Below are 115343 nucleotides of genomic sequence, written 5' to 3'. Positions count from 1 at the left end.
ACATCGATACGGCGCGTGCCGAGAAACTGGCGGCGCTGGTTGGCCGCGCGTTCCCGAAATGCCGCATCCAGGTCGGAGGGGCCGAGCCTTCCGGCATGCATATGGCGATCAACGCCACACCTGTCGGCATGCATGCCGGCGATCCGCTGCCGCTTGACGTCAGCCGGCTGACCCCGGATATGACGGTCGTGGACATCATCATGGAGCCTGCGGAAACCGCTCTGCTGCGGGCGGCCAAGGGGGTCGGCTGCCGCGTTCAACCGGGACGCCCGATGATGGATTTCCAGGTCCGGGCGATGTCCGAATTCTTCGACATCGAAGGCAAGGACCGTGGCCATGGCTGAGACACCGACTGCCGTCGTCATCGGCGGCACGTCCGGCATCGGACGCGCTATCGCGCAGCGCTTCGCCGAAGACGGTTATCATGTGGTCGTCTCCGGCCGGGATGCGACGAGGGGCAATGAGGCGGCCGGCTCCTGCCAGGCGGCAGGCGCGCCGCGTGCGCTATTTGTCCAGACAGATGTCGCAGATAGCGGCTCAGTCGAGGCTCTGGCACGGATTGTCAGCGACGGGTTCGGCACGCCTCACGTCGTCGTCAACTGCGCCGGCATCTTGCAGAGCGGCAAGTACGTCCTTGATCAGGATCTGGACGAGGACGAGAAGATGTGGCGGGTGAATTATCGCGGCACGCTGTTGGGGTGCCAGGTGTTTGGCCGGCTGATGTCGGCCGCCCGGCGAGGCGCGATCCTGAATGTCGGCTCGCTCGCCTCTTTCGCGCCGCTGTCGCTGCCGGCCTACACGCCGGGAAAGCATGCGGTCCTGGCCCTGACCCAGATCCTCGCCGCCGAACTCGGCCCGCATGGCGTTCGCGTCAATGCGGTCGCGCCCGGCTATACACTTTCCGATGGTTTGAAGACCAAGATCGCCAAGGGTGAACGCAACCCCGAAGCCATACAGGCCACCACGGCACTGCGACGCTTCGTCGAGCCGCGCGATGTCGCCGAGGCGGCATTGTTCCTCTGCTCGGAGCGCGCCGCTTCGATTACCGGCGTCACCTTGCCGGTCGACGCCGGCTGGCTGGTTCAGGCGCCTTACGCACAATATCTGCAGGGAAATCCCATCCGGCAAACGCCGGCTATCTGACAAGGATAATCCAGTGAGCAATATCCGGCCAGTGAGCGACATCCAGCGCTTCGACTTCGATACCCGCATCCACCACGGCGTCATCCATAACGGCACGCTCTACCTCACCGGCCAGGTCGCGAGGCCCGGCCAGTCCGCGGCCGACCAGATGCGCGAGGTGCTCGGCAAGATCGATGCGCTGCTTGGCAAGGCGGACACGGACAAGACCCGCATCCTTCATGTGCAGATGTGGCTGGACGACATCAGGGATTTCGACGAAGTCAACGCGGTGTGGGACGCCTGGATGCCCGGGGAGCACGCACCGGCGCGCTCATCGGGCGAAGGACGGATGGCGAAGCCCGGAATGCTGGTCGAACTGATCGTCACCGCGGCGGTTTGAATGGTCCTGCCGGTTCGGGCATCATCCCGAATCTGGCGAGAGGGAGACTGATGACGAAGCGCAAGCCGCTTTCCACCGTCGTGGCGGAGAGCCTGTCCGAGAAGATCCGTTCCGGACAGCTGCTGCCCGGCGCGCAATTGCCGACAGAGGCGGAGCTTTGCGCCGAGTACGATGTCAGCCGCACGGTGGTGCGGGAAGCTGTGGCGCGACTACGTTCCGAAGGCCTGGTGGTGCCGCAGCAGGGGCGCGGCATGTTCGTCAGCGAGACGCCGGCGCCGCGCAACTTCTCGATACCGGACGAAGCGCTCAGGACCTTGCCGGAAACCATTGCGCTGCTCGAGCTGAGGTTGAGCGTCGAGGTGGAGTCGGCGGGATTGTGCGCGGAACGGCGCACCGATGCGGAAGCCAGCGTGATCCGCACCTTGATGGAACAGGTCGACGCCCAGCAGGCCGATCCCGCCGTCGTCCAGATCCACTACGACTATGATTTCCACCTGGCGATCGCCAAGGCGGCACGAAATGAATTCATCCACGGTTTCCTAGGCTATCTCGGGCCGATGATCGTGCCGCGCTTCCAGCTCGGCTATCTGGTCACGCCCGAACTCAAGGACAGCTACTACGCGCGCATACACAGCGAACATAAGACGATCGTCGACGCCATCGAAAGGCAGGATGGCCGCGCCGCCCGCCAGGCCATGCGCAAGCACCTGCACAACAGCCTCGGGCGGGTGCGCGCCCTGGCCCGAGCCTCTGGCGTGGAGGCAATCGAAGCCGAGCAGAAGGCGGCGGCGGCCTCACTTTTCACCGACATGAAAAGGCCTGTCTCGACAGGCGGATGAGGCCTCGGCGAATTCGATCGCATCGGCGCGCCTGAGCCGAAAATTAGACATCCGTTGCGAAAGCCGTGTTTTTTGTTCCGTCACCGGCTGCGCGGGTTTCCCAAGGGTTGAAGGCGCCAGCTTGCCAGCGTTTCCCTGGGTTTTCGGCTGCTGCGGTTAAACCAACACCCCAAGGGATTTTGGAGGCGTTCGAAATTTTCGAAAGTTTATCTTTCCTTTTTGCTGGTTTTCTTGGTTTCGCGGCATCGGCCCGGGCCGCAAACTGAAAACAGACAATCAGGAAAGTCCACGTGACGACAGCCTTCATCACCGGTGCGACGAGCGGCATAGGGCGGGCCATAGCGATCGCGCTGAGCGACGCCGGCTACGACGTCTATGCGGTCGGGCGCAGCCAGGCCGCGCTCAAGGAGCTGCAGGCACAGCGGTCCGGCATCGTGCCGATTGCCGTCGACGTCACCGACCGCGAGGCCCTGGAAGCGGCCCTGGCGGATCTCACCATCGACGTGCTGATCAACAATGCCGGGGTCATGCCGCCGCTCGGCAACTTCGCCGATATGAAGATCGCTGACATCGACACCACGCTCGAGGTGAACCTCAGCGCGGCAATCCTGCTCACGCGCCTCGTCGTCCCGCAAATGCGCGAGCGGCAGTCCGGGCATGTATTGTTCACCGGCTCCACAGCGGGCCACGCGGCATACTCCAACGTTGCCGTCTATTCAGCGACCAAGGCGGCGATATCAGGCTTTGCAGCAGCGCTGCGCGCCGACCTCTCCCCATCAGGCGTACGCGTCACCGAGATCGTTGCCGGCCGTGTCGAGACGCAGCTCTACCAGGACATCCTCGACGCCAACGCGCGCGCAGCCATGTACGCCAGCAAAGTGGTGCAACCGGATGACGTGGCCAGGATGGTCGTCGCTGTGCTTGGGCTCCCCGCATGGGCCGACGTTACCCGTTTCGACATCATGCCGACTTGGCCAACCTCGCCAAGCGGTACCAAGTAAGGAAAACTGGGATGAAAGATCTTTCCGTTCTGATCGTTGGCGGTGGTGCCGGCCTCGGTGCCCTCTTAGCCGAGATGGCTGTCGAGGCCGGAGCGGCAAAGATCGGCATCATCGACATCAACCAGGAAGCCGCCGAGTCCGCGCTGGCGACCGCGAAGGCCAGCGGACTGCCTACCGCGACCGCCCTTTGCGACATCCAGGTAGGCCCAGAGTGCCACGCCGCATTCGAGGCGATCGTTTCGAAACTCGGGCGCGTCGACACGCTGATCAATTGCGCCGCGATCTACCCTCGCCGCCCGCTCCTCGAAATCACCGACGCCGACTGGGATGCCTCCAACGGCATCAACATCAAGGGCACCTACCACATGATGGTGGCGGCGGTTCGCCACATGCAATCGCAGGAGCCGAAGAGCCACGTCCGCGGGCGGATCGTGAACCTGACCTCGGTCGACGCCTTCAAGGCGCATCCGCAGAACGCTCATTATGCGGCGACCAAGGCCGCCGTCGTCAGCCTTACCCGATCCTTTGCCCATCACGTGGCGAAGGACGGCATTCTGGTGAATTCGGTGGCGCCGGCCGGCATGGCGACGGAGAAGGCAAAAGCGCTCGGCTTCCTGGAGGAACTGGCCAAGGCGAGCCCGCTCGGCCGCGGTGCCGAGCCAAAGGAAATTGCCGAATGGGTGCTGATGACGGGCAGCCCCAAGAACACTTACATGACCGGTGAAAACGTAATTGTTTCAGGCGGTTACATATACGCCTGAGCCTCTTTCGCCGCAGGCGACTGAACTCTGGCAGTGCATGACCGAGGCAGTGCATGACCGACCGGCCACAAGCAGGGAAAGGAACGGGATTTTCGATGACCGGCAAGCTGCGCCTTCCCTCGCTGAATGCTCTGCGCGTGTTCCACGCGGTCGCGCAGCACAAGAGCTTTCGGCAGGCGGCGGATGAATTGCTGGTCACGCCGCAGGCCGTCGGACAGCAGATCAAGCTTCTGGAGGATACGCTCCAGGTAACGCTGTTCGAGCGTAAGGGCCGGTCGATCGAACTGACCGAGTCGGCCATTCTTCTGTCGCACTATGTCAAAGCCGGCTTCAACGAGTTTGCCGAAGGCGTTCGCCGCGTCACCAAGTCGAACTATCGGGACCGCATCAACCTGAATGCAAGCCCATACTTCGCCACGCACTATCTCCTGCCGCGGCTTTCGTTGTTCCGGGAAATCTTGCCGGGCGCGGATCTGCGCCTGACGACGATGGTCGACCTGCCCGATTTCGGGCGCGACGATATCGATATGACGGTCCAGTGGGGCTACGGCAACTGGTCCGACTATGAAACCACGTTGCTGGTGCCGGACCCGAAGATCATCTGCTGCACGCCGGCGATCGGCGAAAGGATCAAGTCGGCGCATGATCTGACACAGTTCACGTTGCTCGACACCGTCAAGTCGAAGCGTCTGTGGCCGGACATATTGCGCCACCTTGGCGTGGAGCTGACGGATGGCGACCGCAGCATCAGCTTCGACGACGCCGCGACCATGCGCCGGGCGACCTTGCAAGGCATAGGTGTGGGCTTGGTTTCCGTCATCGACGCCGAGGAAGATTTCCGAGCGGGCACGCTGGTCGCGCCGATCGGCCGCGACGCCATTGCCGATATGAAGCCAGAGGAAGTCCCGGGCTTCTATCTTGTCGTCCCGCGCGGACATCTGCGTGTGAAGGCGGTCGCCGCACTTCACCGATGGCTGGCTCAGCAGGACTGGCGCGGCGACCTCACGATTTCCTCGTTACCGAAACCGGCCCCGCTTTCCGACTAGAAGCGGCTTCGAGACCGAGGCCTGAAAGACGCTTTTCGGGCCTCCAACAACAAGAAACCAAACAACCTCAACAGTGGAGACGGAACATGAAAATGATGAAATGGGGGGCTTCGGCCCTGGCCCTTGGCCTCGTACATTTTGCGGCGCCGGCGGAAGCCGCCGGCGGCAAGACGCTCGAAACCGTCAAGGCACGCGGCATGCTGAACTGCACCGGCCATGACGGCTCCTATCTCGGCTTCGCCGAGGTGGACGACAAGGGCAACTGGAAGGGCATGGACATCGATCTCTGCAAGGCGGTAGCCGCGGCCGTGTTCGGCGACCCGGCGAAGCTGAAGGTCGTTCCGATCAGCTGGGCCCAGCGCTGGCCGGCCTTGCAGTCCGGCGATGTCGACATCATCATCAAGGCCTCGGGCGGCACGCTCAGCCGCGACACCGAACTTGGGCTGCAGTTCTCCATGTCCTACTATCTCGGGACCACCAAGGTGATGGCGCACAAGGAGCTGAACCTCAAGTCGCTCAAGGATGCCGCAGGCGGCACGATCTGCATTCCCGCCGGCACCTCGCAGGAACAGCAGGTCGCTGCCTATACGGCCAAGCTCGGCATCAAGCTCGAACCGGTGCTCATCGAGAAGACCGAGGAGCTCGAGCAGGCCTATTTCTCGGGACGCTGCGATCTTTATGCGCAGTGGGGTCCGACACTGGCCATTGCGCGCATCGCCAAGAGCAAGGTCGACGACCACGTCATCCTGCCCGACGTGCTCGCCGTCGAGCCTGAAGTCATGATCATGCGGCAAGGCGACGACAACTGGGTCGACATCGCCAACTGGACGCTGAGCACGCTGATCTTTGCCGAGCAGGAAGGTATCACCTCGAAGAACGTCGACGAGATAAAGGCCAAGCCGACCTCACCGCAGGTCGCCAAATTCCTCGGCGTCACGCCAGGCATGGGCAAAGGTCTCGGGCTCTCCGACGACTGGGCCTACAAGGTGATCAAGAACGTCGGCAACTACGGCGAAATCTTCGATCGCGATCTCGGCAAGGACTCGCCCTACAAGATGGATCGCGAACTGACCAATTTGTGGAACAATGGCGGTGTCCTGTTCCCGCTGGTTGTCGATTGATCCGTTCTGAACGCATCCCACTCCAGGTCCCGCCCGGCTCCCACCGGGCGGGACCGCGCGGCAATTCGGGAAGGATTTCTGAATGGTCAGCCTGCTGAGAAATCAAAAAGTCCGCAACGCACTGTTGCAGGTCCTGTATGTCGGCTCGATCGCCGCGATGGTGCTTGCCGGCATTGCGATCGCCAGACAGAACCTGGCGGCGCAGGGGATCACCTCCGGATTCGACTTCCTGTTCAAGTCGACGGGCTGGGACCTGAACTTCTCGCTGCTGCCCGCCACGGCGAACGATCCTTATTGGTGGTACTTCCTCATCGGGATCATCAATACGCTGTTTCTGGGAACCGTCGGCCTGACGCTGGCGACGATCGTGGGAACGATCGTCGGCCTGGCGCGGACATCCTCGAACGAATTGGCCCGGCTGCTCGGCCGCACCTATGTGGACATCTTCCGAAACATCCCGCTGATCCTCCAGGTTTTTTTCTGGTATGCCGTCATCACCCATCTGCCGACGCCGCGCGCCGCGCATGAGGGATGGGGCTTTCTCCTCACCAGCCGGGGGCTTTACATTCCGTTCCCCAATGTCAGCAGCGCCGCGCTCGCTGCGGCGACATTGGCTGTGATTGCCGCCATCGCGCTGCCGATCTGGCTGGGCAGGACATCGCGCCTCAGCCTGCCGGTCGGCCAGCGTGGCGGCATCCAGCTTGCCTGCGCGGCGGCGGCACTTGCCTGCGCGGCCGTCGTTCTGGTGGCCGGCCGCCTGGCCGACTTGCCGCTGCTCGATTTCCCGGCGCTGCAAGGTCTCAATCTGAGAGGCGGCCTGCGCATTCCGCCGGAATTTGCGACACTGGCCATCGCGATCGCCATCTATGGCGGCTCCTACATCGCCGAGATCGTGCGCGGCGGGTTCAAGGCTGTCGGCAAGGGCCAGGTCGAGGCGGCTCTTTCCCTGGGCCTCGGCCCGTGGCGGGTCTTCATGCTGGTGCGGCTGCCGCTGGCACTACGCGCCATGCTGCCAATCCTCGCCAACCAGTATGTCTGGCTGATGAAGGCGACCACAATGGGCATCGCGGTGGGCTTCACGGATTTCTTCATGATCGTGGCGCTGACGATCAACCATTCCGGCCAGACAATCGAAGCGATCGGCATCCTGATGGCTGGCTTCCTCGCCATCAACCTCAGCCTCGCCGCCATCTTCAACCGCATCAACAAAGCAATCGCCCTCAAGGGCAACCAGTTGAGGGGGTGAGGGATGGAAATGGTCGTTGTCGCCCCTCCTGCCCTTGGAAAGATCGAGGATCTGAGGCGGCGCTTCTTTGCGACACCCCTGCAGGCATTGCTGTCGCTGGCTTCCCTGGCGATCATGGTCTTCCTGGTCTGGAAGCTCCTGAATTGGGCGGTTTTCTCGGCCGTCTTCACGACGAGCGGCGGACCCGAAGCCTGTCAGGCGGCGGCGGGAGCCTGCTGGTCGGTCATTGCCGCGCGATGGCGCATCATCCTGTTCGGCCTCTATCCCTATGACGAGCAGTGGCGGTCGGCCCTGGCTTGCCTGACCGTCGTGGTCATGACGGTGCTAAGTTGCATTCCGGCCTTCTGGACGGGTCGCCGCATCGCACTCGTATGGGGAGCCGGAACGGCGCTTTTCTACGTGCTGATGAAGGGCGGCGTGCTTGGTCTGCCCTATGTCGGCGAGGAGGCCTGGGGCGGACTGGCGCTGACCCTGTTCATCTTCGTGACCACCTGCCTGATCGGCTTCCCGCTGGCAATCTGCCTGGCGCTGCTGCGCCGCTCCGGCCTGCCATGGATTTCCCGCACCACCGGCCTCATCATCGACGGAGTGCGTTCATTGCCTCTGATCTCGATCCTGTTCACCTTCGCCATCGTGCTGCCGTTCGCACTGCCGCAATGGCTGGTGGGCGACAAGCTGTACCGGGTGATCCTGGGCTCGGCCCTGTTTTTTTCCGCCTACCAGGCGGAGATCGTCAGAGGTGGGATGCAGGGCGTTCCCAGTGGGCAAGAAGAGGCAGCCATGGCGCTTGGCATGCGCTATTGGCAGCGCGTCGGCCGCATTCTTCTACCGCAGGCCATGCGCAATGCGCTGCCGGCGACGATCAACCAGTTCGTGATCTCGTTCAAGGAAACCTCGCTGGTGATCATCGTCGGCTTCTTCGAGATCCTGGCCTCCGGCAATGCCGCCTACGGCACTGGCGAGTGGCGCTTCGCCTACGTCGAGGTCTATGCCTTCATCGCCTTCATCTACTTCATCTTCGTGTTCAGCCTGTCCCGCTATGGCGCTTTTCTCGAGCGCCGTATGTCGGTCGGCGAACGATAGGGGGCGTTTACGTGATTTCAGGAAGCTCGCCCCGATCCAGCGGCCCCGCGGTGCTGATCGAAAATCTCGACAAATATTACGGGACATTCCAGGCGCTGCGAAAGGTGAGCTTGTCCGTGGATCGCGGCGAGAGGATCGTCGTCTGCGGCCCGTCCGGCTCCGGCAAGTCCACCATGATCCGCTGCATCAACCGTCTGGAGCAGCACAATGGCGGCCGGATCACCGTGCTCGGCACCGAGCTCAACGACGATGTCGGCAACATCGACGGGATCAGGCGGGAAGTCGGCATGGTGTTCCAGCACTTCAACCTGTTTCCACACATGACGGTGCTGGAGAACTGCATGCTCGCGCCCATGATCGTGCGCAAGGTGCCGCGCGCGGATGCCGAGGCGACCGCCCGGCGCTATCTGGAGAAGGTACGCATTCCCGAACAGGCGATGAAGTATCCCGGTCAGTTGTCCGGTGGCCAGCAACAGCGGGTCGCGATAGCGCGTGCCCTTTGCATGCAGCCCGAGATCATGCTGTTCGATGAGCCGACCTCTGCGCTCGACCCGGAAATGATCGCGGAAGTGCTCGACGTCATAGTCACGCTCGCCTCCGAAGGCATGACAATGATCTGCGTCACGCATGAGATGGGTTTTGCGCGCCGGGTTGCCGACCGGGTGATTTTCATGGATGGAGGCGAGATCGTCGAACAGGCGCCTCCCGATGAATTCTTCACCTCTTCCCGCAACGAGCGCACGCGGCAGTTCCTGTCGCAAGTGCTTGGTCACTGATCGATGCAACGATCCCGCGTCAGGCCGCAGCCATGTCCGTGACTGATCCCGTCACCGCCTTGCGCGAGATGCTCGGACCGAAAGGCTGGCTTTCGGGCAGCGATGCCAGGCCCTATCAGCGCGATTGGCTCGATCGCTACGGCGTCGCGGCTCTGGGCGTGGCCAGGCCTGCGGACACCTCCGAAGTGGCCAGTGTCGTAAAGGCATGCCACACGGCCGGACTGGCGGTCGTGCCGCAAGGCGGCAACACCGGGCTTTGCGGCGGCGCCGTCGCCGATCGGCCGGATGCAGTGATCGTTTCGCTTTCGCGCATGACGGCGATCGGCAAACCGGACTTGGACAGCGGCTCGATCCTCATCGAGGCGGGGGCCGTGCTTGCCGCGCTGCACGAGGCGCTGGAACCGCACGGCCTGATGTTTCCGATGCATCTCGGCGCGGAAGGCAGCGCCAGGATCGGCGGCTTGGTCGGCACCAATGCCGGCGGCAGCCAGGCATTCCGGTATGGCATGATGCAAGACCTCGTGCTTGGCCTGGAGGTCGTGACCCCTGACGGGGCGATATGGAACGGGCTGCGCGCGGTGCAGAAGGACAATGCCGGCTACCAGTTGCGCAAGCTCTATTGCGGCGCGGAAGGAACGCTTGGCATCGTGACGCGCGCGATCCTGCGGCTCTACCCGATGCCGCGGCGGCAGGCGAGCGCGCTTGTCGTCATGCCCGATTTCGCCGCGGCGGTTTCGTTCGGCACCTTTCTGCGGGGCGAGGCGGGGGAATTCCTGACCGGCCTCGAGTTCTTCTCCGACATCGGGCTGGGACTGGCCCTCAAACACCTGCCCGACCTAGCCTACCAGTTGGAGGCACGCGGCGAGGTCTATGTGCTGGTCGAACTGGCATCGGGCGCCCCCCGTGTTCCGCTCGACGAGATACTGGCTTCGGCGCTGGAGTGGGGGATGGAGCAAGGCCTGGTGCTGGACGGAGCATTGGCGGCGACGGGCGCGCATCGCGCACAATTCTGGCGGCTGCGAGAGGAGCAACCGGAAGGACAGAGGCTGGAAGGCGAGCAGCTGAAGCACGACATCTCGGTGCCTCCGGGCGCTATCGCCCGTTTCGTCGAGGCCGGCGCAGAGATCTGCGACGACATTCTTCCCGGCGTGCGGATAAACCCATTCGGGCATCTCGGCGACGGCAACATCCACTACAATCTGTCGCCGCCGGAAGGCCGCGCCGGCTTTGACGGCAAGGCCGAGCGGTTCGCCGAGGCGCTATCGTCGCTTGCCACGGAAATGGGCGGCAGTTTCGCGGCCGAGCATGGACTTGGCCGCGCCAAGGTCGCCACGGCCGACCGAAACCGCAGTCCGTTGGAGCGCGAACTCATGGCGCGGCTCAATAATGCATTCGATCCACGGGGAACGATGAATCCGGGCGTGCTGGTGCACGCTGCTCGGCAAAGAAAAACTTTCGAATAGACGGCATTTCTTGATTTCGCCCCGAACCGCCTGCGTGCACCTATGAACCGAAGGCAGGCTCGATCGACCTGCCGCCAAAGTGAGGATGTCGAAGCATGATCCGCAATGGCGGCCGCCTTCTCGTCGAGTGCCTGATCGGGCTTGGCGCGACCAGGAGCTTCGGCGTGCCCGGAGAAAGTTATCTGGCCGTCCTGGACGCGCTGCACGACACGCAGGGAAAGCTGGACTACACGCTTTGCCGCAATGAAGGCGGCGCGGCGTTCATGGCCTCGGCCTACGGCAAGCTTACCGGCTCGCCAGGCATCTGTTTCGTGACGCGCGGCCCAGGCGCCACCAACGCCAGCATCGGCGTTCACACGGCCATGCAGGACAGTTCGCCGATGATCCTGTTCGTCGGCCAGGTCGGCACCGACATGAAGGGCCGCGAAGCCTTTCAGGAAATCGACTACCGGGCGGTGTTCGGCACGGTCGCCAAATGGGCGGTCGAGATCGACGATGTCGCGCGCCTGCCCGAGATTGTGGCGCGGGCATGGACGACCGCATTGACCGGACGACCTGGTCCCGTCGTGGTCGCGCTGCCCGAGGACATGCTGACCACCATGACCGAAGCGGCTCCGCTCAGCGCACCGGTGGCCATTTTCGAGCCGGCGCCGGCGCCGGAAGCGATCGCTTCGGCCTTCAGGCTGCTGGCCAAGGCCGAGAGGCCGGTCCTGCTTATGGGCGGCGCCAACTGGACCGTGGACGGACGCGCGGCGCTACAGGCTTTCGCAGAGGTTTCCGACATCCCTGTCGTGGCGGCCTTTCGCTATCAGGACCAGTTCGACAACCATTCGCCGGTCTTTGTCGGCGAGGCCGGCGTCGGCATGGTGGCGCATGTCAAAGCCCTGCTCCGCGACGCCGACGTGATCCTGGCCGTCAATGTGCGTTTCGGCGAGATGACCACGGACGGCTATACGCTGCTGTCCGTGCCGTTGCCGCGCCAGAAACTGATCCATGCCCATGGCTCCGATCGCGAGATCGGCAAGATCTATGTGCCGGCCATCGGTATCCATGCCGGGCCGAACGCTTTCGCCCGGGCGTTGACGCCCGTCAAAGGCGGCTGGGCGGACTGGCGCGCGACGGCCCGCAAAGCCTATGAAGGGACATTCGGCGCGCCCGTCCAGCCCGGCCCGGTGGACATGGTGGAGGTCAGCGCCTGGCTGCGCGAAAACCTGCCTGCCGACGTCATTCTCACCAACGGCGCCGGCAATTTCACCGTCTGGCCGAACAAGTTCTTCAAGTTCGGGCCGGACGCACGGCTGCTCGCCCCGCAGTCTGGCGCCATGGGCTACGGCCTGCCGGCGGCAATTGCCGCCAAGGTTGCGTTTCCAGAACGCACGGTCGTCTGCTTTGCCGGCGACGGCGACTTCCAGATGAATTGCCAGGAACTCGGAACCGCCATGCAGGCTGGCGCGCAGCCGATCGTGCTGATCCTCAACAACGGCATCTACGGCACGATCCGCGCCCATCAGGAGCGCCACTATCCGGCGCGCGTTTCGGGCACGTCGCTCGAAAACCCTGATTTCGTGACACTGGCAAAGGCCTATGGCTTCCATGCCGAGCGGATCGAGGCGACGCGCGATTTCGCGGCGGCGTTCGATCGGGCGCTCGGATCCGTGACGGGAGCGGTCCTCGACATCGCCATATCTCCCGAAGCGCTGACGCCCCGACAGACCCTTTCCCAGATGCGTGACGCCGCGCTCGCTTCCCAGAAGGCCAAGGCATGACCTCCAAAGACGACATCCGTCTCGGCGCGGACATCGGCGGCACGTTCACCGACGTCGCGCTCGACCTCAGGGGAACGATCTTCTCCACCAAGGTGTTGACCAATTATGCGGCGCCCGAGCAGGCGATCCTGGACGGCATTGCCGTCGTCACGCGCGATGCCGGTATCGCGCTTGACGAGATCGGCATCATCATCCACGGCACGACGCTGGCGACGAATGCGCTCATCGAACGCCGTGGCGCCAGGACCGCGCTGGTCACCACCGAAGGGTTCCGCGATGTCATCGAGATGCGTACGGAAAACCGCTTCGAGCAGTATGACCTCGACCTGCAGCTGCCGGCGCCGCTAATCCCGCGCGAGCACCGTTTCACGGTAAAGGGCCGGATCGGCGCGGAAGGCCAGGAGCTTCAGCCGCTCGACGAAGCCGCCCTGGAAGGCATTGCCGACCGGATCGGGGCCGGCGGCTTCGGCTCCGTGGCGATCGGCTTCATCCATGCCTACACCAACCCTGATCATGAGCGCCGGGCACGCGCTATCCTGTCCCGCAAGCTTGCCATCCCGATTTCGATCAGCGCCGAAGTCTCGCCGCAGATGCGCGAGTTCGAACGCTTCAACACGGTCTGCGCCAACGCCTATGTGCGGCCGCAGATGGCGGACTATCTCGCGCGTTTCCAGACGCGCTTGAAGGAGATGGGCGCCGAGTGCCCGGTCTTCATGATCCATTCGGGCGGCGGTCTGATCTCGGTGGAGACGGCCTCGGAATTTCCCGTGCGCCTCGTCGAGTCCGGCCCGGCCGGCGGCGCCATCTTCGCCGCCGACATCGCCAGGCGATTCGGCCTGGAAAAGGTCGTCTCCTATGACATGGGCGGCACCACTGCAAAGATCTGCCTGATCGAGGATTATGCGCCGCGCACCGCCAGAACCTTCGAAGTGGCGCGTACCTATCGCTTCTGCAAAGGTTCCGGCATGCCGATCTCCATTCCCGTGATCGAGATGATCGAGATCGGCGCCGGCGGCGGCTCGATCGCCTGGGTCGACGCCATGGGCCGCATCCAGACCGGTCCCGAAAGTGCCGGATCGGAACCTGGCCCGGCCTGCTACGGCCGCGGCGGCAGGCGCCCGGCCATCACAGATGCCGACCTGGTGCTCGGCAAGCTCGATCCCGACAATTTCGCCGGCGGCGCCATCAGGCTGGACACGTCCGCATCCGAACAGGCGATCCTGCGCGATGTCGGCGAACGCCTGTCGCTCGATGCCATGGCGACGGCCTTCGGCATCTGCGAGGTGGTGGACGAGAACATGGCCAATGCCGCCCGCGTCCATGCCGTCGAAAACGGCAAAAACATTTCCGACAACGTGATGATCGCCTTCGGTGGCGCGGCCCCGCTTCACGCCGCGAGGCTTTGCGAGAAACTCGGCATCGACCAGTGCATCGTCCCCAAGGGCGCGGGCGTCGGATCGGCGATCGGCTTCCTCAAGGCTCCGTTCGGCTACGAAGCCCTGGCATCCCGGCTGACGCGGCTGTCGCAGTTTAAGCCGGCCGAGGCCAATGCTTTGCTCGACGACCTCAAAGTGTCAGCCGAAAGCTTCGTGCGGGCAGGGGCCAACGGTACGATCACATGCGAAATCACCGCCTTCATGCGCTACGCCGGCCAGGGCTGGGAAATCCCCGTGCCGCTGCCGGACAAGCCGTTCGGCAACGATGCCGCAACCACGCTCGAGGATTTGTTCCAGGCGAATTACCAACGCTTCTTCGGCCGCGCCATCGAAGGACTTGGCGGCCTGGAAATCGAGATCGTCACCTGGTCCGTGAAGGCGACGGATGTCCGGCCTGCTGTCGCCAGGCACGAGCTGATCACCGGCAAGCGGACCACTCAGCCGGCAACAAGCCGCGCGGTGTTCGATCCGGCCAGCGGTGCGCCACGGACCTATGGCATCGTCGAACGGGAGGGGCTGTGCACCGGCGATCGGGTGGCGGGCCCGGTCATCATCGTCGAACGCGAGACGTCCACCGTCGTCACCACGAGCTTCGACGCCGTCATCCAGAGCGACGGCGCAATCCTTCTGATCCGCAAAGGCAGCCAGGCATGAGCGACATCAGTGAAATCCGCATGCAGGTTATGTGGAACCGGTTGATCTCGGTGGTCGAGGAGCAGGCCCTCACCTTGCTGCGCACGGCTTTCTCGACATCGGTGCGCGAATCCGGCGACCTGTCGGCGGGCGTGTTCGATCCCCGCGGCCAGATGCTGGCACAGGCGGTGACGGGAACGCCCGGCCATGTCAACACCATGGCCGAGGCGGTGCTGCATTTCATGAATGAAATCCCGCGCGAAACCATGTTCGAGGGCGACACCTACGTCACCAATGACCCCTGGTTGGGCACGGGCCACCTGCACGACATCACCATGGTGTCGCCGTCGTTCCTGAACGGCGAATTGGTTGCGTTCTTCGCCTGCACTGCGCATGTGGTCGATGTCGGTGGGCGCGGCTTCGGCGCTGACGGCAAGTCGGTCTACGAGGAAGGTATCCAGATCCCGATCATGAAGTTCGCGGAGAAGGGCAAGGTCAATTTCGATCTCGTCAGGATCCTGCGCGCCAACGTCCGCGAGCCGAACCAGGTCATCGGCGATTTCTATTCGCTCGCCGCCTGCAACGAAGTCGGCCACCGACGCCTCGTCGACATGATGAAGGAGATCGGCCTGGCATCGCTGGACGGGCTTGGCGAGTTCATCTTCTCGCGCACCCGCGACGCCATGGTCGAACGCATCAAGGCGATGCCCAAAGGCAGCTGGTCGAACGCGCTGGTGACCGACGGCTACGACAAGCCGGTGAAGCTCGCGGCGACCGTCACGGTTCGGGACGCCGGCGTCGAGGTCGATTTCACCGGTACCGACCCGATGAGCCGATGGGGCATCAACTGCCCGATTATCTACAGCAAGGCCTATGCCTGCTACGCGTTGAAATGCGTGGTGGCGCCCGATATTCCTAACAATGCCGCGTCGCTCGCCTTCTTCACCGTGTCGTCTCCGGTCAACATCCTGAACGCCGTGCGGCCGGCGCCGGTGGCGCTCAGGCACATCTTCGGCCACATGGTTCCCGATCTGGTGCTCGGCGCGATCGCCAAGGCGATGCCCGGCAAGATTCTTGCCGAGGGCGCCGGCGCACTGTGGAACATCCATATCTCGGTTCGGCCGGTCTCCGGCGGTTCGGGCCGCCGCGCCGAGGTGCTGATGTTCAATTCCGGCGGCATGGGCGCGCGCCCCGGCCTCGACGGATTGTCGGCGACGGCCTTCCCCTCCGGCGTCCATACGATGCCGATCGAGGCAACGGAGCACACCGGCCCGATCGTCATCTGGCGCAAGGAGCTGCGGCCCGATTCCGGCGGCGACGGCGAGTTCCGCGGCGGGCTCGGGCAGGTTATCGAAATCGAGGCGATCGAGGGCCATGAATTCGACTTTTCGGCCATGTTCGACCGCGTCAATCATCCCGCCCACGGGCGCAACGGCGGCGGGCCTGGAGTGGCCGGCGTGGTCAGGCTGGACGATGGCACGCAGATGCGACCCAAAGGTTGGCAGCATGTTCCGGCCGGCCGTCGGCTGATCCTCCAATTGCCGGGCGGCGGCGGCTATGGCGATCCGTCCAAGCGCAGCACCGAGGCGCGGGCGAACGACCGCTCCAAGGAATACATTTCGGAGAACGGCAAATGAGCTACATTGCCTCGCGCCTGTCTGCGGTGAAGCCTTCGGCGTCCATGGCTGCTTCGCAAGCAGCCAAGGCCCTGCGCGCCAAGGGCGTCGACGTGATCGATCTTGGCTTGGGCGAGCCGGATTTCCCGACACCGAGCCACATCATCGAAGCGGCGCATTTCGCCGCGAAGGCCGGCCAGACGCTATACACGGGTGCCGCCGGCACGGCCGAGGTGCGCGAAGCCGTGGCCGGCAAGTTCCGCCGCGAAAACGGACTGGACTACACGGCGGACGACGTCGTCGTGGCCAATGGCGCCAAGCAGATCATCTTCAACGCGCTGATGGCGACGCTGGAGTCTGGTGACGAAGCGATCCTGCCGGCGCCCTACTTCGTCTCCTATCCCGAGATGGTGAAGCTGCTCGGCGGCACGCCTGTCGTTATCGAGTGCCCGGAAACTTCGGGCTTCCGGCTGACGCCGGAGCTGCTCGAAAAAGCCATCACGCCAAGGACGAAATGGCTGTTCCTCAACATGCCCGGCAACCCCTCCGGCGCCATATATTCGCAATCGGACCTGCGGGCACTCGGAGCGGTTTTGGCAAGGCATCCGCAGGTGCTGGTGCTTTCCGACGAGATTTACGAGCACATCCTGTTCGACGGACGCGACTTCGTCTCCTTCGGCAAGGCTTGCCCGGAACTCAGGGACCGCACCCTGATCGTCAACGGCGTCTCCAAATCCTATGCGATGACCGGGTGGCGTGTCGGCTATGCCGCCGGGCCGGCGCCGCTCACCAGGGCGATGGCGACCATCCAGAGCCAGTCCTGCACGTCCGTCTGCTCGATCGCGCAAGCGGCGACGGTGGCCGCGCTCAACGGCCCCCAGGACGAGGTGGCACGCTTTCGGCAGGCGTTCGAGGCGCGCCGCGACCTTGTCGTCGACGGCATCAGGCGAATCAACGGTCTTACGCTTTCGCCACCGGAAGGCGCCTTCTATGCCTATATCGGCTGCGCCAGCCTGATCGGCCGCAGGACCCCAAAAGGCGTCGTGCTCGAGGACGACACGGCAGTGGCGAATTATCTCCTGAACGAAGGGCGCGTGGCCTCGGTGCCGGGCGCCGCCTATGGACTTTCACCCTATTTCCGCATCTCGACCGCGACCGGCGAAGAGGTGCTGACCGGAGCGATCGCGCGCATCAACGCCGCCGTCGCGCAAGTGGAGTAGATCATGCCGCATTACGAACGCATCCTGATCACCGGCGCGGCCGGCCGCCTCGGTTCGGAACTGCGAAAGGGGCTGGTGCCGCTGGCAAAAACGATCCGCCTGGCAGGCCGCGAACCGTTCGGCGATCTTGCTCCACACGAGGAAGAAGCGGTCTTCGACCTCGCCGATATGGAGGCGACGATTGCCGCCACCAAGGATTGCGACGCGATCGTGCATTTCGGCGGCGCACCACTCGAATGCGAATGGCAAACCATCCTGGATTCCAGCATCCGCGGCTCCTATCACATCTACGAGGGCGCCCGGAAACACGGCGTGAAACGAGTCATCTATGCCTCCTCCGTACATGCCGTCGGCTATCACGAGGTCGAGGCGCATATCGGCGTCGACGCGCCGGTCCGTCCCGACAGCCTCTATGGCGTGTCGAAGAACTTCGTCGAGAGCCTGAGCCGGCTTTACTGGGACAAGTTCGGCATCGAGACGGCGTGCCTGCGCATCTTTTCGTCCTTCCCCGAACCGGCGGACCGTCGCATGCTATGGTCATACCTCTCCTTCGCCGACTGTGTGCGTCTGGTCGAGGCAGCTCTCACCGCGCCGCGCGTCGGCCATACGATCTCCTTCGGCCTTTCCGACAACAAGGTGAAAACGGTCGACAACAGCGGCGCCAACCATCTGGGGTTTTCTCCGCAGGATAGTGCCGAGCCGTTCCGCGCAGCGGTCGAGGCGAAGACGCAGATTCCGGATCCCAAGGCGCCATCGGTGAAGTATCTGGGCGGGTGGTTCTGCGAGCTTGGCCATCCGGACGACGAGCCGGCGTAGCTATCGAAATACCAATCCGCTAGATGGCGCAGACCGGAAGCCGAGATGCGGCAGGCGATGGATTCACGCATGGTGGCGGAGATCGAGCAGGTTGTCGGCGGTCGTCATCGGTTTTGGGATTCTCACCTGATCTGGTAGTGGGATCCAAATCACAGGAGATGGCATGCCGAACGATGTACTCGTGCGCGACAGCAATGGCGCTCAATTGAATGACGGCGATTCCGTCACGCTGATCAAAGACCTCAAAGTCAAAGGCACTTCGGAGACCATCAAGCGCGGCACGTTGGTGAAGGCCATCCGGCTGAACGGCAATCCCGGCGAGATCGAATGCAACACCAAGCAAGTGAAAGGCCTGGTGCTCAAGACGGAGTTCGTGAAGAAGGCGTAAGCCTCAAGGCGGCAAGCGATCTCGATGGCTCCTTCGGGATTCCGGAAAGCCTGCCGTCGCCAAGTGGGTCGCGGAGCCATTGAGCGTCCGGCACCCGACTGTTGCGCTGTAAAATTGATGATTTCGCCGACCAGGCACAAAAAACCGCCAAGACCTAAGTCTGGAACCTCCTGCCCCTCCGCGCGTTTCACGGCGTCCCGTTCGCGGACCCGCCCGGATATCTCTCCAAGCGCGCGAAAAAACCAGGAGCCCGCTTCATGCACGACAAGCTGTTTCATTCACCGGTCGCACTGTCGGTCGGCCTCGGCTTCAAGCGCGAGATTGCCTCGCTGGCCGAAATGCACGATTTCCTCGCCAATTGGACCACCTCCCGCCGCGGCCCGCTCTACCGAAATGCGGTGAAGGCATGTGATCTGGCCGTTCCAGGTTATGTGAGCGTCGAGCAGGCGCGCCGGGCGCTGCTCGAATTCGCGCAAGCCGCCGGCATCCTGTGGCCGGACCTCGAGCCGGTGGCGGGCGTGCACGCCGTTGCGCGTGGTTATGGCGGCTACGCCGCCTGAAGATTGATGTTCCCCGTGGCGGCTGAAGCCACACCACCATAGAAAGCCCGGCTGGCCCCCAGCCGGGCTTTCCCGTTTCCGGCAGCTCGCAAGGAAATCGCAATCCTGTGGTTGGCCGTGTGCCTTGGGCGACAATGCCTGGGTGGAGTGTTGAGAAGAGCCCGCGCAAAAATCTTTATGACATTCCTATTTCTTTCCACTGCGCCCTGTCTCGAACCTTTATGGCGATTGGGTCCATATTCCCTTCAGAAAACACAACCGGTTCCGTCACCAAAGATGCGACGGGCCACTTTCGATATATTGCGAACTCTCCTGTCAAATCCGCAAAGCACAAAAGAACAAAAGGAATAAACACAATGGATATAGCCGTTATCGGGATCGGAATTTTGTTCTTCGCTTTTTGTCTCGCCTACATAAAAGCTTGTGACGCGCTCTAGAGCGAGGCTGAAAAAATGATCGTCGACTATATTCTCGGTGGCGGCGTTACGCTGTTCCTGCTCGCCTACCTGACATACGCCCTCGTTCATCCAGAACGCTTCTGAAGGCACGGAAAGCCCACAGCCATGACACTGAACGGTTGGATACAGATCCTGGTCTACTGCGGGATCGTCATATTGCTGGTGAAGCCGCTCGGCGGCTACATGCACCTCGTCTTCAACGGCGACCGCACGCTGCTTTCGCCGGTCCTTCGCCCGCTTGAGCGCGGGCTTTATCGTATCTGCGGAACCAGCGAACGCGAGGAACAGCACTGGACCACCTACGCGGTCGCCCTGCTGCTCTTCAACCTCGCCGGCTTCCTGGTGCTTTATGCCCTGCAGCGTCTGCAGGGCAGCCTGCCTTACAATCCTGCCGGCATGACAGCGGTTGAACCAGGGCTGGCCTTCGACACCGCCGCCAGCTTCATGACCAACACCAACTGGCAGAACTATGGTGGCGAGAGCACGATGTCCTATCTCGTGCAGATGGCCGGGCTGACGGTGCAGAACTTCGTTTCGGCGGCCACCGGCATTGCCATCGCCATCGCGCTGATCCGCGGCTTTGCACGGGCCTCCGGCAAGTCGATCGGCAATTTCTGGGTCGATATGACCCGCTCCACACTCTATCTGCTTCTGCCGTTCTGCATCGTGCTGACGCTGGTCTATGTCTGGCTCGGCATGCCGCAGACGCTCGGCGCCTACGTCAACGCCACGACGCTGGAAGGCGCGCAGCAGACCATCGCCGTCGGCCCGGTCGCTTCGCAGGTGGCCATCAAGATGCTCGGCACCAATGGCGGCGGTTTCTTCAACGCCAATGCCGCGCACCCGTTCGAGAACCCCGACGCGATCTCCAACCTGATCCAGATGGTGTCGATCTTCGCCATCGGCGCCGCCTTGACCAACGTCTTCGGCCGCATGATCGGCAACCAGCGCCAGGGCTGGGCGATCCTCTCGGCCATGGGCGTCATGTTCATCGCCGGTGTCGCCATCTGCTATTGGGCGGAAGCCGCCGGCAACCCGCTGGTGCATGCGCTGGGCATCGACGGCGGCAACATGGAGGGCAAGGAGACGCGTTTCGGCACCGCCCTGTCGGCGCTGTTTGCCGTCATCACCACGGCCGCTTCCTGCGGCGCGGTGAACGCCATGCACGGCTCGTTCACCGCGCTCGGCGGCATGATCCCGATCATCAACATGCAGCTTGGCGAAGTCATCGTCGGCGGTGTCGGCGCGGGTCTCTACGGCATCCTGATGTACATCGTCGTTGCCGTCTTCGTTGCCGGCCTGATGGTCGGCCGCACGCCCGAATATCTCGGCAAGAAGATCGAGGCCAAGGAGGTCAAGATGGCTATGCTGGCCATACTATGCCTGCCGCTGGCGATGCTGATCTTCACGGCCATCGCCGTCGTGCTGCCGACCGGCGTGGCGTCGATGGGCAATGCCGGCCCGCACGGCTTCTCCGAGGTTCTGTATGCCTACACTTCGGCGGCGGCCAACAACGGTTCGGCCTTTGGCGGCCTCAGCGGCAACACGCCCTGGTACAACATCACGATCGGCATCGGCATGCTGATGGGCCGCTTCCTGGTCATCATTCCGGCGCTGGCCATTGCCGGCTCGCTGGTGGCGAAGAAAACGGTTCCGGCTTCCGCCGGCACCTTCCCGACCGATGGCCCGCTGTTCGTCGGGCTGCTGGTCGGCGTCATCCTGATCGTCGGTGGCCTCACCTTCTTCCCGGCGCTCGCCGTCGGGCCGATCATCGAGCACCTGGCGATGGCTCACGGGCAGACCTTCTGAGACCGTCATGTCCTGGTTCAATGCCATGCGCCGCAAGGTCGGCCACAGGGACGATCACGGAAAGGAGGAGAGACCTCCTCCTTTCCCGACCCTGTCGACGTTTCTCGGCCTTGCGGCAGTCATGCTCGTCCTCTGGCTGCTGGCCTACAGGCCGCCGCATTTCCTTTCGGCATCCAATCATCGGGTGCCGTCCAACAACACCGAAGCCGGAGCTTCAAAATGAGCAACTCGAAATCAGCCAGCATCATGGATGCCCGCATCTTGGTTCCCGCCATTGGCGGCGCCTTCCGCAAGCTCGATCCGCGCACGCTGGCCAGGAACCCGGTGATGTTCGTCGTTGCCGTCGTCTCGGCGCTCACCACGGTGCTGTTCGTCAAGGACCTGGTCACCGGAGGCGGCAATCTCGGCTTCACGCTGCAGATCATCATCTGGCTTTGGTTTACCGTGCTGTTCGCCAACTTCGCCGAAGCGGTCGCAGAAGGCCGCGGCAAGGCGCAGGCGGATTCGCTGCGCAAGGCACGCACCGAGACCCAGGCCAAGCTTTTGACCGGTGAAGACCGCACCAAATACAAACTCGTGCCCGGCACCAGCCTCAAGGTCGGCGATGCCGTGCTGGTCGAGGCCGGCGACATCATCCCGTCCGACGGCGAAGTGATCGAAGGCGTTGCTTCGGTCAACGAGGCTGCGATCACGGGCGAATCCGCGCCGGTCATTCGCGAATCCGGTGGCGACCGTTCGGCGGTCACCGGTGGCACCCAGGTGCTGTCCGACTGGGTCCGCGTCCGCATCACCGCCGCCTCCGGCCATACCTTCCTCGACCGCATGATCTCACTGGTCGAAGGTGCCGAGCGCCAGAAGACGCCGAACGAGATCGCGCTCAACATCCTGCTCGTCGGCATGACGCTGATCTTCGTGCTGGCCACCGCGACGATCCCGAGTTTTGCCTCCTACTCGGGCGGCTATATCTCGGTGACCGTTCTGGTGGCGCTGTTCGTCACCTTGATCCCGACCACGATCGGCGCGCTGCTTTCGGCCATCGGCATCGCCGGTATGGACCGTCTGGTGCGATTCAACGTGCTGGCCATGTCGGGCCGCGCCGTGGAAGCCGCAGGCGACGTCGACACGCTGCTGCTCGACAAGACCGGCACGATCACACTAGGCAACCGCCAGGCGACGCAGTTTCGCCCGGTCAAGGGCGTCACCGAACAGGAACTGGCCGACGCGGCCCAGCTTGCCTCGCTCGCCGACGAGACGCCGGAAGGCCGCTCCATCGTCGTGCTGGCCAAGGAGAAATACGCCATCCGCGCCCGCGACATGGCAACGCTGCACGCCACTTTCGTGCCCTTCACAGCGCAGACCCGTATGAGCGGCGTCGACATCGATGGTTCATCGGTGCGCAAGGGCGCCGTCGATTCCGTGCTTGCCCATGTCAACCAGTCGGCAGCCGCCGCCCATGGCACGCGCCCAAGCAGCGAATCCATCCGCGATCTCCAGTCCATCGCCGACGAGATCGCCAAGTCCGGCGGCACGCCGCTGGCGGTCGAACGCGACGGGCGCCTGCTCGGCGTCGTCCACCTCAAGGACATCGTCAAGGGCGGCATCAGGGAGCGTTTCACCGAACTGCGCCGCATGGGCATCCGCACGGTGATGATCACCGGTGACAATCCGATGACGGCGGCGGCGATCGCCGCGGAAGCCGGCGTCGACGACTTCCTCGCTCAGGCCACACCGGAGGACAAGCTGAAGCTGATCCGCGACGAACAGGCCAAGGGCAAGCTGGTGGCCATGTGCGGCGACGGCACCAACGATGCACCCGCCCTTGCACAAGCCGATGTCGGCGTCGCCATGAACACCGGCACGGTTGCCGCCCGCGAGGCCGGCAACATGATCGATCTCGACAGCGATCCGACCAAGCTCATCGAGATCGTCGAGATCGGCAAGGCGCTCTTGATGACGCGGGGTTCGCTGACAACCTTCTCGATCGCCAACGATGTGGCCAAGTATTTCGCCATCATTCCGGCGATGTTCGCCGTCTTCTACGTCGCACCGGGACAGACGACCGGCCCGCTGCAGGCACTCAACGTCATGCATCTGGCGACGCCGCAAAGCGCCATCCTGTCGGCCATCATCTTCAACGCGCTGATCATCATCGCGCTGATCCCGCTGTCGCTGAAGGGCGTCAAATACCGCGCCATTGGCGCCGGCGCGCTGCTCAGCCGCAATCTTCTCGTCTACGGCCTCGGCGGCCTCATCGTGCCGTTCGTCGGCATCAAGGCGATCGACATGATCGTCACCGCGCTTGGCCTCGCTTAACTCTTTGTTTTAACGCAATTCCGGACGGAAAACCGCTTCACACTTTTCCTGGAATTGCTTTGAGGAACATCTCCATGCTCACCCAGCTAAGACCCGCGATCATCATGATCGTCTTCTTCACGGTCCTGACCGGCCTGATCTATCCGATCGGCATGACCGGCATCGCCCAGGCGATCTTCCCGCGCCAGGCCAATGGCAGCCTGATCGAGAAGGATGGCAAGGTTATCGGCTCCGAACTGATCGGCCAGGGCTTTGCCAGCGACAAGTATTTCCATGGCCGCCCCTCGGCCGCCGGCGACGGCTACAACGCCGCCGCTTCGAGCGGCAGCAATCTCGGCCCGACCAATCCCAAGCTGATCGACCGCATCAAGGGCGATGCGGAAAGACTGAAGGCGGAGAATCCGAACCAGCCCGTCCCGATGGACCTGGTGACGACGTCCGGCAGTGGCCTCGATCCCGATATCAGTCCCAAAGCAGCCTACTTCCAGGTCGCCAGGGTGGCCAAGGCCAGGGGGATCGATGAAGCCAAGGTCAAGGCGCTTGTCGACAGTCAGGTCGAGGGCAGGGAACTCGGCTTCATGGGCGAACCGGTGGTCAATGTGCTCGGTCTCAACCTTGCGCTGGACGCCGCGAAACAGTGAATGGTGCGGGCTGGGGATCGACAGTATCTCCGGCGCCATCCATGATCGGTCCCGATGCCGGACGACAGAAACAACGACGCCAGACCTTCTCCCGACGCACTGCTTGACCATGCCGAGCGGGAAGGTCGCGGCCGGCTGCGGATATTCCTGGGTGCCGCTCCCGGCGTAGGCAAGACCTATGAGATGCTGATGTCGGGCCGCGCCAGGCTGACCGACGGCGTGGATGTGGTGATCGGTGTCGTCGAGACGCATGGGCGCAAGGAGACACTGGCCCTGGTCGAGGGTTATGAGGTCATTGCCCGCCGCAAGGTCGACTACAAGGGGCGCATCCTCGACGAGATGGACATCGACGCCATCCTCGCCCGGCGCCCGGCGCTGGTTCTTGTCGACGAACTCGCCCACACCAATGCGCCCGGCAGCCGCCATCCCAAGCGCTATCTCGACGTCCAGGAAATCCTGACGCACGGCATCGACGTCTACACGACGCTCAACATCCAGCATGTCGAAAGCCTGAACGACGTTGTCGCCCAGATCACCAAGGTCAGGGTTCGCGAGACGGTTCCCGATTCCATCATCGACCAGGCCGACGATGTCGAGATCATCGATCTCACTCCCGACGACCTGATCAAGCGGCTCGAGGAAGGCAAGGTCTATTTCCCCAACACCGCGCAGCGCGCGATCGAGAACTATTTCTCGCCGGGCAATCTGACGGCGCTCAGGGAGCTGGCGCTGCGCCGCACCGCGCAGCGCGTCGACGACCAGTTGCTGATCCATATGCAGGCCCACGCCATTCCTGGACCGTGGGCTGCGGGGGAAAGGGTACTCGTCTGCGTCGACGCGCGTCCGGGCGGGGCGGCGCGTATTCGCTACGCGCGCAGGTTGGCCGACCGGCTCCGTGCCCCGTGGACGGCGCTGCATGTCGACAGCCCTCGCTCGGCCAGCATGCCCGAAGCGGACAAGGATCGGCTCGCTACGAACCTGCGGCTTGCCGAACAGCTCGGCGCCGAGGTGACCACCATTCCCGGTCAGAACATCGCGCAGGACATTGTTCGCCATGCGACGGCGAACAATTTCACCCATATCGTGGTCGGCAGGCCGACCCGGTCGCGCTGGCGGGAATTGATCGAAGGCTCGCTCACCTACGATCTCATCCGCAACGCCGGTGACATCAGCGTCCATGTCATTTCAGGAACCGAACGCAACGCCGAGGTGACGTCGAGGAGTGTCAAGGCGGCGGACGAGCAGTGGCAGTTCGAGATCTGGCCCTATCTCAAGGCCACGGCCTTTGTCATCGGTTCGCTCGCCTTCGCCGTCGTTCTCGACCAGTTTCTCGACGTTCGCAACCTGGCGATCATTCTTCTCATCGGCGTACTGGCATCGGCGGTAACCGGCGGTCTGTGGCCGGCTCTGTACGCTTGTTTCGCCAGCGCCCTTGCTTTCAATTATTTCTTCCTGGAGCCTCGTTATACGCTGACGATCCGGGATCCGGAGAGCATCGTCGCGCTTGGCGTCTTTCTCGTCGTTGCGGTCATCGCCAGCAATCTGACGGCGCGCGTGCAGCGCCAGGCGGTCGCCGCCCGCTCGCGGGCGCGGGCCACGGAAGACATCTACCTCTTTTCAAAGAAGCTCGCCGGCGCCGGCACGCTCGACGACGTCCTTTGGGCCACGGCCTTCCAGATCGCCTCGATGCTGAAGCTGCGGGTGGTGCTGCTTTTGCCGGAAGACGGGACCATCACCGTCAAGGCCGGCTATCCGCCCGACGACACGCTGGCCGAAGCCGACATCGCCGCCGCCCGCTGGGCCTGGGAGCACAATCGTGCCGCGGGTCGCGGCGCCGACACGCTTCCAGGCGCCAAGCGCCTCTATTTGCCCTTGCGGACGGGGCGCACGGCCATCGGGGTCGTCGGCCTGGACAACGACAAGCAGGGTCCGCTGCTGACGCCCGAGCAGCAGCGGCTGCTTGACGCACTGGCCGACCAGGCGGCGGTCGCCATCGAACGTATTCAATTGGTTGCCGACGTCGACCGTGCCAAGCTCGCGGCCGAGGCGGACAGGCTGCGCTCGGCGCTGCTCACCTCCATTTCCCATGATCTGAAAACGCCGCTCGCTGCCATCATGGGCGCGGCTGGCACGCTGCGGGATTTTTCAGTCGCGCTTCCCGAACCGGACCGGGCCGAACTGCTGTCGACGGTGCTGGACGAATCCGAGCGGTTGAACCGCTTCATCGCCAATCTGCTCGACATGACCAAGATCGAGTCCGGCGCGATGGAGTCGAACTACGCCTTTCACTATGTCGGCGACATCGTCGGCTCCGCCTTGCAAAGGGCCAGGAAAATCATTGGCGAGCACAAGATCGAGACCGACATCCCCAAGGATTTGCCGATGTTGAAGGTCGACCCGGTGCTGTTCGAGCAAGCGTTGTTCAATCTTCTCGACAATGCGGCGAAATATGCCCCGGCAGGCTCGACGATTCGCATGCAGGGTTGGACCGACAATGGCTCCGTCCTGCTGCAAATCATGGATGAAGGGCCAGGCATTCCTCCCGGCGATCTGGAACGGATTTTCGACACGTTCTATCGAGTGCGCAAGGGCGACCAGATCCGCGCCGGTACGGGGCTCGGCCTGTCGATCTGCCGCGGCTTCGTCGAAGCGATGGGTGGCACGATCATGGCGGCAAACCGGACCGACGGTTCGGGCGCGGTGTTCACCATCAAAATGCCCAGGCCGGCAAATCCGCCCAATTTCGACGCTTCGAATACCGACGACCACGATGTGGGTGACCTGGCATGACAAACTCGAACGTCAGAATATTGGTCGTCGATGACGAGCCGCCGATCCGCAAGCTGCTGCGCGTCGGGCTCGGCAGCCAAGGTTATGCGGTCAGCGAGGCGCCGAACGCGAAGGTGGCGATCGAGCTGATGGAGGCGGAGAAGCCGGACCTCGTCCTGCTCGACCTTGGGCTGCCCGGCATGAGCGGCCATGAACTGCTGCGCAAATGGCGCGACGATGGTCTCGACATTCCAGTGGTCATCCTGTCCAGCCGGACCGACGAGGCCGGCATCGTCCAGGCCCTGGAACTCGGCGCCGACGACTATGTCACCAAGCCTTTCGGCATGAATGAGCTGGTGGCGCGCATTCGCGTGGCGCTCCGCCACAAGTTCCAGCAGCAGGGCGAGAAGCCGATTTTCCAGACCGGCGATCTCAGCGTCGATCTGGTCAAGCGCATCGTCAAGGTCGAGGGCAAGGAGGTAAAGCTCTCGCCGAAGGAATACGACATCCTGCGCATGCTGGTGCAGCACGCCGGCAAGGTGCTGACCCATCATTTCCTGTTGAAGCAGGTCTGGGGCGACTCGACCGACGTGCAGTATCTCAGGGTCTATGTGCGGCAGCTCAGGCAGAAGATCGAGAAGAGCCCCGACCAGCCGCGCTACATCACCACCGAGACCGGCGTCGGCTACCGCCTGCGCGAGGTCGAGTGAGCAGGCCAGGTTTTAGCCGATAGCTTCCCGTGGCTGGCCAAGCGGTCTGGAAACCCGCAAGGCCGCGAGGCAGCCGACAATGCCGAGCGGCACGAAGGCAAGAAACAACCACGACGCGACATTCGCCGCCGCGTCGTGGTTCAGACCTTGCGAAAAGCCGCTGGCGTTGGCGACGATGCCGGCGAGTGCGGCGCCCACGGCATAGCCGATGCGCTGCATGGTCGGCACCGCCGCCGAGGCGATGGTCTGCTCGCCCTCCGGCGCGGAGGCCACGATGACGCGCGTGAGGAAGGGCCAGGCCACGCCGAAGCCGCCGCCTTGCAGCAGGGCGCAGATCAGGATCAGCGGAATGGAGCCCAGCGGTATCGCATACGCAAAGCCTGCGATGCCGGCCGCGATCATCACCGCGCCGCCGACGATGATCAGCCGCTCGCGCTGCGGCGGCGCGTTGGCGACCAGGATCGACAGGATCGACCAGGCGATCGATTCGGCGGCGATGATGTAGCCGGTGGTCAGCAGCGGAATGTCGTGAAGACTGGTCAGCAACAGCGGCCCGTAGACGCCGAAGGAACAGGTCGCCACCGAAAAGGCGGCAACCATGGTCATGCCGGCGCCGACCGGCGTGCGCCACGAGAACAGCCGCGCCGGAAACAGCCGCGAACGCGGCTTCAGCGCGTCGATGGTGAAGAACAGCACCAGGCCTATCAGGCCGAAGGCCATCAGCAGCGAAGAGCGCAGCAAGGCGATGTCGACGCCGGCCGAGGCAATCAACACCACGGCGACGGCAAGGCAGCCAAGGGCCGCGAACGGGAAGGGCGGCGCCTTGCCCGTGCTCGTCTTGGGTTTCGTCGCCTGCGGCGTGTCGAGCACGATGAAGCTTGCCAGCGCCATGGCAGTGCCGCCGAGAGTAAAGATGCCGAAGGCCCAGCGCCATGACAACAGCTCGGTCATGATCGCGCCGAGCAATGGTCCGCTGAAGGCGGCGACGCCCCAGATCGCCGACATGATGCCGAAAAGCTGCGGCCAGATGGCGCGCGAGAACAGTCGTTCGACCGAGACGAAGGCCAGCGACACCAGCGCACCGCCGCCAAGTCCTTCGATCAGGCGGCCGGCGAGGAACAGTGGCATGGAAGGCGAGGTGGCGCATATCAGCGCGCCTGCTGCGTAGAGCAGCGCGGCGACCACCATGTTGGTGCGCAAGGGGACATAACTCACCAGTCGTCCGGCGGCTGCGCCGGCAACGATGGCGCCGAGTTCGTAGATCGCCAGCGACCAGCCGACGAGCTGTACGCCCGCCAGTTCGCCGACCATGGCCGGCATCACCGTTGCCACCATCGTCTCGTTGGTGGCGTGCAGCAGGATGCCGAGGCTGATGAAGCAGAAGCGCGCCAGGTCGCCGCTTGCCCACAATAAGCGCCAGTCGACCCTGTTCGTGCTGATCTCGGTCATTTCCACCCCTGTCTTGCATATCTCGACGCCAGCGCAGCACGCCAGAAGCCAGTACGGGTTTCCGGCAGGACCATGCGAATCGACAGCGCCGGATCGAGGCGTTGTGGCGTTCGGGGCAGGCTTGTAAAACCTCAACCGGGGTTGAGCTCAAGCGGTTTTTTTGAAGATCGTTCGCGCGGCAGCCTTTCCGGTTGCGGGTTCGTTGCGCGATCAGTTCTCGGTGCTGCGCAGCTGGAATTGGCTGACGCCGATCGCGAGGTTCATGCCGGTCTGCGTCTGCAAGCTGAGCGGCTGCAAGGTGAAGGCCTGAGAGGAGCCGCCGACCAGCAGATTGGCGCCGGCGCCGACGGCGGCCGTCACCTCCGCGCTGGCGCCGATGTAGTCGCCGGCCAGCGCACCCGGCGCATAGATGTTCTTCAGCGGCGTCAGCACGATCCACTGCATGACCGTCTGCTTCGTCGTGCCGATGTCGAGGCCGTATTTGTTGACAGCGCCGAAATAGGCTTCCGGCGCGAAGCTTTTGTCGGCGGGGTTAAAGGTGCAGCTCAGATCCTTGCTTGAGCCGAAGATGAAGCCGGTGCCGCCGCCTATGGCGCAGTCAAGCGTACCGACTTCCATGCCTCGGTCCTGCGCCTGCACCGCTCCGGATAGCGTGGTGAACATGGCGGCAGCTATGGCTGTCTTCAGCATGATGGTTCCCCTCCAAAATCAAACGGCGCGAAACCATCCTATTTGGTTCCGCGCCGCGGGGTGAGGGGTCATGGAGCGCACGGCTCCATGTAATCACTTGAATGAGTGGATCAGCTGGAGCGAGGTCACGGCCACGGCAAGGTTGACGCCGGTCTGCGCCTGGACGCTGAGCGGCTCCAGCATGAAGGCGCTGTCCAGGCCGCCAACCAGCAGATTGGCGCCGCCGCCGGTCACCACGCTCGCTTCGGCGTTGACACCGTAGTAGCTGCCGGCGAGATCGCCTCCGTCACGGTCCCGGGTCGCAGCCAGCACGGCCCAGACGAGCTGGCCCTGATGCGTCTGGCCGACATCGAGGCCGATCTTGGAGATGACGCCTGTGTAAATCTCGGACGGCCCGTGATGATGAGGCCGGAAGACACAGGACACGCCCTTGTTGGAAGCGACGATATAAGCGGTGCCGCCGTCGATGGTGCAATCGAGCGTGCCGAGTTGCAGCTTGCCGGCGCTGGCCGGAGCCACCGCGAACATCGTCGTGGCGAGGGCAGCGGCGCAGGCGAGTTTCTTGATCATGGGAGGGTCCTTTCGCAAAATACTTTCAACAACGGCTTGGGTGGGTAGACCGTTCCGCCGAAAACTTGGCGCGATCAAGGCAGGGGCCGAAAGCCTCCTGCCGGGGTTAATGCGCGGTTGCGAAGTGCGTCCTTTCGGACACGCAAAGAATCCCGCAGCACTTGGATGTCATGCGGATTTGTATGGGAAGCCGAACCGAGATCAGCTGACGCGGGCGAGGCCATCCTTGGCCGGCTGGTAGGTAGGGTCGAGGCGAACGGCTTCCTTATAGGATTTCGCGGCCTTCGCCTTGTCGCCGCGCCGCTCATAGATCAGCGCCTGGTTGGACCAGGCCTCGGCATTCCTGCCGTCGAGCTTGATCGCCATGTTGAAATCGGAGAAGGCATTGTCTTCGTCGTTGGTCGCCAGATAGGAGAGGCCGCGGCCATTGTAGGGTTCGGCGGCGTCCGGCGCCAGCGAGATGGCGGTCGAGAAGTCCTCGATGGCGAATTTGTGCTGGCCCTGGCTCTGATAGATCAGGCCTCGATTGTGGTAGGCGCGCGCGTCGGTCGTATCGAGCTGGATCGCCTTCTGAAAGTCGTTGAAGGCGTCCTGGGTGCGACCCGCCTTGCGGTAGAGATTGCCGCGGCCGATATAGGCGGCGTCATAGTTCGAGTTGATCTGGATCGAACGGTTGTAGTCCGCCAGCGCGGCTTCCTGGTTGCCGAGGAAGCGCTGGATGAGCGCGCGATTCGAATAGGCCTGGAAGAAATTCGGATTGAGCTGGATGGCTTGATTGAAATCCTTGAGCGCCGCCTGGTACTGACCGCCACGGCCATAGGCCGAGCCGCGCACATTGTAGCCTTCGGGATCCTGGGGATTGCGCTGGATGACCGCCGACAGCGAGGAAATGTTCTCGCTCGACCCTTGCGCCTTGTCGATGTTGTTGAATTCACCGGTCGGGCCCGCCGTTTGGCAGCCGGCAAGCGCCAGTCCGGAGAGCAGGGCTGCTGTCAGGGCGAAACCACGCAATGCGGTCCCGCGCTCCACGCTCGTTGCGTTCATGTCTGCCCTGTCCTCACTTCAAGCCGCGTCGTTCAGGTCCGGCTCCCCCTCCGGACCGGTCACATCAAAACAAAAAGGTGGCGGCGATTCCACATCGCGCCACCTCTGATATCCTTCGAAAAGGACGAAAAATTGGCGTTAGAACCGCGGCGGACGCGGAGCGCCACCTGCACCGCCGGCGGCGCCAGCAGCGACCGGGCGCGGCGTCATCGGCAGTAGGCCTTCGCGCTGGGCGCGCTTGCGGGCCAGCTTGCGGGCGCGGCGAACGGCTTCAGCCTTTTCGCGGGCGCGCTTCTCGGACGGCTTCTCGTAGTGACCGCGCATCTTCATTTCACGGAAAATGCCTTCGCGCTGCATCTTCTTCTTGAGAGCGCGAAGCGCCTGATCAACGTTATTGTCGCGGACGAGTACCTGCACGGGCAATCCTGTCTTTCGGGTTTGATATCAACAGGCAAGCGGCCATAGCCACTAGCCTCCGCGGCGGTTTACACCACGAATTGTGGCGGCTGATAGCAGAATCATGCCGCGCTGTCCACAGCGGAAATGAATTTGCGGGGCCAGCCGCCGTCTGTTTGCCTTGATATAAGGAGCCGACTAGGCCGTCGCGAGGTGCAGCAACTCGAAATTTTCGAAGAACTCGCCGTAGTCGCAGGTGATCTCCTCGCCCACGCCGATGTCGCGGGTCGCGGTGGCCCCGCCATATTGCGAAAAATCCGTATTCGGATTGCTGGAATGGTTCATGAAGCGGCCATTGTCGACTTCATAGACCAGGAAACCTGGCCGGTCCGGGCTCGGATAGGCATAGCGGTCGAGCAGCTCCCTGAGATGCGGGGGTGCCGTCTCGTATTTGTCCATGGGGATCAGCCGGTCGAAATCCGGATCGAGCCGCCAGATCGAAGCGCCTTTCCTGATCGGCTCCGCGGCGAACACGCCGACACCTTCGATCGCACTCGCAGTCACATAGGTTCTGATCAGCATCATGGTTCCAGACCCGCTTTTGGACATAAACGGAATCGCCAAATCGCGGCGAAAAATCAAGAGCGGCCGTTTGCCTGGCGGTTATGAGCATGCATCCCGCCGCTGGAATCTTCACGTCCGGTTGATCGACACGCCGCCATCGGCAAACAGAGCCGCTCCGGTGGTGAAGCTCGAGGCGTCGGAGGCGAGATAGAGTGCCGAGCGGGCGATCTCCTCCGGCATCGCGATACGCTTCAAAGCATGCAGGCCTTCGACGAAAACCCGTGATTCCGGGGTCTTGAAGGTTGCCGCCGGTGTGTCGGTGCCGCCGGGCAGCAGCGCGTTGACCCGCACGCCTTTCGGGCCGTATTCGGCGGCCAGCACCTGTGTCAGTCCGATCAGGCCGGCCTTGCTCGCGGCATAACTAGTCATGCCGGGCATGCCGACTGTGTGACCAACGAAGGTGGAGGTGAAGATCAGCGAACCGCCGCCGCGCTCGATCATTGCCGGCACCTGGTATTTGGCGCCGAGAAACGCGCTGGTGAGGTTGGTGTCGAGCGTCTTGCGCCATCCCTCCAGCGGCAGGTCCGAAATCGGCCCCATCCGGCCAACGGCGCCGGCATTGTTGAAGGCGATGTCGAGCCCGCCGAACTTTTCGACCGCCAGATCGACAAGGGCCTTTGCATAGGCTTCGTCCCTGACATCGCCGGCAAGCGCGATGGCCGCGCCATCATTGTCTTCTATCTCGGCGACGAGCGTATCGAGCTCGGCCTGACGGCGGGCGGCGACGATGACCTTGGCGCCTTCCTCGGCAAAGAGTTTTGCCGAGGCCCGGCCGATGCCGGAACTGGCGCCGGTGACGATGGCGATCTTGTTTGCGAGTGCGAACATTTTTGCATCCTTTTCTTCGCGCCGGCCTGACCGGCAGTTGGGGTGCTTGGTCGCAGATCGAGGCAAGGCGAGCCACCCGATACGTGCCAAGATGCTGGAAAGCGCCGACGCACCAGATGCGTCTTTTTCACCACGGCGCAAAACGGCAAGCGCCGTCGCAAACAGCGCAAGGGTGGAAGTGCTGTTTCGCTAGTGATACACCTCGCGCGCCGGGACCGAACGAACGCCGGCCGCCATTCGCGAAGCCTTTTTGGGGCGAGGTTGGGACGTTGAAGAAATATTCGGTATTCGCCATCGCCCGGGAAGCCATGCGCGGCCACAAGGGCTGGGAGGAACAGTGGTCCTCGCCTGAGCCCAGGAAAGAATACGACGTCATCATCGTCGGCGCCGGCGGCCATGGCCTGGCCACCGCCTATTACCTCGCCACGGTGCATGGCATCACCAATGTCGCGGTGCTGGAAAAGGGCTGGCTCGGCGGCGGCAACACCGGCCGCAACACCACCATCATCCGCTCCAACTATCTCTATGACGAGAGCGCCGGCATCTACGACCACGCGCTGAAGCTGTGGGACGGGCTCAGCCAGGAGCTCAATTACAACGTCATGTATTCGGCGCGGGGCGTCATGATGCTCGCGCACAATGTGCACGACGTGCAGGTGCTGAAGCGTCACGTTCACGCCAACCGGCTGAACGGCATCGACAATGAGTGGCTGACGCCGGAGCAGGCGAAGGAATTCTGCCCACCGCTCAACACCTCCAAGGAGGCGCGCTATCCGGTGGTCGGTGCGTCGCTGCAGCGGCGCGGCGGCACGGCCCGTCATGACGCCGTTGCCTGGGGCTATGCGCGCGGCGCCTCGGCGCGCGGCGTCCACATTATCCAGAATTGCGAGGTTACCGGGGTCAAGCGGGCGGCCAATGGCGCGGTGATGGGCGTCGACACGACGCGCGGCTTCATCGGCGCCAAGAAGGTGGGCGTCGTTGCCGCCGGCCATTCCTCCGTCATCATGAACATGGCCGGCGTGCGCATGCCGCTGGAAAGCTATCCGCTGCAAGCGCTGGTGTCGGAACCGGTCAAGCCGGTGGTTCCCTGCGTGGTGATGTCGAACACGGTGCACGCCTATATCTCTCAGTCCGACAAGGGCGAGCTGGTGATCGGCGCCGGCACCGACCAGTATGTCTCCTACTCGCAGACCGGCGGCTTGCACATATTGCAGCATACGCTCGACGCCATCTGCGAGATGTTCCCGATCTTCACGCGCATGAAGATGCTGCGCTCGTGGGGCGGCATCGTCGACGTCACGCCCGACCGCTCGCCGATCCTGGCCAAGACGCCGGTGCCCGGCCTCTATGTCAATTGCGGCTGGGGCACGGGCGGCTTCAAGGCGACGCCGGGATCGGGCCATGTCTTTGCCCATACGATCGCCAGGGACGATCCGCATCCGATCAACGCGCCCTTCACCATCGAGCGCTTCCGCACCGGACGGCTCATCGACGAGGCGGCGGCGGCGGCGGTGGCGCACTGATGATGGCGCAGATGGCTGTCGCGATGCCGCTGATGCTGGCGGGGGAACAAGTGCTGGCGGGGGAACGGGGCATGTTCCATTTTCCCTCGCCGGACGAAGTGCGCACGCAGCCGATCAGCCGCACCGGCAACGAAACCGTCTGGCCGTTTTCGGTCGATGACGGCACGCTGGCCTGCGTCTGGAGTGGCGGCCAGAGAGTGGTGATGTTCTTCGAGGGACGACCCGAAGGACTCGACGAGGCCGAGACATTCCAGCCGCGTCAAGTCATCGTCACCACCGATCCGATGCAGCTCACCCTCGGCAACATGGCGTCCCGCGATCTGTTTCGTCCCGCTGCAAGCGTGGAAGAGCGCATCCGGCTCGTCGCACCGTTCGCGACCTTGGGACAGAAGCTTTGCGATCAACCGGCGGGCGCCCACGTCGGCCACGGCGAATTGTAGGAACCAGGACAATGCTTCTCATCCGCTGCCCCTATTGCGAGGAAGAGCGTCCGGAACTCGAGTTCCGCAACGCTGGCGAGGCGCACATCGCGCGCTCGGCCAATATGGCCGGCGAGAGCGACGACGATTTTGAAAAGTTCTTCTTCATCCGCTCCAACCCCAAGGGCATCATTTATGAGCGCTGGCGGCACATGCATGGCTGTGCGCGCTTCTTCAATGCCGTACGCGACACCGTCACCGACAAATTCGTCATGACCTACAAGGCCGGCGAGCCCAAACCCACCAAGCTGCCGAAAAACTCCAACGAAGTGGTTGCCAAATGAGCGGCGCGTTCCGCATTCCCGGCGCTGGCCGCTTCAGCCAAGCCAAGACCGCGCGGTTCAGCTTCGATGGCCAGTCCTATGCCGGCATCGAGGGCGACACGCTGGCCTCGGCGCTGCTCGCCAATGGCGTCCATCTCGTCGGCCGTTCGTTCAAGTACCACCGTCCGCGCGGCATCCTGTCGGCGGGCGCCGAGGAGCCGAACGCCCTGGTCGAAATCAGGCGCGACGCGGCACGCAAGACGCCGAACGTGCGGGCGACCGTGCAGGAGCTCTATGATGGGCTTGATGCGCAGTCGCAGAACCGCTGGCCGTCACTGTCCTTCGACCTCGGTGCGGTCAGCGATATCGCCTCGCCGCTGCTTTCGGCCGGCTTCTACTACAAGACCTTCATGTGGCCGAAAGCGGCGTGGAAGACGCTCTATGAGCCAAAGATCCGCGCCGCGGCCGGTCTTGGCGTTTCCCCGGACCAGCCGGATCCCGACCATTATTCATCGCGCTATGCGCATTGCGACGTGCTGGTGCTGGGCGGCGGTGCGGCAGGCATCGCGGCAGCGCTTGCGGCGGCCGAGACCGGCGTGCGCGTCATCCTCGCCGACGAGCAGGCCGAGTTCGGCGGCAGCCTGCGTTTCGAGAGCGGCGCGAAGATCGACGGCCAGGACGGTTTTGCCTGGGCGCAAGCTGCCGTGGCGAAGCTCGCCGCGATGGACAATGTCCGCGTGCTGTCGCGCACGACGGCGTTCGGCTACTATGCGCAGAATTTTATCGGGCTGGTCGAGCGTGTCAGCGAACATCTGAGGACCCCCGGCCACGATCTGGCGCGCGAGCGGCTTTGGCAGGTCCGGGCCAAGCGCGTGGTGCTGGCCTCCGGTGCGATCGAGCGCCACATGGTGTTTGCCGACAATGACCGGCCCGGCATCATGCTGGCGGGTGCCGCGCGTACCTATCTCAACCACTATGGCGTCGCCGTCGGCAGGAATGTCGGCGTCTACACCGCCAATGATTCCGCCTATGCAGCGGCGATCGACCTGAAGAAAGCCGGCGTCAACGTGGCGGCGATCGTCGATCTGCGCGACAATCCGACCGGACCGGTGATCGATGAGGCGAGGGCGCTCGGCATCGAGGTCAATTTCGGCCGCGCGGTGATCCGCGCCGGCGGCAAGCTCAGGGTCTCGTCGATGACCGTGCAGCCGAAGAATGGCGGCGGCGAACGCACCATCGCGGTCGATGCGATACTGATGTCGGCCGGCTGGACGCCGTCGGTGCATCTGTTCTCGCAGTCGCGCGGAAAGGTCGCCTTCAACGACGAGACCAAGCGCTTCGTGCCGGGCATCTATGCGCAGGACTGCGTCTCGGTCGGCGCCTGCAACGGCACCGATGGGCTGTCGGCCACGGTGGACGAGGCCTATGCGGCGGGCGTCAGGGCGGCGAAAGATGCCGGCGCCAAGGCCGCCAAGAGCAGCAAGCCGAAGGTCGATGCGTCGGAGAGCTGGTCGCGCGGTATGTTGGGCGCGGCGCCCGGCGCCGGGCCGGACACGACGGTGAAGGCGTTTGTCGATTTCCAGAACGACGTCACCGCCAAGGATATCCGCCAGGCGGTGCACGAAGGCATGCGATCGATCGAGCACGTCAAGCGCTTCACCACCAACGGCATGGCGACCGACCAGGGCAAGACCTCCAACATGCACGGCCTGGCGATTGCCGCCGAGGTGCTGGGAAAGCCGATCCCGGAGGTCGGCCTGACCACGTTCCGCGCGCCCTATACGCCGGTCACCTTCGGCGCGATCGTCAGCCATGCGCGAGGTCCGCTGTTCGACCCGACACGCAGAACCGCGATCCATCCCTGGGCCGAGGCGCAAGGTGCCGTGTTCGAGGATGTCGGCCAGTGGAAGCGCGCCTGGTATTTCCCCAAGGCGGGCGAGGACATGCACGCGGCGGTCGACCGCGAATGCGTCGCCGTGCGCAAGACGGCTGGCCTGTTCGATGCCTCGACGCTGGGCAAGATCGAAGTGGTCGGGCCGGACGCGGCCAAATTCATGGAGCTGCTCTACACCAACCCATGGGAGAAGCTGGAGCCCGGCCGCTGCCGCTACGGCATCATGCTGCGCGAGGACGGGTTCATCTATGATGACGGCGTCGTCGGCAGGCTGGCCCCCGACCGTTTCCACGTGACGACGACGACCGGCGGCGCGCCGCGCGTCATGAACCATATGGAGGACTATCTCCAGACCGAGTTCCCGCATCTCAATGTCTGGCTGACCTCGATCACCGAGCAATGGGCTGTTATCGCGGTGCAGGGACCCAAGTCGCGCGACATCATCGCGCCGCTGCTCGAAGGCATCGACATGTCGGACGAGGCGCTGCCGCACATGTCGGTGCGCGAAGGCAAGATCTGCGGCGTGCCGACGCGGCTGTTCCGCATGTCGTTCACCGGCGAGCGCGGCTTCGAGGTGAACGTGCCGGCCGACTATGGCCAGGCGGTCTGGGAAGCTCTGTGGGCCGAAGGCCAGAAGCATGGTGCGGCTGCTTATGGCACCGAGGCGATGCACGTGCTGCGCGCCGAAAAGGGCTACATCATCGTCGGCCAGGACACCGACGGCACGGTAACGCCGAACGACGCCGGCCTCGATTGGGCGGTCGGCAAGAAGAAAACCGATTTCGTCGGTATCAGGGGTTTGACGCGGCCGGATCTCGTTGCCAAGGGCCGCAAGCAATTGGTCGGCCTGAAGACCAGGGATCCCAAGGTGGTGCTGGAAGAGGGCGCGCAGATCGTCGAGGACCCGAAGCAGGCGATCCCGATGAAGATGATCGGCCATGTCACCTCGAGCTACTGGTCGGAAAATTGCGGCCGCTCGATCGCTCTGGCGCTGGTCGCCGGCGGCCGCGACCGGATGGGCGAGACCCTCTATGTGCCGATGCCGAACGGGGTGATCGAAGTGGAGGTTACCGGCATGGTGTTCTTCGACGAGACGGGAGGGCGCCTCAATGGCTAAGGCCGCTGCAAGAAAGACGGCTCCGGCTGCATCGCCTTCGGTCGAACGCCGTCCGGCGCTGGCTGGGCGCAGCACCACTGCCGCCAGCGTCAAGGTCGAGGTGCTGCCGCCGGCCGAGCGCGTTTCATTACGGGCGCCGGAGGCTTCGGTCGCAGCGCTTTCAAAGGCGCTCGGCGTGACCTTGCCGAACAAGCCGAAAACCGCTGCCGCGAACGGCGGGCGCACCGCTCTGTGGCTCGGCCCCGACGAATGGCTGGTCATCGATGAGGCCGACAACGATCCGCTCGCCGATTGCGCCAAAGTATCCGCGCTGCATTCGGCGGTCGGCGTCTCGCATCGCAACATCGCGATATCAGTGACGGGTGCCGGAGCGGCGGCGGCGATCAATGCGGGCTGCCCGCAGGACCTGTCGCTCGACGCCTTCCCGGTGGGAGCAGCGTCGCGCACCATCCTGGGCAAGACCGAGATCGTGCTGCTGCGCACGGGTAACGACGCCTTCCGGGTCGAATGCTGGCGTTCCTTCTCGGACTATGTCTTTACTTTGCTGTCCGAGGGATCGCGCGACGCGGCGGTCTGAACTCGGAACGTTTTGCAGGGCACGCTCGTTCTGCATCCGCACGCCGAGGGAGAATGCCGATGCCGTCGAATTCCGCGCCGAAGTCGCCGGTCATAAAGACATCGGCTGTCCGCTCGCTCGAACACGAGCGGCACGAAGCGCCGAGCGCCGAAGACGAACTCGAGGAAGGCCTCGAAGACACGTTCCCGGCCAGCGATCCGATATCCATCACTGGAACGGCCATTCCTGGAGCTCCGGCAAAACCAGGCAAGGCCAAGACCGTGCCCGGGCGCAAGAGGCGCAAGCCGTAGTTTCCATCGGGCAAGATCTCATCGGGCCTTCTCAATCCCCTTGGACATGCTATTTAAAGCGCTTTGGGAGATGAAAATGCCGACAAAAGCGATCGTATGGGGCGAGAACGTCCACGAGCAGACCAATGAAGCCGTGCGCGACCTCTATCCCTTGGGGATGCACGGCACCATTGCCGCCGCCCTCAACCAGGACAAGGGCATCGAGGCGACCACCGCCACCTTGCAGGAACCCGAACATGGCCTGAGCGAGAAGCGCCTGGTGGCCACCGACGTGCTTTTGTGGTGGGGCCACGCGGCGCATGGCGAGGTCAAGGACGATATCGTCGAGCGGGTGCAGAAGCGGGTCTGGGAAGGGATGGGCCTGATCGTGCTCCATTCCGGCCACTACTCGAAGATATTCAAGCGGCTGATGGGCACGCCCTGTTCGCTGAAATGGCGCGAGGCGGGCGAGCGCGAGCGCGTCTGGGCGATCAACCGCGGCCACCCGATCGCGCAAGGCATCGGCGAGTGCCTGGAGATCGGCGAGACGGAAATGTATGGCGAGCCGTTCGCCGTGCCGGAGCCGCTCGAGACGGTGTTCGTCTCCTGGTACGAGGGTGGTGAGGTGTTCCGATCCGGGCTGACCTACCAGCGCGGTGCAGGACGGATCTTCTACTTCTCGCCCGGCCACGAGACCTATCCGATCTATCACAATGAGGGCGTGCAGCAGGTGCTGCGCAACGCCGTCCATTGGGCGCACAACCCGGCGCCGGCCTGGTCCGGCATCACCAACGCGCCGAACGTGCCGACGGATGCGGCCAAGGAGAAGATCGTGCAGAAGGGGCTGCGCCTGCATGCCGACGGCGACAAGGGCCTGAGTTGATTCGGGCCTGAGCTGATCGGGGCCTGAATTGCTTAAGGCGTGAGTTGATTGGGGCTTGGGGCTAATGCACCGAATTCTTCTGCTCGGCACCGGCGGTATCGCCGGGCATCATGTCGAGGAGTTTGCCGAGATCCCGGGCTGCAGCATCGTCGCCTGTGTCGACCAGGTGCCCGGCCGCGCCGCAGCGTTTGCCGCCGTCAGCAAGATCGGCGAATCTTTCGAGAGCCTGGAGGCGGCGATCGCCTGGGGTCAGTTCGATGCCGCCATCAACGCGACGCCGGATGGTGCGCATATGGCGACGACGCTGGCGCTGCTTGCCCAGGGAAAGCATGTGTTTTGCGAAAAGCCGCTGGCGCCGAACCACGCCGACGCGCTTGATATAACCGAAGCGGCCGAGGCTGCAGGGGTGGTCAACATGGTCAACCTGACCTATCGCAACTCACCGGCGATTCATGAAGCGCGGCGCATGGTGCTGGCCGGCGAGATCGGCGAGCTGCGCCATGTCGAGGCGAGCTACCGGCAAAGCTGGCTGGTCAGCCAGTCATGGGGCGACTGGCGGGTCGAGGACAAATGGCTGTGGCGCTTGTCCAGCCGGCACGGTTCAACCGGCGTGCTGGGCGACGTCGGCATCCACATCCTGGACTTCGCCACCTATGGCGCCGATCAGGACATCGTCAGCCTCCACGCCGATCTGGTGACGTTTCCGAAGGCCGAGGGCGAGCGCATCGGCGACTATCTGCTGGATGCCAATGACAGCGTGGCGATGACGGCCCGGCTCAGTTCCGGCGCGCTCGCCACGATCGCGGCGAGCCGCTACATGACCGGCCACGCCAACGATTTGTCGCTGGCCCTGCACGGCACCAAGGGCGCCATCAGGGTCGAGACCGACGGCAAGGCATCTAACCTGTCGGCCTGTCTCGGCGGCGATGTCGATCTTCAGCAATGGCGAACGCTGGCGCTGCCCAGTGTCAAGCGCAATGCGCGACGCTTTGCCGATGCGCTGGATACAGGCCGGAATGGCGATCCGTCGTTCCGGCGCGCCGCCGACATGCAGAAGCTGATCGACGCAGCCTTTGAGAGTTCAGCGGCGAAGCTGCCGATTTCGGTCGGCTGAAACTGGCCGGCTTGTGCCGGCCCGCAGATATCAGAATGCGCTCGGCACAATCCACGGATTGATGCTGATGCCGAGGCGCGGGCCCTTGCCTTCAGCGGTGTTTTGCGTGGCACCCTTCTTCTCGACCGAACCGGTCGAAGCGCAATCGAGCTTCACGTTGGTCTTGGTGTCAACGCAGGCCGCCACCGGCGCATGCTTGACGGGGTGGGTGGTGTTGGCGGCGAAGGCCGAGCCCGAAAGTGCCAGCACGGCGGCGAGGGTGAGGAGTGTCTTTTTCATTGTCAGTCTCCGTTTTCGACGGGTAAATTTCTCTCGTACATGTACGATACACTGTACATATACGCCCGTCGATCGCGAAGTTCAAGGAAAACCGTACGCGTACGATAAATTTTTTGTTAACCAAGAAACCCCCCAGGTCTGGAGGGGAATACACAAACCAAAGGAAACGGGGTTCAGCAGTTGACCGGTGTCTCGGTCAGTGGCGGCACGTTTTGCGTGCTGAGCGTGGCAAGCGTGAAATCGCACATCCGCTTCACGAAGGCCTGCGGGTCGCCGAAGGGGTAGAACGGAAAGGTGATGAGCAGCGAGATCGTGCCGTGGCCGACCGCCCACAGCATGGTGGCGATGGCGCGCGGATCGCCCTGCAATTTGCCGGCGGCGACGCAGGCCTCGACCCTGCTGATCAGCACCTTCATAGCGGGGTTGCTCTCTTCCATTTCGTTGTAGCCTTCTGGCAGCTTGGTCTTTTCGGTCATGAACACGGTGCGGTATTCGTTGGGATTGCCGAGTCCGAAAGCGGCATATTCGGTCATCACCGCCTGCAAGGCCTCGATCGGATCGTCGGACGGATGCTCCTCGATGCGGCGGGCAAGCGTCTCGAATGCATCCTCGGCCAGAGCGAACAGGATGTCCTGCTTGTCGGCGAAGTAGGAATAGACCGACATCGGGGCGTAGCCGACCCGCTTGGCCAGCTTGCGGATGGTCAGGCCTTCATAGCCTTCCTCCTGGACGAGCTTGTGCGCGGCCTCGACCAGTTCGGAGCGCAGTTCGGCCTTTTGTTTCTCGCGGCGTGTCGGGACGCTCGGCGGCAAGATCTGGTGCCTTTGGTTGGTTGGTGTCTGGCTAAATTATATACGCTGTACGGAAACGGACAAGAGCGCGGGAGGTTCCCAAGCGGTATGCTTCGGATCGTGCCGACGCTTGTCGAAGTTGGCGGCACCCGTGATCAGCACCTTTGCTCCGTCAAAGCGGCCCATCACGCCTCCTTGTCGATCAGCTTCGCGGCAAGACGCGAAAGCAGCTTCACCGCCTCGCCATAGGTCCGGGCTTTTTCCGGATTGGAGGCGTTGCCGTCCAGCGCCCGCTTGTAGACGCCTTGGCAGATCGCGGCCAGCCGGAAGAAGGAAAAGGCCAGGAAGAACGTCCAGTTGCCGATACCGGTGAGCCCGCGCCGCCGGCAGTAGGCGGCGACGTAGTCCGTTTCGGAGGGCAGCCCGAGCGCCGCGCGGTTGATGCCGCCCAGGCCGCGAAAACCCGACGCGTGCGGCAGCCGCCATTGCATGCACTGATAGGCGATATCGGCGAAGGGGTGGCCCGATGTCGACAGTTCCCAGTCGAGCACCGCCAGAACCTTTGGCCGGTCCGGCGCGAAGATCAGATTGTCCAACCGGTAATCGCCATGCACCAGCGAGACGCGGCCGTCATCGGCGGGCATATGCGTCTCCAACCAGGCAATCAGCCGATCCATATCGGCGACGGTGCCGGTTTCCGAAGCGCGGTACTGGCTCGTCCAGCGCGCCAGCTGGCGCTCGAAATAACTGCCCGGCCGGCCGAAATCGCCGAGTCCCACTGTTTCGACATCGACCTCGTGCAGCGCGGCAAGAGTGGCGTTCATGGCATCGTATATGGCGGCGCGTTCTTCGTTGTCGCGAGCCTCCGGCAGGGCCGGATCCCAGAAAATGCGGCCGTCCAGGAAATCCATCACGTAGAACATGCGGCCGATGGGCGAGTCTTCCGCCGACAGATGCAGCATGTCAGGAACAGGCACGGCGGTGCCGGCAAGCGCGCTCATCACCCTGAATTCGCGGTCGACCTGATGCGCCGATTTCAGCAATTGCCCCGGCGGCTTGGCGCGCAGCACGTAACGGCCGCTTGCCGCCGTCAAAAGGTAGGTCGGGTTCGATTGGCCGGATTTGAACTTCTCAACTGCCTCAAGGTCGGAAAAGCCAGGTATGTTCGCCTTGAGGTAAGGCGCAAGCGCTGCCTGGTCGAGAACGGGATCACTCATGCCGTCTCGGGCTGGCGTTCTATCAAGGTCAGCGTCAGCCAGCGCGCGGTCAGCGCCGGCTTCTTCGAACCCTCGATCTCGATCGTCACGTCATGCGCGGTCTGCACCCAGCCCGACGGCCTGACCTTGACGTCGGCCAGCACGAAACGCGTGCGGATGCGCGCGCCGGTCTTCACCGGCGCCAGGAAGCGCAGCGAATCGAAGCCGTGGTTGACGCCCATCTTGCCGTTTTCCAGCGGCGGCATGGTCTCGAAAGTCATCGCCGACAACAGCGACAGCGACAGGAAGCCGTGCGCGATGGTGCCGCCGAACGGCGTTTCGCGCATGGCCCGCTCCGGATCGCAGTGGATGAACTGGTGGTCGTCGGTGGCGTCGGCGAACTGATCGATCATGCGTTGCGTGACCACCCGCCACGGCGACACGCCAACCTCCTTGCCGACACTGGCCACAAGCACATCGAGACTGATCGGTTCCACGCTCATGTCCTCCAGTTCACCCCCGGCTTCTGTGGCCGGAAAATGTCATTCCTTGAACAAGGTCAGCCCGTGCTGCACCGACTGTCCGCCGTCGATCGGCAGGATGGCGCCGGTGATGTAGCTGCCTGCACGGCTGCACAAATAGAGCGTTGCGCCGGCAATGTCATCCGGTGCGCCGATACGGCCGATCGGAACATGGCTGCCGACATGCCTGGCCTGCTCATCCGTACTGGTGGCGAATGCCGTCATCCGGCTCTGGAAGGGGCCGGGAGCGAAGGCATTGACGGTGATGCGGCGGCCGGCGAACTCGAGCGCAAGGGTGCGGGTCAGATGATGCACGGCTGCCTTGGACGCCGTGTAGGAATAGGCGTCGTCGGCCAGCGGCTGCGTGCCCATCACCGAACCGAGATTGATCACCCTAGCCGGATCGGCGTCGCTGGCGGCAGCGTCGAGCAGTGGCAGCAATTCGCGGGTCAGATGGAAGACTGCGGTGACATTGACGCCAAACACCTTGGCCCAAGCCGAATAGGGGAAGCTTTCCAGCGGCGCGCCCCAGGAGACGCCGGCGTTGTTGACCAGAATATGCAGTTTCCCGGTCCGCGCTTTGACCTCGGTAACGAGTGCGGCAATGCCGGTTTCGCTGGAAACGTCCCCGGCGAAGCCTTCGGCCCGGCCGGATGCGCCAAGCTCGTTCAACTCTTCGGCGACCTGGATGCAATCCTCGCTCTTGCGCGACGCGATCATCACGCTGGCGCCGGCCCTGACCAGCGCGGTCGCCGCCATGCGGCCTATGCCGGTCGCGGCACCCGTCACCAGCGCGGTCTTGCCGGCCACCGAAAACAGCTCGTCCAGATAGCTCATCACAATCCTCCGCGCTCGGCATGCGGGCAAACAGTTCGCGTTGACAAGGCTATCCGAAGTACGGTCATCCTTGCCACTGACAAAATGCCTGGCATGCATGAAGGGTTAGCGACCGATGACGGAGATGAATCTCGGCATGACCGAGCGGCTGAAGCCGATCCACACGCGCGTCGCGGCCATGGTGCGCGACGAGATCATGCCGCTCGACAGGGAATTTCTGAGCGAGGTGGGCAAGGCAGGCAACCGCTGGGTCTACAGTGCGCGCCAGAGCGAGATCCTCGAAGGGCTGAAGAAAACCGCAAGGGAGCGCGGCCTGTGGAATTTCTGGCTGACCGGCTCGGAACTCGGCTACGGCCTTTCCACCGTCGAATATGCCTATCTGGCCGAGGAGATGGGCAAGGCGCATCTCGGCGCCGAGACCTTCAACTGTTCGGCGCCCGACACCGGCAATATGGAGGTGCTGGAACGGTACGGCTCGGCCGACCACAAGAAAGAATGGCTGGAACCGCTGATCGAGGGCAAGATCCGCTCGGCCTATCTGATGACCGAGCCGGATGTCGCGTCGTCCGATGCCACCAACATTGCCATGCGCTGCGAACGCCAGGGCGACGACTACGTGCTCAACGGCGAGAAATGGTGGGCTTCGGGCGCCGGCGATCCGCGCTGCGCCATCTACATCGTCATGGTCAGGACCGGCGGCGATGACGAGCCGCAGCACCGCCGTCATTCGATGATCCTGGTGCCATCAGGCACAAGGGGTGTGACCAAGGTCCGGGCCATGCAGGTTTATGGCGATGACGACGCGCCGCACGGCCACATGCACCTTCGCTTCGACAATGTGCGGGTACCGACATCGAACCTGATCCTCGGCGAGGGCAGGGGGTTCGAGATCGCGCAAGGGCGGCTCGGTCCCGGCCGCATCCACCATTGCATGCGCGCCATCGGCCAGGCCGAGATGGCGCTCGAGATGCTGTGCCAGCGTTCCTTGCGCCGCGAGGCCTTCGGCCAGAAGCTGGCAAAGCTCGGCGCCAATTTCGACATCATCGCCGAATGCCGCATGGAGATCGAGATGGCCCGGCTGCTCTGCCTCAAGGCGGCGTGGATGATCGACCAGGGCGACGCCCGCGCCGCAGCCCCCTGGATCAGCCAGATCAAGGTGGTGGCACCCCGCGTCGCGCTCAAGGTCACCGACGAGGCGGTGCAGATGTTCGGCGCGCAAGGCATCAGCCAGGACACGCCGCTGGCGCGGTCGTGGACGCATCTGCGGACCTTGCGCCTTGCCGACGGGCCGGACGCCGTGCATCGCCGGCAGGTGGCGCGCACCGAGCTGAAGAAATACACGCAGGAAAAGGTCTGAGCGTCGGCATCGTCATCCGGCGATGCCGACAGTCCAAGCACGGAGTGTTCCAATGGCCGTCTCCTCCGAAATGAAGGCGCTGCTGCTGGTCGGCGACGGCTACACCAGGACGCCGAGCGGCAGTGTGCTGGAGGCGATGGAGCCGTATGTCGAGCTGGGCAACATCGCGGTGCCGACACCCGGACCGACGCAGGTGCTGATCAAGGTCAGCCTCGCCTCGATCAACCCCTCCGACATCGCCTTCGTCAAGGGCCAGTACGGCCAGCCGCGCGCCAAGGGACAGCCGGCCGGCTTCGAGGGCGTCGGCATCGTCGTCGCCAGCGGCGACGAGACCTATCCCCAAAGCCTGATCGGCAAGCGCGTCGCCTTTGCCACCGGCGCCACCAACTGGGGCTCGTGGGCCGACTATGCCGTCGCTGAAGCTGCTGCATGCATTCCGCTGCTCGACACGGTCCGCGACGAGGATGGGGCGGCGATGATCGTCAACCCGCTCACCGCGCTCGCCATGTTCGACATCGTCAAACAGGAAGGCGAGAAGGCCTTCGTCATGACCGCCGGCGCCAGCCAGCTCTGCAAGCTGATCATTGGCCTGGCCAGCGGAGAGGGCTTCCGGCCGATCGTCACCGTGCGCCGCGACGACCAGATCGCGGCGCTGAAAGCGCTCGGCGCGGCGCACGTCCTCAACGAAAAGGCGCCGGATTTCAAGGCGGCGCTACGCGAGGTGATGAAGGCCGAGCAGCCGCGCATCTTTCTCGACGCGGTGACCGGGCCGCTGGCTTCCGCCATCTTCGACATCATGCCGAAGCGGTCGCGCTGGATCATCTATGGGAAGCTCGATCCCGAACACACTGTTATCCGCGAGCCCGGCCAACTGATCTTCCAGCACAAGCATATCGAAGGTTTTTGGCTGAGCGAGTGGATGCGCCAGTTCCGCGATCGCCGCGGCCCGGCGATCCTGGAAGCGCAGAAGCGTTTTTCCGATGGGCGCTGGTCGACCGACGTGACGGCGGTGGTGCCGCTTGCCGAGGCGATGGCGCGGGTGCCAGCGGAACTGGCCAAGCCGAACGGCAAGGTGTTCATCCGGTCTTAGGCCAATTCGAAAGATTCGAGAAGCTTGGACGCGAGGCGCCCTTGGAGGGCTTTGCGGGCAGAGATTGCCGGCTATCCGCCGACGCGGGACCGTCAGGCCGATATGCGCGTCCATCAAGCCCCCTATGCCACGCCGCTGCGTCCGTGATATGCCGCCGCCATCGAATGCCGGGACAGGCTGGACTGAGCCTGTTCCGGGATTGTGTGGGGTGCCTTGATGACGATTTCCAAGCCGGTTTTCGACCGTTTAGGGTTTGGCCTGTGGATCGGAGCGTTCCTGGTCGTTCTTGCCATGGTCCTGTGGTCGCCGTACACGCGGACGGTATGGAAGGCCTATATAGATGGCAGCGAGGCGCTTCTGGCCGGTCTGCCACTCTACGATACCCAATCCGAGATGGGGTATCTCTACGCGCCGGCCTTCGCCGCGCTCTACACTCCAATAGTCAAGCTCGGTCCGCATCTGGGCGGCGTGATGTGGCACTCCCTCGGGTTTGCGGTGCTGACCTATGCCGCGATGCGGCAGGTGCGCAAGCTCGGTGGTGACGAGTTGATGTGGCTGCTTTCTTTCGGCCTCTTCCTCGCTGTGCCGATGGCGCTCGGCGCGATCCGCAACGGCCAGGCGACGATCCTTTTGACCGGCGCTTGCTGGCTTCTCACATTGTCGGCGCTGGAAGGACGACGGGCGGAGACGTTCTTCTGGGCTTCGCTCGCCATCATCGCCAAGCCGACCGCGATCATAATGCTGTTGTTGGTAGGAGCCCTTCGGCTCCGGTTGATACCGGTGCTGGTGCTGGCGGTGCTGTTCGTGCTCGCACTGCCTTACGCTTTTGCTCCCGCCGGCTATCTCAACGATCAGTATCGTGTCTTCGCCCAGATGTTGACCTCCATGGCCGTCGAGAACACCAGCCATTTCGTGTCCACCGATTTCACGGCACCGTTCACCACGATAGGGCTGCCGATACCGGAATTCGGCGCAACGATCGTGCGCATGGTCATGGCCCTGCTTACGCTTTCAGCCGTCATCTGGTTCGACCGCAGGTTCGAACAGGGAAAGGCGGCGCTGGCGATCTTCCTGACGGCCACCTTCTACATGTGCGTCTTCAACCCGCGCGTCGAACCTAACACCTTTGCCATGATCGCGGTACCAGCCGGTCTTGCCATCGCCCTGTTGTGGCGCGAAGAACGGGGCGGCGTCCTCGCCTCGGTGCTGTCGATGACGCTGTTCGTGACCGGGCTGAGCGGCGTCGAGCGCCATGTGCACGATTTCCTCTTCCCCTGGTTCCGGCCGGTCGCCGTCACTTTCATCGCCGGTTCGCTGATCTGGTGGTTCTGGGCCAAGGCACGGGAAAAGGTGGTGAATGCGGGAGTCGCGAATGGCTGAGTTGCGACAGAGCCTCGATATCGTTGCGCCATTCTTCAACGAGGCGGCATCGGCATCGGCCTTCGCGCGCCTGCTAGGCGAGCTCGAAGCGGCCGTGGCACAGCGCTTCGGCATGACCGTGCACAAGATCCTGGTCGATGACGGCAGCGGTGACGATGGCGCTGGACGATTTTCGCAAGCGCTGACGGGATCGTGGGAGATCGTGCGCCTCAGCCGCAATTTCGGCAAGGAAGTCGCTGTACTCGCCGGCCTCGACCAGTCGCGCGGCGACATGGTGCTGATCATGGACGCCGACCTCCAGCATTCCCTGGACATCAGCCTGAAGCTGATCGCCGAGCTGGTGGACCATCCCGACATCGACGTCGTCTATGCCCAGAACGACCGCCGCGAGGCGAGTTGGCGGCGCAGCCAGCTTGCACGGCTTTTCTACAGCCTGATCAACAGCAGCCAGCGTTTCGACATTCCCGAAAATGCCGGCGACTTTCGCGTCATGCGCGGCGCCGTGGCGCGCGCACTGACCAGCCTGCGTGACAAGCGTCGCTTCAACAAGGGCCTGTTTGCCTGGGCGGGCTTTCGTCAGAAAGCTTTGCCCTATTCGCCGGAAGGCCGCGCCAGCGGCACATCGAAATGGAGCCGGCTCAACCTCATCGCCTTCTCGCTGGAGGGGTTCACCTCGTTCTCCGTCATTCCGCTACGCCTGATCAGTCTTAGCGGGCTGCTCGCGGCGGTGGCCGGCGCGCTCTATGGCGCCAAGGTGTTCTTCGAGGTGATCTTCTACGGCATTGCCGTTCCGGGCTACCCCAGCCTGCTGGTTGCCGTCGTTCTGCTCGGCGGCCTCAACCTGACCCTGCTTGGCCTGATCGGCGAATATGTCTGGGTGACGCTCAGCGAGAGCAAGGATCGGCCGGTCTATCTCGTGCGCGATGTCGTGCGCAGCGAGGCCCCCGCCGACCGGCCGGAGTCGGGCACTTCGAACAGATGACGCGGCGCATTCGCCTGATCGCTGACGATTACGGCCTGGCGCCTGGCGTTTCCGCCGGGATTCTCGATCTTCTCGATCGGGGGCGCCTGACCGGCACCAGCTGCATGACCGGCTTTCCCGAGTGGGCAAAGCAGGCAGAGCGCATAAAACCGCTGTGCGGCCGGGCCGCTGTCGGGCTGCACCTCACCTTGACCGACCAGTTGGCCGTCACCGGCCGGTCGGCCCTGGCGCCGGAAGGCCGGCTGCCACCGCTCCGCGCACTGGCCTTACCTGTTCTGCGCGGCCGCATCGGCGATCGCCATGTCCATGCCGAGCTTGACGCCCAGTACAGCCGCTTCGTCGAGGCGCTTGGCCGCCGCCCCGATTTCGTCGATGGGCACCAGCATGTGCATTTCCTTCCCGTCGTGCGCACATGGCTGCGCACGCGTTTTCCAGAAGGCGCCGACAGGCCGGCCCTGCGCGGCGCCCCGGCGCTGGCCGCAGGAGCGAAAGTCGCCGCGATTGCCGCGCTGGCTGCCGGGTTCAACCGCTCGATGCAGCGCGCGGGCTTCATCGTTTTCCAGCCGCTCGCCGGCATCTATGACTGGCGACAGCCCGAAAAGTTCGCTGCGGTTCTGCAGGCGGCCGTCGAAGGGTTGCCGGAGCGAGGGCTGTTCATGTGCCATCCCGGCCATGTCGACGAGACGCTGCGCGCGCGCGACACCATGCAAGATGTGCGCGAGGTGGAATTCGCGGCCCTCGCATCGGACGAATTCGGCGCTGGTCTGGCCCGCGCCGGCGTCGAGATCTTGGACGGCAAGAGATGAGCGACGCCGAGCGGCCCCCGCGTTCGACCGGCAACAAGATCGTCCGCTTTGCCATTGTCGGGCTTGCCAATACAGCCATCGACCTTGCCAGCTTCTTCCTGCTGCTCAAGCTCGGGGTTTCGCCGCTGCCCGCCAACATCGCTGCCTGGTTCATCGCCGTCACCTTCTCGTTCGTGGCGAATGGCTTCTGGTCGTTCGAGCGCAATCGAGCCATCCGGCTGCATGACGCGTTCCTTCGCTTTGCCTCGCTTGGGGGACTGATTTCGCTCGGCGTCTCCAGCCTTTCGATCGCACTGTTCGCCGGCATCGTCGGGGTGTGGGCGGCCAAGATCGGCGGTGTCGTGGTGGCGGCGGTGCTGAATTTCCTCGCCGCGCGCTGGTCGATCGAAGGCCGATTGCTGAAGTAGCGGCGAAAAACCGCCACACACTTTCCTGGAATGTCTCTATTCCGCGGGCTCTACATTGGTGTAGGCGGCTTCCTCGAGCTCGCGCTTCAGTCGCGCTTCCTCGTGGGTTTTCGGCGTGACGAAGCGGCCAAGCAGGAGATAGGCGACCGGCGTCAGGAACAGCGTCGAGACGGTGGCCAGCCCCAGTCCGCCGACGATGACCCAGCCAAGTGCGACGCGCGCCTCGGCACCGGCGCCGCTCGCCAGCACCAGCGGCAGGCCGCCGAGCACGGTGCAGATCATCGTCATCATCACCGGCCGCACGCGGATGATCGACGCCTGTTCGATCGCCTCGCGCACGCCAAGCCCGCGATCACGCAGCTGGTTGGCGAATTCGACGATCAGGATGCCGTTCTTGGCCATGACGCCGACCAGCAGCACCAGGCCGATCTGGCTGTAGGCGTTGAGACTGGTGCCGCTGAGAAGCAGTGCGAAGATGGCGCAGGCGAGACCGAGCGGCACCGTCGCCATGATGATGACGGCGCTGACGAAGCTTTCGAACTGGGCGGCAAGCACCAAAAGGATGATGACCAGGGCGAAGCCGAAGATGGTGACCATGGCGCTGTTGGTCTCGCCCAGCGTTGCCGCCTCGGCCAATGGCAGGATGCGGCTGCCTGGAGGCAGAAGCGGCGTGGCGATCTCCTCGGCGCGGGTGAGCGCATCACCAAGCGCGAAGTCGCCGCTGAGGTTGGATGTGAGGGCCACCGAGGGCTGCTGCTGTTCGCGCGACAGCGATGGCGGCACGGCGCGTTCGGTCAGCGTGGCGATGGTCGACATCGGCACGAAGCGTCCGTCGGCCGTCTTCAGGAAGATGTTTTCCAGGTCCGTCGGATCGTTGATCGGATTGGTGGTCGAGACCAGCTTCACGCCATAGCTGCGATCGGCGATGTAGACGTCGACGACGTCGTTGCCGTCGAGCATGGCCTGCAAGGTGTTGGCCAGCCCGGTGATGTCGATGCCGAGGTCGGAGGCGCGCTCGCGGTCGATGGCGACGGCGAGTTGCGGCTGCGTCGGATCGATGGACAGGCGCGGGGTCTGGAAGCGCGGGTCTTTCTGCATCTCGGCGATGATCTTCACCGCCGCATCGCCAAGCGCCTTGCGGTCGTTGCCGACCAGCGCGAACTGCAGGCCGTTGCCGGCGCCGCGGATGCCGAGGCTGTTGGGCTGCACCGGGAAGATGCGCACGCTCGGCACCTGCCTGGTCAGCCGGCTGATCTCGGCCATGATCTCCTGCTGGCTGCGGCTGCGCTCGTTCCACGGCGCCAGCGTCATCACCATGAAGCCGGAGTTGTAGGAGCCGTTCTGGCCGGCATTCTCGAAAGTGCTGCGGATCTCGCCGGAATCGCGCATCGGCTGGATCAGTTTCTCGATCTTCTGCATCTGCTGGGTGGTGTAGTCGAGGCTGACGCCTTGCGGTGCGCTGATGCGCAACAGCACGGCGGCGCGGTCCTCGGTCGGTGTCAGTTCCTGGCGGATGGTGCCGAACAAGGTGAAGGCGGTGCCGGCAAACAACACCGCGACCAGAAGCACGATCCATGGCGCATCGAGGCAGGCGTGCAGGCCGCGCTTGTAGGCCGTATTGAGCGCTCCGCCGATCCGGGCGCCGATGCCGTGACCGCCTTCGTGGTGGAGGGATGCGCTGGTCAGCATGCGCGAGGCGAGCATTGGGCACAGGGTCAGCGCCACCACGCAGGACAGAAGCACCGACATGGCGAGCACGAAGCCGAATTCGCGGAACAGGCCGCCGGTCTGGCCGGGCAGGAACGAGATCGGCACGAAGACGGCGACCAGCGTCAGCGTGGTGGCAATGACGGCGAAGAAGACCTCCTGAGCGCCGAGCACGGCCGCCGCGCGGGGCCCCATGCCTTCGTTGCGTCGTCGCACGATGTTTTCGAGCACGACGATGGCGTCGTCGACGACCAGCCCCGTCGCCAGCACCAGAGCAAGCAGGGTCAGGATGTTGACCGAGAAGCCGGCCAGATAGATGGCGGCGATGGTGCCGATCATGGCGACCGGCATCGACAGGCCAGGGATCAGCGTCGCGCGCCAGTCGAGGAGAAAGACATAGATGACGATCAGCACCATGGTGACGGACAGGCCGAGCGCGATCTCGACCTCGTGCACCGCGCCCTTGACGAAGACCGCGTCGTCGCTGGTGATCTTGATCGACATGCCCTTGGGCAGGTTTTCCTGCAGTTTGGCGACGGCGGCCTGGACACCGGTCGAGATATCCAGCGTGTTCGATTCCGCCTGGCGGATGATGCCGATGCCAATGCCGGTCTTGCCGTCCGAACGCAGCGTGGTCTGGCCGACATCGGGGCCGAGCGTGACGGTGGCGATGTCGCGGATGCGCGTCGTGCCGCCGATGATGATGTTTTCGAACTCTTCCGGCGTGGTCACGTCGGCGGTCGTGCGGACGATCAGGTCCTGGTTGGTCGTGGTGATCGAACCGGCCGGTGAATCGAAGGCGACCGAGGCAAGCGCCGCCCTGAGGTCGGCAACGGTGAAGCCGAGGCTGGCGAGCTTGTTCTGGTCGACGTCGATGCGGAAGATCTTGTCGCGGTCGCCATAGACCTGGACGTCGGCAACGCCGGGCACGGCGGCCAGTTCGTCCTCGATCTGGTCCTGGACCACCACGGTCATGTCCTGGATCGACATGTTGTCCGAAGTCACGGCCAGTCGCATCACCGGGTCGGAATTGGCGTCGGCCTTGACGATGCGCGGCGGATCGGCCGTTTCCGGCATCTGGTTGGCGACACGGCCGACGGCATCGCGCACGTCCGAGGCCGCGACATCGAGGTCGACACCATCGTTGAACTCGATGGTGACGCGGCTCGAGCCGAACGAGGAAGAAGACGAGATCGATTTGACGCCGGAGACGCGGGCGACCGCGCCCTCGATCGTGTCGGTCAGTTCGCGGTCGACAGTCTCGGCAGCCGCTCCTTCGAAGGCGGTGGAAACAGTGACGACCGCACGATCGACGTCAGGCAGTTCGCGGATTTCGACGCCGTAGAAGGCAGCGAGGCCGGCAACGGCAATGAGGGTGTTCAGCACGAAGGCCATGACCGGCCTGCGGATGAACAGCGCGGTGAAGCCGGTATCGCTGGCGTTGACGGTTCCGGTCATGAGCCTTCTGCGGCGTCCGCGGCGCGCTGCTCTTCGCCGGCGAGGACCGCGCCGCCCTCGCTGACGCTCTGGGTGCCTTCGGTGACCACCATGTCGCCGCTGTCGATCTCGGCGTCGATCAGCACCGTCTCGGTGTTGCGCTGGATGATGCGCACCGGGACCCGCCTGGCCTTGCCGTCCTCGATCTGCCAGACATAGGCGCCGTCCGACCCCCACAGGATCGCCAGCGGGCTGACGGCCGGATAGGTTTGTCCCGGAAATTTCATGGTGATGCCGAACGACATGCCGGCACGCAGCGAATCGGCCGGGTTGGCGATCTTGGCCTTGACCAGCAAGGTGCGGCTCTTTTCGTCGATGTGGTTGTCGATGGCCGAAACCGTGCCGGTATAGGCATTGCTGGGGTTGGCGATCGGCGTCGCCGTCAATTGCGCACCGACCTTGACGGCGGCGGCGAAACGTTCCGGCACCAGGAAGTCGACCAGAATGCTGGAGCGATCGTCGAGCGTGGCAATCGCCGACTGGTTGGTGACATAGTTGCCGGCGGAGATCGGCAGGATGCCGACGGTGCCGGCGATCGGCGCCAGGATCGACCGGCGCTGCAGCGCAAGTTCCGCATCCTGAAGCGCTAGCTTGGCGCCCGCCAACACCACTTCGGCGTCGGCCACGGCTACCGGAGTCGCTGCGTTGGAGGCGCGCAGCGACTTGACGCGGTCGAGCTTGGCCTGCGCATCCTGCAAGGCGAGCTTGGCCCGGTTCTGAGAGATCACTTCGGTCTCGGAATCGAGGGTCGCGAGGATCTGTCCCTTGTCGACATGGCTGCCGGATTCGACCAGCAGTTCGGCGAGGCGGCCGGAGCTGTAGGGATTGACGGTCACCGAGGCATTGGCGCGGCCGGTGCCGATCGCCTGCAGCCGATCGTTGATAACAGCCGAAGTGGCCGCCAGGGCGACCACGTTCACCCGCTGGTTGCCGTTGCGGCCGTTTGCCTGCTTGGCGTTGGCGGCACCGGTCTCAGCCGGGGGCACTGCCGCAAAAGCCCAGTCTATTCCCCAGCGTGCCAGCACGTCGTGCGCGCCCGGATAAAAGCGCAGCCAGGCGCCTGCCGCCACCACCAGCACAACCAGCGCAAAAAGTATCTGTTTCCAGGCGGCCATCGGCACTCCGGTTGGTAAAACAATCCTTCCGTCTACCGGTTCCCGAAATGAAGCAGACGCAGCGAGGCTATTATAAGGCGAAGAAGCCACCTCGATATCGCGTCTTTATGACAACTCTCCAGGAGCTGCGCACATTAAATATATGTAACGTTTGAGAAAATATGCGTAACGTTCGGGATCGTCGCTACATGCACTAACGCAGACTTTCCATCTCGCGGATGCGTTTGGCACCCTCTGCTTCCAGTTGTCTGGTGACGGCGCCGATCAGCGTTTCGGCGACGACGAACAAGGCAGCCGAAGAGTCCCATGCCGACGGCACCGCGGTTCGCCCGGCGATGACATGGCGAGCAAAGCGGGCGATCGGCGACAGCCACTGGTCGGTGAACAGGACGATCTGCACGCCGCGCTGATGCGCCTTCTCGGCGAAGCGGACGAGGCTGTCCTGATAGCGCCTGATGTCGAAGATCACCAGCACATCGCGTTTGCCCATGTCGATCAGCCGGTCGCGCCACATGCTTTCCTGGCCGGCGAGGTGGAAGACATCAGGCTGGATGACGGCGAGGTGGGCGGCCATGTAACGCGCCAGCGGATCGGTGAAGCGGCCGCCGATCAGGAAGGTCTTGCCGCGCCGGTCGGCGAGCCGGGCGGCGATGTCGGCAAGCTGCTTGTCGGACAGATGCCTGAACGTCTCGCGCATATTGTCGAGCGTCGCTTCCAGCATTGGTGACACGGTACCGCCGCCGGGCGAGGGCGGGTTGAGCGTCCTTGTCGCCGGCGATTGCAATTGCGCCGCCAGTTCGTCCTGCAGGCTCGACTGGAATTCCGGATAGTTCTGGAAGCCCAGCCTGGCAACGAAACGCAGGATCGTCGGCGAGGAGACGCCGGCCGCGGCCGAGAATTCGGCAACCGTCTTCAGGCCGATCATCGGATAGGAGGCGATCAGCGTCTGGGCCGCGCGCCGTTCGCTGGCCGGCATCGTGCCGATGCGGTCGGCGATCAGTTCGGCAATGTTGGAAATCATCTTTTCCCCATCCCTGGCTTGGCCGAAGGTCTTTTGCGAGATCGCATTTGACAAAGCCGGACAAACTGTATGAAATCATCCACAGGGACGCAATGAGGCAAAATACGTAACATACGATACAGCGCTCCCCGGGGACGGCAGACTATGGAGAAAGCACGGCCCGCCAGCCTTTCATCGTCCGATACCGTGAGGGTGACGAACCCCGGCGGATCGAGCCCTTTCGTGCTGACTTGCGATCACGCCTCGAACTTCCTGCCCGCCGAATTCGGTACGCTCGGCCTTGCCGCCGAGGACCTGTCCCGCCACATCGCCTGGGATCCAGGTGCGCTGCCGGTCGCCCGCCGCATGGCGCAGGCGCTCGACGCGACGCTGGTCGAAACCCGCATTTCGCGTCTCGTCGTCGACTGCAACCGGCCGCTGGACGCGCCCGATCTGGTACCGCCGGTCAGCGAGACAACGGCCATACCGGGCAATAGCGGCTTGTCGGAAAAGCAGCGCGCGGCCCGTGTCGCCCTGTCGTGGCAGCCTTTTCATGCCACCATCGAGCAGATTGTCGAAGACAGGCTGGCGCGCGGACAGGCGACCCGCCTGGTTTCGGTGCATTCCTTCACACCGGTCTACAAGGGCCGCAACCGGCCCTGGCATATCGGCATCATCCATGACGAGGATCGCCGGTTGGCGGCGCCGCTGATATCGGCGCTGAAGCGGCTTGCCGGCGTCACCGTCGGCGTCAACGAGCCCTATTCGCCGGCCGACCGCGTCTATTTCACGCTGGAACGCCATGCGCGCTCGCGCGGGCTTCCCTGCGCGATGATCGAAATCCGCAACGATGAAATCTCCGGCGAGACCGGGCAGCGGAAATGGGCGGATCTGCTCACGGGCATTTTTTCGGATCTGGAGCCGGAGGAGGTAAGGGGCTCCCGACAACACGCATTGGGAAAGTCAGTTCAATCGGCCAGCTAAGAACGTAAAAGGGGACCAAAAATGTCAACGCAAGACTATACGGAAGTCGACAAGAAGGAGGACCTGAAGGTACTCCACGGTATGGGCTACGCCCAGGAACTGTCGCGAAGCATGAGCCGCTTCTCGAATTTCGCCATCTCGTTCTCGATCATCTGTATCCTGTCGGGCGGCATCAATTCCTTCGCCCAGGCAACCTCGTCGGTCGGCGGCGCCGGCGCCGGCATCGGCTGGATCGTGGGCTGTGCCGTTTCCGGGTTTTTCGCCCTCGCCATGGCGCAGATCGCTTCGGCGTTTCCAACCGCCGGCGGCCTCTATCACTGGGCGTCGATCCTCGGCAACCGCTTCACCGGCTGGCTCACCGCCTGGCTCAACCTGCTCGGTCTCATCACGGTGCTCGGCGCGATCAACATCGGCACTGCGTTCTTCTTCACAGGAACGTTCGGAAGCTGGTTCGGGATGACCGGTACGCCAGGCGAAATTGTCGGCTTCGTCGCTTTCATCACGGTCCTGCAGGCCTTGCTCAATCATTTCGGCATCAAGTTGACCGCCATGTTGACCGATGCTTCCGGCTTCATCATTCTCGGAACGACCGCAGTGTTGATCGTGGCCTGTCTGGTGTTTGCGCCGGCGATCGACGTCACGCGGCTGTGGACCTTCACCAACTATTCGGGTGATGCGGGCGGCGGCGTTTTCCCGCAGACCGATTCCATGGGTTATCTGTTCCTGCTCTGCCTGCTTTTGCCGGTCTATACCATCACGGGCTATGACGCGTCGGCCCACACGTCGGAAGAGACGCTGAAGGCCGCGCACTCCGTTCCGCGGGCGATCGTCTCGTCCGTGGTCTGGTCCTCGCTAATCGGCTGGGTGATGCTTTGCGCGATCGTTCTGGCGATCCCGGATCTGGCGGCGGGCGCCAAGCAGGGCTGGAGCGTATTCTTCGCGACCATGGACGCGATCCTGCCGGTTTGGCTGAAGGAACTGCTTTATCTGGGAATCCTTATCGCGCAGTTTCTCTGCGGTCTCGCCACGGTGACCTCGGCCTCGCGTATGTTGTTTGCCTTCTCCCGCGACGGCGGCATGCCGTTCGGCTCGGCCTCGCTCGCCAAAGTCAGCCCAAGCTGGCGCACGCCGGTCAACGCGATCTGGACGGCTGCGGCCCTCGAGATCATCTATGTCTTTCTGGCCCAGTTCATCTCGATCGGGGGCACCAACATCTACACCATCGTCGTGAATTCGACGCTGGTGTTCCTGTTCCTGTCGTTCATCATCCCGATCGTGCTCGGCATGCTGGCTTTCGGAACGGCGAAATGGCCGGCTCCAGGCCCGTGGAATCTCGGCGCTGGGCTGTTCAGGCTGTTTTGCGCCCTGTCGGTCGTCGGCATGGTGATCATCTTCTACATCGCCATCCAGCCGCCGAACGACAAGGTGCTCTACATCACCATAGGTTTCATCGTGCTGACCGCCGTGCTTTGGTTCGGATTCGAGAACCGTCGCTTCCAGGGTCCGCCGATCGGTGACCAGATCGCCAAACGCAGGGCTGCCATCGCGGCCGCGGAGTTGGCGGTCGGCGAAACCGGCCACTGACATCGGCTATCATAACCATGGTCGGCATCGCGCCGGCCATGGTTTCGTTTACCCCTCTCAATCGCCAAGCGCTGGAGTGCCTAAGGAATGGCCGGAAATTTCTCGTTCGATCAGTTGAAGAAAGCGGTCTCCAGCGGCGAGATCGACACGGTGCTGGCCTGCATCGTCGACATGCAGGGCCGGCTGGCGGGAAAACGGTTCCTGGCGCAGTACTTCGTCGATTCCGCGCATGACGAGACGCATGGCTGCAACTATCTGCTGGCCGCCGACATCGATATGGAGCCGGTGCCCGGCTACAAGGCGGCGAGCTGGTCGAAGGGCTATGGCGACTTCGTCATGAAGCCGGATCTCGCCACGTTGCGGCGCATTCCCTGGCTGGAAAAGACCGCACTTGTGATCTGCGACGTGCTCGACCACCACACCCATGACGACCTGCCGCATTCGCCGCGCGCCATCCTCAAGAAGCAGGTCAAGCGGCTGACGGAGCGCGGTTATATCGGCTATTTCGCTTCCGAACTCGAATTCTATCTGTTCAACGAGACCTACGATTCCGCCCGCAAGAAGCACTGGCAGGGTCTCGACACCGCATCGCCCTATATCGGCGACTACCAGATCGGCATCACCACCAAGGAAGAAGGCGTCATGCGCCGGCTTCGCAATGAGATGGAAGCGGCCGGCATTCCGATCGAGAACTCCAAGGGCGAGTGGGGTCCGGGCCAGGAAGAGATCAATGTGCGCTATGCCGAGGCGCTCGACATGGCCGACCGCCACGTCATCCTGAAGAACGGCGCCAAGGAAATCGCCGAGTCCGAGGGCAAGGCGATTTCGTTCATGTCCAAATACAATTACGGGCTCGCCGGCAATTCCAGCCACATCCACAATTCGCTGTGGAGCGCCGACGGCAAGACACCGTTGTTCTTCGACAAAAAGGCCGACTGGACGCTGTCGACGCTTGGCCAGCAATGGGCAGCCGGGCAGCTCAAATACGCCAAGGAATTCACCTGGTTCCTGGCGCCCTACATCAACTCCTACAAGCGCTTCCAGGCCGGCACCTTCGCGCCGACCAAGATCATGTGGAGCGAGGACAACCGCACCGCCGGCTTCCGCCTGTGCGGCGAGGGCACCAAGGGCATCCGCATGGAATGCCGCATCGGCGGCGCCGACCTCAACCCGTATCTTGCTTTCGCAGCGCTGATCGCCGCCGGCCTTGCCGGCATCGACGAGAAGCTGGAATTGCAGAAGCCGTTTGTCGGCGATGCCTATCAGGCATCGCGCCTGCCGGAGATCCCGAAGACGCTGCGCGATGCCACCGAGACGCTGGCGAAGTCGAAGATGCTCAAGCAGGCGCTCGGCGAGGATGTGCTCGAACACTATGTCCACACCGCCAAGTGGGAGCAGTTCGAATACGACCGCCGGATTACGGATTGGGAGCTGCATAGAGGGTTCGAACGGTACTAGGTTGCCTGCGGACGTCACCCTACCCTCTGAAGAACGGGGAGCGGGGCGGCCGACGTTGGAGCCTGCCCTTCTCCCCGAAGGCGTCGGCAGGCGGATGAGGGGCAGCGCCACGCCATGTGTTTTTCGATTGTTGTAAAAGTGCGAGGACTTACAAAATGACCGAAACGGTCAAACTCAAATCCCCGATCGATGGCTCGATCTATGCCGAGCGGCCGATCGCGACAGACCAGGCAGTCAACGCTGCCGTAGAGCGCGCCAAGGCGGCGCAGGAGAAGTGGGCTGAGACGCCGATCGTCGAGCGCGGCAAGTACATGTTGGCCATGCTGGAAGCGCTGGTGGCGATGACCGATGAGATCGTGCCTGAGATCGCCTGGCAGATGGGGCGTCCGGTGCGCTACGGCGGCGAGTTCGGCGGCGTCAAGGAACGCACCAACTACATGGTCGAGATCGCCGAGGCGGCGCTCAAGTCGGTGCCGGCCTCCAACCCGAAGGACGGCTTTCGTCGCTATGTGAAGAAGGATCCTCTCGGCGTGGTCATGGTGATCGCGCCGTGGAACTATCCTTACCTCACCGCCGTCAACACCATCGTGCCGGCGCTGATGGCCGGCAACACCGTCATCCTCAAGCATGCCGCGCAGACGCTGCTGGTTGGGGAGCGCTTTCAGCAGGCTTTCGACAGAGCGGGCTTGCCCAAGGGCGTGTTCCAGAATCTCGTGCTCAACCACGCCCAGACCGAGAAGCTGCTCGGCTCGGGCAAGATCGACCATGTCAATTTCACCGGTTCGGTCGCCGGCGGCCGCGCCATCGAAAAAGCGGCGGCGGGCACTTTCATGACGCTCGGCCTGGAGCTTGGCGGCAAGGATCCGGCCTATGTGCTGCCCGACGCCAAGATGGACCATGCCGTCGCCAATCTGGTCGACGGTGCCTTCTACAATTCCGGCCAGTGTTGCTGCGGCATCGAACGTGTCTACGTGCACGAAAAGGTCTATGACGAATTCGTCGAAGGCTTCATCGCCGAGACGAAGAACTATGTGGTCGGCAATCCGCTCGACCAGGCGACGACGATGGGGCCGATGGCGCAGGCGCGCTTCGCCGACCTGATCCGCGAACAGAAGGCCGAGGCACTGCGCAAGGGCGCGGTGGCGCACATCAACATGAAGGTGGCGAACGACAAGGCCGGTTCGCCCTATCTGGCGCCGGAAGTGCTGACCAATGTCGATCATCAGATGAGCGTCATGCGCGAGGAGAGTTTTGGACCGATCGTCGGCATCATGAAGGTGCGCAACGACGAAGAGGCGATCGCGCTGATGAACGACAGCCCCTACGGACTGACGGCCTCGATCTGGACGCGCGATACCGAGCATGCGGTGGCGATCGGCAACCGCGTCGAGACCGGCACGGTGTTCATGAACCGCTGCGACTACCTCGACCCGGCCTTGGTCTGGACCGGTGTCAAGGACACCGGCAAGGGCGCGGGCTTGTCGGCCATCGGCTATGACAATCTGACGAGGCCGAAATCATTCCATCTGCGCGAAGCCATCTGATTTATTGAAAGACAAAAATGTCCAAGCTGATCTCCAAATGGAACTACCCCACAACCGTCCGCTTCGGCGCTGGCCGCATCAAGGAATTGCCGGAAGTGCTGGCGGCCACCGGTATCAAGCGGCCGCTGTTCGTCACCGATCCGGGCCTGGCGAAACTGCCGGTCGTCGCCTCGACCCTGAAGATACTCGACGATGCCAAGGTTCCGTACGGCGTGTTCTCTGAAGTCAGACCGAACCCGGTCGAATCCAATCTCACCGCCGGCATCGCCGTGTTCAAGAAGGGCAAGCATGACGGCGTCATCGCCTTCGGCGGCGGCTCGGCGCTCGATCTCGGCAAGCTGATCGCCTTCCAGGCCGGGCAGACGCGGCCGGTGTGGGACTTCGAGGATGTCGACGACTGGTGGACGCGCGCCAATTCCGATGCGATCGCGCCGATCATCGCCGTGCCGACCACCGCCGGAACCGGATCGGAGGTTGGGCGCGCCGGCGTCATCACCAATGAGGCGACGCACACCAAGAAGGTCATCTTCCATCCCAAATTGTTGCCGGCCATCGTCATCGCCGATCCGGAACTGTCGGTCGGCATGCCCGGCTTCATCACAGCCGGCACCGGCATGGATGCGCTGGCCCACTGCCTCGAAGCCTATTGCGCGCCGGGCTACCATCCGATGGCCGACGGCATCGCTGTCGAAGGTGTGAGGCTGGTCTTCGAGAACCTGCCGAAGGCCTATGCCAACGGCAAGGATCTCGTGGCGCGCGCCCATATGATGAGCGCTGCCGCGATGGGCGCCACCGCCTTCCAGAAGGGGCTGGGCGCCATCCACTCGCTGTCGCATCCGGTCGGCGCGCTCTACGACACCCATCACGGCATGACCAATGCGGTGTTCATGCCCTATGTGCTGGCCTTCAATCGCGACTCCATCGAGGAGCGTATTGCCCGGCTCGCCGCCTATTGCGGCATCAAGGGCGGTTTCGACGGCTTCGCCAAGGCGATCATCAAGCTGCGCAAGGAATTGAAGGTGCCGCATGCGCTGCCCGGCCTGATCAAGGGGCTCGACATGGACAAGAAGCGCAAGGCGCTGATCGCCGACATGGCGGTGGTCGATCCGACCGCCGGCGGCAACCCGGTCAAGCTGACCAAAAAGGCGGCGATGACCCTCCTCGAAAACGCCATCGCCGGAACGATCTGAGGCGTTTTCGGTACAGGAAAGTGATCTGAAAAGGGGCTGCAAAAACAAGGGGGAGGATGACGGGCAAGGCAGAAACTAGTTAGCCGGAAAAAGAATCGCGAAGCGATTGCTACATCAGGTTAAAAAGAGTTTACTTTTTCGCACTGCGAGCAGCCGGTTTCATAAAGCTTTCATCTGGCTGTCACATGAAAACGATACCGCATCGCAGGCGTCCAACGGCGTCAGTTCAACGGAGAGAACACATGTTCAAATTCACGGGGAAAGTGCTTTCCCTTTCGGCCGCGGCGCTTTTCGCGTCGACGGTGATTTCGTCCGCGGATTCGATGGACGATCTCGTCAAGGCCGCCAAGGCCGAAGGCCAGCTCACCACCATCGCTTTGCCGCATGACTGGTGCGGTTACGGCGACGTCATCGCCGGTTTCAAGGCGAAGTATCCGGAAATCACCGTCAACGAACTCAACCCCGACGCCGGCTCCGGCGACGAGATCGAGGCGATCAAGGCCAACAAGGACAACAAGGGCCCGCAGGCGCCCGACGTCATCGACGTCGGCCTGTCCTTCGGCCCGACCGCCAAGGCCGATGGCCTGATCCAGCCCTACAAGGTGTCGACCTGGGACTCGATCCCCGACAGCGCCAAGGATGCCGAAGGTTTCTGGACCGGCGACTATTACGGCGTGCTTTCCTTCCAGGTGAACAAGGACCTCGTCAAGGAAGCTCCGGCTGACTGGGCCGACCTGCTGAAGCCGGAATTTGCCAACTCGGTAGCCCTTGCCGGTGATCCGCGCGCCTCGAACCAGGCGATCCAGGCGGTTTATGCCGCCGGCCTGTCGTCAGGTGCCGCCGCTGGTGAAGCCGCCGGCACCGCCGGCCTCGACTTCTTCAAGAAGCTCAATGCCGCCGGCAATTTCGTGCCGGTCATCGGCAAGGCCGCGACGCTAGCCCAGGGCCAGACCCCGATCCTCGTCACCTGGGACTACAACGCGCTCGCCGGCCGCGACACGCTGAAGGGCAATCCGCCCGTCGACGTCGTCGTGCCGAAGACCGGTGTTGTCGCCGGTGTCTATGTGCAGGCGATCAGCGCCTACGCGCCGCATCCGAATGCAGCCAAGCTCTGGCTCGAATACCTCTACTCGGACGAAGGCCAGATCGGCTGGCTGAAAGGCTATTGCCACCCGATCCGCTTCAACGATCTCGCCAAGAACGGCAAGATCCCGGCTGACATCCTCGCCAAGCTGCCGCCGGCCGAAGCCTATGCTTCCGCCGTGTTCCCGACGCTTGACGAGCAGGGCAAGTCCAAGGAAGCCATCACCAAGAACTGGGATGCCGTCGTCGGCGCCAACGTCAAGTAACTCACACCATGCCGGGCGGCCTCGCGGCCGCCCGGTCCTTCTCTCGAAGACGGTAGCCGGCGCATGACCGATATCTCATTGTCCGACCACGCTGTTACCGGGAAGACCGCGCCTCCCGCCGAGGCACGCAGCATGCGGCTGCCGACCCAGTGGCTTGGCGTTGCACCGTTCTTCATCTTCGCCATCATGTTCCTCATCCTGCCCACGCTCTATCTGATGCTGGGTGCATTCCAGAACGATGCCGGCGAATTCACTCTCGAAAACATCGCAGCGCTGGCGCAACCGTCCATCGTTGCCGCCTACTGGATTTCTATCAAGATCAGTCTTGCTTCATCGCTGATTGGCGCATTCGCGGGCCTGGCGATTGCCATTGCCATCGTGCGCGGTGGCCTGCCGGACTGGATACGTTCGGCGACACTGACGTTTTCCGGCGTGGCCTCCAATTTTGCCGGCGTGCCGCTGGCCTTTGCCTTCCTCGCCACGCTCGGCCGCCTCGGCCTTGCGACGGTGATCCTGAACACCGTGTTCGGCCTTAACATCTACGCGCATGGCTTCAACATCCTGTCATTCTGGGGCCTGACACTGACCTATGTCTATTTCCAGATACCGCTGATGGTGGTGATCATCGTGCCAGCCATCGACGGGCTGAAGAAGGAATGGGGCGAGGCAGCCGCGACGCTGGGCGCGACCATGTCCCAGTACTGGCGCATGGTGGTCATTCCGGTGATCTGGCCGAGTTTCCTCGGCACCGTGATCCTGTTGTTCGCCAACGCCTTCGGCGCCATCGCCACCGCCTATGCGCTGACCGGCTCGTCGCTCAACATCGTGCCGATCCTGCTTTATGCACAGATCCGTGGAGATGTGCTGCACAATGCCCATCTCGGCTATGCCATCGCCTTCGGCATGATCGTCATCACCGGTCTTGCCAATGTGTTCTACATCTGGTTCCGGACCCGTTCCGAGAGGTGGCTGAAATGAAGTCGGGAAAGTTCTGGGCCTGGCTCGTCTTCGCTCTTGGCGCGGCCTACTTTTTCATCCCGCTGATCGCGACCGTGGAGTTCTCGATGCGCATGCGGCGCGGGGAGTACTCCTTCGACGCCTACAAGGTCGTGTTGGGCGACGCCCGTTTCCAGGCCACCTTCGGCTATTCGGTACTGGCCGCCGTTTTCACCATCATTCTCGGTGTGCTGATCGTGGTGCCCGCCGCTTATTGGATCCGGCTTCGGCTGCCGCAATTGCGGCCGATCGTCGAGTTCATTACCCTGCTGCCGCTGGTTATCCCAGCCATCGTCATCGTCTTCGGCTACATCAGAATGTACGGGTCGAATTCGCCGCTGCCGTTTCTGGCGACCGATACAGGCACCAATGCCTTGTTGGTCATCGGCTATGCGACACTGGCGCTGCCCTATATGTATCGCGCCGTCGACACCGGGCTTCGCACAATCGACGTGCGCACTTTGACGGAAGCGGCCCAGATCCTTGGGGCTGGCTGGGGCACCATCATCACCCGTGTCATCCTGCCCAACGTGCTGATCGCGGTGCTCTCGGGCGCCTTCCTCACCTTCGCCATCGTCATCGGCGAATTCACCATGGCCAGCCTGCTCAACCGGCCTGCCTTCGGCCCTTATCTGCAGAATATTGGTGCCAACCGCGCCTATGAGCCGGCGGCACTTGCCATCATCGCCTTCGCCATCACCTGGGGCTGCATGTCGCTGATCCAGATACTGTCCCGCTTCGCGCCGAGATCCGCGAACCGTCCCAACTGATCGAAAAGTACTGATCGAAAGAAGAACGCCATGGCCGACCCCTTCCTCTCCATCCAGCACGTTCGAAAATCCTTCGGCGCCACCACGGTCGTGGAGGATTTCAATCTTGACGTCGAGCGTGGTGAATTCGTCTCCTTCCTCGGTCCGTCCGGTTGCGGCAAGACCACCGTGTTGCGCATGGTCGCCGGTTTCGAGGAGCCGAGCGCGGGCACGATCGTCGTCGGCGGCAAGGACATTACGAGGCTGAAGCCCAACCAGCGCAATGTCGGCATGGTGTTCCAGGCCTATGCGCTGTTCCCGAACCTGACCGTGGCGCAGAATATCGGCTTCGGCCTGAAGGTCGCCGGCATGCCGAGGGCCGATATCGATGCCCGCGTCGCCGAGATGCTCGGCATCATCAAGCTGCCGCAGATGGCGGATCGCTATCCCTACCAGCTCTCGGGCGGCCAGCAGCAACGCATCGCGCTGGCCCGCGCCATCGCGCCGAAGCCGAAGCTCTTGCTGCTCGACGAGCCGCTGTCGGCGCTCGATGCCAAGGTGCGTGTGTCGCTGCGCGAGGAAATCCGCTCGATCCAGAAGAAGCTCGGCATCACAACCATTTTCGTGACGCACGACCAGGAAGAGGCGCTGTCGATCTCCGACCGCATCGCCGTCATGTATGGCGGGAAGGCCGAGCAGGTCGGCACGCCGTTCGAGATCTACAACCGCCCGGCGACCAAGTTTGTCGCCAATTTCGTCGGCACGCTGAACGTGCTGGAAGGCACCGTCACCGATGCGGCTGCAGGCACGGTGCGGGTCAATTCCGAACAGGTCTCGCTTAAGGGCAAGCTCAACGGTTCCAAGTCAGGCGACACGCTGTCGCTGGCGTTGCGGCCTGAGGCAATCTCGCTCGGACGACAGCCCGGCCGCGATTCCAGCCTTTCGGGAGAGATATCCGAGGTGCATTTCCTCGGCTCGGTCATCCGGGTTCGTGTCGGCATCGGCGGCAACACGGTCTCGCTCGACACCTTCAACAGCCCGGCGACACCGCCCCCCGCAGTCGGTGAAAAGGCCGAGATCTCGTTCTCGTCGAGCGATATGCTGGTGCTTCACTAGGCTGATGCGCTTGTTCAAAATGAATGGCTGCATCCCGGTCTGCGAAGACGGGAGGATGCTTCCGTCCGCGTGGCATGGGCTGCAATGCAGGGTTTAAGCGAGCCCTCTATCGGTGATTCGATGTCAGTGCGGTCGGCGCATTTGTCGATTTGGCAGGGCATCGGCGGAAGGCAATTCGAGGCATATTCCCATCGGCTCGAGCTTGCTGGCCAATCAACAGTTTCCAGCCGCTTTGCCACTGCCAGCGTCTCGCTTCCCGGCTATAACAGGCCATGGCGCTTTTCGAACTGACACTCGTTCTGCTGTTGATCGCCGTTGCGCTGACGGCGCTGTCGCGGCGCGTGCAGGTTCCCTATCCCTCTTTGCTGGCGCTGGCAGGGGTGGCCATCGCCTTCGTGCCTGGCGTCCCGACCATAGAGATCGATCCGGAACTGGCGCTAGCCCTGTTCATCGCGCCGGTGCTGCTCGATGCCGCCTATGATACCTCGCTGCGCGATCTCAACCGCTACAGGGTGCCGCTTGTGCTGCTGGCGCTTGGCGCCGTCCTTTTCACGACAGCGACGGTTGCGCTGGCCGGCTGGGCGATGGCAGGCCTGCCGATCGCCGCAGCCATAGCGCTTGGCGCCATCGTGGCGCCGCCCGATGCGGTTGCGGCATCGGCCGTGCTTGGCCAGTTCAAGGTGCCGCACCGCATCACTGCCATTCTGCAGGGCGAGAGCCTGCTCAACGACGCCACCGCGTTGCTGATTTACCGGATGGCGATTTCGGCGGCAGCAGGTTCCATTCTGCTGAGCAGCGCCGTTCCTATGATCCTGCTGTCGACGCTCGGCAGTCTTGCGGCCGGCTACCTGCTTGGCCGGGTGTCCCTGATGACACTGGGCCGGATCGAGGACCCGGCGAGCGGCACTGTGGTGCAATTTGCCGGCACATTCGGAGTCTGGATCCTGGCCGACAGGCTCGGCCTTTCGGCCATCATCACCATCGTCGTCTATGCCATGACCATCGCGCGCACAGCGCCGCGCCGCATGCCGGCCAGAAACCGCATCAGCTCTTATTCGGTCTGGGAAACGGCGGTCTTCGTCCTCAATGTGCTGGCCTTCGTGCTGATGGGCCTGCAGGCGCGTACGATCGTCGGCCGGCTTGCCGGGCAGGGGCAAACCGATGCGTTCGTCCTGGCCGGAACAGTGCTTGCCATCGTCATCGTCTCACGCCTGATCTGGGTGCTGGCCTGCGGCGCGATCATCAGGTGGTTTGACCGTTTCGGCGTAGCTGGTCGTCAGCATGACGCTCCGTCGTTTCGGGGCGGCGTGCTGATCGGCTGGTGCGGGATGCGCGGTTTGGTGACGCTTGCGGCGGCATTCGCCCTGCCGGCTGAATTCCCGGCCCGCGACCCGATCGTGCTCGCTGCCTTCACGGTCGTGCTCGGCACGCTGGTGCTGCAAGGCATGAGCCTGAAGCCGCTGCTGCGCCTGCTAAATCTCGACCCTGACGAAACGGTCGACCGCGAGGTTGCGCAGGCACGCGTCGTGGTCATGCAGGCCGCGCTCGACATATTGGGCGGCAAGACATCGGACGCGGCGGCCGCGGTGCGCGAGCAATATGCCGCTCAACGCAAGATCGCCAAAAATCCCGACGATGCCCAGGCAGCGACCGAATATGACCGCTTGCGTCTTTATGCGATCAAGAGCCAGCGCGACGCGCTGGAGGAATTGCGCCGCAACGGGACGATTGGCGACGAAGCCTATCATCGCCTTGAGGAAGAGATCGACTGGACCGAACTGGCGGCGTCGCCACCCGGCCGGTTCCAGCCGCTGAATACATAAGGCATCGCACGCCGTTTTCCGGCGCACGGAAGATACCGAAGTGCTTCGGGATCGGTGCATGATCCCGGTGAAGCAAGGCTGGTCCAAGCCACGTCCATTCTCCTGCACATTGCAACCGTGGCATCGAACCGCTACTGCCAACACGAAATTGAGCCGGATAAGCAATGAAGCTGGTCAGCTACAACATCCAGTACGGGTTCGGCGGCGACGGCCGCTACGATCTTTCGCGCGCCGCGCGCATCGTTGCCGGCGCCGACATCATTGCGCTTCAAGAGGTGGAGCGGAATTGGCAGCGCAGCAATTTCGATGATCAGCCGGAGCTGCTTTCCCGTCTGCTGCCCGAACATCACTGGGTTTACGGCCCGGCCTTCGACATGGATGCCAGCGAAAGGCGCGACGGCCGTCTGGTCAATCGGCGCCGCCAGTTCGGCACCATGGTGCTGTCGAAACTGCCGATCGTCTGGTCGCGGCTGCATGCGCTGCCGATGCGCCGCACGCAGCGGCCGCTCAACACCCGCAACGCCGCGCTTGAATGCATGATCCGCACGCCGGCAGGGCCGGTGCGGGTGTTGTCGCTGCATCTCGCCCACATCGCGGCCGAGGAGCGGCTGGAGCAGATCGACTATCTCTTGGCCGAGCATCGCCGGGCACCGTCCGATGGCGGGCCGTGGAGCGGCGTCGACGACGAGCCCACGCGCAACTGGACCAGCGGCGAAGCGGAACCGGAAAACCCGCTGGCGGCGATCTGGATGGGTGATTTCAACATGGAGCCGGGCAGCGCCGAATATCGCCGCATCGTCGGCAGCACGCCCTACCATCGGGGTGCCGCCTATCTTGATGGTTTCGTCGATGCCGCCGCCGTTGCCGGGGAGCCGGTTCCGGACTTCCACACCCATGTGAAGACCATCGACGGCAAGCTGGCAAAGCGCCGGCTCGACCATTGTTTCGTCGGCGGCATGTTCGCCGGGCGGGTGCGTTCGATCAGTGCCGACATCGGCGAGGTTGCGTCGGATCATTTTCCGCTGCGGGTCGACATCGACCTGGAAACGCCCGGAATTGCCACATGACGCTTTTCGTCTTCTTCGCAGTGCTTGCCGCCGCCGCCATGCACGCGATCTGGAACGCGCTGGTCAAGGTCCATCTCGACCGCTTCCTGTCGATCACGCTGATGACGCTCGGCATGGGCGCTGCGGCCCTCGTGGTGCTGCCTTTCGTCGAAGTGCCGAAGGCGGAAGTGTGGCCCTACATCATCGCCTCGGTCATTTTCCACATGGGCTACCGGACGTTCCTGATCGGCGCCTACAAGGCCGGCGATTTCGCACAGACCTATCCGCTGGCGCGGGGCACAGCACCTCTGCTCTCGGCCTTTGGAGGCATGTTCGTCGTTGCCGAAATCCCCGGCCCGTTCGCCATGCTCGGCATCTTCCTGTTGTCGGCCGGCACGCTGGTGATGTCGTTTCGCGGCGGCGCGCATCTGGAGAAGCTCAATCTGCGCGCGGTCGGCTTCGCGCTGGGCACCTCTATCTTCATCGCCAGCTACACGCTGTCCGACGGTAGCGGCGCGCGGCTGGCGGCAACCGCGCAGAGCTATGCAGCCTGGCTGTTCATCTGCGATGCTTTTGGCGCCTTGGTGCTGTGCCTCATCTTCCGCGGGCCGAAGGCGCTGCCGGTGCTGGCGCGCGACTGGAAGGCAGGGCTGTTCACCGGCGTGCTCAGCGGTGCCGCCTACTGGATCGTCATGTGGGCGATGACCAAGGCGCCGATCGCTTCGGTGGCATCGCTGCGTGAAACCTCGATCCTGTTTGCCATGATGATCTCGGTCTTCGCTCTCGGCGAAAAAATGACCGGCTGGCGCGGTGCTGCCGCGCTCAGCATCGTGGCCGGCGTCGTCGCGCTGAGGCTTGGTTAGGCGCCGCTCAGGTCAGGACCGTCATCACCTGGCCACGTCGTTCCGGGCTGAAGCGGATGACGATGATGATGCAGACGGCGACCACGCCTGCGAACAGCGCCAGGGCATAGCCATAGCTGCCTCCGGCGCTTTCAGCGATTCCTGCTTGATAGGGGCCGCCATAGGACGCGGCGAGATTGCCCGCCTGATAGATAAAGCCGGGCAAGGTCGCCCGCACCGCGCCGGGCGAAAGCTCGTTGAGGTGCACGGGGATGACGCCCCAGGCACCCTGGACCGCGACCTGCATGACGAAGGCGCCGATGGCGAGCATGAACGGCGTGGTCGAGTAGGCCCATAGCGGGATGGACGGCAAGGCGATCAGGCATGCCAGCGTGATGGCGTTGACGCGGCCGATCTTCTCCGACAGCGCGCCGAAGGCCAGGCCGCCGACGATGGCGCCGATATTGGCGACAATGGTGATCCAGCTCACCGTATGCGGATCGAAGCCATGCTGCTTCTTCAGGAAGGTCGGATAAAGATCCTGCGTGCCATGGCTGAAGAAATTGAAGAACATCATCAGCACGACGGCATAGAGCGCGACGCCCCAGTGTTTCTGCAGGGTTTCCCACATGCCCGGTCTCGCGGTCTTCTGCGCTTCGACGAAGGCCGGCGATTCCGGCACATGCGAGCGGATGAAGAGCACGATCAGCGCCGGCACGAAGCTGAGCAGGAACATGGCACGCCAGCCGATCGTGTAGCCGCCGATCGTCTGCTGATAGAGCAGACCATAGACCACCGCCGCCAGCAGATAGCCGGCCGGATAGCCGCATTGCAGGATGCCGGAGACCATGCCGCGTGCGCTCGGCGGAATGGACTCCATGGCCAGCGAACTGCCAAGCCCCCATTCGCCGCCCATGGCGATGCCGAACAAAGCACGCAGGGCGAGGAACATGCCGAGATTGGGCGAGAAGGCGGCCAGCGCGCCAATCACCGAATAGCTGACGATGTTGAGCATGAGGATCGGCTTGCGCCCGTATTTGTCGGCAAGCATGCCGAAGAAGAACGCGCCGATGAAGCGTGTCGCCAAGGTCAGGAACAGCGCCTTGGAGACCGCGGGCACGTCGGCGTGGAATTCGGTCGCGATATCGGTGAGCAGGAATGTCAGAAGGAAGAAATCGAAAGCATCGAGCGTCCAGCCCAGGAATGAGGCAAGGACGGTCTTCTTCTGCTGCGAATTAAGGGGCAAATCTTCCTCCATCATCATCGATGGGGGGAATTATCGGCCAGTTCAGGGAAGACCGGTGGTCACGTTTTCGCGTGGCTCATTTGATCGAACGCCCGCAGGAATGGCGGAAGGTGCGATGAGACCGACCGGTGCCATCTGTCGATGAACTCGATCGTGGCTTGAGGGTAGGTTTAGATTTCGAGATCAAACACCAGCAGTCCGTCCGTGCCGCCTTCCAGGGCAGCGACCAGGCGCGCGCCGGCGCGCTGGTGCGCTTCATGCACAAGATAGGCATCGCGCGCGGCAGCATCGCGGAAATCGATGGTGAAGCCGTGGGTGAAGCCGCGTGCGAACGGCTCCGGGCTGACATTGGCGCTGAATTTTACTGCGTCCATGCCGTCGATCACCTGTCGCAGCGCCTCGAGATCGGCATGGATCGCCGTGCGCTCGGTGGCGTCGACATCGTTGCGCAGCTTGACGAAAACACAGTGCCTGATCATGTCTTACTCCTCAGTGGCTAAGCAGCCCGGTTTCCGGAAAACACCGCCGGCGGCAGCGGCTCGCGGCCAAGGACCAGGTCGGCGCCCTTTTCACCGACCATGATGGTCGGCGCATTGGTGTTGGATGAAGGCACGCGCGGCATCACCGAGGCGTCGCAGACGCGCAGGCCCTCGATGCCGCGCAGCCGCAGATCCGGCGTCACGACAGCCATATCATCATGGCCCATGCGGCAGGTGCCGACCGGATGGTGGTCGGTCTTGGAACTGCGGCAGGCATAGTCGAACAGCTCGTCGTCGCTGGCGAGTGACGGGCCGGGCAGCACCTCGCGCAGCACGTAAGGGGCAAGCGCCTTCTGCCGCATGATCTCGCGGGCCAGCCGCAGCCCCTTGATCGACATGGCGCGGTCATAGGGATCGGACCAATAGTTCGGATCGATCAGCGGGTGGTCGGCCGGGTCGGCACTCTTCAGCCGCACCGTGCCGCGCGAACGCGGACGCAGGAAAGCCGAGTTCAGGGTGACGCCAGGGTTTTTCAGCTTCTCGACGCCGGCTTCGATGCCGGAACCCAAGCCGAGATGAAACTGGATGTCGGGCGAGGCGGCGGTCGGGTCGGCGTACCAGAAGCCGCCGGTCTCGAACAGGCTGGAGGCCACCGGCCCTTTCTTCAGCAGCAGATACTGCAGGCCGGCCCAGGCCGTGCGGTGCAGCTTGGCGTAGTTGTCATAGGTGTGATCGCCCGTACATTCGGCGATGACGAACAGATCAAGATGGTCCTGCATGTTGGAGCCGACGCCGGGCAGGTCGTGCACCGGCGTGACGCCGACCGACTTCAGATGGTCGGCGGGGCCGATGCCCGACTGCATCAAGAGTTTCGGCGAGCCGATGGCGCCGGACGAGACGATCACCTCGCGCTCGGCGCGCAGGATTTTCTTCTCGCCGCCCGGTCTGTCGACAATTTCGACGCCGATGGCGCGGCCCTTCTGGACGACGATGCGCGTCACCAGCACATCGGTTCGGACGGTCAGGTTCTTGCGGGCGCGGATCGGCCTCAAATAGGCGACTGAAGCGGACGAGCGCCGGGCATCCTTCTGGGTCAGCTGGTAATAGCCGACGCCTTCTTGGGCAGCGCCGTTGAAGTCCGGGTTGAAGGGGATGCCCATCTGCTGCCCGGCACGGAAATAGGCCTCGCAGATCGGCAGCGGCGCAATCGGGTTCGAGACGCCGAGCGGGCCCTGGTCACCGTGAAAATCGTTGGCGTAGCGCTGGTTGTTCTCAGCGCGCTTGAAATAGGGCAATACATCGCGATAGCCCCAGCCGGCGAGGCCTTCTTCCTTCTCCCAGTCGTCGTAGTCGCGGGCGTTGCCGCGCGTGTAGATCTGGGCATTGATGGACGAGCCGCCGCCGACCACCTTAGCCTGCGTGTACCAGAAGACGCGGTCCTTCATATGACTCTGCGGCACGGTCGACCAGCCCCAGGAAGCAATACCCTTGGTCATCTTGGCAAAGCCGGCAGGCATGTGGATATAGGGATGCCAGTCCTTGCCGCCGGCTTCCAGCAGCAGGACCGAATTTGCCGGATCCTCGCTCAATCGGTTGGCCAGAACGCAGCCGGCCGGACCGGCGCCCACGATGATGTAGTCGGTCATGACACTGTCCACTTATAGTCGCGGCACGGAGAGGGCGCCATCGACATTGATGATCGAGCCGGTCGAAAAGCCGAGCCTGCCGCCGGCGAGCGTCGCCACCACCGCACCGATGTCCGATGCTTCGCCCCAGCGTTTGGCCGGCACCAGTCCACTGTCGATGAGGGCATCGTATTTGGCGGTCACGCCTGAAGTCATGTCGGTGCGGATGATGCCGGGCCGCACCTCGAACACGCCGATGTTTTCGGGCGCCAACCGCAGCGCCAGGTTCTTCACCCACATCGAAAGCCCGGCTTTCGAGATGCAGTAATCCGGTCGCTCCGACGATGCCATTTCGGCGCTGACCGAGGTGATGGTGATGATCGACCTCTGGTGATCGCCTGGCGCAGCCAGCATCGCCTTGGCGACGGCCTGGCTGAGGAAGACGGTGCCGCGCAGATTGATGCCCAGCGTGCGGTCGAAATTCTCCGGCTTGAGGTCCAAGAGGTCACCGCGCACCACGGCGCCGATGCCGGCATTGTTGACCAGGCAGTCGATACGGCCGAAGGCGCGCATCGCGGCATCGACAAGTGCGGTGTGGCTGGCGAGATCGGCGATGTCGCAACGGACATAGGCGAACTTCGCGCCACGCTTGGTGATGTCGGTGGCAAGTCCATCAGCGGCTGTTTCGGCAAGATCTGCGATCAGAATATCGAAGCCGACATCCGCCAACGCCTGGGCGCAGGCAAGGCCGATGCCGCGCGCGCCGCCGGTGACGATGGCGGAGGGGCGGGTCATGCGGCGAGGTCCGTCTTATGGATGTGATCGGCGACACGCAGCGCCTGCGCGGCGATCGACAATGCCGGATTGACCGCCGCCGAGTTCGGCAGGAAGCCGGCGTCAACGACAAACAGGTTCCGGTGATCGAATGAGCGGCAGAACGGATCGAGCGCCGCCGTCGCCGGATCGTCGCCCATCTTTATCGTGCCGCATTGGTGCGACGGCGTGCGCTTGTCGAAGGGGCGCGAGAGAACGATGGGATAACCGCAGGCGCGGAAGTTTTCGCGCATCACCTTGGTCAGCCCGTCGAGCGATTGCATGTTGGAGCGCCGCCATTGCATGACGATGTCCTTGCCATCAACCATGATGCGGCTTTCGGGATCCGGCAGGTCCTCGCACATCAGGTACCAGTCGACGGCGTGGCCGGCCATGAAATCAAGCGCGAATTTTGGCGTGTACCTGACATTGGCCTGCAGCATGTTGCCGTCGATCTTGCCGAGCAGCTGGACGTTGCCGAGCGGCTTGCCGCCCTTGCCGCCGGACAGGTAATAGTCGTTCAGCATCAGCGTCTTCTGGTACACGGCATCGTTGCGGCGGCGCGGGTCGATCGCCAGCATGGCGCTCGAATTGTGGTTCATGAAATTGCGGCCGACCTGGTCGGACCGGTTGGCCAGGCCTTTGCCATCAGGAGAGGGCGAGCGCAGCAGGATGACTGCGGAATTGACCGCGCCGGCTGAGAGGATGACCAGCTTCGGTGATACTTTCTTCAACTCGCCATTCTGGCGGTAGTGAATGGCTGATATCGTCGTGCCGTCCGCCGAGGCTTCGAGATATTCGACGCAAGCGCCAGTCTCGAGCCGAATGTTCTGGTCGGTCAGCGCCGCCGTCAGCGGACCGGTCTGCGCGTCGACCTTGCCCTGGCCGGTGTTCGGGAAAGCATCCCAGCCGGTCTTGCCCTCTTTCAGCCAGGTGTCGATGTCGACACCGAGCGGCAGCGAGGCCGGATGCAGGCCAAGGTTTTTCAGCTCGGCGCGGGCGCGGGCGATGGGCGCCTCGTCAGGCACCGGCTTGTAGGCGTAGGGGATCGAATGGAACGGCTCGGTCGGATCCTCGCCCAGCGTGCCGCGCACGCGAAACAGCTGTTCGGCTTTCGAATACCAGGGCTCGAATTCCTCATAGGAAAACGGCCATGCCGGCGAGACGCCGCCAAAGTGCTCCATGGCGGCGAAATCTTCCTTGCGGTAGCGGATCAGCACCGCGCCATAGAACTTCGAATTGCCGCCGACATAGTAGTAATTGCCGGGGTTGAAGGCGGCACCACCGGCCTCACGCCACATCTCCTTCGGCCTGTAATGGCCGTCGACAAAGATCGAGCGTGTGTCGCGCGCGTGCGGTGTCGCCGGCAACGGCTCGCCGCGTTCCAGCATCAGGATCGAGGCGCCGCTGCCGGCAAGGCCGGAGGCGATCGTGGCGCCGCCGATGCCGGAGCCGATGATGACGATGTCCGGATTTGTCATGGCCTAAATCGCGTCCCGACGCGCTTTAGTTTCTTGTTTTGATGCATGTCGTTGCCCCAAAACCGGATCCACTTTTGGGCGACATACATTAGCGAATACGGGTCTCGGTCGCCGGATCGAAGAACACCGCCTTGGTCAGGTTGAAGGCGAGCGGCGTGTTGGTGCCCGGCTGGATGTTGGCGTCGGCGCGCAGCCGCGCCACCACGCCCTTGCCGCCGAGATTGGTGACGGCGAAGGTATCCGAGCCGGCCGGTTCGACGACCTCGATGTGACAGTCTGCGGTTGCGATGTGCGAGGCGTTGCGCTCGGCACCTTCCGGATCGGTCAGGGCTTCGGGGCGGACACCGAAGATGATCGGCTTGCCCTGGAATGCCGACAGGCCCGCCGGCGCATTGGCCATCGGCAGCGAGATCGGCTCGCGCGCCTCGCGCTGCAGCACGACCGACAGCGCATTGCCTGACGTGCCGATGGTCGCCGGGATCAGGTTCATCGCCGGCGAGCCCATGAAATCGGCGACGAAGAGATTGCTCGGATTGTTGTAAATTTCGGCCGGCGTACCGAACTGCTGCACCTCGCCATCCCGCATGACCGCGATCTTAGTGGCCAGCGTCATCGCCTCGATCTGGTCGTGCGTGACGTAGACGATGGTGGTGCCGGTGGTGGCGTGCAGGCGCTTGATTTCGATGCGCATGTCGACGCGCAGCTTGGCGTCGAGGTTGGACAATGGCTCGTCGAAAAGGAACAGTTTTGGGTCGCGTACCAGCGCCCGGCCCATGGCGACGCGCTGGCGCTGACCGCCCGAAAGCTGGCTCGGCTTGCGCTGCAGCAGATGACCGATCTGCAGCACCTTCGCCACCTTGTCGATGGCCTTCTGGCGCTCCGCCGCCGGCACGCCGCGCATCTCCATGCCGAAGGAGATGTTTCCGGCCACCGTCATGTTGGGGTAGAGCGCGTAGCTCTGGAAAACCATGGCGATGTCGCGCTTGGAGGGATGCAGATCGTTGATCGTGCGGCCATCGACGCGGATTTCGCCCGAGGTGATCGTCTCCAGGCCGGCGATGGTGTTGAGCAACGTCGACTTGCCGCAGCCGGAAGGGCCGACCAGCACCAGGAAGCCGCCTTTCTCGAGTTCGAGATCGATCCCTTTGAGGATCTCGACCTGGCCGAAGCGCTTTCTCAGACCATCAATTTCCAGAAAAGCCATCACATCATCCTTTGACGGCGCCAGCCATGAGACCACGCACGAAATAGCGGCCGGCGAGCACATAGACGAGAAGGGTGGGCAGTGCCGCGATCATCGCGGCGGCCATGTTGACGTTGTATTCGACGACGCCGGTCGACGTGTTGACGACGTTGTTGAGCGCCACCGTCATCGGCATCGCGTCGCCGGTGCCGGCGTAAGCCGAGGCGAACAGGAAGTCGTTCCAGATGTTGGTGAACTGGTAGATCACCGTGACGACGAAGATCGGCATCGAATTCGGCAGCATGATGCGGCGGAAGATCTGGAAGAACGAGGCGCCGTCGACCTGTGCCGCCTTGACCAGTTCGGTCGGGAACGCCTCATAGTAGTTGCGGAAGAACAGCGTGGTGAAGCCGATGCCGTAGACGACGTGGACGAAGACGAGGTTGACCGTCGGGTTGCCGAGGCCAAAGCTGGTTCCCGTTGCATTCTGCAGCGTGACGCCGAAGCGGCCGAGGCTGCCGAGGATGGTCGCCATCGGCAGCAGCACCGACTGGAACGGGATGAAGCAGGCGAACAGCATCAGCCCGAACACCAGCGTTGCCCCGCGAAAACGCCACTTGGTCAGCACGTAGCCGTTGAGCGCGCCGAGCATCGTCGAGATCAGCACGGCCGGGACCACCATTTTGATGGAGTTCCAGAAATAGCCCTTGATGCCGGCGCAGGTGAGGCCGACGCAGGTCTCGCCCCAGGCCTTCAGCCACGGATCGAAGGTCGGCGCCGTGGGCAGCGCCAGCATGTTGCCGTTCTGGATCTCGTCCATGGTCTTGAACGAGGTCACCAGCATGACGAACAGCGGCATCAGATAAAATAGCGCAAACAGCGCCAGCAGCCCGTAGATGACGATACGGTTGAGGATCTTGACGTTGACGCCGCCGGAGGCCTGGCGGGCGGGGGTGGTGACGGCGCTCATCGCGGCTTCTCCCGCAGTTCCGAATAGAGATAGGGCACGATGATGGCGACGATGGTCATCAGCATGATCACCGCACTTGCCGAGCCGACGGCCATCTCGTTGCGCTTGAACGTGTACTCATACATGAAGTTGGAGGGCAGCCAGGCCGAGCCGCCGGGGCCGCCGCTGGTCAGCGCCACGACCAGATCGTAGGACTTGATGGCGAGGTGCGCGAGCACGATGAAGGCTGACAGGAAGATCGGCCTCAGCAGCGGAATGACGATGCGGCGGTAGAGCTGGAAGGTGGTGGCGCCGTCGATCTGCGCCGCCTTCATGATCTCGCCGTCGATGCCGCGCAGGCCGGCCAGGAACATCGCCATGATGAAGCCGGAGGCCTGCCAGACGCCGGCAATGACCACCGTGTAGATGACGAAATCCTTGTTCTTGATCCAGTCGAAATGGAAGCTCGTCCAGCCCCATTGATGCAAGGTCTGCTCGAGGCCGAGGCCGGGATCGAGGAACCATTTCCAGGCGACGCCGGTGACGATGAAGGACAGCGCCATCGGGTAGAGATAGATCGGCCTCAACACGCCTTCGCCGCGGATCTTCTGGTCGAGCAGGATGGCCAGGAACAGGCCGAGCGCCAGGCAGATGAAGATGTAGAGAAAGCCGAAGATACCCATATTGGTGATCGACGTGTACCAGCTCGAGGGCGGGTCGGTGTCGAAGGTCCAGCCCCACAGTCGCTGATAGGCGCGCGAGCCGGTGATGACATAGGATGGAAAGGTCTTGGAATTGGTGAAGGACAAATAGATCGTCCACAGGATGAAGCCGTAGACGAAGACGATGGTGATGGCAAAGCTGGGCGCCAGCACGATCTTCGGCAATGCGTCCTGCAGGCGTGAGCGCACCGAGGCGCGTGGCCGCGCATGCTCCGGCGTCAGCTTGATCTGGCTTGTCGCTACCGTGCTCATGGGGCTCCTCCCGTCGACTCGCGGCCAACCAGCTTCGCGGATCTAAGTTCGCGGATCTGGGCCTTCCCCGCCGGAGCGGGGAAGGGGTTTTTGGCGCGTGGCGCTTACTTGGCGTCGTCGATCGCCTTGACCAGCTCGGTCACGGCCTCGTCCGAGGTCTTGATCTGACCATGGACGAATTTGGAGACGACATCCTTGTAGGCATTGGCGACCGCCGGAGGCGCGCCATAGCCCTGGGCCAGCGATCCGAACAGCGTGCCGCCTTCGTTGGCTGCCTTCAGGTCGGCGATGCCCTTTTTTCCGCAAGCGTCGAAGTCGGTGTCCGGAACGTCGGTACGGGCGGGGACCGAACCCTTGACGACGTTGAAGGCCGACTGGAAGCTCTTCGACAGGGTGGCGGTGGCCAGCGCGACCTGGGCGGCCTTGCGGTCTTCCGGAACGTTGAACATGCCGAACATGTCGGAGTTGTAGATCACCGAGCCGTCGGTGCCCGGGAAGCGATAGCAGAGGAAGTCGGTGCCCGGCGTTTTCTTGGCGGCGTTGAACTCGCCCTTGGCCCAATCGCCCATGACCTGCACCAGAGCATCGCCCTTGATGACCATGGCGGTGGCAAGGTTCCAGTCGCGGCCCGAGAAGTTGGGGTCGACATAGGTGACGAGCTTGGCCAGATTGTCGAACGACTTCTTCATCGTGTCGGACTTCAGGGACTCGTCATCGAGGTCGTTGAAGGCCTTCTTGTAGAACTCGGGTCCGCCGGTCGACAGCACGACCGAGTCGAACATCGTGGCTTCCTGCCAGTTCTGGCCGCCGAGAGCGAGCGGGATCACCCCTGCCGCCTTGGCCTTGTCGAGCAGAGCAATGAAGTCGTCGAAGGTCTTCGGCTCGGTGCCGCCGATCTTGTCCAGGACGGCCTTGTTGATCCACAGCCAGTTGACCGAGTGAACGTTGACCGGAGCCGCGACCCACTTGCCCTCATAGACCGAAAACTTCTGCAGGGCTGCCGGAACGGACTTGTCCCAGCCTTCCTTCTTCGCCGTCTCGGTCAGGTCGCCCATGACGCCGGCGGCGGCGTAGTCGAGCACGGTGTAGCCGAGCATCTGCGAGGCCGTCGGATAATTGCCGGCCGCGACCATCGCCTTCAGCGCGGTCATGGCCGCGTCGCCGCCGCCGCCGGCCACCGGCACGTCCTTCCAGGCATAGCCTTCCTTGGCCAGATCGCCCTTGAGGACGTTGAGAGCAGCCGCTTCGCCGCCCGACGTCCACCAATGCAGCATCTGGACTTCCTTGACGTCCTCGGCATGGGCCGCGAAAGCCAGGCCCGACGCGAGAGCCGTTCCGATAAGCAGTTTGCGCAACATGTACTTCCTCCCTTGTTGCATTACACGACCGGTGGAAGCCCACCGGGTTCTTCTCAACTCAGCCGACCCACCACCCGGTGCGCTGGCCGCGATGAAACTGGATTGTCTTTTCCTCGGTATAGTCCTCGACGGCGCGTTTGCCGAGTTCGCGTCCGAGACCGGACTGCTTGTAGCCTCCGAAAGGCAGCTCGGGATAACCTTCCATGAACGTGTTCACCCAAACGGTTCCCGAACGCACCCCACGCGCCACCGACATGCAGGTGTCGATGCTGGCGCTCCACACGCCCGCCGACAAACCATAAGGCGTGTCGTTGGCGATGTGCAACGCCTTTTCAATCGATTCAAATGTCAGCACCGAGAGCACCGGGCCGAATACTTCTTCGCGGGCGATGGCCATATCCTCGGTGACGCCGCGAATGATGGTGGGATCGAGATATTGGCCGACATTGGAGGCCAATTGCTTGCCTCCGCTATAGACGCTGCTGCCCTCGGCCGCGGCTGCCGTGACGTACCCTGCCACCTTGGCTAGGTGGTCTGACGAGATCATCGCGCCGACTTTGGTTTGGTCATCGAGCGGATCGCCGACCGTAACCCTGGCGGTAAGCGCCTTGACGGCGCTGAGAAAATCGTCGGCGATCGCCTCGTGCACGATCAGCCGGCTGCCGGCATTGCAGCACTCGCCGGCATTGAAGAAGCCGCCGAACACCGCCGCATCGGCGGCCGCTTCGAGGTCGGCGTCCGGGAAGACGACCTGACCGTTCTTGCCGCCGAGCTCCATCGAAACTTTCTTCAGCGATAGCGCGGCGGACGCCATGGTCATCTTGCCGACGCGGGTCGAGCCGGTGAACGAGACCATGTCGACCAGGGGATGGCTGACCATCGGCGCGCCGACGTCGGCGCCAAGCCCGGCCAGGATGTTGACGACGCCGGGCGGGAGGCCGGCCTGCAGCAGGATATCGCCGAGCACAAAGGTCGAGGCCGAGGTCATTTCGCTCGGCTTGACCACCGCCGTGCAGCCGGCGGCGAGCGCGAAAGGCAGTTTCTGGCTGACGATCAGGAACGGGAAATTCCACGGCGTGATGATCGAGACGACGCCGATCGGCTCGCGCAGCACGACGCCCAGCATGGCATCGCCGAGATTGGCATAGCTTTCGCCGTGCAGCGTGCGGGCGAGCGAGGCGGCGTAGCGCCAGATATCGACGGCGCCGCCAATCTCACCGCGCGCCTGGGCGATCGGCTTGCCGGATTCCAGTGCATCGAGCCGGGCGATCTCTTCCAGCCGGCCCTCGATCAGGTCAGCCGCCTTGAGCAGGATCGCGGCACGCTCAGCTGCCTTCATGCGCGGCCATGGTCCGGTCTCGAACGCCTTGTGGGCGGCCTGCACAGCGGCTTCCACTTCGGCCTCGCCGGCCTGCGCGTAGTGCGAGACGGTGAAGCCGTGGCCGGGGCTATTTCGAGCAATCGTGCGGCCGTCGCGGGCATCGACATGCTTGCCGTCGATCAGCAGTCTGTACGCTTTCGGTGCCGCAGCCGCCTCGGCCGGCATGGCGATCTTGAGGGGGGCGTTCATCTGTTTTCCTCTAGGATCTCGAAAAGGCTGGCTTCTGCTTGGCCTTGAAGGCATCGACGCCGGCCTTGAGATCTCCGGTCAGGGCGATGAAGCCGCTGGCCAGCGCTTCGGTGGCGGCGGCACTTTCCTCGCCTTCGGCGACCGCGATCATCAGCTTGGCGGCTTCGGTCGCCAGCGGGCCGCGCTCGGCGATCTTTTCCGCCCACGCCCTTGCTTCGTCGTATGCCTTGCCAGTCGCGACCACCCGGTCGACGATGCCCAGAGCGAGTGCCTCGGGGGCGAGAAAGATCTCGCCGCCGAGCGCCATGCGGCGCACCGTCTGCGCGCCGAAGCGGCGCACGGCGCGCTGCGTGCCTGACCAGCCGGGCACGACACCGATCGAAGTTTCAGGGAAGCCCAGTTTCACTTGTGTTTCCGCCACGCGGAAGTCGCAAGCCACAGCCAACTCCAGGCCGCCGCCCAGCGCATGGCCGGACAGGACGGCGATGGTCGGCTGCCGCAGCCGCGCCAAGCGGTCGAAGACGCGGTGGCCATAGCGCACCCATTGCACCTGGAAATCGGCGGCACTCATCCGCGCCCACGCCTCGACATCGCCGCCGGCGCAGAAGCCCTTGCCTTCGCCACGGATGAGCACGACGCGCACGCCGTCGGCCGCTTCCGCTTCGTCGAGCGCTGTTTCGAGCGCGCGAAGCATGGGGATATCCAGTGCGTTGAATTTCTCCGGCCGGCGCAGCGTGACGATGCCGAGGGCGCCATCCTGTTTGAAGGTGACGAGAGGCTCAGCCATGCGCGCCTCCGAGCGAGGCGCCGCCATTCAGTGACAGGCCTATCGGTTGCTCCTGATAGAGGGCTGCCGGTGTCGTCTTGAGGTCCTTGGCAACGCCCAACGGGATTTCCGACTGCGCCAGCACATCGCGCTGTAGATCGATGCCGGGTGCGAGTTCTGTGACGACCAGGCCCTCCGGCGTGAGCCTCATCACGCAGCGCTCGGTGACATAGGTGATGTCCTGCCCCTGCGCGACCGCGCGCTTCCCCGAAAACGAGATGTGCTCGACCTCGTTGACCACCTTCTTGACCTTGCCCTCCTGCTCGATGCGGATACCGCCATCGGCCAGAGACAGCTTGGCGCCGGCGTTGAAGAAGCCGGAGAAGACGATCTTCCTCGCCCGTGCGGTGATGTCGACAAAGCCGCCGGCGCCGGCGGTGACATGCGGGCGCGCCGAAAGCTTCGAGACATTGACCGAGCCATGGCGATCGATCTGCAGGAAGGACAGCAGCGAAGCGTCGAAGCCGCCGGCCTGGAAATAGATGAACTGGTGCGGCGAGGGCATGAAGGCGTCGGCGTTCGACGAACAGCCGAATTTGAAGTCGAGCAGCGGCACGCCGCCGACCGCGCCCTGTTCGATCACCCAGGTAATCTTGCCGTGCTGTCCTTCCTCGAGAAGGATACGAGGGACATTGGCGGAAATACCGAAGCCGATGTTGACGGCCATGCCGTCGCGCAACTCCATGGCGACGCGGCGCGCGATCACTTTCTGGACGTTCATCTCCGGCGTGCGGAAGCTCGACAGCGGCCGGAAAATTTCTCCGGAGATGGCCGGGTCATAGGGTGTCAGCGTCGTCTGCAACTGGTCGGGCGCGACGACGATGTGGTCGACCAGGACGCCTGGCACGCGCACATCATGCGGTTTCAGCGTGCCGTTTTCGACGACGCGCTTGACCTGCGCGATAACGATGCCGCCATTGTTGCGGGCGGCGAGTGCCTGTTCGAGGCCGCCGAGATAGGCACCCTCATGCTCATAGGTGAGGTTGCCGCGCTCGTCGGCTGACGTGGCGCGGATGATCGAGACCTGCGGCACGATGGAGCGGAAATAGAGCCATTCCTCGCCGTCGAACTGCTGCACCGAAACGATCGGCTCGCTGGCGGCGGCGTTCATGGCGCAGCCCTGGTGGCGCGGGTCGGCGAAGGTGTCGAGACCGACCTTGGTCAGCACGCCCGGCCGCTTGGCGGCCGCTTCGCGGTGCATGTCGAACAGGATGCCGGACGGCACGTTGTAGGCGGCGACCGAATTGTCGCCGATCATCTTCCAGATCTGCGGCGGTTCGGAAGAGGAGGGGCCGGACGGGTAGGAGCCGCACAAAGTACGCTTCAGCAGGCCGGGCTTGGCCAGATGGTCGATGCCTTTGATGCCGTACATGTCGCCGGCGGCGATCGGGTGAAGTGTGGTGATATTTTTTGGGTGGCCTTCCCCATCGAAGCGTTCGCCGATCGCGGCAAGCACCGCGTCCGGACAGCCGAGACCGCTCGACGACGACACGGATACGACCATGCCGTCCTTGATCAGGCCCGCTGCCTGCGCTGCCGAAACGACCTTGCTCAATTCATGCTCCCCGAACCGGCCGTCCTGTTTCGGGTGCGGCGATCCGGGCCACAGCTTTCCCTGACGACCAGATTGACCGCGCCGATATGGTCCTCGGCCCGCGTGGTGCGCGACTGGATCATTTTCAGCATGACATGGGCGGCGCGTTCGCCGAGGCCGGCCGAGTCCACCGCGACGCTGGTCAGCGCCGGCATGTAATGCTCGGCCTCGGCCACGTCGTCGAAACCGACGATGGCGAAATCAGTTCCCGGCTCAAGCCTACGCTTGCGCAGCGCCAGCATGGCGCCAAAGGCGACAGCGTCGTTGAAGCAGAGCGCCGCGGTCGGCGGCTCAGCCATAGCGAGAGCGGTTTCCAGGCACGCTATACCACCTCTGCGGCTGGTCTCGCCCTCGACGACCAGTGCGTCGCGGGCGGCGATGCCCTGCGTCTCGCAGGCTTCGCGAAATCCGCCAAGCCGCTCGTGATAGACCACCAGGTCGGACGAGCCGCCGAAGAAGACCAGCCGGCGATGTCCCTTGCCGATCAGATGAGCGGTGGCGAGATAGGCGCCGCGATGATTATCGGGCGCGATCACGGGGATGCGGCTTTCCGGTAGCCGGCGCATGGCGAAGACCACCGGCAGGCCCGCCGTCTCGATCCTACGGAAGGCGCCCGGCGTCGTGCCGCGAGCCGGCGACACGATGAGACCGGCGACGCCTTGCTCCATCAACGACTTCAGCACTTCTTCCTGGCGCACCGGATTTTCCGCCGTGTTGGCGATGAACGGCACGATACCGGCCGACTGGAAGACGCGTTCCATGCCAACCGCCAGCTCTGCGAAGAAAGGATTGGTGAGATCGTTGATGACCATGCCGATGACGTTGGAGTGCGCCTTGCGCAGATTGGCGGCGCCGCGGTTGTAGACGTAACCGACATCCTCGATCGCCTTGCGCACCTTGCTCGCTGTTTCGGGCCGGATCAGCCCGCTGCCCTGGAGCACGAGCGATACCGTCGATTTGGACACGCCTGCTTCGCGGGCGATGTCGAATATCGTTGCCTTGGCCCGGTTGGCCATCCAGATGCATCCTCCCCGAGTGCAGCTCAAAAGTATTGGAACGTTCTAATCTCTGCTCCGCTCGTGAGTCAATCGGGATTTTTCCAGCGCCTCGAACATCGATTGTGCGTACTCAAATGGCATGCCCTGTAAGGCTTTTTTGTTGCAATGCAGCATTCTCTTCTGCGGGGGCGTGCGAATCTTAAAGGTTCTTGATTTATTGGAACGTTCCATTTAGTAGCGTTTCGAAGGGAGAGATGGATGGACATTTCCTTGCCTGGTGAAGGTGGCGGCAGCACCCGCTACACGCTGATCGGCGAACCCGTGCAGCCGATGGTCGGCGCGCGATTTTCGCGTATCGCCTATGCCGCCGCGCACATCGTTGCCGATCCGCTCGCCATGACCGATCCGTGGTCCAGGCCGGTGGTCGACTGGGACAGGACGATGGCGTTCCGTCACCATCTGTGGCGGCTGGGCTTCCGCATCGCCGAAGCGATGGACACGTCGCAGCGCGGCATGGGCTTCGACTGGGCAAACGCACAGGAATTGATCCGCCGTTCGATCGCCGAGGCGCGCACCGTCGATGGCGCCGATCTCGCCTCGGGTGCCGGCACCGACCATCTGGCGCCCGCCGCTGCCAGGACGCTCGACGATGTAATCAGCGCCTATGAGCAGCAGTTCGCTTTCATCGAAGGGCTCGGCGGCAACGCGATCATGATGGCCAGCCGGGCGCTCGCGGCGACAGCCAAGGGCCCGGATGACTATGTGCGTGTTTACGACCGAATTCTCGGCCAGGTCTCCGGCAAGGTCATCCTGCACTGGCTGGGCGACATGTTCGATCCGGCGCTCAGGGGCTATTGGGGCAGCAGCGATTTCGAGGCCGCGCTCGACACCGTGGTTGCCATCATCGAACGCCACGCCGGCAAGGTCGAAGGGATAAAAATCTCATTGCTCGATGCCGGCAAGGAAGTTGCGCTCAGGAACCGGCTGCCGGACGGCGTCGTCATGTTCACTGGCGACGATTTCAATTATCCCGAACTGATCGCCGGCGACGGCAGGAAGCACTCGCACGCACTGCTCGGTATTTTCGACGCGATTGCGCCGGTCGCCAACGCAGCGCTGGCGAAACTGGCGGAAGGTGACCGCGCCGGCTATGACGCGTTGATGGCGCCGACCGTGCCGCTATCGCGAAAAATCTTCGAAGCGCCGACCGAATATTATAAGGCCGGCATCGTCTTCATGGCCTGGCTGAATGGTAATCAGGACCATTTTGCGATGATCGGCGGCATGCAGTCGGCGCGCGGCATCCGTCACTATGCCGACGTGTTCCGCCTTGCCGACCAGGCAGGTTTGCTCGCCGATCCCGATCTGGCGGTAGCCAGAATGAAGAGCCTTTGCACCGTCGCGGGCATCTGAAGCGCAGAAAGGCTGACCGGTCGAAGAGGACGCGTCGCCACGCGATTGCTGCGCCAGCCCAGGCGTCTCCGCTGTCGAACGACCGCGAGGGTGGTTATCGCCGTCGTCACCAATTTTCTTGTGAACCAATTTCTCTCGAGGCGCGACCAAGCGATGTGTCCAAACATGGTCCATCAAGGAGAACGTCTGATGTTTACTGTTTCAAGAAACGTCCTTTTGGCCGCCATCGCCGTTTCGGTGCTGGCCGGCTGCAAGACAACCGCTCCCAGGGAATGCGACAAGCTGAAGCCTGGCGTCACCTACAACGGCAAATGCTGCGGTCTCGGAGAGCCTTGTCGCGAAGGCAAGGGCGGCACGCCGGACAGGCCGGGAAATACGCCTGATCCAGAGCCGCAATGATCTGATCGAGTGCGGCCCGTTCCGGTCAAACGCCGGGACGGGCGCGTTGCGCTCGAAAAACTCGCCAGTGTCCAGCTTCCCTTGGGCGAACGAAAATTGTCCAGCTCGGGCGAGCGGGCCAGGATGCCGATTCAAGTCTGATCGTCTGGTTGGATGGTGGGCGTGACAGGGATTGAACCTGTGACCCCTGCAATGTCAATGCAGTGCTCTCCCGCTGAGCTACACGCCCATCCGAAGCCGCGCATACACCATTTTTGATCCAGCGCGTCAATAGCAGGAAAAAGGAAAGAAGGCGTCGTCTCGCCGCAGTGGCGAAGAGGTGCGGCGCCTTGCCTAGAAAACGGCTCAGGCCGCCTGCAGCATCTTCTCGACCTCGTTGACGAGGTCACGCAGATGGAACGGTTTCGACAGCACCTTGGCGTCTTTCGGCGCCTTGGAATCAGGGTTCAGCGCAACGGCGGCGAAACCGGTGATGAACATGACTTTCAAATCAGGATCGATCTCTGTGGCGCGGCGCGCCAGTTCGATGCCGTCCATCTCCGGCATGACGATGTCGGTCAACAGCAGCGAGAACGGTTCCTCGCGCAGCCGCTCATAGGCGCTGGCGCCATTGTCGAAATCGCTGACCTGGTAACCGGCGCGCTCCAGCGCCTTGACGAGGAACCGACGCATATCGTCGTCGTCTTCCGCCAGAAGAATGCGTGCCATGATATCCCGTCCGAATCACCCGCCCGAGATTGCCGTTGGGCAAGCCCGTTAACCATCCTGTATATGAGGAGGTGAGGGTAAACATCAAGTGAACGCTGACGGGGATGATCCATATTTGCCGGGCGTGTGCTGCGGCCGAAATGCTGGACACGAGGCTTGCAAGGTGGCACTTTCACATCATGATGCACTGGTGTTTTCGGGTTCGTTCAAATTGAAGACGGCAGCCGAGGATTTTTCGGTCTTTCCACCCTTCGAAATCCGGTCGGGCGTCGAGCAGCGCGTCCCCTTCCTCTTCAACTCACCGCATAGCGGCCGCTACTATCCGGAGCGCTTCCTTGCCATGGCAAGGCTGGACCGCAACGCCATCCGCCGGTCGGAAGACTGTTACGTCGATGAGCTGTTCGGCGGCGCCGTGGCGCTAGGCGCGCCGTTGCTGGCAGCGAATTTTCCGCGCGCCTATCTCGACGTCAATCGCGAGCCGTGGGAACTCGATCCGCGCATGTTCGCCGAGCCAGTGCCGTCTTTCTGCAACATCCGCTCGGCGCGGGTGGCCGGCGGGCTTGGCACGGTGCCGAAGCTGGTGGGCGAGGGGCTCGACATCTATTCCGGCCGCCTGCCGCTGGCCGAAGCGATCGCCCGCATCGAGGCCGTCTACAAGCCCTATCACGAGACGCTGAAGCGGCTGTTGACCAGAACCCATGCGCGGTTCGGCTTTGCCGTGCTGATCGACTGTCATTCGATGCCGGCGAGCATCCGTGTCGGCGACAGCGGTCTGCGGCCCGACTTCATCATCGGCGACCGCTTCGGCATCTCGGCAACCGCCGCCCTGACCGAGACCGCGATCGGCCTGCTCAGCGCCATGGGCTATTCGGTTGCCCACAACAAGCCCTATGCCGGCGGCTTCATCACCGAGCATTACGGCCGCCCGGCGCGCCATCTGCATGCGCTGCAGATCGAGGTCAATCGCGGGCTCTACATGAACGAGCGGACATTCGAGAAGGCCGCCGGCTTCGATGCGCTGGCCGATGATCTGACGCGGTTCTCAGCCGACCTGATGTCGATGCCCGACCATCATTTCATCGACCTGCCGCTAGCCGCCGAGTGAGCGACCGGCCGTTGGCCGCAGAGTGAAATCGCGGCGTAAAAAAAGACCGCATCGTTTGCACGATACGGTCGAAGTCTAGGGAGGAAACGCCCAAGGAGGGCATGGACAGGAAACCCTGTCCGAGATCAAGGGTATTGTGCGCTGCACAAATGTCAAGCGACCTTGAGGCTTTTTTAATTCACTCTGATGTGGAAATTGCGTTTCGACGACGCTTGTGTGACATCCGGGCAACAGATGCCGTCGCGGAAAAGTCGTCGAACACTCTTGTTTTGGTACGAAATTGGCGGCAGAGCACGGCTCGGACATGCTGCAGTGCGGGAGAATCAGTTGGACATCAGTGTCGGTTTCATGCGCCGCATCGCGCAGGTGGCAGCGGCGGAGACCTTGCCGCGCTTTCGCAGCCAAGGTGCGGTCGCCAACAAGGAACAGGGCAGTTTCGATCCGGTCACCGAGGCCGATCGCGAGGCCGAGCGCGCCATCCGGGCGCTGATCTCTGCTGAGTATCCCGACCATGGCATTCTTGGTGAAGAGCATGGCAGCGAGAACATTTCGAGCCGGCATGTCTGGGTGATCGACCCGATCGACGGCACGCGCGCGTTCATTTCCGGCCTGCCGGTGTGGGGCACACTGGTCGGGCTGACGATCGACGGCGACGCCGTTGCCGGCATGATGGCGCAACCCTTCACCGGCGAGCTTTTCTACGCCAACGGCTCGGGCTCCCATTATGAGGGGCCAGGCGGGCCGCGAAAACTGACGACCCGCAAGACGACGAAGTTGGACCAAGCGACGCTGTTCACCACCACGCCGGCCCTGTTCAAGGGCGAGGCGCGCAACCGTTACGATGCATTCGAAAGACAGATCCAGCTCGCCCGCTATGGCGCCGATTGCTATGCCTTCGCCATGATCGCCTCAGGAAGCGTCGACATCGTCGCCGATCCCGGATTGAAGCCCTACGACATCGTGGCGCTGATCCCGATTATCGAAAAGGCAGGCGGCGTCGTCACCACATTCGATGGCGGGCCGGCGGAACAGGGCGGCGATGTGCTCGCCGCGGCGACGCCGGAGCTTCATGCCGCCGCCATGGCCGCCTTGCGCGGCTAAACGAGCGTCCGCTGCCATTCAAGTGATGCCGACCGCTTGAAGCAGTCGTTTTACTGCCGGCGCACCCCTTGGGGAGCGGGCCAGCGACCGGCGCCTGTCAGGCTGTGGGGTCGTCGCTCCCGGGAATGAAGGCGTCGAAAGCGGCGAGCAATTGCTCGCGATAAATGTCGGCTTCCTGCAGGATTTCGTGGCGAGAGCCATCGATCATCAGCAGCGAACCGAGCCGCAGACGCCTGGCGTAGGTTTCCACGGCCCTGGTCGAGACGACCTGGTCGGCGCCGGCGGCGATTATCAGCAGGGGGACCTGAATCCCTGCCATGAAGTCGGGGTCGCTGACAGCTTCGGATGCCTCGGCGGCCGCCTTCAGCCAGCGGATCGTGGGACCACCAAGTGCCAGTTGCGGAAACTCTTCGTAGATCCGTGTGTTGCGCCGATAGCGCTCCGGGTCCGATGTCAGCTTGTTGGTCTCGAAAGGGGCCGTTACCCTCGGCCGCGGACCCCAGGCGGCGTAGAGCCGGCCGAGGCTGAGAGCGCAGAACAGAGAACAGACGCGGCGAACCGTCGAGATCGAGACCGGCAGGTCGGGCAGCGTCAGGAAGGGCGCGATCAGCACCATGCGCCGGATGCGGTTCACCATCGACGGGGCGGCAAGCAGGGTGATCAAGGCACCTGCCGAATGGGCGAGGATGTAGTACGGTCCGCGGCAATCGGGCAGCACGATCTCCTCGAAGAATTGTTCGAGGTCGGCGGTGTAGTCGCGGAAGCTGCTGACGTAGCCGCGCTGGTGATCGCGGATCAGCCGGTCGGAATCGCCCTGGCCGCGCCAATCGAGGGTGGCGACGCCAAAGCCGCGATCGGCAAGGTTGCGGATGGTTTCGAAATATTTCTCGATGCACTCGTTGCGGCCGGTGAGCAGGACCACGGTGCCCTTCATCGGGCGAGCGACTGCGCCGAACAGGCCGTAGCGGATATTCTTGCGGTCACGCGTGGTGAAGAAGCCGCCGGTGGCATTTTCCGGCCGCGGATTGCCCTCGATTTCGTGAAAAAGGGAGTTTTCGGTGAAAAGATCCGTCATTCGGCGCTTCGTGCTCGGCGTCTCGCATGCCCGCCTGCGCTGGCCGGCTCCGCTAAGGTGATAGACGCCCATGCGCCAAAAGCCAAGGAATTCCCGGTGAAGGGGAGGCTGCACCAGGGAAGGCCGGAAGTCGCTCGAAAGCGTGCTTCCGGCCTCTGTCGATCCGGGAGGAAGGGACGTTACACCCGGTCGGCCTCGTTGCGGTGCCTGTTGTGCAATCGGCGCCGCCAGTCCTTGATCCTGAAATGCACCCTAGCGCCGGCTGCCTGAACGCGCGCCGAAGTGCCGGTTCATCTGCCGTTCATCAAGGGGCCGGCCGCCGTGGCCTTTGCCGCCAGGTGAAATCTTGAAATGCTTTCCTGCGCTCCCCAAATGTCTCGTGCGGTCGCCAATGTCGGGGCCGCTGGCCCACCCGAAACGCCGCTCAAGGGTTTCGCACCGGTCATACGCAAACCATGTTGCTCAAAAGGAGAACACCTCATGCGTCACGTTGATTTTTCCCCGCTTTATCGCTCTACCGTCGGCTTCGATCGTCTGTTCACGATGCTCGATTCGCTTGCGCAGCCGGATGGCGCGCAGACCTATCCGCCCTACAACATCGAGCGCACCGGTGAGGATTCCTACCGCATCTCGATGGCGGTTGCCGGCTTCTCGGACGAGGAAATCTCGATCGAAGCCCATCGCAACGTGCTGACCGTGAAGGGTGAGCGCAAGGATGAGGGTACCGGCGAAGGCTCTGAGCTGCTCTATCGCGGCATTGCCTCAAGGGCTTTCGAACGCCGCTTCCAGCTTGCCGACCACGTCGAGGTCGTTGGCGCCTCGCTGAAGAACGGCCTGCTCTTCGTCGACCTCAAGCGCAACATCCCCGAGGAGCTGAAGCCGCGCAAGATCGCCATTACGGCGTCTTCGGCCAAGGCCAAGCAGATCGAGGCCAAGACCGCTGCCTAAAGTACAAGTCTCCTCCCGAGACGGAAGCGGCGCCGAAAGGCGCCGCTTTTTTGTTGTCCGGGATATCCGTTATCAGGCGATCAGCTGGCCAAAACGGTCGACTTCATCGGCTGTCGTCGCAAAGCTGGTGACGAAGCGGTAGAGCAACTCGTCCTCGCCGATGTGGCCGTCAAAGCCATGCGGCTTGTGCCAGTCGTAGAAGGCGGCCCCCGCGGCCTGCAGCCCCTCGGCCTCGGCTTTCTTGATCACCGCGAAAACCTCGTTCGCCTGCGGCAGCCATGCCAGCTTGGCCGTGGCCGAATCCTCGATCGCGGCGGCAAGGCGTGCGGCCATAGCGTTGGCGTGGCGGGCGGTGTCCAGCCACAATCCGTCCTTGAAATAGGCTTCGAACTGCGCTGCGACGAAGCGCGATTTCGAAAACAGCTGGGCGGCGCGCTTGCGCAGGAACGCCAATTCCCTGGCACGATCGAGATCGAACAGCACGATCGCCTCGGCGCACCAGCAGCCGTTCTTGGTGCCACCGAAGGAGAGGATGTCGACGCCGCGTTTCCAGGTCATTTCGGCCGGTGTCGTGTCGAGTGCGACCAGCGCATTGGCAAAGCGGGCGCCGTCCATGTGCAGGGGCACCGAATATTGTTTGGCGATGGCCGAGATCGTCTCGATCTCATCCAGGCCGTAGATGGTGCCGACCTCGGTCGACTGGGTGATCGAAACGGCCATCGGCCGTCCCCAATGGACGATTTCCGGTGCGAAACGGCCGATGGTCCTTTCCAGATTGTGCGGATCGATCTTGCCCAGCGCGCCATCGATCTCATGCAGGCGGGAGCCGCCGGAAAAATACACCGGCGCGCCGCATTCGTCCTCGATGACATGCGATTCGCGATGAGCAAAGGAAATGCCGCCCGGCTTGTTGTAAGCGGTGAGCGCCAGCGAGTTGGCGGCCGTGCCGGTGGCGACGAAGAACACCGCGACCTCGCGTTCGAAAATCTCGCTGAAGCGCTGGTAGACTGCCCGGTCGAGCGCACCGTCGCCATAGGCGGTGGAAAAGCCGCCGGCATTGGCCGACAGGCCGGCGGCAATATTGGGATGGGCGCCTGCCCAATTGTCGGAAGCGAAGAACATGCATCTGCCTATGTCTTGGGAGGTCGGGGGTTGGGGAGATCGGGGTTTTGGGGAAATCAGCCTGAAGTTGACCGGTTTCGCGAGCGGACCGCAAGAGGCCAGGCGCCGGAAAAACAGTAAAGCCAGCCAACGGCAAAGCCCAGGCCGACGACTGAAGCTTAGTTTTTCCCGGACTTCACGACATTTTCTGTCGCCCAAAACCCAAGTTTTTTGTGAATCGGTCTTGTGCGCGCCCGGGATTTCTGCCATAAAAATTTAGGACAGTAGTGCTGTCTTATTTTGTCGCACAAAACGAGCTGGATTGGCGTATCATTTGGGCCTCTCCGGCTGTTGCCGCGAGCGACAGGTGGACAGCCAGACTCTGGCCTGTACGATTACCAGATGCGTTCCATGCGGAAAGCCGCCTGGTTCGGCAAGGATTTCGCAAGACGAGCCACAAGGATCAGGGTGAGCCAAGCGCTTGCCGAGGAAAACCAGCGCCTGAATGGCTGGGAATGGAGGACAGGAGATGACGGACATGACGCACTCTGCGACGAACGGCCAGGCCGCGCAGACGAAAGCGGCAACCGTCAAAACCATGTCCCGGACCGATATTGGCCGAACCGCCAACGGCCTTTCCGCCCAGGGCCTTTACGATCCTCGCAACGAGCATGACGCCTGCGGCGTCGGCTTCATCGTCAATATGAAGGGGGTGAAGTCGCACCAGATCGTCAAGGACGGGCTGGCTGTGCTCGAAAACCTGACGCATCGCGGCGCCGTTGGCGCCGATCCGCTGGTCGGCGATGGCGCCGGCGTGCTGGTGCAGCTTCCCGACCAATTCTTCCGTGAGGAGATGGCGGCCCAGGGCATCGACCTGCCGCCGGCCGGCCAGTACGGCGTTGGACACTGGTTCATGCCGCAAGACGTGGCCCTTCGCGCCCATATCGAGGACATCATTGCCGAATCGGCGCAATCCGAGGGGCTTCCGCTCATCGGTTTCCGTGACGTGCCCGTCGACAATTCGTCGCTGTCGAAGGCGCCTGACATCGTGGCATCCGAGCCGTTCCATCGGCAGATATTCATCGGCCGCACGCCAGACATTACCGATGACGAGGAATACGAGGCCAGGCTCTATCTGTTGCGCAAGGTGATATCGGGCCGCATCTACGCCGAGAACGACAACAAGGACATCGGCGCCTATTGCGTGTCGCTGTCGGCGCGCACCATCGTCTACAAGGGCATGTTCCTGGCCTACCAGGTCGGCGCCTATTACAAGGACCTGATCGATCCGCGCTTCGAGACCGCGCTGATCCTCGTCCACCAGCGCTTCTCGACCAACACCTTCCCGTCTTGGAAGCTGGCGCATCCCTACCGCATGGTCGCCCACAATGGCGAGATCAACACCGTGCGCGGCAACAACAACTGGATGGCTGCGCGCCAGGCGTCGGTCGATTCCGAACTGTTCGGCAACAACATCTCGAAGCTGTGGCCGATTTCCTATGACGGCCAGTCCGACACCGCCTGCTTCGACAATGCGCTCGAGTTCCTGTTCCAGGGCGGGTACAGGCTCAGCCACGCCATGATGATGCTGATCCCGGAAGCCTGGGCCGGCAACAAGCTCATGGATGCCGATCGCAAGGCCTTCTACGAATACCATGCGGCACTGATGGAGCCGTGGGACGGGCCGGCGGCGGTGGTTTTCACCGATGGACGCCAGATCGGCGCCACGCTCGACCGCAATGGCCTGCGCCCGGCACGCTACATCGTCACCGACGACGACCGCGTCATCATGGCCTCGGAAGCCGGCGTGCTGCCGGTGCCCGAGGAGAAGATCGTCAAGAAGTGGCGGCTGCAGCCAGGCCGGATGCTGCTGATCGACCTGGAGAAGGGGCGTATCGTCTCCGACGAGGAGCTCAAGTCGGAGATCGCGACCAAGCATCCCTACAAGACCTGGCTCGCCAACACACAGCTCATCCTCGAAGATTTGAAGCCGGTCGAGCCGCGCGCGCTGCGCAAGGATGTCAGCCTGCTCGATCGCCAGCAGGCGTTCGGCTACAGCCAGGAAGACACCAAGCTTTTGATGTCGCCGATGGCGACAACAGGCCAGGAGGCGGTGGGCTCGATGGGCACCGACACGCCGATCTCGGCGATGTCGGACAAGTCGAAGCTGCTCTACACCTATTTCAAGCAGAATTTCGCCCAGGTCACCAATCCGCCGATCGACCCGATCCGCGAGGAGCTGGTGATGAGCCTGGTGTCCTTCATCGGGCCACGGCCCAACATCTTCGACCTGGTCGGCAATTCGCGCCGCAAGCGGCTTGAGGTGCGCCAGCCGATCCTGACCAATGGCGATCTCGAAAAAATCCGTTCCATCGGCCACACCGAGGACCGCTTCGACACCAAGACGATCGACATCACCTATGGCTCGGCCGAAGGGGCCGCGGGCATGCAGGGCGCCATCGACCGGTTGTGCGAGCGGGCGGAGGCGGCGGTCGCCGGCGGCTACAACATCATCATCCTGTCCGACCGCCAGGTCGGGCCGGACCGCATCGCCATACCGGCGCTGCTGGCTACGGCTGCGGTCCATCATCACCTCATCCGCAAGGGGCTGCGCACCTCGGTCGGGCTCGTCGTCGAATCCGGCGAGCCGCGCGAAGTGCATCATTTCTGCTGCCTTGCCGGCTATGGCGCCGAGGCGATCAACCCTTACCTTGCCTTCGACACGCTGCTCGACATGCACAAGCGCGGGGAACTGCCGAAGGAGGTGGATGCCTACGAAGTCGTCACGCGCTACATCAAGTCGATCGGCAAGGGCATCCTCAAGGTGATGTCCAAGATGGGCATCTCGACCTACCAGTCCTATTGCGGCGCGCAGATTTTCGACGCCATCGGCCTGAAGACCGATTTCGTGCAGCAATATTTCACCGGCACCGCGACGCTGATCGAAGGCGTCGGGCTGGACGAGATCGCGGCCGAGACGCTAAGCCGCCACAATGACGGTTTCGGCAACGACCCCGTGCTGCGCAACAGCCTCGAGGTCGGCGGCGAGTACATGTACCGCATGCGCGGCGAGGCCCATATCTGGTCGCCCGACGCTGTCGCCACCTTGCAGCACGCCGTGCGCCAGGGATCGTGGGAAACGTTCAAGGACTATTCCGCCCAGATCGACAGCGAGACGGCCCGCGCCCAGACCATTCGCGGCCTGTTCAAGATCAAGCTGGCCGGAGAAACCGGCCGCAAGAAGGCGGCGCTCGACGACGTCATGTCAGCGGCCGACATCGTCAAGCGGTTCTCGACCGGGGCGATGTCGTTCGGTTCGATCTCGCGCGAAGCGCACACGACGCTGGCGCGCGCGATGAACCAGATCGGCGGCAAGTCGAACACCGGCGAGGGCGGCGAAGAGGCCGACCGCTATCTGCCGCTGCCCGGCGGCGGCAAGAACCCGGAACGCTCGGCGATCAAGCAGATCGCCTCGGGGCGTTTCGGCGTCACGGCCGAATACCTCGTCAATTCCGACATGATGCAGATCAAGGTGGCGCAGGGCGCCAAGCCCGGCGAGGGCGGCCAGTTGCCCGGCCACAAGGTCGACGCGACCATCGCCAAGGTCCGGCATTCGACGCCGGGCGTCGGCCTGATCTCGCCGCCGCCGCATCACGACATTTATTCGATCGAGGATCTGGCACAGCTGATCTACGATCTGAAGAACGTCAATCCGGCGGCCGACGTGTCGGTCAAGCTGGTGTCGGAAGTCGGCGTCGGCACGGTTGCGGCGGGCGTTGCCAAGGCACGCGCCGACCACATCACCATTTCGGGCTATGATGGCGGCACGGGCGCCTCGCCGCTGACCTCGCTCAAGCATGCCGGCAGCCCATGGGAAATGGGCCTTGCCGAGACGCACCAGACGCTGGTGCTGAACGGTCTGCGGTCGCGCGTTGCGCTGCAGGTCGATGGCGGGTTGCGCACGGGACGCGACGTGATCATCGGCGCGCTGCTCGGCGCCGATGAATTCGGCTTCTCGACCGCGCCGTTGATCGCGGCCGGCTGCATCATGATGCGCAAGTGCCATCTCAACACCTGCCCGGTCGGCGTCGCGACTCAGGATCCGGTGCTGCGCAAGCGCTTCAAGGGCACGCCCGAGCATGTCATCAACTTCTTCTTCTACGTCGCGGAAGAGGTCAGGGAGCTGCTCGCCGAGATGGGCTACACCCATCTCGACCAGATCATCGGCGACACCGATCTTCTGGAAAAGCGCGACCTGATCGTGCACTGGAAGGCACGCGGGCTCGATTTCTCGAAGATGTTCTTCAAGCCGGATGCGCCGCATGAGGCCGTGCATTGGACCGAGCGGCAGAAGCACCCGATCGACGACGTGCTCGACCGCAAGCTGATCGAGCTGGCAAAGCCGGCGCTCGAAAGCAAGCAGCCGGTCAAGATCGAGGTCGACATCCGCAATGTCGACCGCTCCACGGGCGCCATGCTGTCGGGTGAAGTGGCCAAGCGCTTCAAGCACAAAGGCCTGCGCGAGGATACGATCCAGGTGAAGCTGACCGGCACCGCCGGCCAGTCCTTCGGCGCCTTCCTGGCGCGCGGCATCTCGTTCGAGCTTGTCGGCGCCGGCAACGACTATGTCGGCAAGGGCCTGTCGGGCGGCCGCATCGTCATCCGGCCGCCGGAAGGGGCCAAGATCGTCGCGGCTGAGTCCATCATCGTCGGCAATACGGTGCTCTATGGCGCAACCGAGGGCGAGGCCTACTTCGCCGGCGTCGCCGGTGAGCGTTTCGCCGTGCGCAATTCGGGCGTCGCCGCCGTCGTCGAAGGCGTCGGCGACCATGGCTGTGAGTACATGACCGGCGGCATCGTGGTCGTCATCGGCCAGACTGGCCGCAACTTCGCCGCCGGCATGTCGGGCGGCGTTGCCTATGTGCTTGACGAGGCAGGCGACTTCGCCGAGCGCTGCAACATGGCGATGGTCGAGCTGGAGCCGGTTCCGGAAGAAGACGATCTGATGGAAAGGCTGCTGCACCATGGCGGCGACCTCGATCACAAGGGTCGCGTCGACGTCTCCGGCGACATGACCAGCCATGACGAGGAGCGGCTCTACCAGCTGATCTCGAACCATGTGCACTACACCGGCTCGGTGCGTGGTCGCGAGATCCTTGACGACTGGACGACATTCCGGCCGAAATTCCGCAAGATCATGCCGGTCGAATACCGCCGCGCGCTGATCGAGATGGAACGCATGCGCATGGGCGTGGCGGCGGAATAGATTTGGAATTTGCCGGGAGGCCCAGGTTTCCCGGCCCATCTTCATCGATAGTTTGACCTCGTGCGAAAGGTTGCCATGGCTGCCTCAAGGGGTTAACGGGTGCGGCGAAAACCGTACCATCTGGACAGCAGGAACTGGACTATGGGCAAGGTAACAGGCTTTCTCGAAATCGACCGGCAGGTGCACAAGTACCAGCCGGCCTCCGATCGCATCCGGCATTTCCGCGAATTCACGCTGCCGATGTCGGACAAGGAGGTCGAGAAACAGGCCGCGCGCTGCATGGATTGTGGCATTCCGTTCTGCCACGGGCCGACCGGCTGCCCCATCCACAACCAGATCCCAGACTGGAACGACCTCGTCTACAATGGCGACTGGGACAACGCGATCCGCAACCTGCATTCGACCAACAATTTCCCGGAGTTCACCGGCCGGATCTGCCCCGCGCCCTGCGAGGAAGCCTGCACGCTGAACCTCGAGGACATTCCCGTCGCCATCAAGACGGTCGAGCAGGCGATCGCCGACAAGGCCTATGAAACCGGCCATATCAGGCCTTATCCGCCGGAGAAGAAGACCGGCAAGCGCGTCGCCGTCATCGGTTCCGGTCCGGCCGGTATGGCGGCTGCGCAGCAGCTTGGCCGCGCCGGCCATGACGTCCACGTGTATGAGCGCGAGAGCCGGCCCGGCGGGCTGATGCGCTACGGCATTCCCGACTTCAAGATCGAGAAGCACTACATCGACCGGCGCATCGAGCAGATGCAGGGTGAGGGCGTGACATTCCATTGCGGCGTCAATGTCGGCGTCGACAAGCCGGTTGCCGAGCTGCTCGCCGAACATGATGCCGTGCTCTATTGCGGCGGCTCGGAAACGCCGCGCGCGGCCGGCATTCCCGGCGACGATCTCGGCGGCGTGCATGACGCGATGCCCTATCTGGTGCAGCAGAACAGGCGAGTCGGCGGCGAACCGATTCAGTCGGTGGCGTGGCCGTCGCATCCGATCATCGCCGGCGGCCAGCATGTGGTCGTCGTCGGCGGCGGCGATACAGCGTCCGACTGTGTCGGCACGGCCTTCCGCCAGGGCGCCGTGCGTGTCACCCAGCTCGACATCCGCCCGCAGCCGCCGGAGAAGGAAGACAAACTTTCGGTCTGGCCCTACTGGGCGACCAAGATGCGCACCTCGTCCTCGCAGGCCGAAGGCGCGGAGCGCGAATTCCAGGTGGCGACGCTCGAATTCATCGGCGAGGAAGGCCAGCTGACCGGCGTCAAGTGCTGCGAGGTCGATGACAAGCGCAAGCCGATCGCCGGTACCGAATTCGTCATTCGTGCCGATCTCGCTTTCATCGCCATCGGCTTTGCCGGGCCGGCCGCGGCCGGTGTGGCGAGGGAATTGGACGGGCAGATGAAGATCGCCACCGACAGCCGCCGTTCCAGGAATGTCGAGGCCAATGACCGCGACTACAGGACCAGCGTGGACAGGCTCTATGCGGCCGGCGACGTGCGTCGTGGCCAGTCGCTGGTCGTCTGGGCAATCCGCGAGGGCCGCCAGGCGGCACGCTCGATCGACGAGGCGTTGGTGGGGTCGAGCGTCCTCCCGCGCTGAGCCCGTTTGGAAACTCTACTCCTGCGGCCATCTGAAGGCGTTTTCTGCGCTTCCGGTGCTCGCGTACTCAAATGTACGCTCCGCTCCGGTTCTCGCAAACACCATCATATGACTCGCAGGAGCGAGTTTCGAAACGGCCTTGGAGTAGCTCTGCGATACTAACGATTGATCGCGGTCGTGGTGTCGGTTGCGGCCGCGGCTTTCGGCGGCCATGAGAAATCGTCGGCGCGGCCGGGCGATGCAATAGGTGCCTTGCCCTCGACCACAAGCTTTTCACCGGGCAGGTCCGGATTTGCTTTCGCCGGCGGGGCCGCGCCAAGTAGCTCGGAGCCGCCGTCGAGTGCCGGATCGCTGAGCAGCATCGGCGCGGTGCGGTCGATGACGATGGGTGCCGCGGCCGGCGCCGGCGCCTCGACAGGGGCGCCCGCCGGAGCGGACGGCGTAACCACGCTTCCCGGCGCGGTCAGGCCGAGGATCTTCAGCAGCGGTTTTTCGGTATAGAAGGCGAGCTTGCGCTTGCCCGCCCTCGAGACGTTGATGCCGTCATCGGCGCGCAGCCGCACCGGCTGGCCGTTGATGTCGGGGCCGCTGGTGACGAAAGCACCGTTCTCATCGACGAAGCCGTCCCAGACGTCGACGAATTCACCGCCATGGCTTTCAGCGGCCTGATGGTAGATGTCGTTGAAGGCCAGCATGTCGGAGGTCATCTTCGGCACCCGGAACGCCGGCATGCCGACCCATAGGAAAGGTACCTTTGCCTCCGCGATAGCTTTGCCGAACGCCTCGGTCCGGCGCTCATATTCCTTGGTCCAGGTTTCAGAGCGGGGCTGTTCGCGCACGTCACCCACCTTCATCTGCTGGCGGTCGTTGGAACCCAGCATGACGATCACGGCGGCGGGTTTTTCGGTCTCGATCAGCGATTTGATCTGTTCGGGCCAGTTGTAGAAGTCGTCGCGTACGAAGCCGGACGAGCCATTGCTGCGAACGACGATCCTGACGCCGGTATTCTCGGCAAAGGCGGTGTCGAGGCCTTCGGCGAGGCCGGCCGCCATGAAGTCGCCGACCACCAGTACGGTGCGAGCGTCCGGTGCCTTGTCGACCACCGGGATTTCCGGTTCCGCGGGCGGGCGCGGGGCACGGGGTTTTTTCGCCTTTGGCCTGGGCCTCGGCTTCTGGATGTCCTGCGGCGGCTCGATCCGCTCACTGCGGCGTGGGAACAGAAGGTCGCGCAGCGACCAGCTGCGGTTTTGCTGCTCCTGCGCCATGGCGGGCGCATGAAAGGCGCCAGCCACACCGACGGTGAGCACGATCACGGCCAGGATGAGCACCGGCATGCGACGAACAAGCCCTGCGATGCGCGCAACCGAAGCCAATCGTTTCCTCCATCCCTGGCAGATTGCTACAGTGTCCTTCGCGCGCCCGAAAGACCGCGCGGCACCGCAAGTGGCTCTATTTCTGCCGGAGCCACTTCAGCACTTCCATGCTCGGATAGCCATCCTGGGTCAAGCCGGCCTTGGCCTGGAAGGCCATGATGGCAGTCTTCGAGCCGTCGCCGATCTTGCCGTCGAACTTGCCGTCATAAAGGCCGTGCTGGGAAAGCCGCTTCTGCAACTCCTGCCTTTCCTCGAAAGTGAGCTTGGTGAAAGGCCGCTTCCAGTCCTGCACGAGACCGCTGGAGCCGGCGATTTCGTCGGCAAGAAGGCCGACGGCAAGCGCATATTTGTCGGCATTGTTGTAGGCTTTGATGACCGTGAAATTCTTGATCATCAGAAAGGCCGGCCCGTTGCGGCCGTCCGGCACCTTCAACGTCGCCTTGTCTGAGCCGTTCTTGAACGGCTTGCCGTTGGCCCTGACGACGCCCAGCGCCTGCCATTGCGACAGCGTCTTGGACCCGGCGGGAAGTTTGCCGGCCGGCAAGGCGACCTCATAGCCCCAGGTCTTGCCGGCCTGCCAGCCATTCTTCTTCAACAAATTGGCTGATGTCGCCAGCGCATCGGGGATCGAATTCCAGATGTCGCGCTTGCCATTGCCGTCCATGTCGACGGCATAGTGCAGATAGCTGGTCGGAATGAACTGGGTGTGGCCCATGGCGCCGGCCCAGGATCCGCTCAGATGGCTTTCGTCGATGTCGCCGGTCTGCAGGATCTTCAGTGCGGCGACCAGCTGGGTGCGGGCGAATTTCGCCCGCTTCGGATCGGCATAGGCCAAGGTTGCCAGCGAGCGCACGACATTGCGCATGATGTCGTCGCGCTTGAGGATCTCGCCATAGTTCGATTCCATCGACCAGATGGCCAGCAGGATGTAACGGTTGACGCCGAACCTGGCCTCGATCCGGTCCAGCCACGGCTTCCATTTCCTGGCCATCTGCTGGCCGACGGCGACCGACTGGTCATGGACGCGGTTGTCGAAATAGTCCCAGGCAGGAGCCGTGAATTCAGGCTGCGTACGCGCCTTTTCCAGCACCACCGGATCGATATCCCTGATGTTCCTGAAGGCCTGGTCGTAGAGGGCGCCGGAAACGCCGCTCTGCACGGCGGTGGCGCGGAAGCCGGCGACCCACTGCCGGAAACCGGCATCGGCGAAAGCGGGGCCAGGCATCAGCAGAGCGAGCGATAGGCTGGCTGCCGCTATGACGCTGGTAAAACGTTTTGCGGCATTGCGAACGGACATCTTTTCCTCCTTCTCTGTCTCAGGAAAGACCATTCATCGCCGAACCAGGTTAGGAATTAGTTTACCATAGGCGCCACCGGGAACGAAAAGACGCTTCGAAGCTTTACCGGTGGACATTCCCCTCAGTTGCCCAGTAGTCCCCAATTCCGGCGTGAAAATGTCTTGGAACGGGGATTGCGGAGCTGGCCCTCAAACGGATAATTGAAAGCATGAAGAGAGTTCGCAAGGCAGTCTTCCCGGTCGCCGGTCTCGGCACACGGTTTCTCCCGGCCACCAAGGCTGTCCCCAAGGAAATGCTGACCGTCGTCGACCGGCCGGTGATCCAGTATGTGGTGGATGAGGCGCGCGAGGCCGGCATCGAGCATTTCATCTTCGTCACCGGCCGCAACAAGGCCGTCATCGAGGACCATTTCGACATCCAGTTCGAACTCTATGACACGCTGGCCCAGCGCGGCAAAGACGATCAGCTCGCCCGCCTGCAACGGCTGCAGCCGGCGCCGGGGCAGACCAGTTTCACACGCCAGCAGGTACCGATGGGACTTGGTCACGCCGTCTGGTGCGCCCGCGAGCTCGTCGGCGACGAGCCCTTCGCGCTTTTGCTGCCCGACATGATCATGCAGTCGGAGAAGAGCTGCACGAAGGCAATGGTCGAGCTCTACGAGGAGACCGGCAACAACATCATCGCGGTGCAGGAATGCGCTCCCGCCGAAGCCCACAAATACGGCATCGTCGGCCGCGGCGAGGACACGCATCACGGTTTCCGCATCACCGAGATGGTGGAAAAGCCGAAGGCCGGCACCGCGCCGTCCAACCTTTACATCAACGGCCGCTACATCCTGCAGCCGGAGATATTCAAGATCCTCGAAGGCCAGGAAAAAGGCGCCGGCAACGAGATCCAGCTCACCGACGCCATGCTGAAGCTGGAAAAGCAGCAGCCTTTCTACGGCTACCACTATCGGGGCCGCACGTTCGACTGCGGATCGCCGGAAGGCTTCGTCGAGGCCAACGTCGCCTTCGCGCTGTGGCGCAGCGACATGAACGAGAACATGGCCGGCATCATCCGCACGCTTCTCGATGAGCTGAAGCCATCGGAGCGCCGTGGGGCAGCGTTCTAAGGTATTATAGCGAGCGGCCGGATGTCGTTGGTGCGGCCGTTCAGCGCTGCACCTTCACGCCGAGGAAGATGCTGTTGGCGGTGTAGTCCCGGCCCGGCAGATTGCTGGTCAGCTTCTCGGTCCTCACTCTTGTGGTCAGGCCGGCGTAGCGGTTCAACCACCAGGTCAGTCCGGCCTCGGCGCTCAACACCCTGTCATGGCCGTCGATGCCGATGTAATCACGCCAGTCGAGGCCCAGAGCCGCATTGGCGGTGAGGTTGGCGCGAATCTGGCGCTCGCCGGTCAGGCGACCGGAATAGAGGATGTCGCCGCTTTCGCCCGATGTGGTCGTGGGCTCGACGGTGGTCCGCCCGGTCAGGCCGATCGTTGTGCCGCGCTCGGGTGACCATTTGAGGTCGGCGTTGACGGTGGCACCAGAGATCGCATCAAGGTTTTTGTCGTCGATCGCTTCCCTGAGCCAGCCGGCCGAGAATTCACCCGACAGCTTCTCACCCATATCGAGTGCAAGGCCAGCGCGGGCGCCGAGCCGCGTCGACGAGCGCTCGAAGCCTTCATTGTCGATGCGTTGATCATAAGTCCGGCGGCCGACCTCGATTTCGGTGAAAGGGGTCAGGGCAGGGGAGATCTCGTAGCCGGTGCGCAACGTCGCCGTGTAGAGCGTGGAGTCCTGATCCTTCTGCGACAGCGAGGTGCCGTCCGAGAGCTTGGCGTCGCCGTAGAAGTCATGCGAGACCGCGCCGGTCAACGTGTACTGCATCTTGCCGAGATGCTTTTCGACGGCGAGGCTGCCATCGATGGTCTGCCGCAGCGGCTGCTTGCTGACGCCCGCGATGGCGTCCGGCGATGATGCCGATTCCGGCACGGCCTCGTAGCCGAGCTTGGCGATGGCGCGCAACTCATTGTCGAGGTCGACATTGAGCTGGCCTTCGATGCGCCCTTGCTCGTCGTGAACCGGGTAACCCGAGACAGTCTCGCGAAAAAGGCCATAGCCGTCGATCGTGGCTGAGTTCTCGCGCCAGTCGGAGGCGGCGGAAAAGCGCAGCGCCGTCTCGGACAGCAGCGCCGACTTGCCGGCACTGCTCGAATCGCCGTTCGATGTGGCGGTCAGGCCCTGTTCGATCGTCGGCCGGATGACGAAGGAACCCCATTTGACGCCGGTGGCAGCAAACGGATCATCCTCCGGTTTTTTCTTCTGGCCTTCGATGGCGTCCGTGCGCTCCGCGCCTGGGTCGAGCTTCTGCCTGTCGGCACTGTCGATGGTGAGGGCGCGGCGGTTGGCCGTGCCCGCATCGGTCTCTTCACCATCGGCAGCGTCCGTCGTGGAGGCCGTCGTGGAAGCGGTGATGTCGGAGGCGCCGGCCGTCGATTTCTTCTTCTTTTTCGATTTGTCGGCAGCCTTGTCCTTGGCCTGGTCAGCCGCATTCTGCCTGACGGTCGATGAGCGGCGGCGAGGCTTGGGCGGCGCCGCAGTGTCGGCGGCCGTGTCGTCGGTGGCTGACGCCGGGTCGAAGAGGCTGCCGGTCGCGTTGGCGTCGCCAGTGTCGGCGTCGTCAGGCACGGCACCGGCGCTGGCCGGCAGATAGGTGCGGGCCGGCGCATTGGCCTGCGCTGCATTGGCCGGCTGTTGACCCTGCGCTGCCAGGGCCAGCTGTCTCGCCTTGCGCTGCTGGTCGGACAGGATCGCCGATTCCGAAACCTCGCCGCGCAGTTCGGTTTCCTGAGCATGGAGCGCCGCCGGGCGCAGCAAGGCAAACATGCTGGTTGCCAGCAGCAAGGCGCAGACCGCCTTGCCCCCACGTCCTGTCGAATTTTCTGGCTGGGCCCCGGACATCGCCACCACTGCTTGCGCGGCGCACGCGCGCCATACTTACCGAACCGTAAATGGGGATGGTTAACGGAGAGTTGAGGCGGCGGCCCGTCAGCCGCCTGAAGCGCTGATTTCCAAAGGGAATCATACCGCGTGCGTCAAGCTTTTGGTTTTCGCCTCTACCGTCGTCAAAAACCACCGCACACGTTCGGGCAACATGCCTTGGGCCATTTCTGTTGGACAGCGCGCCGGCAAAGCGCTAATCGCATCAGCCATGCATGCGGGATCCATGGATAAGAAACCTTCGGACAGGCAAGCCTCGATCGCTTCGGCGCTGAGGACGGTGGCGACAGAACAGGCTGGGGTTGCAGCCCTTGCCGAGGCCTTGGAGAACGGATTGGCCGCGCCTTTCGCGCAGGCGGTCGAGATGATCTCTGGGATTGAAGGCCGGCTCATCGTCACCGGTGTCGGCAAAAGCGGCCATATCGGTTCGAAGATCGCGGCGACGCTGGCCTCCACCGGCACGCCGGCTTTCTTTGTCCATCCCGCAGAAGCCAACCACGGCGATCTCGGCATGATCGCCAGGGACGACGCCATCATCGCCATGTCGTGGTCGGGCGAGAGCAAGGAACTGATGGGCATCGTCGCCTATTCCAGGCGCTTTTCCATTCCGCTGATCGCCATCACAGCCGGAGAGACATCGGCGCTGGCGCGGGCGGCGGACGTGGTGCTGCTTTTGCCGCGCGCTCCGGAAGCCTGCCCGCACGGCCTGGCGCCAACGACATCGACGCTGCTGCAACTGGTGATGGGCGACGCGCTGGCGATCGCGCTGCTCGAAGCACGCGGCTTCACGCCGGATCATTTCCGCACCTTTCACCCGGGCGGCCAGCTCGGCGCCAACCTGACGCAGATCCGCGAGATCATGCATGTCGGCGACAGGCTGCCGCTGGTGGTTGCGGGCACCGGCATGCATGACGCGATCCTGGAATTGTCGCGCAAGGGATTTGGCTGCGTCGCGATCAGCGACGCAGACGGTGCGCTGGTCGGCATCATCACCGATGGCGACATCCGCCGTCACATCGGCAGCAATCTGCTGGCGATGACGGTGGATCAGGTGATGACAAAAGGCCCGAAGACCGCGACGCCGGACACGCTGGTGGCAACGGCGCTGCAAACGATCAACAATTCAGCCATCACCAGCCTGATGGTGGTGGAGGGCCGGAAACCAGTCGGCCTCATCCACCTGCACGACCTGCTGCGCATCGGCGCCGCCTAAGGGTGTGCTGATATTCAGGTGATGCCGGCCTGACCTGAATCTGCGCGCTCGTTCAGACCGCCTCGACGGTCAGTTCCAGATCCGTATCGGCCGCACCCGTTACGCGCACTTGCGTGCCGGCCGGCAAATCCGGCCCGGAGACACGCCACAGCGTATCGCCCAGCTTGATGCGGCCGCGTCCGTCCCGGATCGGCTCGGCAAGTGTCGCCATCCTGCCGACCATTTGCGCGCCGCGCCGGTTGAGCAGCGGCTGGTCGGTCGGGTCGTTGCGGCTGCCGACCAGCTTTTTGCCGACATAGGCCGAGACCAGCGACAGCGCCAGGAAGGCGAGGACCTGAACCTGCCAGGTCCAGAAGCCGGCGTCCCAGATCAGCAGCGACACGGCGCCGATGATCAGCGCGGCGATGCCGATCCACAGCATGAAGATACCCGGTGCGATGATTTCCATCACCAGCAGGACGAAACCGAGTACCATCCAGTTCCACGGGCCGAGTTCGGAAACGATGCGGTCGATCATTGGTTTCGACCTCAGTTGTCGGTTGGGCGAACGACCGGCGGGCGCGCGGCCTGCCTTTGCGAGCCGGTCGTGCCTTCGCTGCGGAAGACTTCCTTGGCGATCTCGCCGATGCCGCCGAGCGAGCCGATCAGCGACGACGCCTCGAAGGGCATCAGCACGATCTTGCTGTTGGTCGCCGTGCCGATCCTGCCAAGCGCTTCAGTGTATTTCAGCGCTACGAAATAGTTCAGCGCCTGCACATCGCCTTTGGAGATCGCTTCCGACACGACCTGGGTGGCGCGGGCTTCCGCCTCGGCCGAACGTTCGCGCGCCTCGGCATCGCGGAAGGCGGCTTCCTTGCGGCCCTCGGCCTCGAGGATCTGCGACTGCTTGAGACCTTCGGCGGCAAGGATCTGCGCGCGCTTGTTGCGTTCCGCCGTCATTTGCCGGCCCATCGATTCGATAAGGTTGGCCGGCGGGTTGATGTCCTTGATTTCGACGCGGGTGATCTTGATGCCCCACGGATGGGCCGCTTCATCGACGACGCGCAGCAGGCGCTCGTTGATGGCGTCGCGGTTCGACAGGAGTTCATCGAGGTCCATCGAACCCATGACGGTACGGATGTTGGTCATCGTCAGGTTGAGGATAGCGTTCTGCAGGCCGGCAACCTGGTAGGCGGCCTGCGCTGCGTTGAGGATCTGGAAAAAGGCAATGCCGTCGACACCGACGATGGCGTTGTCCCGGGTGATGATTTCCTGGCTCGGGACGTCGAGCACCTGCTCCATCATGTTCATCTTGGCGCCGATGCGGTCGATGAACGGGTAAATGAAATTGAGACCCGGGCTCAGTGTCTTGGTGTAACGGCCAAAACGCTCCACCGTATAATTGTAACCTTGCGGGATTGTCCTGATGCCTTTGATCAGCAGCACCAATACCAGAAGTGCAAGTGCACCAACCGCAATATCGAAACCACTGAAATCCATTTGGCTCTCCCTCAGACGAAGGCCGCTCAAGCCATTCTCGCGCAGCCGACTTCACCAAAGACTTAAGTGTATTTCAGATGCGTTACAATCAGGTGATGATGGATTGTTTATAGGGTTGCACTCAGCGGTTGAAGGCAAACAACCTTGCATCCGTGTCATCCAGCCCGTTGATCGAAGCCGGGACAATCTCGGAAGCGATCTGCGAGAAGGTGATGCCGTTGCCGCCGTAGCCCAGCACCGCATGGATGCGCGGGTGGCGGGGAATGGCGCCGATATAAGGCAGGCCGGTGGTCGTGGTGCCGAACGAGCCGGTCCAGGCAAAATCGGGTCTGGTGTCGAGATGCGGAAATATCAGGCCGAGCTTCTCGGCGATGCGTGTGCTCTTGTCGGCGATCAGCTCGTCGCGCCGCGCTTCGTCGATAAAATCCTCGTCCTCGCCGCCGCATATGACCCGGCCGTCGACCGTCGTGCGCATATACAGATACGGCTCCGACGCTTCCCAGATGAACGCTGCGTCCGGCCAGAGCTTTCGCGGTTGCGGGCGTGTCGCAATCGCCCATGTCGAGATGATCCGGTGGGCCGCGGCCGGCACGATGTCTACAAGTTCGTAGCCGGTGGCCAGAACAACATGTCGTGCGGTTATGGTCGGGCCATCCCTGGTCGCGACGACAACAGCTTCGGCGCTGTCCTCGATCATTGTGGCTTCGACGGGGGCATAGAAGCGTGCCTTGCGCTCCAGGGATTTCAGCAGCAGCCCAGCCGTCAGCTTGCGCGGGTCGAGCGCGATGTTGCCGTGGCCGAGAATGGCGCCTTCGCGGTCGATGCCGAATTTCTCGGCTAGCTGTTGTCGGGTTAAGCAGATGGCGCCGATGCCGGCTAGCCGACGTGCCTCGGCCTCGTCGCGCAGTTCCGACGGACCAAGCATCGTGCCGGCCAGATAGAGTGATGGCATGCGGCTCAGGCCACAGTTGATGCCGAGTTCGGCAATCCGTCCGGCGAGATTGGAAACGGCGAGCCGCGAGCGTCGCCAGGCCTGCTGGGCCGAGGCTCTGCCAACCATCTTCGCGAGCGTGGAGAGAGGCTGGTCTATTTCGAATGCCACCAGTGCGGTGGTTGCGGCCGTCGAGCCCTTCAGCGGGCCGCGCCGGTCGATGCAGATCACCCGATGGCCATCGGCCGTCAGCGCCTCGGCCATCATGGCGCCGCTGATGCCCATGCCGACGATCAGCACATCCGTCTTGACATCTCGGGTCAGACTGTCCGTCGGCACCGCAGGCGCCCGATAGGCGGACCAGACGGGCCGGCCACTACTGAGGTCGAGTTTGCGGGACATCGAATTCTCCGGAGGGCGCGCCTTAACGCCTCGGAGCAGGCGTGTTCCGGTTCAGACCCAGCCGGACAGTTCGCGCCGCACCATCGCCTCGATCACCGCCATCCCTTCCGCGCTATCGTTGAGGCAAGGGATATGGGCGAAATTCTTGCCGCCGGCATGGTGGAAGGTTTCGGCCGCCTCGCGGCCGATCTCGTCCAGCGTCTCGATGCAGTCGACGGAAAAGCCGGGATTGACGATGGCGATCGACTTGACGCCGTCCTGCGCGAGTTTCTCGACCGTCTTGTCGGTATAAGGCTGCAGCCATTCCTGCGCCCCGAAGCGCGACTGGAAGGTGATGATCAGTTTCTTGTCATCCCAGCCAAGCCGTTCGCGCAGCAGCCGCGTCGTCTTCTGGCAATGGCAATGATAGGGGTCGCCCTTCTCGAAATAGGGTTTTGGAATGCCGTGATAGGAGGTGATGACCACCTCCGGCTCGAAGTCCAGCGTCGCCAGATGCCGTTCAATCGAGCGCGCCAGCGCTTCGATGTAGACCGGTTCGTCATAGTAGGGCGGCACGCTGCGGACGGCCGGTGCGCGGCGCATTTTCATCAGCGCGCGAAACAGCTGGTCGTTGGCTGTTGCCGTGGTCGTCGCTGAATATTGCGGATAGAGCGGGAAGGAAAGAATGCGGTCGCAGCCCTGGTCGACCAGACGCTGGGCAATGCTGGCGGTTGAAGGGTTGCCGTAGCGCATCGCCCAGTCGACGACGACATCAGGCAGGTCGCTCAGCGCTTCGGCCAGCTTTTCGGCCTGGGCGCGGGTATAGGTGCGCAGCGGCGACTCGTTCTTTTCCCGGTTCCAGATCCGTGCGTAGTTGGCGCCCGACTTCTTGGGCCGCGTGGTGAGCACAAGGCCATAGAGGATCGGATACCAGATTGCCCTGTTGAGCTCGATGACGCGCGGGTCGGACAGGAATTCACGGAGATACCGCCACATCGGCTTGAAATCGGTGCCGTCGGGCGTACCCAGATTGACCAGCATGACGCCTATCCTGCCCGCCTTGACCGGCGGATGCCCAGCGGGCAACGGGCCGAGCGCCTTTGCGGCCTTGGGTTCGGCAGGGGTGGGAAGCGTCATAAGGGTTCTCCGGAAGACGCGAACCTAACCATCTTGCGCGCGCATTCAATGCAGCGTCTGGCCGCACCTTAAAGCGGATTGTCTGAATGGATTCAGACGACCCGCTTTAAGTCTTTGTTTTTATGCATGTCGTTCTCCCAAAACCGAGTTCACTTTTGGGCGACATGCATTAGCCCGAAAACAGGACGCCCGTCCGGTTTTCGGGGGGGGCGGCGTCATTCAGGCATCTAAGCGAGGCTATTTCGGCGGGATGGTCAGCGTTGCGCCGACCGGAAGCCGGCGCGGCTCATAGCCCTTGTTGGCGCCCGAAATGACCTTCCATTTGGCGCCGTCGCCATAGGCCTTCTTGGCCAGATCCCAATAGGTGTCGCCGGCAACGATGACATGGCTGGCTTCGGCCGGCGTGGCCTCCGCGGGCTTTGCCGGTTCTGCAGGTGCGGGAGCTGCTTCAGCGGGCTTTGCTGGCTCGGCCGTTGCCGGCAAAGCCGGTGGCGCTGGTGGGGGAGGCGCTCCCTCGGTCGATACGGCCGGTGGTGTGTTGGCGATATCGCCCGAGTTGGCCGGCAATTCAGGCATTGCAGGTGCCGCTTCAGCAGGCTTGGCGGCTTCAGCCGGATCGGTTGCCGGGGCCGCAGGCGCCGCAGCGACGGTCGCGGCTATTTCGGTGATGCGGCCGTCGAGCTCCGGCGTGTAGGGTCGGTGGGCACCGAGATAGTCGGCAACCACCTGTTCGAGGCCGGGGCCGTAATCGTAGGCATTCTTGGCCTTGTCGGCGAAGACCTTGTAGCCGTCGCCGCCCTGGCGGACATAGTTGTTGGTTGCGACCAGATAGTCCTTGTCCGGCTTGATCGGCGTCCAGGCGCCGCCTTCCATGACTTCCACCGACTTGACGCGGCCGGCATTGGGCGCGACGGATTTGTCGAAGGAATATTTCAGGCCGGCGACCTGCGGGAAGCGCCCGGCGCCGTCCTCGACCTGGCTGAGGCCGCCCTCGAGGCCAGCCACCAGGTCCTTGCCGGAAATCTGGAAGGTCGCCAGCGTGTTCTGGAACGGCAGCACGGTCAGCACCTCGCCCATGGTGACGGTGCCCTTGTCGATCGAGGCGCGCAGGCCGCCGCCATTGGAGATGACGATCTCGACGCCCTGTCCCTTGACGCGGTCGAGGATGGCGTCGGAGACGAGATTGCCCATCGCGCATTCACGGGTGCGGCAGCTCTCACGACTGCCGTCGATGACGTCGGTGGTTTCCGCCACTTCCTTGTTCTTCAACGCCTCGATCGGCGCTCCAAGCTCCTTGATACGGGCGAGCACGGCCGGGTCGGGGGTGATCGACTTGTCGAGATAGATCGGGTCGCCGCTGGCCGATTTGACGACGCCATTGTCGTCGAACACCACCTTGAACTCGCCGAGATATTTCGAGTAGGACGCCGCCTGCACCACCGGCACCTTGTAGCCGTCCGGATTGTCGACCATCGTCGGGTAAGGGCCTTCCGCCTTCGGATCGGTGTTCGACAGCAGGGAATGGCTGTGGCCGCCGACGACGACATCGACGCCCGGGATCTTGGCAATCACGTCGCGCTCGCGCCTGTAGCCGATATGGGTCACGGCGATGATCTTGTTGACGCCTTCGCCCTTGAGCTTTTCGACTTCGGCGGTGATCGACTTGACGTCGTCCTCTATTGCGACGTTGGGTCCGGGGGAGGCGAGGTCCGGCGTGTCGTTGGTGATCGCGCCGATGATGCCGATCTTCTGGCCGTCGACCTCGACGACGATCGATGGCTTGACGCGGTCGCCGAGCTTGGATTGCGCGTTGGCCTTCACATTGGCGCCCAGCACCGGGAACTTGATCATGTCGAGGAACGGCGCCAGGGCCGCCTCGCCGTCGTCGAATTCATGGTTGCCGAGGGCCATGGCATCGAACTTCATGTCGTTGAGGAATTCGCCTTCGACCTTGCCCTTGTAGGTCGTGTAGAACAGCGATCCCTGGAAATTGTCCCCGGCGCTGAGCAGCAGCACGTTCTGGCCTTCCAGCTTCTTGCGCTCCTGGGCGATCGCGGTGATCAGCCGGCCCGCGCCACCGATGCACTCGCCCTTGGTCTCCTCGTCCGCCGAGCAGGTCGATTCATACTTGTTGTTGCCTTCGATGCGGCTGTGCCAGTCGTTGATATGCAGGATGTTCAGCGTGTAGTCGGCAAAGGACGCGCCGGCCGACAGGCCGAGTACTGAGGCTGACAGGGCTGCAATGGCGGCAAGCTTCTTCATCTTCGTCTCCCGGAAAGCTGATCAGAGGCCATTAGCGCCGTTGCTTGACTGGAACATAACAGCCGGCGCTTCGGCCATGTTCCCATCGCGTTCCGGATGACGCAAGCGGAATCCGGAACCCTTTGCCGGCATAAAAAAGGACGGCGGCCAACCGGCCGCCGTCCTTGGAAAACCAATAGTCGTGGGTTCAGACGCGCCTTGTCAGCACGAAATTCTGACCGCTGGAGCTGGTGCAGTTGAGCTGGCTTGTCGACACCATCAGGCAGTTGAAGCTGACCGCGGTCTGGCGGATCAGCGAGGTGCCGTTGATCTGCACCGACGTGGCGCCGGTCATCGTGTAGCTGCCGTCGGCAAGCTTCTGGCCGGTGTCGGTGGCCACGGTCGTGAAGGTACCGCCGGCAAAGGTCGACAGGCCGGTGCCCTTGGCGTCGATCCACGAGCCCTCGACGCCTTTCGGCGCCGCTGCCATCGGCGGTTCATCGGGGCCGCTGGTCGCACAGGCGGCGAGCATCGTCGCAATGGCACCCGCCACGCTCATCGAAAGAATTTTGCGCGCAATGATCATGTGAAAATCCTCTCCTCTCGCATCGGCCCGAAAATCGGAATCGATTTTCGACAGGCACGAGGCGTGCATCCAAGTTTCCAGAGCGACGTGCGTCCAGATGAACACGTATCGCTGTGGTCCGCATCCCTTCAATCGCCCGATTTCCGGGCGATTGCAAGGCAGTGAGGCAGGTAGGCGGTGCTGCTATCGCACAAGGATGTTGCGGAACTGCCACGGGTCGTTGCGGTCGAGGTCTTCCGGGAACAGGCCGGGACGGTTATCGAGCGGCGTCCAGTCGGTGTAGTAGCCCTTGACCGGTCCGAGATACTGGGACTGCACTTCCAGGCACCGCCTGTAGTCCATCTCGTCGGCTTCGACGATGCCAGCCTCGGGGTTTTCCAGCGCCCAGACCATGCCCGAGAGCACTGCCGAGGTGACCTGCATGCCGGTGGCGTTCTGATAGGGCGCCAGCTTGCGGGCCTCGGCGAGCGACAGCTGCGAGCCGTACCAGTAGGCATTCTTGTCGTGGCCGTAGAGCAGCACGCCGAGTTCGTCGACGCCGTCGATCAACTCG

General features: G+C 63.3%; 103 protein-coding genes and 1 tRNA gene (2 of these 104 only partly in view). 61 read left to right on the top strand and 43 right to left on the bottom strand.

The features are described 5' to 3' along the window. The 4 genes in view from EOA19_RS07435 to EOA19_RS07420 are tightly spaced (at most 50 nt apart) and all read left to right on the top strand, a layout consistent with a single transcriptional unit that may run on beyond the window. Positions 1–344, top strand: the end of a protein-coding gene (locus tag EOA19_RS07435; protein WP_023810160.1) for a hypothetical protein. Its footprint begins 469 nt before the window's first position; the window shows 344 of its 813 coding nt (coding positions 470–813); its start codon lies off the left edge, out of view; its stop codon occupies positions 342–344. Then, the gene (locus tag EOA19_RS07430) at positions 337–1143 is read left to right on the top strand and encodes an SDR family oxidoreductase (protein ID WP_128303177.1); all 807 of its coding nucleotides are present in this window, start codon (positions 337–339) and stop codon (positions 1141–1143) included. Before EOA19_RS07435 ends, EOA19_RS07430 begins: the two co-directional genes overlap by 8 nt. A gap of 31 nt (positions 1144–1174) precedes the next feature. Then, positions 1175–1522 (top strand): RidA family protein, encoded by a 348-nt coding sequence (locus EOA19_RS07425; RefSeq protein ID WP_128303254.1) that lies wholly within the window; start codon positions 1175–1177, stop codon positions 1520–1522. A gap of 50 nt (positions 1523–1572) precedes the next feature. After that, positions 1573–2361, top strand: coding sequence for a FadR/GntR family transcriptional regulator (locus EOA19_RS07420; RefSeq protein WP_032908872.1), 789 nt, complete (start codon positions 1573–1575; stop codon positions 2359–2361). Between the two features lie 43 nt (positions 2362–2404). Here EOA19_RS07420 and EOA19_RS07415 read toward each other — a convergent pair whose 3' ends face one another. Further along, positions 2405–2668: a hypothetical protein gene (locus EOA19_RS07415; RefSeq protein ID WP_128303176.1), complete on the bottom strand. Its 264-nt coding sequence runs from the start codon at positions 2666–2668 to the stop codon at positions 2405–2407. Here EOA19_RS07415 and EOA19_RS07410 point away from each other — a divergent pair. The 22 genes from EOA19_RS07410 to EOA19_RS07300 all read left to right on the top strand — a co-directional run bounded on the left by EOA19_RS07410 (position 2652) and on the right by EOA19_RS07300 (position 27993). After that, positions 2652–3362 carry an SDR family oxidoreductase gene (locus tag EOA19_RS07410; RefSeq protein ID WP_023810156.1) on the top strand — a complete coding sequence of 237 codons (711 nt, stop codon included), beginning with the start codon at positions 2652–2654 and terminating at the stop codon, positions 3360–3362. The genes EOA19_RS07415 and EOA19_RS07410 overlap by 17 nt on opposite strands. Positions 3363–3373: 11 nt before the next feature. Then, the gene (locus tag EOA19_RS07405) at positions 3374–4123 is read left to right on the top strand and encodes an SDR family oxidoreductase (protein ID WP_023810155.1); all 750 of its coding nucleotides are present in this window, start codon (positions 3374–3376) and stop codon (positions 4121–4123) included. A gap of 95 nt (positions 4124–4218) precedes the next feature. Continuing rightward, complete coding sequence (locus EOA19_RS07400; protein ID WP_023810154.1) at positions 4219–5169, top strand: LysR substrate-binding domain-containing protein; 951 nt, start codon at positions 4219–4221, stop codon at positions 5167–5169. A gap of 86 nt (positions 5170–5255) precedes the next feature. Further along, positions 5256–6290, top strand: a complete 1035-nt coding sequence (locus tag EOA19_RS07395) for an amino acid ABC transporter substrate-binding protein (RefSeq protein WP_023810153.1) — start codon at positions 5256–5258, stop codon at positions 6288–6290. 82 nt (positions 6291–6372) lie between these two features. Beyond that, a complete protein-coding gene (locus EOA19_RS07390; RefSeq protein WP_023810152.1) occupies positions 6373–7536 on the top strand; it encodes an ABC transporter permease subunit in 1164 nt (387 codons plus the stop codon). Between the two features lie 3 nt (positions 7537–7539). Next, the gene (locus EOA19_RS07385) at positions 7540–8619 is read left to right on the top strand and encodes an amino acid ABC transporter permease (RefSeq protein WP_128303175.1); all 1080 of its coding nucleotides are present in this window, start codon (positions 7540–7542) and stop codon (positions 8617–8619) included. Between the two features lie 11 nt (positions 8620–8630). Further along, entirely contained in the window at positions 8631–9395 is a 765-nt protein-coding gene (locus EOA19_RS07380; protein WP_128303174.1) for an amino acid ABC transporter ATP-binding protein, read from the top strand. A 32-nt stretch (positions 9396–9427) separates the two neighbouring features. Next, positions 9428–10858, top strand: coding sequence for an FAD-binding oxidoreductase (locus EOA19_RS07375; RefSeq protein ID WP_245486096.1), 1431 nt, complete (start codon positions 9428–9430; stop codon positions 10856–10858). Positions 10859–10953: 95 nt separating this feature from the next. Beyond that, positions 10954–12624, top strand: a complete 1671-nt coding sequence (locus tag EOA19_RS07370; RefSeq protein WP_128303173.1) for a thiamine pyrophosphate-binding protein — start codon at positions 10954–10956, stop codon at positions 12622–12624. Then, complete coding sequence (locus tag EOA19_RS07365; RefSeq protein WP_128303172.1) at positions 12621–14714, top strand: hydantoinase/oxoprolinase family protein; 2094 nt, start codon at positions 12621–12623, stop codon at positions 14712–14714. The genes EOA19_RS07370 and EOA19_RS07365 overlap by 4 nt, the downstream gene beginning before the upstream one ends. Further along, the gene (locus tag EOA19_RS07360) at positions 14711–16330 is read left to right on the top strand and encodes a hydantoinase B/oxoprolinase family protein (protein WP_128303171.1); all 1620 of its coding nucleotides are present in this window, start codon (positions 14711–14713) and stop codon (positions 16328–16330) included. The genes EOA19_RS07365 and EOA19_RS07360 overlap by 4 nt, the downstream gene beginning before the upstream one ends. Beyond that, a complete protein-coding gene (locus EOA19_RS07355; RefSeq protein WP_128303170.1) occupies positions 16327–17529 on the top strand; it encodes a pyridoxal phosphate-dependent aminotransferase in 1203 nt (400 codons plus the stop codon). Before EOA19_RS07360 ends, EOA19_RS07355 begins: the two co-directional genes overlap by 4 nt. 3 nt (positions 17530–17532) lie before the next feature. Further along, the gene (locus tag EOA19_RS07350) at positions 17533–18345 is read left to right on the top strand and encodes an NAD(P)-dependent oxidoreductase (protein WP_127290656.1); all 813 of its coding nucleotides are present in this window, start codon (positions 17533–17535) and stop codon (positions 18343–18345) included. 163 nt (positions 18346–18508) lie between these two features. Beyond that, the gene (locus EOA19_RS07345; protein WP_023810143.1) at positions 18509–18733 is read left to right on the top strand and encodes an alkylphosphonate utilization protein; all 225 of its coding nucleotides are present in this window, start codon (positions 18509–18511) and stop codon (positions 18731–18733) included. Between the two features lie 257 nt (positions 18734–18990). Continuing rightward, a complete protein-coding gene (locus EOA19_RS07340) occupies positions 18991–19293 on the top strand; it encodes a DUF982 domain-containing protein (protein ID WP_128303169.1) in 303 nt (100 codons plus the stop codon). A gap of 452 nt (positions 19294–19745) precedes the next feature. After that, on the top strand, positions 19746–19835 hold the full coding sequence (locus tag EOA19_RS07330) for a potassium-transporting ATPase subunit F (protein WP_128303167.1): 90 nt from the start codon (positions 19746–19748) through the stop codon (positions 19833–19835). A 21-nt stretch (positions 19836–19856) separates the two neighbouring features. After that, entirely contained in the window at positions 19857–21560 is a 1704-nt protein-coding gene (gene kdpA, locus EOA19_RS07325; protein WP_128303166.1) for a potassium-transporting ATPase subunit KdpA, read from the top strand. A 7-nt stretch (positions 21561–21567) separates the two neighbouring features. Continuing rightward, entirely contained in the window at positions 21568–21783 is a 216-nt protein-coding gene (locus tag EOA19_RS07320; protein WP_023810138.1) for a hypothetical protein, read from the top strand. Next, the gene (gene kdpB / locus EOA19_RS07315; RefSeq protein ID WP_128303165.1) at positions 21780–23873 is read left to right on the top strand and encodes a potassium-transporting ATPase subunit KdpB; all 2094 of its coding nucleotides are present in this window, start codon (positions 21780–21782) and stop codon (positions 23871–23873) included. Before EOA19_RS07320 ends, kdpB begins: the two co-directional genes overlap by 4 nt. A gap of 74 nt (positions 23874–23947) precedes the next feature. Beyond that, positions 23948–24514 carry a potassium-transporting ATPase subunit KdpC gene (gene kdpC / locus EOA19_RS07310; RefSeq protein ID WP_023810136.1) on the top strand — a complete coding sequence of 189 codons (567 nt, stop codon included), beginning with the start codon at positions 23948–23950 and terminating at the stop codon, positions 24512–24514. A gap of 54 nt (positions 24515–24568) precedes the next feature. Beyond that, positions 24569–27304 (top strand): sensor histidine kinase KdpD, encoded by a 2736-nt coding sequence (locus EOA19_RS07305; RefSeq protein ID WP_023810135.1) that lies wholly within the window; start codon positions 24569–24571, stop codon positions 27302–27304. Next, entirely contained in the window at positions 27301–27993 is a 693-nt protein-coding gene (locus EOA19_RS07300; RefSeq protein ID WP_023810134.1) for a response regulator transcription factor, read from the top strand. The genes EOA19_RS07305 and EOA19_RS07300 overlap by 4 nt, the downstream gene beginning before the upstream one ends. A 12-nt stretch (positions 27994–28005) precedes the next feature. Here EOA19_RS07300 and EOA19_RS07295 read toward each other — a convergent pair whose 3' ends face one another. The 7 genes from EOA19_RS07295 to EOA19_RS07265 all read right to left on the bottom strand — a co-directional run bounded on the left by EOA19_RS07295 (position 28006) and on the right by EOA19_RS07265 (position 33594). Continuing rightward, complete coding sequence (locus tag EOA19_RS07295; RefSeq protein ID WP_023810133.1) at positions 28006–29442, bottom strand: MFS transporter; 1437 nt, start codon at positions 29440–29442, stop codon at positions 28006–28008. A gap of 210 nt (positions 29443–29652) precedes the next feature. Continuing rightward, positions 29653–30132 (bottom strand): DUF992 domain-containing protein, encoded by a 480-nt coding sequence (locus tag EOA19_RS07290; protein WP_023810132.1) that lies wholly within the window; start codon positions 30130–30132, stop codon positions 29653–29655. A gap of 93 nt (positions 30133–30225) precedes the next feature. Further along, the gene (locus EOA19_RS07285; RefSeq protein WP_023810131.1) at positions 30226–30702 is read right to left on the bottom strand and encodes a DUF992 domain-containing protein; all 477 of its coding nucleotides are present in this window, start codon (positions 30700–30702) and stop codon (positions 30226–30228) included. A gap of 201 nt (positions 30703–30903) precedes the next feature. Continuing rightward, on the bottom strand, positions 30904–31746 hold the full coding sequence (locus EOA19_RS07280) for a tetratricopeptide repeat protein (RefSeq protein ID WP_023810130.1): 843 nt from the start codon (positions 31744–31746) through the stop codon (positions 30904–30906). A 138-nt stretch (positions 31747–31884) separates the two neighbouring features. Then, positions 31885–32163: a 30S ribosomal protein S21 gene (rpsU, locus tag EOA19_RS07275; RefSeq protein WP_023810129.1), complete on the bottom strand. Its 279-nt coding sequence runs from the start codon at positions 32161–32163 to the stop codon at positions 31885–31887. 177 nt (positions 32164–32340) lie between these two features. Beyond that, positions 32341–32727 (bottom strand): SET domain-containing protein-lysine N-methyltransferase, encoded by a 387-nt coding sequence (locus tag EOA19_RS07270; protein WP_023810128.1) that lies wholly within the window; start codon positions 32725–32727, stop codon positions 32341–32343. A gap of 108 nt (positions 32728–32835) precedes the next feature. Next, positions 32836–33594, bottom strand: a complete 759-nt coding sequence (locus EOA19_RS07265; RefSeq protein WP_023810127.1) for an SDR family oxidoreductase — start codon at positions 33592–33594, stop codon at positions 32836–32838. 269 nt (positions 33595–33863) lie between these two features. On the opposite strand from EOA19_RS07265, the gene EOA19_RS07260 reads away from it, so the two are divergent. From EOA19_RS07260 to EOA19_RS07225, 8 genes are all read left to right on the top strand, one after another. After that, positions 33864–35117, top strand: coding sequence for a sarcosine oxidase subunit beta (locus EOA19_RS07260; RefSeq protein ID WP_023810126.1), 1254 nt, complete (start codon positions 33864–33866; stop codon positions 35115–35117). Further along, positions 35117–35557 carry a hypothetical protein gene (locus EOA19_RS07255; RefSeq protein ID WP_023810125.1) on the top strand — a complete coding sequence of 147 codons (441 nt, stop codon included), beginning with the start codon at positions 35117–35119 and terminating at the stop codon, positions 35555–35557. Before EOA19_RS07260 ends, EOA19_RS07255 begins: the two co-directional genes overlap by 1 nt. Positions 35558–35568: 11 nt before the next feature. Further along, a complete protein-coding gene (locus EOA19_RS07250; protein ID WP_023810124.1) occupies positions 35569–35880 on the top strand; it encodes a sarcosine oxidase subunit delta in 312 nt (103 codons plus the stop codon). Then, on the top strand, positions 35877–38870 hold the full coding sequence (locus tag EOA19_RS07245; RefSeq protein ID WP_128303164.1) for a sarcosine oxidase subunit alpha: 2994 nt from the start codon (positions 35877–35879) through the stop codon (positions 38868–38870). Before EOA19_RS07250 ends, EOA19_RS07245 begins: the two co-directional genes overlap by 4 nt. Then, complete coding sequence (locus EOA19_RS07240; protein WP_023810122.1) at positions 38863–39447, top strand: sarcosine oxidase subunit gamma; 585 nt, start codon at positions 38863–38865, stop codon at positions 39445–39447. The genes EOA19_RS07245 and EOA19_RS07240 overlap by 8 nt, the downstream gene beginning before the upstream one ends. A gap of 59 nt (positions 39448–39506) precedes the next feature. Then, the gene (locus tag EOA19_RS07235; RefSeq protein ID WP_023810121.1) at positions 39507–39737 is read left to right on the top strand and encodes a hypothetical protein; all 231 of its coding nucleotides are present in this window, start codon (positions 39507–39509) and stop codon (positions 39735–39737) included. A 76-nt stretch (positions 39738–39813) separates the two neighbouring features. Further along, positions 39814–40599: a ThuA domain-containing protein gene (locus tag EOA19_RS07230; RefSeq protein WP_128303163.1), complete on the top strand. Its 786-nt coding sequence runs from the start codon at positions 39814–39816 to the stop codon at positions 40597–40599. A gap of 64 nt (positions 40600–40663) precedes the next feature. After that, entirely contained in the window at positions 40664–41713 is a 1050-nt protein-coding gene (locus EOA19_RS07225) for a Gfo/Idh/MocA family oxidoreductase (protein WP_128303162.1), read from the top strand. A 30-nt stretch (positions 41714–41743) separates the two neighbouring features. Here EOA19_RS07225 and EOA19_RS07220 read toward each other — a convergent pair whose 3' ends face one another. From EOA19_RS07220 to EOA19_RS07200, 5 genes are all read right to left on the bottom strand, one after another. Further along, a complete protein-coding gene (locus tag EOA19_RS07220; protein WP_128303161.1) occupies positions 41744–41992 on the bottom strand; it encodes a DUF680 domain-containing protein in 249 nt (82 codons plus the stop codon). Between the two features lie 173 nt (positions 41993–42165). Next, a complete protein-coding gene (locus EOA19_RS07215) occupies positions 42166–42804 on the bottom strand; it encodes a TetR/AcrR family transcriptional regulator (RefSeq protein ID WP_023810117.1) in 639 nt (212 codons plus the stop codon). A gap of 164 nt (positions 42805–42968) precedes the next feature. Next, complete coding sequence (locus tag EOA19_RS07210) at positions 42969–44000, bottom strand: phosphotransferase family protein (RefSeq protein ID WP_128303160.1); 1032 nt, start codon at positions 43998–44000, stop codon at positions 42969–42971. Further along, positions 43997–44482 carry a MaoC family dehydratase gene (locus EOA19_RS07205; protein WP_281040474.1) on the bottom strand — a complete coding sequence of 162 codons (486 nt, stop codon included), beginning with the start codon at positions 44480–44482 and terminating at the stop codon, positions 43997–43999. Before EOA19_RS07205 ends, EOA19_RS07210 begins: the two co-directional genes overlap by 4 nt. A 39-nt stretch (positions 44483–44521) precedes the next feature. Further along, entirely contained in the window at positions 44522–45337 is an 816-nt protein-coding gene (locus EOA19_RS07200) for an SDR family oxidoreductase (RefSeq protein WP_128303158.1), read from the bottom strand. Between the two features lie 115 nt (positions 45338–45452). On the opposite strand from EOA19_RS07200, the gene EOA19_RS07195 reads away from it, so the two are divergent. The 6 genes from EOA19_RS07195 to EOA19_RS07170 all read left to right on the top strand — a co-directional run bounded on the left by EOA19_RS07195 (position 45453) and on the right by EOA19_RS07170 (position 51359). Continuing rightward, complete coding sequence (locus tag EOA19_RS07195) at positions 45453–46694, top strand: acyl-CoA dehydrogenase family protein (protein WP_128303157.1); 1242 nt, start codon at positions 45453–45455, stop codon at positions 46692–46694. 52 nt (positions 46695–46746) lie between these two features. Beyond that, the gene (locus EOA19_RS07190) at positions 46747–47784 is read left to right on the top strand and encodes a zinc-binding dehydrogenase (RefSeq protein ID WP_128303156.1); all 1038 of its coding nucleotides are present in this window, start codon (positions 46747–46749) and stop codon (positions 47782–47784) included. Between the two features lie 216 nt (positions 47785–48000). Next, positions 48001–49164, top strand: a complete 1164-nt coding sequence (locus EOA19_RS07185; RefSeq protein WP_128303155.1) for a glycosyltransferase 87 family protein — start codon at positions 48001–48003, stop codon at positions 49162–49164. Continuing rightward, positions 49157–50146 (top strand): glycosyltransferase, encoded by a 990-nt coding sequence (locus EOA19_RS07180; RefSeq protein WP_128303154.1) that lies wholly within the window; start codon positions 49157–49159, stop codon positions 50144–50146. Before EOA19_RS07185 ends, EOA19_RS07180 begins: the two co-directional genes overlap by 8 nt. After that, the gene (locus EOA19_RS07175; RefSeq protein ID WP_128303153.1) at positions 50143–50952 is read left to right on the top strand and encodes a ChbG/HpnK family deacetylase; all 810 of its coding nucleotides are present in this window, start codon (positions 50143–50145) and stop codon (positions 50950–50952) included. The genes EOA19_RS07180 and EOA19_RS07175 overlap by 4 nt, the downstream gene beginning before the upstream one ends. Next, positions 50949–51359 carry a GtrA family protein gene (locus EOA19_RS07170; protein ID WP_128303152.1) on the top strand — a complete coding sequence of 137 codons (411 nt, stop codon included), beginning with the start codon at positions 50949–50951 and terminating at the stop codon, positions 51357–51359. Before EOA19_RS07175 ends, EOA19_RS07170 begins: the two co-directional genes overlap by 4 nt. A gap of 36 nt (positions 51360–51395) precedes the next feature. On the opposite strand, the gene EOA19_RS07165 is transcribed toward EOA19_RS07170, so the two are convergent. From EOA19_RS07165 to EOA19_RS07155, 3 genes are all read right to left on the bottom strand, one after another. Beyond that, a complete protein-coding gene (locus EOA19_RS07165) occupies positions 51396–54524 on the bottom strand; it encodes an efflux RND transporter permease subunit (RefSeq protein WP_128303151.1) in 3129 nt (1042 codons plus the stop codon). Beyond that, entirely contained in the window at positions 54521–55678 is a 1158-nt protein-coding gene (locus tag EOA19_RS07160; protein ID WP_128303150.1) for an efflux RND transporter periplasmic adaptor subunit, read from the bottom strand. Before EOA19_RS07160 ends, EOA19_RS07165 begins: the two co-directional genes overlap by 4 nt. Before the next feature lie 193 nt (positions 55679–55871). Then, positions 55872–56699: a MurR/RpiR family transcriptional regulator gene (locus EOA19_RS07155; protein WP_128303149.1), complete on the bottom strand. Its 828-nt coding sequence runs from the start codon at positions 56697–56699 to the stop codon at positions 55872–55874. Positions 56700–56843: 144 nt separating this feature from the next. Between EOA19_RS07155 and EOA19_RS07150 the strand changes: the two genes are divergently transcribed. From EOA19_RS07150 to EOA19_RS07095, 12 genes are all read left to right on the top strand, one after another. Then, positions 56844–57662 carry an N-formylglutamate amidohydrolase gene (locus tag EOA19_RS07150; protein WP_128303148.1) on the top strand — a complete coding sequence of 273 codons (819 nt, stop codon included), beginning with the start codon at positions 56844–56846 and terminating at the stop codon, positions 57660–57662. A gap of 21 nt (positions 57663–57683) precedes the next feature. Continuing rightward, positions 57684–59246, top strand: a complete 1563-nt coding sequence (locus EOA19_RS07145) for an amino acid permease (protein WP_128303147.1) — start codon at positions 57684–57686, stop codon at positions 59244–59246. Positions 59247–59333: 87 nt separating this feature from the next. After that, on the top strand, positions 59334–60704 hold the full coding sequence (locus EOA19_RS07140) for a glutamine synthetase family protein (protein ID WP_128303146.1): 1371 nt from the start codon (positions 59334–59336) through the stop codon (positions 60702–60704). Between the two features lie 155 nt (positions 60705–60859). Continuing rightward, positions 60860–62248 carry an aldehyde dehydrogenase family protein gene (locus EOA19_RS07135; RefSeq protein WP_128303145.1) on the top strand — a complete coding sequence of 463 codons (1389 nt, stop codon included), beginning with the start codon at positions 60860–60862 and terminating at the stop codon, positions 62246–62248. 17 nt (positions 62249–62265) lie between these two features. Next, complete coding sequence (locus EOA19_RS07130) at positions 62266–63438, top strand: iron-containing alcohol dehydrogenase (RefSeq protein ID WP_128303144.1); 1173 nt, start codon at positions 62266–62268, stop codon at positions 63436–63438. A gap of 242 nt (positions 63439–63680) precedes the next feature. After that, entirely contained in the window at positions 63681–64787 is a 1107-nt protein-coding gene (locus tag EOA19_RS07125) for an ABC transporter substrate-binding protein (protein ID WP_128303143.1), read from the top strand. A 63-nt stretch (positions 64788–64850) separates the two neighbouring features. Then, on the top strand, positions 64851–65765 hold the full coding sequence (locus tag EOA19_RS07120) for an ABC transporter permease subunit (protein ID WP_023810098.1): 915 nt from the start codon (positions 64851–64853) through the stop codon (positions 65763–65765). Further along, on the top strand, positions 65762–66553 hold the full coding sequence (locus EOA19_RS07115) for an ABC transporter permease (protein WP_023759707.1): 792 nt from the start codon (positions 65762–65764) through the stop codon (positions 66551–66553). The genes EOA19_RS07120 and EOA19_RS07115 overlap by 4 nt, the downstream gene beginning before the upstream one ends. A gap of 30 nt (positions 66554–66583) precedes the next feature. After that, a complete protein-coding gene (locus EOA19_RS07110; RefSeq protein WP_023810097.1) occupies positions 66584–67648 on the top strand; it encodes an ABC transporter ATP-binding protein in 1065 nt (354 codons plus the stop codon). 272 nt (positions 67649–67920) lie between these two features. Continuing rightward, positions 67921–69471, top strand: coding sequence for a sodium:proton antiporter (locus tag EOA19_RS07105; RefSeq protein ID WP_128303142.1), 1551 nt, complete (start codon positions 67921–67923; stop codon positions 69469–69471). A 164-nt stretch (positions 69472–69635) separates the two neighbouring features. Continuing rightward, positions 69636–70538, top strand: a complete 903-nt coding sequence (locus EOA19_RS07100; RefSeq protein WP_128303141.1) for an endonuclease/exonuclease/phosphatase family protein — start codon at positions 69636–69638, stop codon at positions 70536–70538. After that, positions 70535–71380, top strand: a complete 846-nt coding sequence (locus EOA19_RS07095; RefSeq protein WP_013529691.1) for an EamA family transporter — start codon at positions 70535–70537, stop codon at positions 71378–71380. The genes EOA19_RS07100 and EOA19_RS07095 overlap by 4 nt, the downstream gene beginning before the upstream one ends. A 7-nt stretch (positions 71381–71387) precedes the next feature. Here EOA19_RS07095 and EOA19_RS07090 read toward each other — a convergent pair whose 3' ends face one another. From EOA19_RS07090 to EOA19_RS07025, 13 genes are all read right to left on the bottom strand, one after another. Beyond that, positions 71388–72605: an MFS transporter gene (locus tag EOA19_RS07090; protein ID WP_164892876.1), complete on the bottom strand. Its 1218-nt coding sequence runs from the start codon at positions 72603–72605 to the stop codon at positions 71388–71390. Positions 72606–72775: 170 nt separating this feature from the next. After that, the gene (locus EOA19_RS07085; protein WP_023810093.1) at positions 72776–73084 is read right to left on the bottom strand and encodes a Dabb family protein; all 309 of its coding nucleotides are present in this window, start codon (positions 73082–73084) and stop codon (positions 72776–72778) included. 17 nt (positions 73085–73101) lie between these two features. Beyond that, a complete protein-coding gene (locus tag EOA19_RS07080) occupies positions 73102–74730 on the bottom strand; it encodes a choline dehydrogenase (RefSeq protein WP_023810092.1) in 1629 nt (542 codons plus the stop codon). A 12-nt stretch (positions 74731–74742) separates the two neighbouring features. Continuing rightward, positions 74743–75504, bottom strand: a complete 762-nt coding sequence (locus EOA19_RS07075) for a 3-ketoacyl-ACP reductase (RefSeq protein ID WP_128303139.1) — start codon at positions 75502–75504, stop codon at positions 74743–74745. Next, positions 75501–77003: a GMC family oxidoreductase gene (locus EOA19_RS07070; protein WP_128303138.1), complete on the bottom strand. Its 1503-nt coding sequence runs from the start codon at positions 77001–77003 to the stop codon at positions 75501–75503. Before EOA19_RS07070 ends, EOA19_RS07075 begins: the two co-directional genes overlap by 4 nt. Positions 77004–77091: 88 nt before the next feature. Then, complete coding sequence (locus EOA19_RS07060) at positions 77092–78207, bottom strand: ABC transporter ATP-binding protein (protein WP_128303137.1); 1116 nt, start codon at positions 78205–78207, stop codon at positions 77092–77094. Positions 78208–78211: 4 nt separating this feature from the next. After that, positions 78212–79156: a carbohydrate ABC transporter permease gene (locus EOA19_RS07055; protein ID WP_128303136.1), complete on the bottom strand. Its 945-nt coding sequence runs from the start codon at positions 79154–79156 to the stop codon at positions 78212–78214. Further along, on the bottom strand, positions 79153–80109 hold the full coding sequence (locus tag EOA19_RS07050) for a sugar ABC transporter permease (RefSeq protein WP_127290550.1): 957 nt from the start codon (positions 80107–80109) through the stop codon (positions 79153–79155). The genes EOA19_RS07055 and EOA19_RS07050 overlap by 4 nt, the downstream gene beginning before the upstream one ends. Before the next feature lie 104 nt (positions 80110–80213). Then, positions 80214–81467, bottom strand: a complete 1254-nt coding sequence (locus tag EOA19_RS07045) for an ABC transporter substrate-binding protein (protein ID WP_128303135.1) — start codon at positions 81465–81467, stop codon at positions 80214–80216. Between the two features lie 58 nt (positions 81468–81525). Further along, a complete protein-coding gene (locus EOA19_RS07040; RefSeq protein WP_128303134.1) occupies positions 81526–83037 on the bottom strand; it encodes an aldehyde dehydrogenase family protein in 1512 nt (503 codons plus the stop codon). 10 nt (positions 83038–83047) lie between these two features. Continuing rightward, positions 83048–83824 (bottom strand): enoyl-CoA hydratase/isomerase family protein, encoded by a 777-nt coding sequence (locus EOA19_RS07035; RefSeq protein WP_128303133.1) that lies wholly within the window; start codon positions 83822–83824, stop codon positions 83048–83050. After that, positions 83817–85418: an acyl CoA:acetate/3-ketoacid CoA transferase gene (locus EOA19_RS07030; protein WP_128303132.1), complete on the bottom strand. Its 1602-nt coding sequence runs from the start codon at positions 85416–85418 to the stop codon at positions 83817–83819. The genes EOA19_RS07035 and EOA19_RS07030 overlap by 8 nt, the downstream gene beginning before the upstream one ends. Beyond that, positions 85415–86473: a LacI family DNA-binding transcriptional regulator gene (locus EOA19_RS07025; protein ID WP_023810081.1), complete on the bottom strand. Its 1059-nt coding sequence runs from the start codon at positions 86471–86473 to the stop codon at positions 85415–85417. The genes EOA19_RS07030 and EOA19_RS07025 overlap by 4 nt, the downstream gene beginning before the upstream one ends. A 240-nt stretch (positions 86474–86713) precedes the next feature. Here EOA19_RS07025 and EOA19_RS07020 point away from each other — a divergent pair, with 240 nt between their 5' ends. Together EOA19_RS07020 and EOA19_RS07015 are read left to right on the top strand one after the other, a co-directional pair. Further along, positions 86714–87868 carry a dihydrodipicolinate synthase family protein gene (locus tag EOA19_RS07020; RefSeq protein ID WP_128303131.1) on the top strand — a complete coding sequence of 385 codons (1155 nt, stop codon included), beginning with the start codon at positions 86714–86716 and terminating at the stop codon, positions 87866–87868. 189 nt (positions 87869–88057) lie between these two features. Further along, positions 88058–88267: a hypothetical protein gene (locus EOA19_RS07015; protein WP_128303130.1), complete on the top strand. Its 210-nt coding sequence runs from the start codon at positions 88058–88060 to the stop codon at positions 88265–88267. A 154-nt stretch (positions 88268–88421) separates the two neighbouring features. Here the strand turns inward: EOA19_RS07015 and EOA19_RS07010 are convergent. Both EOA19_RS07010 and EOA19_RS07005 read right to left on the bottom strand, forming a co-directional pair. Then, a tRNA-Val gene (locus EOA19_RS07010) sits at positions 88422–88496 on the bottom strand. Positions 88497–88612: 116 nt separating this feature from the next. Further along, on the bottom strand, positions 88613–88975 hold the full coding sequence (locus EOA19_RS07005) for a response regulator (protein ID WP_006199474.1): 363 nt from the start codon (positions 88973–88975) through the stop codon (positions 88613–88615). Positions 88976–89138: 163 nt separating this feature from the next. Here EOA19_RS07005 and EOA19_RS07000 point away from each other — a divergent pair, with 163 nt between their 5' ends. Further along, positions 89139–90080: an N-formylglutamate amidohydrolase gene (locus tag EOA19_RS07000; protein ID WP_128303129.1), complete on the top strand. Its 942-nt coding sequence runs from the start codon at positions 89139–89141 to the stop codon at positions 90078–90080. Positions 90081–90407: 327 nt separating this feature from the next. After that, positions 90408–91181 carry a histidinol-phosphatase gene (hisN, locus tag EOA19_RS06995; RefSeq protein ID WP_023810077.1) on the top strand — a complete coding sequence of 258 codons (774 nt, stop codon included), beginning with the start codon at positions 90408–90410 and terminating at the stop codon, positions 91179–91181. Between the two features lie 97 nt (positions 91182–91278). On the opposite strand, the gene EOA19_RS06990 is transcribed toward hisN, so the two are convergent. Then, positions 91279–92256, bottom strand: a complete 978-nt coding sequence (locus EOA19_RS06990; protein ID WP_128303128.1) for an alpha/beta hydrolase — start codon at positions 92254–92256, stop codon at positions 91279–91281. A 480-nt stretch (positions 92257–92736) separates the two neighbouring features. Here EOA19_RS06990 and EOA19_RS06985 point away from each other — a divergent pair, with 480 nt between their 5' ends. Further along, positions 92737–93204: an Hsp20 family protein gene (locus EOA19_RS06985; protein ID WP_013529716.1), complete on the top strand. Its 468-nt coding sequence runs from the start codon at positions 92737–92739 to the stop codon at positions 93202–93204. 72 nt (positions 93205–93276) lie between these two features. On the opposite strand, the gene EOA19_RS06980 is transcribed toward EOA19_RS06985, so the two are convergent. Next, positions 93277–94326 (bottom strand): low specificity L-threonine aldolase, encoded by a 1050-nt coding sequence (locus tag EOA19_RS06980; protein ID WP_128303127.1) that lies wholly within the window; start codon positions 94324–94326, stop codon positions 93277–93279. A gap of 508 nt (positions 94327–94834) precedes the next feature. On the opposite strand from EOA19_RS06980, the gene gltB reads away from it, so the two are divergent. Next, on the top strand, positions 94835–99571 hold the full coding sequence (gene gltB / locus EOA19_RS06975) for a glutamate synthase large subunit (protein ID WP_128303126.1): 4737 nt from the start codon (positions 94835–94837) through the stop codon (positions 99569–99571). A gap of 141 nt (positions 99572–99712) precedes the next feature. Next, positions 99713–101167 (top strand): glutamate synthase subunit beta, encoded by a 1455-nt coding sequence (locus EOA19_RS06970; protein ID WP_128303125.1) that lies wholly within the window; start codon positions 99713–99715, stop codon positions 101165–101167. Positions 101168–101325: 158 nt separating this feature from the next. Here the strand turns inward: EOA19_RS06970 and EOA19_RS06965 are convergent, their stop codons facing one another. Both EOA19_RS06965 and EOA19_RS06960 read right to left on the bottom strand, forming a co-directional pair. Next, positions 101326–102540, bottom strand: coding sequence for a DUF459 domain-containing protein (locus EOA19_RS06965; RefSeq protein WP_128303124.1), 1215 nt, complete (start codon positions 102538–102540; stop codon positions 101326–101328). Positions 102541–102616: 76 nt separating this feature from the next. After that, positions 102617–103837 carry a lytic murein transglycosylase gene (locus EOA19_RS06960; protein ID WP_128303123.1) on the bottom strand — a complete coding sequence of 407 codons (1221 nt, stop codon included), beginning with the start codon at positions 103835–103837 and terminating at the stop codon, positions 102617–102619. Positions 103838–104046: 209 nt separating this feature from the next. On the opposite strand from EOA19_RS06960, the gene galU reads away from it, so the two are divergent. Then, the gene (gene galU, locus EOA19_RS06955) at positions 104047–104952 is read left to right on the top strand and encodes a UTP--glucose-1-phosphate uridylyltransferase GalU (RefSeq protein ID WP_128303122.1); all 906 of its coding nucleotides are present in this window, start codon (positions 104047–104049) and stop codon (positions 104950–104952) included. Between the two features lie 40 nt (positions 104953–104992). On the opposite strand, the gene EOA19_RS06950 is transcribed toward galU, so the two are convergent. Then, entirely contained in the window at positions 104993–106783 is a 1791-nt protein-coding gene (locus EOA19_RS06950) for an outer membrane beta-barrel protein (protein ID WP_164892875.1), read from the bottom strand. Positions 106784–107033: 250 nt separating this feature from the next. Here EOA19_RS06950 and EOA19_RS06945 point away from each other — a divergent pair, with 250 nt between their 5' ends. Further along, on the top strand, positions 107034–108035 hold the full coding sequence (locus EOA19_RS06945) for a KpsF/GutQ family sugar-phosphate isomerase (protein WP_128303120.1): 1002 nt from the start codon (positions 107034–107036) through the stop codon (positions 108033–108035). A gap of 52 nt (positions 108036–108087) precedes the next feature. Here EOA19_RS06945 and EOA19_RS06940 read toward each other — a convergent pair whose 3' ends face one another. The 7 genes from EOA19_RS06940 to EOA19_RS06905 all read right to left on the bottom strand — a co-directional run. Then, positions 108088–108552 (bottom strand): NfeD family protein, encoded by a 465-nt coding sequence (locus tag EOA19_RS06940; protein ID WP_023810067.1) that lies wholly within the window; start codon positions 108550–108552, stop codon positions 108088–108090. A gap of 11 nt (positions 108553–108563) precedes the next feature. After that, positions 108564–109514, bottom strand: coding sequence for an SPFH domain-containing protein (locus EOA19_RS06935; RefSeq protein WP_128303119.1), 951 nt, complete (start codon positions 109512–109514; stop codon positions 108564–108566). A 121-nt stretch (positions 109515–109635) separates the two neighbouring features. Then, on the bottom strand, positions 109636–110847 hold the full coding sequence (locus EOA19_RS06930) for an FAD-binding oxidoreductase (RefSeq protein WP_128303118.1): 1212 nt from the start codon (positions 110845–110847) through the stop codon (positions 109636–109638). Positions 110848–110898: 51 nt separating this feature from the next. Next, entirely contained in the window at positions 110899–111963 is a 1065-nt protein-coding gene (hemH, locus tag EOA19_RS06925; RefSeq protein ID WP_023810064.1) for a ferrochelatase, read from the bottom strand. Positions 111964–112200: 237 nt separating this feature from the next. Next, entirely contained in the window at positions 112201–114225 is a 2025-nt protein-coding gene (locus EOA19_RS06915; RefSeq protein ID WP_128303117.1) for a bifunctional UDP-sugar hydrolase/5'-nucleotidase, read from the bottom strand. Between the two features lie 187 nt (positions 114226–114412). Then, positions 114413–114790, bottom strand: a complete 378-nt coding sequence (locus EOA19_RS06910; protein WP_127259982.1) for a hypothetical protein — start codon at positions 114788–114790, stop codon at positions 114413–114415. A gap of 183 nt (positions 114791–114973) precedes the next feature. Continuing rightward, positions 114974–115343: the 3' portion of a homospermidine synthase gene (locus EOA19_RS06905; RefSeq protein ID WP_128303116.1), read on the bottom strand. 1076 nt of this gene lie beyond the right edge of the window; 370 of the gene's 1446 nt are visible here — the last part of the coding sequence; its start codon lies off the right edge, out of view; its stop codon occupies positions 114974–114976.

Source organism: Mesorhizobium sp. M7A.F.Ca.US.010.02.1.1 (assembly GCF_004023085.1).
Classification (GTDB): domain Bacteria; phylum Pseudomonadota; class Alphaproteobacteria; order Rhizobiales; family Rhizobiaceae; genus Mesorhizobium.
The sequence above is the reverse complement of the archived record's forward strand: the minus strand, read 5'-3'. Positions and strand labels throughout refer to the sequence as shown.

Coding starts and splice junctions, on each gene's coding strand:
- EOA19_RS07430 (WP_128303177.1), top strand. CDS start 337: ATGGCTGAGACACCGACTGCCGTCGTCATCGGCGGCACGTCCGGCATC.
- EOA19_RS07420 (WP_032908872.1), top strand. CDS start 1,573: ATGACGAAGCGCAAGCCGCTTTCCACCGTCGTGGCGGAGAGCCTGTCC.
- EOA19_RS07415 (WP_128303176.1), bottom strand. CDS start 2,668: ATGAAGGCTGTCGTCACGTGGACTTTCCTGATTGTCTGTTTTCAGTTT.
- EOA19_RS07405 (WP_023810155.1), top strand. CDS start 3,374: ATGAAAGATCTTTCCGTTCTGATCGTTGGCGGTGGTGCCGGCCTCGGT.
- EOA19_RS07400 (WP_023810154.1), top strand. CDS start 4,219: ATGACCGGCAAGCTGCGCCTTCCCTCGCTGAATGCTCTGCGCGTGTTC.
- EOA19_RS07395 (WP_023810153.1), top strand. CDS start 5,256: ATGAAAATGATGAAATGGGGGGCTTCGGCCCTGGCCCTTGGCCTCGTA.
- EOA19_RS07390 (WP_023810152.1), top strand. CDS start 6,373: ATGGTCAGCCTGCTGAGAAATCAAAAAGTCCGCAACGCACTGTTGCAG.
- EOA19_RS07385 (WP_128303175.1), top strand. CDS start 7,540: ATGGAAATGGTCGTTGTCGCCCCTCCTGCCCTTGGAAAGATCGAGGAT.
- EOA19_RS07375 (WP_245486096.1), top strand. CDS start 9,428: ATGTCCGTGACTGATCCCGTCACCGCCTTGCGCGAGATGCTCGGACCG.
- EOA19_RS07370 (WP_128303173.1), top strand. CDS start 10,954: ATGATCCGCAATGGCGGCCGCCTTCTCGTCGAGTGCCTGATCGGGCTT.
- EOA19_RS07365 (WP_128303172.1), top strand. CDS start 12,621: ATGACCTCCAAAGACGACATCCGTCTCGGCGCGGACATCGGCGGCACG.
- EOA19_RS07360 (WP_128303171.1), top strand. CDS start 14,711: ATGAGCGACATCAGTGAAATCCGCATGCAGGTTATGTGGAACCGGTTG.
- EOA19_RS07355 (WP_128303170.1), top strand. CDS start 16,327: ATGAGCTACATTGCCTCGCGCCTGTCTGCGGTGAAGCCTTCGGCGTCC.
- EOA19_RS07350 (WP_127290656.1), top strand. CDS start 17,533: ATGCCGCATTACGAACGCATCCTGATCACCGGCGCGGCCGGCCGCCTC.
- EOA19_RS07345 (WP_023810143.1), top strand. CDS start 18,509: ATGCCGAACGATGTACTCGTGCGCGACAGCAATGGCGCTCAATTGAAT.
- EOA19_RS07340 (WP_128303169.1), top strand. CDS start 18,991: ATGCACGACAAGCTGTTTCATTCACCGGTCGCACTGTCGGTCGGCCTC.
- EOA19_RS07330 (WP_128303167.1), top strand. CDS start 19,746: ATGATCGTCGACTATATTCTCGGTGGCGGCGTTACGCTGTTCCTGCTC.
- kdpA (WP_128303166.1), top strand. CDS start 19,857: ATGACACTGAACGGTTGGATACAGATCCTGGTCTACTGCGGGATCGTC.
- EOA19_RS07320 (WP_023810138.1), top strand. CDS start 21,568: ATGTCCTGGTTCAATGCCATGCGCCGCAAGGTCGGCCACAGGGACGAT.
- kdpB (WP_128303165.1), top strand. CDS start 21,780: ATGAGCAACTCGAAATCAGCCAGCATCATGGATGCCCGCATCTTGGTT.
- kdpC (WP_023810136.1), top strand. CDS start 23,948: ATGCTCACCCAGCTAAGACCCGCGATCATCATGATCGTCTTCTTCACG.
- EOA19_RS07305 (WP_023810135.1), top strand. CDS start 24,569: ATGCCGGACGACAGAAACAACGACGCCAGACCTTCTCCCGACGCACTG.
- EOA19_RS07300 (WP_023810134.1), top strand. CDS start 27,301: ATGACAAACTCGAACGTCAGAATATTGGTCGTCGATGACGAGCCGCCG.
- EOA19_RS07295 (WP_023810133.1), bottom strand. CDS start 29,442: ATGACCGAGATCAGCACGAACAGGGTCGACTGGCGCTTATTGTGGGCA.
- EOA19_RS07290 (WP_023810132.1), bottom strand. CDS start 30,132: ATGCTGAAGACAGCCATAGCTGCCGCCATGTTCACCACGCTATCCGGA.
- EOA19_RS07285 (WP_023810131.1), bottom strand. CDS start 30,702: ATGATCAAGAAACTCGCCTGCGCCGCTGCCCTCGCCACGACGATGTTC.
- EOA19_RS07280 (WP_023810130.1), bottom strand. CDS start 31,746: ATGAACGCAACGAGCGTGGAGCGCGGGACCGCATTGCGTGGTTTCGCC.
- EOA19_RS07270 (WP_023810128.1), bottom strand. CDS start 32,727: ATGATGCTGATCAGAACCTATGTGACTGCGAGTGCGATCGAAGGTGTC.
- EOA19_RS07265 (WP_023810127.1), bottom strand. CDS start 33,594: ATGTTCGCACTCGCAAACAAGATCGCCATCGTCACCGGCGCCAGTTCC.
- EOA19_RS07255 (WP_023810125.1), top strand. CDS start 35,117: ATGATGGCGCAGATGGCTGTCGCGATGCCGCTGATGCTGGCGGGGGAA.
- EOA19_RS07250 (WP_023810124.1), top strand. CDS start 35,569: ATGCTTCTCATCCGCTGCCCCTATTGCGAGGAAGAGCGTCCGGAACTC.
- EOA19_RS07245 (WP_128303164.1), top strand. CDS start 35,877: ATGAGCGGCGCGTTCCGCATTCCCGGCGCTGGCCGCTTCAGCCAAGCC.
- EOA19_RS07240 (WP_023810122.1), top strand. CDS start 38,863: ATGGCTAAGGCCGCTGCAAGAAAGACGGCTCCGGCTGCATCGCCTTCG.
- EOA19_RS07235 (WP_023810121.1), top strand. CDS start 39,507: ATGCCGTCGAATTCCGCGCCGAAGTCGCCGGTCATAAAGACATCGGCT.
- EOA19_RS07230 (WP_128303163.1), top strand. CDS start 39,814: ATGCCGACAAAAGCGATCGTATGGGGCGAGAACGTCCACGAGCAGACC.
- EOA19_RS07225 (WP_128303162.1), top strand. CDS start 40,664: ATGCACCGAATTCTTCTGCTCGGCACCGGCGGTATCGCCGGGCATCAT.
- EOA19_RS07220 (WP_128303161.1), bottom strand. CDS start 41,992: ATGAAAAAGACACTCCTCACCCTCGCCGCCGTGCTGGCACTTTCGGGC.
- EOA19_RS07210 (WP_128303160.1), bottom strand. CDS start 44,000: ATGAGTGATCCCGTTCTCGACCAGGCAGCGCTTGCGCCTTACCTCAAG.
- EOA19_RS07205 (WP_281040474.1), bottom strand. CDS start 44,482: ATGAGCGTGGAACCGATCAGTCTCGATGTGCTTGTGGCCAGTGTCGGC.
- EOA19_RS07200 (WP_128303158.1), bottom strand. CDS start 45,337: ATGAGCTATCTGGACGAGCTGTTTTCGGTGGCCGGCAAGACCGCGCTG.
- EOA19_RS07195 (WP_128303157.1), top strand. CDS start 45,453: ATGACGGAGATGAATCTCGGCATGACCGAGCGGCTGAAGCCGATCCAC.
- EOA19_RS07190 (WP_128303156.1), top strand. CDS start 46,747: ATGGCCGTCTCCTCCGAAATGAAGGCGCTGCTGCTGGTCGGCGACGGC.
- EOA19_RS07185 (WP_128303155.1), top strand. CDS start 48,001: ATGACGATTTCCAAGCCGGTTTTCGACCGTTTAGGGTTTGGCCTGTGG.
- EOA19_RS07180 (WP_128303154.1), top strand. CDS start 49,157: ATGGCTGAGTTGCGACAGAGCCTCGATATCGTTGCGCCATTCTTCAAC.
- EOA19_RS07175 (WP_128303153.1), top strand. CDS start 50,143: ATGACGCGGCGCATTCGCCTGATCGCTGACGATTACGGCCTGGCGCCT.
- EOA19_RS07170 (WP_128303152.1), top strand. CDS start 50,949: ATGAGCGACGCCGAGCGGCCCCCGCGTTCGACCGGCAACAAGATCGTC.
- EOA19_RS07165 (WP_128303151.1), bottom strand. CDS start 54,524: ATGACCGGAACCGTCAACGCCAGCGATACCGGCTTCACCGCGCTGTTC.
- EOA19_RS07160 (WP_128303150.1), bottom strand. CDS start 55,678: ATGGCCGCCTGGAAACAGATACTTTTTGCGCTGGTTGTGCTGGTGGTG.
- EOA19_RS07155 (WP_128303149.1), bottom strand. CDS start 56,699: ATGATTTCCAACATTGCCGAACTGATCGCCGACCGCATCGGCACGATG.
- EOA19_RS07150 (WP_128303148.1), top strand. CDS start 56,844: ATGGAGAAAGCACGGCCCGCCAGCCTTTCATCGTCCGATACCGTGAGG.
- EOA19_RS07145 (WP_128303147.1), top strand. CDS start 57,684: ATGTCAACGCAAGACTATACGGAAGTCGACAAGAAGGAGGACCTGAAG.
- EOA19_RS07140 (WP_128303146.1), top strand. CDS start 59,334: ATGGCCGGAAATTTCTCGTTCGATCAGTTGAAGAAAGCGGTCTCCAGC.
- EOA19_RS07135 (WP_128303145.1), top strand. CDS start 60,860: ATGACCGAAACGGTCAAACTCAAATCCCCGATCGATGGCTCGATCTAT.
- EOA19_RS07130 (WP_128303144.1), top strand. CDS start 62,266: ATGTCCAAGCTGATCTCCAAATGGAACTACCCCACAACCGTCCGCTTC.
- EOA19_RS07125 (WP_128303143.1), top strand. CDS start 63,681: ATGTTCAAATTCACGGGGAAAGTGCTTTCCCTTTCGGCCGCGGCGCTT.
- EOA19_RS07120 (WP_023810098.1), top strand. CDS start 64,851: ATGACCGATATCTCATTGTCCGACCACGCTGTTACCGGGAAGACCGCG.
- EOA19_RS07115 (WP_023759707.1), top strand. CDS start 65,762: ATGAAGTCGGGAAAGTTCTGGGCCTGGCTCGTCTTCGCTCTTGGCGCG.
- EOA19_RS07110 (WP_023810097.1), top strand. CDS start 66,584: ATGGCCGACCCCTTCCTCTCCATCCAGCACGTTCGAAAATCCTTCGGC.
- EOA19_RS07105 (WP_128303142.1), top strand. CDS start 67,921: ATGGCGCTTTTCGAACTGACACTCGTTCTGCTGTTGATCGCCGTTGCG.
- EOA19_RS07100 (WP_128303141.1), top strand. CDS start 69,636: ATGAAGCTGGTCAGCTACAACATCCAGTACGGGTTCGGCGGCGACGGC.
- EOA19_RS07095 (WP_013529691.1), top strand. CDS start 70,535: ATGACGCTTTTCGTCTTCTTCGCAGTGCTTGCCGCCGCCGCCATGCAC.
- EOA19_RS07085 (WP_023810093.1), bottom strand. CDS start 73,084: ATGATCAGGCACTGTGTTTTCGTCAAGCTGCGCAACGATGTCGACGCC.
- EOA19_RS07080 (WP_023810092.1), bottom strand. CDS start 74,730: ATGACCGACTACATCATCGTGGGCGCCGGTCCGGCCGGCTGCGTTCTG.
- EOA19_RS07075 (WP_128303139.1), bottom strand. CDS start 75,504: ATGACCCGCCCCTCCGCCATCGTCACCGGCGGCGCGCGCGGCATCGGC.
- EOA19_RS07070 (WP_128303138.1), bottom strand. CDS start 77,003: ATGACAAATCCGGACATCGTCATCATCGGCTCCGGCATCGGCGGCGCC.
- EOA19_RS07060 (WP_128303137.1), bottom strand. CDS start 78,207: ATGGCTTTTCTGGAAATTGATGGTCTGAGAAAGCGCTTCGGCCAGGTC.
- EOA19_RS07055 (WP_128303136.1), bottom strand. CDS start 79,156: ATGAGCGCCGTCACCACCCCCGCCCGCCAGGCCTCCGGCGGCGTCAAC.
- EOA19_RS07050 (WP_127290550.1), bottom strand. CDS start 80,109: ATGAGCACGGTAGCGACAAGCCAGATCAAGCTGACGCCGGAGCATGCG.
- EOA19_RS07045 (WP_128303135.1), bottom strand. CDS start 81,467: ATGTTGCGCAAACTGCTTATCGGAACGGCTCTCGCGTCGGGCCTGGCT.
- EOA19_RS07040 (WP_128303134.1), bottom strand. CDS start 83,037: ATGAACGCCCCCCTCAAGATCGCCATGCCGGCCGAGGCGGCTGCGGCA.
- EOA19_RS07035 (WP_128303133.1), bottom strand. CDS start 83,824: ATGGCTGAGCCTCTCGTCACCTTCAAACAGGATGGCGCCCTCGGCATC.
- EOA19_RS07025 (WP_023810081.1), bottom strand. CDS start 86,473: ATGGCCAACCGGGCCAAGGCAACGATATTCGACATCGCCCGCGAAGCA.
- EOA19_RS07020 (WP_128303131.1), top strand. CDS start 86,714: ATGGACATTTCCTTGCCTGGTGAAGGTGGCGGCAGCACCCGCTACACG.
- EOA19_RS07015 (WP_128303130.1), top strand. CDS start 88,058: ATGTTTACTGTTTCAAGAAACGTCCTTTTGGCCGCCATCGCCGTTTCG.
- EOA19_RS07005 (WP_006199474.1), bottom strand. CDS start 88,975: ATGGCACGCATTCTTCTGGCGGAAGACGACGACGATATGCGTCGGTTC.
- EOA19_RS06990 (WP_128303128.1), bottom strand. CDS start 92,256: ATGACGGATCTTTTCACCGAAAACTCCCTTTTTCACGAAATCGAGGGC.
- EOA19_RS06985 (WP_013529716.1), top strand. CDS start 92,737: ATGCGTCACGTTGATTTTTCCCCGCTTTATCGCTCTACCGTCGGCTTC.
- EOA19_RS06980 (WP_128303127.1), bottom strand. CDS start 94,326: ATGTTCTTCGCTTCCGACAATTGGGCAGGCGCCCATCCCAATATTGCC.
- gltB (WP_128303126.1), top strand. CDS start 94,835: ATGACGGACATGACGCACTCTGCGACGAACGGCCAGGCCGCGCAGACG.
- EOA19_RS06970 (WP_128303125.1), top strand. CDS start 99,713: ATGGGCAAGGTAACAGGCTTTCTCGAAATCGACCGGCAGGTGCACAAG.
- EOA19_RS06960 (WP_128303123.1), bottom strand. CDS start 103,837: ATGTCCGTTCGCAATGCCGCAAAACGTTTTACCAGCGTCATAGCGGCA.
- galU (WP_128303122.1), top strand. CDS start 104,047: ATGAAGAGAGTTCGCAAGGCAGTCTTCCCGGTCGCCGGTCTCGGCACA.
- EOA19_RS06950 (WP_164892875.1), bottom strand. CDS start 106,783: ATGTCCGGGGCCCAGCCAGAAAATTCGACAGGACGTGGGGGCAAGGCG.
- EOA19_RS06945 (WP_128303120.1), top strand. CDS start 107,034: ATGCATGCGGGATCCATGGATAAGAAACCTTCGGACAGGCAAGCCTCG.
- EOA19_RS06940 (WP_023810067.1), bottom strand. CDS start 108,552: ATGATCGACCGCATCGTTTCCGAACTCGGCCCGTGGAACTGGATGGTA.
- EOA19_RS06935 (WP_128303119.1), bottom strand. CDS start 109,514: ATGGATTTCAGTGGTTTCGATATTGCGGTTGGTGCACTTGCACTTCTG.
- EOA19_RS06930 (WP_128303118.1), bottom strand. CDS start 110,847: ATGTCCCGCAAACTCGACCTCAGTAGTGGCCGGCCCGTCTGGTCCGCC.
- hemH (WP_023810064.1), bottom strand. CDS start 111,963: ATGACGCTTCCCACCCCTGCCGAACCCAAGGCCGCAAAGGCGCTCGGC.
- EOA19_RS06915 (WP_128303117.1), bottom strand. CDS start 114,225: ATGAAGAAGCTTGCCGCCATTGCAGCCCTGTCAGCCTCAGTACTCGGC.
- EOA19_RS06910 (WP_127259982.1), bottom strand. CDS start 114,790: ATGATCATTGCGCGCAAAATTCTTTCGATGAGCGTGGCGGGTGCCATT.